The sequence below is a fragment of the Methylophaga thalassica MP genome, assembly GCF_000214595.1.
Taxonomy (GTDB): domain Bacteria; phylum Pseudomonadota; class Gammaproteobacteria; order Nitrosococcales; family Methylophagaceae; genus Methylophaga; species Methylophaga thalassica.
This window is the reverse complement of the sequence record NZ_AFIG01000001.1, coordinates 1-115343: the sequence shown is the minus strand read 5'-3', so window position 1 is coordinate 115343 and position 115343 is coordinate 1. Positions and strand designations below refer to the sequence as shown.

At 44.7% G+C, this 115343-nt stretch carries 103 protein-coding genes, 1 tRNA gene and 1 riboswitch (1 of these 105 running past the window's edge); of the genes, 61 read left to right on the top strand and 43 right to left on the bottom strand.

All coding sequences use genetic code 11. The features are described from left to right. From accC to dsbD, 4 genes are all read right to left on the bottom strand, one after another. Nucleotides 1–284, bottom strand: the beginning of a protein-coding gene (gene accC, locus MAMP_RS00510; protein WP_007143998.1) for an acetyl-CoA carboxylase biotin carboxylase subunit. It extends 1057 nt beyond the left edge of the window; only the first 284 of its 1341 coding nucleotides appear in the window; the start codon lies at nucleotides 282–284; its stop codon lies off the left edge, out of view. 63 nt (nucleotides 285–347) lie between these two features. Beyond that, a complete protein-coding gene (gene accB / locus MAMP_RS00505) occupies nucleotides 348–797 on the bottom strand; it encodes an acetyl-CoA carboxylase biotin carboxyl carrier protein (RefSeq protein WP_007143997.1) in 450 nt (149 codons plus the stop codon). Between the two features lie 22 nt (nucleotides 798–819). Continuing rightward, entirely contained in the window at nucleotides 820–1257 is a 438-nt protein-coding gene (gene aroQ / locus MAMP_RS00500; protein WP_007143996.1) for a type II 3-dehydroquinate dehydratase, read from the bottom strand. Nucleotides 1258–1393: 136 nt separating this feature from the next. Then, nucleotides 1394–3211 (bottom strand): protein-disulfide reductase DsbD, encoded by a 1818-nt coding sequence (gene dsbD, locus MAMP_RS00495; RefSeq protein ID WP_007143995.1) that lies wholly within the window; start codon nucleotides 3209–3211, stop codon nucleotides 1394–1396. A gap of 140 nt (nucleotides 3212–3351) precedes the next feature. Between dsbD and MAMP_RS00490 the strand changes: the two genes are divergently transcribed. The 9 genes from MAMP_RS00490 to ppx all read left to right on the top strand — a co-directional run bounded on the left by MAMP_RS00490 (nucleotide 3352) and on the right by ppx (nucleotide 15607). After that, nucleotides 3352–4998: an inorganic phosphate transporter gene (locus MAMP_RS00490; protein ID WP_007143994.1), complete on the top strand. Its 1647-nt coding sequence runs from the start codon at nucleotides 3352–3354 to the stop codon at nucleotides 4996–4998. A gap of 189 nt (nucleotides 4999–5187) precedes the next feature. Continuing rightward, complete coding sequence (gene phoB, locus MAMP_RS00485) at nucleotides 5188–5880, top strand: phosphate regulon transcriptional regulator PhoB (protein ID WP_007143993.1); 693 nt, start codon at nucleotides 5188–5190, stop codon at nucleotides 5878–5880. 12 nt (nucleotides 5881–5892) lie between these two features. Continuing rightward, nucleotides 5893–7182, top strand: coding sequence for a phosphate regulon sensor histidine kinase PhoR (phoR, locus tag MAMP_RS00480; protein WP_007143992.1), 1290 nt, complete (start codon nucleotides 5893–5895; stop codon nucleotides 7180–7182). Between the two features lie 143 nt (nucleotides 7183–7325). Continuing rightward, complete coding sequence (locus tag MAMP_RS00475) at nucleotides 7326–8282, top strand: PstS family phosphate ABC transporter substrate-binding protein (RefSeq protein WP_007143991.1); 957 nt, start codon at nucleotides 7326–7328, stop codon at nucleotides 8280–8282. A gap of 135 nt (nucleotides 8283–8417) precedes the next feature. After that, the gene (locus MAMP_RS00470; protein ID WP_007143990.1) at nucleotides 8418–10688 is read left to right on the top strand and encodes an ABC transporter permease subunit; all 2271 of its coding nucleotides are present in this window, start codon (nucleotides 8418–8420) and stop codon (nucleotides 10686–10688) included. A gap of 12 nt (nucleotides 10689–10700) precedes the next feature. Then, entirely contained in the window at nucleotides 10701–12374 is a 1674-nt protein-coding gene (gene pstA / locus MAMP_RS00465; RefSeq protein WP_007143989.1) for a phosphate ABC transporter permease PstA, read from the top strand. A gap of 3 nt (nucleotides 12375–12377) precedes the next feature. After that, the gene (gene pstB, locus MAMP_RS00460; RefSeq protein WP_007143988.1) at nucleotides 12378–13220 is read left to right on the top strand and encodes a phosphate ABC transporter ATP-binding protein PstB; all 843 of its coding nucleotides are present in this window, start codon (nucleotides 12378–12380) and stop codon (nucleotides 13218–13220) included. A gap of 22 nt (nucleotides 13221–13242) precedes the next feature. After that, nucleotides 13243–13965, top strand: coding sequence for a phosphate signaling complex protein PhoU (gene phoU, locus MAMP_RS00455; protein ID WP_007143987.1), 723 nt, complete (start codon nucleotides 13243–13245; stop codon nucleotides 13963–13965). After that, nucleotides 13958–15607: an exopolyphosphatase gene (gene ppx / locus MAMP_RS00450; RefSeq protein ID WP_237701182.1), complete on the top strand. Its 1650-nt coding sequence runs from the start codon at nucleotides 13958–13960 to the stop codon at nucleotides 15605–15607. Before phoU ends, ppx begins: the two co-directional genes overlap by 8 nt. Nucleotides 15608–15661: 54 nt before the next feature. Here the strand turns inward: ppx and MAMP_RS00445 are convergent, their stop codons facing one another. Next, the gene (locus MAMP_RS00445) at nucleotides 15662–17881 is read right to left on the bottom strand and encodes a TonB-dependent receptor (protein WP_007143985.1); all 2220 of its coding nucleotides are present in this window, start codon (nucleotides 17879–17881) and stop codon (nucleotides 15662–15664) included. Between the two features lie 159 nt (nucleotides 17882–18040). Here MAMP_RS00445 and MAMP_RS00440 point away from each other — a divergent pair, with 159 nt between their 5' ends. The 5 genes from MAMP_RS00440 to MAMP_RS00420 all read left to right on the top strand — a co-directional run bounded on the left by MAMP_RS00440 (nucleotide 18041) and on the right by MAMP_RS00420 (nucleotide 21840). Continuing rightward, entirely contained in the window at nucleotides 18041–18766 is a 726-nt protein-coding gene (locus MAMP_RS00440; protein ID WP_007143984.1) for a sulfite exporter TauE/SafE family protein, read from the top strand. A gap of 5 nt (nucleotides 18767–18771) precedes the next feature. Continuing rightward, entirely contained in the window at nucleotides 18772–19698 is a 927-nt protein-coding gene (locus MAMP_RS00435) for a sigma 54-interacting transcriptional regulator (protein ID WP_007143983.1), read from the top strand. Between the two features lie 71 nt (nucleotides 19699–19769). Next, entirely contained in the window at nucleotides 19770–20621 is an 852-nt protein-coding gene (locus MAMP_RS00430) for a thymidylate synthase (protein WP_007143982.1), read from the top strand. Nucleotides 20622–20650: 29 nt separating this feature from the next. After that, entirely contained in the window at nucleotides 20651–21094 is a 444-nt protein-coding gene (locus tag MAMP_RS00425; RefSeq protein ID WP_007143981.1) for a bacteriohemerythrin, read from the top strand. Then, entirely contained in the window at nucleotides 21091–21840 is a 750-nt protein-coding gene (locus MAMP_RS00420; RefSeq protein ID WP_007143980.1) for a cytochrome b/b6 domain-containing protein, read from the top strand. Before MAMP_RS00425 ends, MAMP_RS00420 begins: the two co-directional genes overlap by 4 nt. Here the strand turns inward: MAMP_RS00420 and MAMP_RS00415 are convergent. The 3 genes from MAMP_RS00415 to radC form a co-directional block, all read right to left on the bottom strand. Beyond that, nucleotides 21837–22970 (bottom strand): PepSY-associated TM helix domain-containing protein, encoded by a 1134-nt coding sequence (locus MAMP_RS00415; RefSeq protein ID WP_007143979.1) that lies wholly within the window; start codon nucleotides 22968–22970, stop codon nucleotides 21837–21839. The genes MAMP_RS00420 and MAMP_RS00415 overlap by 4 nt on opposite strands. Before the next feature lie 6 nt (nucleotides 22971–22976). Further along, the gene (locus tag MAMP_RS00410) at nucleotides 22977–25004 is read right to left on the bottom strand and encodes a TonB-dependent receptor (RefSeq protein WP_007143978.1); all 2028 of its coding nucleotides are present in this window, start codon (nucleotides 25002–25004) and stop codon (nucleotides 22977–22979) included. Between the two features lie 100 nt (nucleotides 25005–25104). Further along, a complete protein-coding gene (gene radC, locus MAMP_RS00405; RefSeq protein ID WP_007143977.1) occupies nucleotides 25105–25779 on the bottom strand; it encodes a RadC family protein in 675 nt (224 codons plus the stop codon). 125 nt (nucleotides 25780–25904) lie between these two features. On the opposite strand from radC, the gene miaB reads away from it, so the two are divergent. From miaB to MAMP_RS00365, 9 genes are all read left to right on the top strand, one after another. Beyond that, nucleotides 25905–27245 carry a tRNA (N6-isopentenyl adenosine(37)-C2)-methylthiotransferase MiaB gene (gene miaB / locus MAMP_RS00400; RefSeq protein ID WP_007143976.1) on the top strand — a complete coding sequence of 447 codons (1341 nt, stop codon included), beginning with the start codon at nucleotides 25905–25907 and terminating at the stop codon, nucleotides 27243–27245. Nucleotides 27246–27263: 18 nt separating this feature from the next. Beyond that, the gene (locus MAMP_RS00395) at nucleotides 27264–28241 is read left to right on the top strand and encodes a PhoH family protein (RefSeq protein WP_007143975.1); all 978 of its coding nucleotides are present in this window, start codon (nucleotides 27264–27266) and stop codon (nucleotides 28239–28241) included. After that, nucleotides 28238–28702 carry an rRNA maturation RNase YbeY gene (gene ybeY / locus MAMP_RS00390; protein WP_007143974.1) on the top strand — a complete coding sequence of 155 codons (465 nt, stop codon included), beginning with the start codon at nucleotides 28238–28240 and terminating at the stop codon, nucleotides 28700–28702. The genes MAMP_RS00395 and ybeY overlap by 4 nt, the downstream gene beginning before the upstream one ends. Beyond that, nucleotides 28699–29562, top strand: a complete 864-nt coding sequence (locus MAMP_RS00385) for an HlyC/CorC family transporter (RefSeq protein WP_007143973.1) — start codon at nucleotides 28699–28701, stop codon at nucleotides 29560–29562. Before ybeY ends, MAMP_RS00385 begins: the two co-directional genes overlap by 4 nt. Continuing rightward, nucleotides 29562–31067, top strand: a complete 1506-nt coding sequence (gene lnt / locus MAMP_RS00380; RefSeq protein ID WP_007143972.1) for an apolipoprotein N-acyltransferase — start codon at nucleotides 29562–29564, stop codon at nucleotides 31065–31067. Before MAMP_RS00385 ends, lnt begins: the two co-directional genes overlap by 1 nt. Nucleotides 31068–31072: 5 nt before the next feature. Further along, nucleotides 31073–32524, top strand: a complete 1452-nt coding sequence (locus MAMP_RS00375) for a TrkH family potassium uptake protein (RefSeq protein WP_007143971.1) — start codon at nucleotides 31073–31075, stop codon at nucleotides 32522–32524. Then, a complete protein-coding gene (locus MAMP_RS00370) occupies nucleotides 32524–33099 on the top strand; it encodes a class I SAM-dependent methyltransferase (RefSeq protein WP_007143970.1) in 576 nt (191 codons plus the stop codon). The genes MAMP_RS00375 and MAMP_RS00370 overlap by 1 nt, the downstream gene beginning before the upstream one ends. Nucleotides 33100–33222: 123 nt before the next feature. Further along, on the top strand, nucleotides 33223–33423 hold the full coding sequence (gene rpmE / locus MAMP_RS15810; RefSeq protein WP_007143969.1) for a 50S ribosomal protein L31: 201 nt from the start codon (nucleotides 33223–33225) through the stop codon (nucleotides 33421–33423). A 25-nt stretch (nucleotides 33424–33448) separates the two neighbouring features. After that, on the top strand, nucleotides 33449–34939 hold the full coding sequence (locus tag MAMP_RS00365; RefSeq protein WP_050797507.1) for a M48 family metalloprotease: 1491 nt from the start codon (nucleotides 33449–33451) through the stop codon (nucleotides 34937–34939). 1 nt (nucleotide 34940) lies between these two features. Here the strand turns inward: MAMP_RS00365 and MAMP_RS00360 are convergent, their stop codons facing one another. Continuing rightward, nucleotides 34941–37316 carry a penicillin-binding protein 1A gene (locus MAMP_RS00360; protein ID WP_007143967.1) on the bottom strand — a complete coding sequence of 792 codons (2376 nt, stop codon included), beginning with the start codon at nucleotides 37314–37316 and terminating at the stop codon, nucleotides 34941–34943. Between the two features lie 191 nt (nucleotides 37317–37507). Here MAMP_RS00360 and MAMP_RS00355 point away from each other — a divergent pair, with 191 nt between their 5' ends. From MAMP_RS00355 to MAMP_RS00320, 8 genes are all read left to right on the top strand, one after another. Continuing rightward, complete coding sequence (locus MAMP_RS00355; protein ID WP_007143966.1) at nucleotides 37508–38566, top strand: pilus assembly protein PilM; 1059 nt, start codon at nucleotides 37508–37510, stop codon at nucleotides 38564–38566. Beyond that, complete coding sequence (locus MAMP_RS00350) at nucleotides 38566–39126, top strand: PilN domain-containing protein (RefSeq protein WP_007143965.1); 561 nt, start codon at nucleotides 38566–38568, stop codon at nucleotides 39124–39126. The genes MAMP_RS00355 and MAMP_RS00350 overlap by 1 nt, the downstream gene beginning before the upstream one ends. Beyond that, a complete protein-coding gene (gene pilO / locus MAMP_RS00345) occupies nucleotides 39126–39713 on the top strand; it encodes a type IV pilus inner membrane component PilO (protein ID WP_007143964.1) in 588 nt (195 codons plus the stop codon). Before MAMP_RS00350 ends, pilO begins: the two co-directional genes overlap by 1 nt. Nucleotides 39714–39725: 12 nt before the next feature. Beyond that, a complete protein-coding gene (locus tag MAMP_RS00340; protein ID WP_007143963.1) occupies nucleotides 39726–40277 on the top strand; it encodes a pilus assembly protein PilP in 552 nt (183 codons plus the stop codon). 3 nt (nucleotides 40278–40280) lie between these two features. Beyond that, entirely contained in the window at nucleotides 40281–42389 is a 2109-nt protein-coding gene (pilQ, locus tag MAMP_RS00335) for a type IV pilus secretin PilQ (protein WP_007143962.1), read from the top strand. Nucleotides 42390–42471: 82 nt separating this feature from the next. Then, entirely contained in the window at nucleotides 42472–43023 is a 552-nt protein-coding gene (gene aroK / locus MAMP_RS00330) for a shikimate kinase AroK (RefSeq protein WP_139031814.1), read from the top strand. Then, nucleotides 43004–44089 (top strand): 3-dehydroquinate synthase, encoded by a 1086-nt coding sequence (gene aroB, locus MAMP_RS00325; protein ID WP_007143960.1) that lies wholly within the window; start codon nucleotides 43004–43006, stop codon nucleotides 44087–44089. Before aroK ends, aroB begins: the two co-directional genes overlap by 20 nt. 7 nt (nucleotides 44090–44096) lie before the next feature. Then, on the top strand, nucleotides 44097–45653 hold the full coding sequence (locus MAMP_RS00320; RefSeq protein ID WP_007143959.1) for an SPOR domain-containing protein: 1557 nt from the start codon (nucleotides 44097–44099) through the stop codon (nucleotides 45651–45653). On the opposite strand, the gene MAMP_RS00315 is transcribed toward MAMP_RS00320, so the two are convergent. The 5 genes from MAMP_RS00315 to MAMP_RS00295 are packed head-to-tail and all read right to left on the bottom strand — an operon-like array spanning nucleotide 45628 to nucleotide 50772. Beyond that, entirely contained in the window at nucleotides 45628–46785 is a 1158-nt protein-coding gene (locus MAMP_RS00315; protein ID WP_007143958.1) for a pyridoxal phosphate-dependent decarboxylase family protein, read from the bottom strand. The two genes, MAMP_RS00320 and MAMP_RS00315, sit on opposite strands and share 26 nt — an antisense overlap. Nucleotides 46786–46791: 6 nt before the next feature. After that, a complete protein-coding gene (locus MAMP_RS00310) occupies nucleotides 46792–47376 on the bottom strand; it encodes an amino acid kinase family protein (protein WP_007143957.1) in 585 nt (194 codons plus the stop codon). Nucleotide 47377: 1 nt separating this feature from the next. Then, a complete protein-coding gene (gene pabB, locus MAMP_RS00305; RefSeq protein WP_007143956.1) occupies nucleotides 47378–48763 on the bottom strand; it encodes an aminodeoxychorismate synthase component I in 1386 nt (461 codons plus the stop codon). Nucleotides 48764–48772: 9 nt separating this feature from the next. Next, the gene (locus MAMP_RS00300; protein ID WP_007143955.1) at nucleotides 48773–49819 is read right to left on the bottom strand and encodes a hydantoinase/oxoprolinase family protein; all 1047 of its coding nucleotides are present in this window, start codon (nucleotides 49817–49819) and stop codon (nucleotides 48773–48775) included. Then, the gene (locus tag MAMP_RS00295; RefSeq protein WP_040576090.1) at nucleotides 49816–50772 is read right to left on the bottom strand and encodes an ATP-grasp domain-containing protein; all 957 of its coding nucleotides are present in this window, start codon (nucleotides 50770–50772) and stop codon (nucleotides 49816–49818) included. Before MAMP_RS00295 ends, MAMP_RS00300 begins: the two co-directional genes overlap by 4 nt. Before the next feature lie 21 nt (nucleotides 50773–50793). On the opposite strand from MAMP_RS00295, the gene MAMP_RS00290 reads away from it, so the two are divergent. Next, nucleotides 50794–51510, top strand: a complete 717-nt coding sequence (locus tag MAMP_RS00290; RefSeq protein ID WP_007143953.1) for a HisA/HisF-related TIM barrel protein — start codon at nucleotides 50794–50796, stop codon at nucleotides 51508–51510. A gap of 27 nt (nucleotides 51511–51537) precedes the next feature. Here the strand turns inward: MAMP_RS00290 and fae are convergent, their stop codons facing one another. The 12 genes from fae to MAMP_RS00230 all read right to left on the bottom strand — a co-directional run bounded on the left by fae (nucleotide 51538) and on the right by MAMP_RS00230 (nucleotide 67278). Next, on the bottom strand, nucleotides 51538–52056 hold the full coding sequence (fae, locus tag MAMP_RS00285) for a formaldehyde-activating enzyme (RefSeq protein ID WP_007143952.1): 519 nt from the start codon (nucleotides 52054–52056) through the stop codon (nucleotides 51538–51540). A 103-nt stretch (nucleotides 52057–52159) separates the two neighbouring features. Then, entirely contained in the window at nucleotides 52160–53050 is an 891-nt protein-coding gene (locus tag MAMP_RS00280; RefSeq protein ID WP_007143951.1) for a triphosphoribosyl-dephospho-CoA synthase, read from the bottom strand. Beyond that, on the bottom strand, nucleotides 53040–53954 hold the full coding sequence (locus tag MAMP_RS00275) for an ATP-grasp domain-containing protein (RefSeq protein WP_007143950.1): 915 nt from the start codon (nucleotides 53952–53954) through the stop codon (nucleotides 53040–53042). The genes MAMP_RS00280 and MAMP_RS00275 overlap by 11 nt, the downstream gene beginning before the upstream one ends. A 6-nt stretch (nucleotides 53955–53960) precedes the next feature. Next, nucleotides 53961–54944 (bottom strand): methenyltetrahydromethanopterin cyclohydrolase, encoded by a 984-nt coding sequence (gene mch, locus MAMP_RS00270; protein WP_007143949.1) that lies wholly within the window; start codon nucleotides 54942–54944, stop codon nucleotides 53961–53963. Nucleotides 54945–55019: 75 nt separating this feature from the next. Further along, on the bottom strand, nucleotides 55020–56243 hold the full coding sequence (locus MAMP_RS00265; RefSeq protein WP_040576089.1) for a multifunctional CCA addition/repair protein: 1224 nt from the start codon (nucleotides 56241–56243) through the stop codon (nucleotides 55020–55022). 16 nt (nucleotides 56244–56259) lie between these two features. Beyond that, nucleotides 56260–58182: a transglycosylase SLT domain-containing protein gene (locus MAMP_RS00260; RefSeq protein ID WP_007143947.1), complete on the bottom strand. Its 1923-nt coding sequence runs from the start codon at nucleotides 58180–58182 to the stop codon at nucleotides 56260–56262. Between the two features lie 110 nt (nucleotides 58183–58292). Next, the gene (locus tag MAMP_RS00255) at nucleotides 58293–58754 is read right to left on the bottom strand and encodes a chemotaxis protein CheW (RefSeq protein WP_139031813.1); all 462 of its coding nucleotides are present in this window, start codon (nucleotides 58752–58754) and stop codon (nucleotides 58293–58295) included. A 9-nt stretch (nucleotides 58755–58763) separates the two neighbouring features. Beyond that, nucleotides 58764–64673 carry a hybrid sensor histidine kinase/response regulator gene (locus tag MAMP_RS00250; RefSeq protein ID WP_007143945.1) on the bottom strand — a complete coding sequence of 1970 codons (5910 nt, stop codon included), beginning with the start codon at nucleotides 64671–64673 and terminating at the stop codon, nucleotides 58764–58766. Nucleotides 64674–64696: 23 nt separating this feature from the next. Continuing rightward, nucleotides 64697–65962: a methyl-accepting chemotaxis protein gene (locus MAMP_RS00245; RefSeq protein WP_007143944.1), complete on the bottom strand. Its 1266-nt coding sequence runs from the start codon at nucleotides 65960–65962 to the stop codon at nucleotides 64697–64699. A 24-nt stretch (nucleotides 65963–65986) separates the two neighbouring features. Continuing rightward, on the bottom strand, nucleotides 65987–66535 hold the full coding sequence (locus MAMP_RS00240; protein WP_007143943.1) for a chemotaxis protein CheW: 549 nt from the start codon (nucleotides 66533–66535) through the stop codon (nucleotides 65987–65989). A gap of 2 nt (nucleotides 66536–66537) precedes the next feature. Then, nucleotides 66538–66903 (bottom strand): twitching motility response regulator PilH, encoded by a 366-nt coding sequence (gene pilH / locus MAMP_RS00235; RefSeq protein WP_007143942.1) that lies wholly within the window; start codon nucleotides 66901–66903, stop codon nucleotides 66538–66540. Between the two features lie 3 nt (nucleotides 66904–66906). Continuing rightward, nucleotides 66907–67278 (bottom strand): response regulator, encoded by a 372-nt coding sequence (locus MAMP_RS00230; RefSeq protein ID WP_040576291.1) that lies wholly within the window; start codon nucleotides 67276–67278, stop codon nucleotides 66907–66909. Nucleotides 67279–67534: 256 nt separating this feature from the next. On the opposite strand from MAMP_RS00230, the gene gshA reads away from it, so the two are divergent. Further along, nucleotides 67535–68809 (top strand): glutamate--cysteine ligase, encoded by a 1275-nt coding sequence (gshA, locus tag MAMP_RS00225; protein ID WP_007143939.1) that lies wholly within the window; start codon nucleotides 67535–67537, stop codon nucleotides 68807–68809. 5 nt (nucleotides 68810–68814) lie between these two features. Here gshA and MAMP_RS00220 read toward each other — a convergent pair whose 3' ends face one another. From MAMP_RS00220 to MAMP_RS00210, 3 genes are all read right to left on the bottom strand, one after another. After that, nucleotides 68815–69957, bottom strand: coding sequence for an FIST signal transduction protein (locus MAMP_RS00220; protein WP_007143938.1), 1143 nt, complete (start codon nucleotides 69955–69957; stop codon nucleotides 68815–68817). A gap of 209 nt (nucleotides 69958–70166) precedes the next feature. After that, the gene (gene gatB, locus MAMP_RS00215) at nucleotides 70167–71609 is read right to left on the bottom strand and encodes an Asp-tRNA(Asn)/Glu-tRNA(Gln) amidotransferase subunit GatB (protein WP_007143937.1); all 1443 of its coding nucleotides are present in this window, start codon (nucleotides 71607–71609) and stop codon (nucleotides 70167–70169) included. A gap of 49 nt (nucleotides 71610–71658) precedes the next feature. Then, nucleotides 71659–72312: a histidinol-phosphatase gene (locus MAMP_RS00210; protein WP_007143936.1), complete on the bottom strand. Its 654-nt coding sequence runs from the start codon at nucleotides 72310–72312 to the stop codon at nucleotides 71659–71661. Nucleotides 72313–72460: 148 nt separating this feature from the next. Here MAMP_RS00210 and MAMP_RS00205 point away from each other — a divergent pair, with 148 nt between their 5' ends. Further along, nucleotides 72461–72970 carry an RNA pyrophosphohydrolase gene (locus MAMP_RS00205; protein WP_083821400.1) on the top strand — a complete coding sequence of 170 codons (510 nt, stop codon included), beginning with the start codon at nucleotides 72461–72463 and terminating at the stop codon, nucleotides 72968–72970. On the opposite strand, the gene argA is transcribed toward MAMP_RS00205, so the two are convergent. Beyond that, the gene (gene argA, locus MAMP_RS00200; RefSeq protein ID WP_007143934.1) at nucleotides 72967–74268 is read right to left on the bottom strand and encodes an amino-acid N-acetyltransferase; all 1302 of its coding nucleotides are present in this window, start codon (nucleotides 74266–74268) and stop codon (nucleotides 72967–72969) included. The genes MAMP_RS00205 and argA overlap by 4 nt on opposite strands. A gap of 118 nt (nucleotides 74269–74386) precedes the next feature. On the opposite strand from argA, the gene ilvD reads away from it, so the two are divergent. Beyond that, nucleotides 74387–76240, top strand: coding sequence for a dihydroxy-acid dehydratase (gene ilvD / locus MAMP_RS00195; protein ID WP_007143933.1), 1854 nt, complete (start codon nucleotides 74387–74389; stop codon nucleotides 76238–76240). A gap of 34 nt (nucleotides 76241–76274) precedes the next feature. Here the strand turns inward: ilvD and MAMP_RS00190 are convergent, their stop codons facing one another. The 3 genes from MAMP_RS00190 to MAMP_RS00180 form a co-directional block, all read right to left on the bottom strand. Continuing rightward, complete coding sequence (locus MAMP_RS00190) at nucleotides 76275–78059, bottom strand: ABC transporter ATP-binding protein (RefSeq protein WP_007143932.1); 1785 nt, start codon at nucleotides 78057–78059, stop codon at nucleotides 76275–76277. 9 nt (nucleotides 78060–78068) lie between these two features. Next, on the bottom strand, nucleotides 78069–78692 hold the full coding sequence (locus tag MAMP_RS00185) for an ATP-binding cassette domain-containing protein (protein WP_083821396.1): 624 nt from the start codon (nucleotides 78690–78692) through the stop codon (nucleotides 78069–78071). Between the two features lie 142 nt (nucleotides 78693–78834). Next, nucleotides 78835–81777 carry a Tn3 family transposase gene (locus tag MAMP_RS00180; protein ID WP_040576289.1) on the bottom strand — a complete coding sequence of 981 codons (2943 nt, stop codon included), beginning with the start codon at nucleotides 81775–81777 and terminating at the stop codon, nucleotides 78835–78837. Between the two features lie 81 nt (nucleotides 81778–81858). Between MAMP_RS00180 and MAMP_RS00175 the strand changes: the two genes are divergently transcribed. After that, entirely contained in the window at nucleotides 81859–83628 is a 1770-nt protein-coding gene (locus MAMP_RS00175) for a SulP family inorganic anion transporter (RefSeq protein ID WP_007143929.1), read from the top strand. Here the strand turns inward: MAMP_RS00175 and MAMP_RS16345 are convergent. Continuing rightward, nucleotides 83625–83822: a CopG family transcriptional regulator gene (locus tag MAMP_RS16345; protein WP_040576087.1), complete on the bottom strand. Its 198-nt coding sequence runs from the start codon at nucleotides 83820–83822 to the stop codon at nucleotides 83625–83627. The genes MAMP_RS00175 and MAMP_RS16345 overlap by 4 nt on opposite strands. Before the next feature lie 316 nt (nucleotides 83823–84138). On the opposite strand from MAMP_RS16345, the gene MAMP_RS00165 reads away from it, so the two are divergent. Together MAMP_RS00165 and MAMP_RS00160 are read left to right on the top strand one after the other, a co-directional pair. Then, nucleotides 84139–84714, top strand: coding sequence for a recombinase family protein (locus MAMP_RS00165; RefSeq protein ID WP_007143928.1), 576 nt, complete (start codon nucleotides 84139–84141; stop codon nucleotides 84712–84714). Nucleotides 84715–84788: 74 nt separating this feature from the next. Next, on the top strand, nucleotides 84789–85088 hold the full coding sequence (locus MAMP_RS00160; RefSeq protein ID WP_237701181.1) for a hypothetical protein: 300 nt from the start codon (nucleotides 84789–84791) through the stop codon (nucleotides 85086–85088). A 70-nt stretch (nucleotides 85089–85158) separates the two neighbouring features. Here the strand turns inward: MAMP_RS00160 and MAMP_RS00155 are convergent, their stop codons facing one another. Then, on the bottom strand, nucleotides 85159–85833 hold the full coding sequence (locus MAMP_RS00155; protein WP_050797534.1) for a TIGR04211 family SH3 domain-containing protein: 675 nt from the start codon (nucleotides 85831–85833) through the stop codon (nucleotides 85159–85161). 164 nt (nucleotides 85834–85997) lie between these two features. On the opposite strand from MAMP_RS00155, the gene MAMP_RS00150 reads away from it, so the two are divergent. Continuing rightward, entirely contained in the window at nucleotides 85998–86432 is a 435-nt protein-coding gene (locus tag MAMP_RS00150; protein WP_083821519.1) for an arsenate reductase ArsC, read from the top strand. Nucleotides 86433–86439: 7 nt separating this feature from the next. On the opposite strand, the gene MAMP_RS16340 is transcribed toward MAMP_RS00150, so the two are convergent. The 3 genes from MAMP_RS16340 to MAMP_RS00140 all read right to left on the bottom strand — a co-directional run bounded on the left by MAMP_RS16340 (nucleotide 86440) and on the right by MAMP_RS00140 (nucleotide 89704). Beyond that, complete coding sequence (locus MAMP_RS16340) at nucleotides 86440–86928, bottom strand: diguanylate cyclase (RefSeq protein ID WP_237701209.1); 489 nt, start codon at nucleotides 86926–86928, stop codon at nucleotides 86440–86442. A 59-nt stretch (nucleotides 86929–86987) separates the two neighbouring features. Beyond that, a complete protein-coding gene (locus tag MAMP_RS00145; RefSeq protein ID WP_007143923.1) occupies nucleotides 86988–88253 on the bottom strand; it encodes an EAL domain-containing protein in 1266 nt (421 codons plus the stop codon). An 89-nt stretch (nucleotides 88254–88342) separates the two neighbouring features. Continuing rightward, nucleotides 88343–89704 carry an OprO/OprP family phosphate-selective porin gene (locus tag MAMP_RS00140; protein ID WP_007143922.1) on the bottom strand — a complete coding sequence of 454 codons (1362 nt, stop codon included), beginning with the start codon at nucleotides 89702–89704 and terminating at the stop codon, nucleotides 88343–88345. Between the two features lie 218 nt (nucleotides 89705–89922). Here MAMP_RS00140 and MAMP_RS00135 point away from each other — a divergent pair, with 218 nt between their 5' ends. The 3 genes from MAMP_RS00135 (at nucleotide 89923) to groL (ending at nucleotide 92487) form a co-directional block, all read left to right on the top strand. Further along, nucleotides 89923–90396 carry an FxsA family protein gene (locus MAMP_RS00135; protein WP_007143921.1) on the top strand — a complete coding sequence of 158 codons (474 nt, stop codon included), beginning with the start codon at nucleotides 89923–89925 and terminating at the stop codon, nucleotides 90394–90396. 115 nt (nucleotides 90397–90511) lie between these two features. Beyond that, a complete protein-coding gene (gene groES, locus MAMP_RS00130) occupies nucleotides 90512–90802 on the top strand; it encodes a co-chaperone GroES (protein ID WP_007143920.1) in 291 nt (96 codons plus the stop codon). Nucleotides 90803–90849: 47 nt separating this feature from the next. After that, complete coding sequence (gene groL, locus MAMP_RS00125; protein WP_007143919.1) at nucleotides 90850–92487, top strand: chaperonin GroEL; 1638 nt, start codon at nucleotides 90850–90852, stop codon at nucleotides 92485–92487. A 59-nt stretch (nucleotides 92488–92546) separates the two neighbouring features. On the opposite strand, the gene mscL is transcribed toward groL, so the two are convergent. After that, nucleotides 92547–93002 carry a large conductance mechanosensitive channel protein MscL gene (gene mscL, locus MAMP_RS00120; protein ID WP_007143918.1) on the bottom strand — a complete coding sequence of 152 codons (456 nt, stop codon included), beginning with the start codon at nucleotides 93000–93002 and terminating at the stop codon, nucleotides 92547–92549. Between the two features lie 182 nt (nucleotides 93003–93184). After that, a riboswitch (cobalamin riboswitch) is annotated at nucleotides 93185–93374 on the top strand. A 129-nt stretch (nucleotides 93375–93503) separates the two neighbouring features. Here mscL and MAMP_RS00115 point away from each other — a divergent pair. From MAMP_RS00115 to MAMP_RS00105, 3 genes are read left to right on the top strand one after another with little or no spacing between them, the layout of a single operon-like run. Then, on the top strand, nucleotides 93504–97823 hold the full coding sequence (locus MAMP_RS00115) for a cobaltochelatase subunit CobN (RefSeq protein ID WP_202796098.1): 4320 nt from the start codon (nucleotides 93504–93506) through the stop codon (nucleotides 97821–97823). Nucleotides 97824–97826: 3 nt separating this feature from the next. After that, nucleotides 97827–98273: a MotA/TolQ/ExbB proton channel family protein gene (locus tag MAMP_RS00110; protein ID WP_007143915.1), complete on the top strand. Its 447-nt coding sequence runs from the start codon at nucleotides 97827–97829 to the stop codon at nucleotides 98271–98273. Next, nucleotides 98266–98580, top strand: a complete 315-nt coding sequence (locus tag MAMP_RS00105; protein ID WP_007143914.1) for a DUF2149 domain-containing protein — start codon at nucleotides 98266–98268, stop codon at nucleotides 98578–98580. The genes MAMP_RS00110 and MAMP_RS00105 overlap by 8 nt, the downstream gene beginning before the upstream one ends. Nucleotides 98581–98582: 2 nt before the next feature. Here the strand turns inward: MAMP_RS00105 and MAMP_RS00100 are convergent, their stop codons facing one another. The 3 genes from MAMP_RS00100 to MAMP_RS00090 are packed head-to-tail and all read right to left on the bottom strand — an operon-like array spanning nucleotide 98583 to nucleotide 100414. Beyond that, nucleotides 98583–99005 (bottom strand): lysozyme inhibitor LprI family protein, encoded by a 423-nt coding sequence (locus tag MAMP_RS00100; protein ID WP_007143913.1) that lies wholly within the window; start codon nucleotides 99003–99005, stop codon nucleotides 98583–98585. 10 nt (nucleotides 99006–99015) lie between these two features. After that, on the bottom strand, nucleotides 99016–100032 hold the full coding sequence (locus MAMP_RS00095; protein WP_007143912.1) for a PA2778 family cysteine peptidase: 1017 nt from the start codon (nucleotides 100030–100032) through the stop codon (nucleotides 99016–99018). Beyond that, nucleotides 100016–100414 carry a PA2779 family protein gene (locus MAMP_RS00090; RefSeq protein WP_007143911.1) on the bottom strand — a complete coding sequence of 133 codons (399 nt, stop codon included), beginning with the start codon at nucleotides 100412–100414 and terminating at the stop codon, nucleotides 100016–100018. Before MAMP_RS00090 ends, MAMP_RS00095 begins: the two co-directional genes overlap by 17 nt. Before the next feature lie 198 nt (nucleotides 100415–100612). Here MAMP_RS00090 and glnE point away from each other — a divergent pair, with 198 nt between their 5' ends. The 15 genes from glnE to queC all read left to right on the top strand — a co-directional run bounded on the left by glnE (nucleotide 100613) and on the right by queC (nucleotide 114064). After that, a complete protein-coding gene (gene glnE / locus MAMP_RS00085; RefSeq protein ID WP_007143910.1) occupies nucleotides 100613–103429 on the top strand; it encodes a bifunctional [glutamate--ammonia ligase]-adenylyl-L-tyrosine phosphorylase/[glutamate--ammonia-ligase] adenylyltransferase in 2817 nt (938 codons plus the stop codon). 40 nt (nucleotides 103430–103469) lie between these two features. After that, entirely contained in the window at nucleotides 103470–104402 is a 933-nt protein-coding gene (locus tag MAMP_RS00080; protein WP_007143909.1) for a branched-chain amino acid transaminase, read from the top strand. 61 nt (nucleotides 104403–104463) lie between these two features. Continuing rightward, nucleotides 104464–105213: a YebC/PmpR family DNA-binding transcriptional regulator gene (locus MAMP_RS00075; RefSeq protein ID WP_007143908.1), complete on the top strand. Its 750-nt coding sequence runs from the start codon at nucleotides 104464–104466 to the stop codon at nucleotides 105211–105213. Between the two features lie 11 nt (nucleotides 105214–105224). Next, nucleotides 105225–105761, top strand: coding sequence for a crossover junction endodeoxyribonuclease RuvC (gene ruvC, locus MAMP_RS00070; RefSeq protein ID WP_007143907.1), 537 nt, complete (start codon nucleotides 105225–105227; stop codon nucleotides 105759–105761). Then, nucleotides 105758–106354: a Holliday junction branch migration protein RuvA gene (gene ruvA, locus MAMP_RS00065; protein WP_007143906.1), complete on the top strand. Its 597-nt coding sequence runs from the start codon at nucleotides 105758–105760 to the stop codon at nucleotides 106352–106354. The genes ruvC and ruvA overlap by 4 nt, the downstream gene beginning before the upstream one ends. A gap of 1 nt (nucleotide 106355) precedes the next feature. Beyond that, nucleotides 106356–107369 (top strand): Holliday junction branch migration DNA helicase RuvB, encoded by a 1014-nt coding sequence (ruvB, locus tag MAMP_RS00060; protein WP_007143905.1) that lies wholly within the window; start codon nucleotides 106356–106358, stop codon nucleotides 107367–107369. 4 nt (nucleotides 107370–107373) lie between these two features. Further along, nucleotides 107374–107778 carry a tol-pal system-associated acyl-CoA thioesterase gene (ybgC, locus tag MAMP_RS00055; protein WP_007143904.1) on the top strand — a complete coding sequence of 135 codons (405 nt, stop codon included), beginning with the start codon at nucleotides 107374–107376 and terminating at the stop codon, nucleotides 107776–107778. After that, nucleotides 107768–108436, top strand: coding sequence for a protein TolQ (gene tolQ / locus MAMP_RS00050; RefSeq protein ID WP_007143903.1), 669 nt, complete (start codon nucleotides 107768–107770; stop codon nucleotides 108434–108436). Before ybgC ends, tolQ begins: the two co-directional genes overlap by 11 nt. 15 nt (nucleotides 108437–108451) lie before the next feature. Next, nucleotides 108452–108904, top strand: coding sequence for a protein TolR (gene tolR / locus MAMP_RS00045; protein WP_007143902.1), 453 nt, complete (start codon nucleotides 108452–108454; stop codon nucleotides 108902–108904). Nucleotides 108905–108908: 4 nt separating this feature from the next. Then, the gene (gene tolA / locus MAMP_RS00040) at nucleotides 108909–110024 is read left to right on the top strand and encodes a cell envelope integrity protein TolA (RefSeq protein ID WP_007143901.1); all 1116 of its coding nucleotides are present in this window, start codon (nucleotides 108909–108911) and stop codon (nucleotides 110022–110024) included. A 12-nt stretch (nucleotides 110025–110036) separates the two neighbouring features. Next, nucleotides 110037–111335, top strand: coding sequence for a Tol-Pal system beta propeller repeat protein TolB (gene tolB, locus MAMP_RS00035; protein WP_007143900.1), 1299 nt, complete (start codon nucleotides 110037–110039; stop codon nucleotides 111333–111335). Between the two features lie 18 nt (nucleotides 111336–111353). Then, nucleotides 111354–111926 carry a peptidoglycan-associated lipoprotein Pal gene (gene pal, locus MAMP_RS00030; protein ID WP_007143899.1) on the top strand — a complete coding sequence of 191 codons (573 nt, stop codon included), beginning with the start codon at nucleotides 111354–111356 and terminating at the stop codon, nucleotides 111924–111926. Between the two features lie 4 nt (nucleotides 111927–111930). Next, nucleotides 111931–112734 (top strand): tol-pal system protein YbgF, encoded by an 804-nt coding sequence (gene ybgF, locus MAMP_RS00025; RefSeq protein WP_007143898.1) that lies wholly within the window; start codon nucleotides 111931–111933, stop codon nucleotides 112732–112734. Between the two features lie 20 nt (nucleotides 112735–112754). Continuing rightward, nucleotides 112755–113396 (top strand): 7-carboxy-7-deazaguanine synthase QueE, encoded by a 642-nt coding sequence (gene queE / locus MAMP_RS00020; RefSeq protein ID WP_040576085.1) that lies wholly within the window; start codon nucleotides 112755–112757, stop codon nucleotides 113394–113396. After that, nucleotides 113393–114064 (top strand): 7-cyano-7-deazaguanine synthase QueC, encoded by a 672-nt coding sequence (queC, locus tag MAMP_RS00015; protein WP_007143896.1) that lies wholly within the window; start codon nucleotides 113393–113395, stop codon nucleotides 114062–114064. The genes queE and queC overlap by 4 nt, the downstream gene beginning before the upstream one ends. On the opposite strand, the gene MAMP_RS00010 is transcribed toward queC, so the two are convergent. Beyond that, nucleotides 114055–114342 (bottom strand): hypothetical protein, encoded by a 288-nt coding sequence (locus MAMP_RS00010; RefSeq protein WP_007143895.1) that lies wholly within the window; start codon nucleotides 114340–114342, stop codon nucleotides 114055–114057. The genes queC and MAMP_RS00010 overlap by 10 nt on opposite strands. Before the next feature lie 83 nt (nucleotides 114343–114425). Between MAMP_RS00010 and MAMP_RS00005 the strand changes: the two genes are divergently transcribed. Continuing rightward, nucleotides 114426–114501 (top strand) — tRNA-Lys (locus MAMP_RS00005). Nucleotides 114502–115343: the final 842 nt, after the last annotated feature.

Here is a 115343-nt window from a genome sequence, read left to right as displayed (position 1 = left end):
ACACGTTCTGCAAAGTCAGCATTTTCAGATAAAAAGCCATAACCGGGGTGAATTGCTGTGGCATCTGTAATTTCAGCAGCACTGATAAGTGCAGGGATGTTGAGATAACTTTCACTAGAGGGGGCAGGGCCGATACAAACAGTCTCATCAGCTAGCAAAACGTGTTTTAAGTCACGGTCTACTGTTGAGTGAACAGCAACCGTTTTGATGCCCAGTTCCCAACAAGCCCGCAAGATACGCAAGGCAATCTCGCCTCGGTTAGCAATAACAATTTTATCGATCATAATTTGGTTTTAATCCACAATTCAGGGTGAGCAATGGCTATGCTGAGATAGCCAGCGTGACTGTTATTCGATAATGACTAGCGGCTCGTCAAATTCAACAGGATCACCGTTTTCAACCAGAATAGCTTTGACAGTACCACTACGGTCTGCTTCGATTTGGTTGAACATTTTCATGGCTTCGATGATGCAAATGACATCACCAGCAGATACGGATTGGCCAACTTCAACAAATGGCGCGGCTTCAGGCGATGATGAACGATAGAAAGTCCCCACCATTGGTGAGCGGACAGCATTAGCTTCATTAACCGTTTTGGCTGTTTCTACTGCGGGTGCTGGTGCAGGGGCTGCCGCTGGAGCAGCATAATGAGCAGGTGCAGGAGCGCTGTAAGAAACAGCCGCAGAATGCTGATTACGACTGATACGTACTGACTCTTCACCTTCTGAAATTTCAATTTCAGATACGTCAGATTCTTGGATCAAATCAATCAGTTTTTTTATTTTACGAATGTCCATGCTAAAACCTTATATTTAGTCGTTATGGGTTGAGTTGTCTGATGGCAGATGCCAAAGCTAATTCATAGCCTTGTGTGCCAAGTCCACAAATCACACCTACTGCGATATCAGATAGGTAGGAGTGATGGCGGAATGTTTCGCGTGCGTGAATATTAGAAATATGTACTTCGATAAAAGGAATTTTGACCGCGGATAAGGCATCTCGTAATGCCACGCTGGTATGTGTGAATGCCGCCGGATTAATAATAATGAAATCAGCCTTACCTCTGACAGCATGAATTTTTTCAATTAATTCATGTTCTGCATTGGTCTGAAAAAAATCGAGGTGGTGTGAGGCCTCTTTTGCGATCACATCCAGACGTTGTTGAACATCGGTCAGCGTGTCCGCACCATAATGTTCAGGCTCGCGTGTCCCAAGCAGATTGAGATTGGGGCCGTTAAGCACAACAATATTCGCCATTGCGATCCTTCAATTACGGGTCAAAGATAATAGGCGGAATTGTGCACCAGCAGACTGATGATGTCCAGTTTATCGAAATAAAAAGCGGCTTTTTGTTGCTATTTTCGCCGAAAAGTCATGTTTCTGGAGTTTTCTGTTATTGGCTTTGAATCTGCTTAATGTGATCTAAGAAGGTATCGGTTTTTACAAAGCCAACCAGCCGGTGTTGCTTTAGTTCTTTGCCTGTTTTATCGAAAAACAACATGGTCGGGGGGCCAAATACCCGTAGTGATTTCAGCATATCCTGATGGACTTGTGTGTTTTCCGTCATATCCAGTTGCAGCAAGGTGTAATTTTTCATTGCGGCAATTACTTCAGGATCCTGAAACGTCGTGTTTTCCATAATTTTACATTCGGTACACCAGTCGGCATAAAAATCGAGCATAACGGGTTGCGTTGTGGAGGCCAGTCGACGATTCAGTTCGTTGAGATCACTTATACGGGAAAAAGTAAGGTGTTGTGACACCGATGACTTAGCTGAGCTTATTGCCATCGCCTTAAGCGGTTGCCATACATTTTGGCTGCCACTCGCACCACCAATCATCAACATTGCGCCATATATAAAGAGTATTAAACCGGCGCCTTTGCTAAGTTTATTGAGATCCGTCGCATCAATATCGAGATGATTAAATGCGCCAAGGTAGACGGCGGTAACAATTAATAAGCCGCCCCAAAGAATCAAAGTCAGCCAACCGGGGATGATGCGTTCTAGCATCCAGATGGCAAGACCTAATAGCAGCACGCCAAACACCGATTTAATAAACATCATCCAGTTTCCTGCTTTAGGTAGCAGTTTGCCAGCCGATGTACCAATGATAAGCAGAGGTATGCCCATCCCCATACTCAGCGCAAATAACGCGAGTCCGCCTAATACGGGATCTGCATGTTGTCCGATAAAAATTAAGGTACCCGCCAGCGGTGGCGCCAGACAAGGGCCAACAATCAAGCCTGACAGTAACCCCATAATCGCTACCCCCATCAATTTGCCACCTTGTTGTTTGTGACTGAGTTGATGTAGGCGATGTTGAACGGCGTGGGGGAGTTGCAGTTCGTATAAGCCGAACATGGATAAAGCGAGAAGAACGAATAAGGCACTGAATGCACTGATTATCCATGGGTTTTGAAACATGGCCTGTAAATTTTCACCGAGTAATCCTGTAATCACACCGGCAATGGTATATGTCACTGACATCGCCAAAACATAGACAAGCGACAGGATGAAAGCCCGGCGGGTGGTGATGTGTTCTCCTTCGCCGACAATGATGCTGGATAAAATAGGAATCATCGGGAAGATACAGGGGGTAAATGCCAGTAACAGGCCCAGTCCAATAAAACCGAGAATGATTTGGCCTAGGTTTTCCTGTTCCAGTTTCTGTGCGATACGGTCTTGTTCTGTGAGTTGATTAGCAATGGGTTTTGCATCATCCGCTTTTTGTTGTGGTGCCTGGCTTAGGGCTGGTAAAGCCAGATCAACTTGTTGCTCAGAGGGCGGATAACAAATACCAAATTTTTCTGAACATCCCTGAAAGCGTGCTTTGAGAGTAAATGTGCTTGGACCTTCAGGACGCTCAATGGGAATGATCAGTGATAAATCATGATGATAAACCTGCACTAAACCAAAGGTTTCATCTTGCTTATTTTCACCTGCCGGTAGCGATATCTGGCCTAATTTAACGTTGTCATTACCGGCCACTTCAAACTGAATTTTATTCTGGTACAGGTAGTTACCATCGAGTACTTTCCAATGTGCCAGAATGCTGTTGGCATCATTGACTTCTGCGCTGAATTGAAAAGCTTCTTCGACAAGTGGTGGGACCTCATCATCACTACCCAGACCTAAACCATCAAACAGGCTGCTGCGCGCATGTGCATTAAAAACGGTTAGCAGTAATATAAAAAATAAAAATTTTTTCATCAGTCTCAAATGCTTGTCAGAAGGTTGTATAACTAGACAATCATAGCAGGCAATAGTTACATCGGTCTTGTCTGGGGTATGCCTCATGTCACATTGCTGTAATAATTGCGCCGTTTTGGGTAGTTATTAACGGAATCAACGTGGAAATAAAAGACATCCATAAAATTGAGAAACAAGCCTATAAGAAGAGTCATGCTGAACTAACCAGAATCGGCATGGCCCTTTTTTTTATGGTGGCCGTGCTTGGCTACAGCTTTGTTAGCAGTGGCGGCGTTCCCAATAATCTTTTCCTGGCGATAGCCACTGTTTTTGGCGCTTATATGGCAATGAATATTGGTGCCAATGACGTTGCCAATAATGTCGGGCCAGCGGTTGGCTCTAAAGCCATGACAATGACTGGCGCCATTATCATCGCGATGATTTTTGAAGCCAGTGGCGCCATCATTGCCGGTGGCGATGTGGTTTCCACGATTAAAAACGGCATCATCGATATCAATGCCTTCGGCCAGGAGAGTGATACATTCATCTGGGCGATGATGGCCGCATTATTAGCTGCAGCACTCTGGCTAAATATGGCGACCTTTGCCAGAGCACCAGTATCAACCACACATTCTATAGTCGGTGGTGTGATGGGGGCGGGCATTGCTGCAGCAGGATTTAAGATTGTGAACTGGGGAACGATGGGTGCCATAGTGGGCTCATGGGTAATTTCTCCAGTGATTGGTGGTGTGGTGGCCGCCGCTTTCTTGTTTGCTATCAAAAAAACCATCATCTTTCAGGAAAACAAAATAGCCGCTTCACTGAAATGGGTGCCAGTCTATGTTTCGATTATGGCGTGGGCATTTGTAACTTATCTGGTCTTAAAAGGCCTGAAACATATCTGGCCGAAATTCTTAACCTTGGTCAATGACTGGTTGTTCACCGTCGACATCGTCGATAAACCAAGTATGTTGCAAGCATCGACTATTGGCTTGGTCGTTGCGATTATTTCATTCTTTTTAGTCAAAGCCTCATTGCGCCGTCGTTTACCCAAGCTGAAAAACGATCGTGAAAGCATCAATATTCTGTTTACCATTCCATTAATTTTTGCTGCGGCTTTATTGAGTTTTGCTCATGGAGCGAATGATGTGGCTAATGCAATCGGGCCACTGGCAGCGATTCATGATGCTGTGATGACTGGTGGCATTAATGCTAAAGCGGGCATACCTTTCTGGGTAATGGCTGTCGGTGCCTTTGGTATTGCGCTTGGGCTGGGCCTCTATGGTCCCCGTTTGATCCGAACCGTGGGTGGTGAAATTACTGAACTGGATCAAATGCGTGCATTTTCTATTGCGATGGCAGCCGCTATCACGGTCATTATCGCCAGTCAGTTAGGTTTGCCAGTCAGCTCGACGCATATTGCCATTGGCGGTGTTTTTGGTGTTGGTTTCTTACGTGAATGGATGGATAAGTCGAGTAGCCTCAAGCAGGAAATTGAGCGAGATAAACAAGAAATTCAGGAAGAAAAACGTTTATTGAGCGCCTTACGCAGTGAACTGAATATGTTGCTCGATAAAAAACAAAAGTCGGCAGCAGATTACCAGCGTATCACTCAGTTATATAGCTCGATTGACCGTGAAAAAGACACACTTAAGAAAGCCAAAAAAGTATTAAAGAAAGAAAAGAAAAGTCTTTACGTCAAACGCGATATTGTTAAAAAAATTGTTACAGCCTGGTTAATCACTGTCCCTGCCGCCGCGGTATTAGCCGCGTCATTGTTTTATATGATTAAGGGAATTATGAGTTAAAACAATGATATATGTTTTGACATAAAACTGTCATAAAGCCACATTTTCCAGCGGAATTTGTGGCTTTTTATTTTTCAGATAGTCTATAAAGTAGCCTGTAATAGCAATAAAAACACGGTTGTTACGAAACTGTCATAATTCAGAGGTAAGATACTTGGATTATGATTAAAGAAATACTGGGATGAATTTATGGCTACAAGCGTATTAGTGGTTGAAGATGATGTCGCCATCAGGGATATGTTGACGTTCACCCTGAAACAGGCCGGTCTGACCTGCGAGTCGGTTGGTGATGCAGAATCTGGTTTGGACGCATTAAAAAATAACCAACCCGATATGATTTTACTGGACTGGATGTTACCTGGCATTGATGGCATTGAGTTTATTCGTCGTCTGCGTGCTAACGAGTTTCTGGCCAATATTCCCGTCATCATGCTTACTGCCAAAGGTGAAAGCGAAGACATGGTCAAAGGTCTTGCTGTTGGGGCTGATGATTACGTCAATAAACCTTTTTCACCACCTGAGCTTATCGCTCGTATTAAAGCGGTATTACGTCGCTGCCAGCCGCCCGAAAATGAAGATGCTCAGAAACTCCAGTTTGGCAATTTAGTGTTGGATACAAAAAGTCATCGTGTCACTGTTGATGATGTGCGTGTTGAATTAGGGCCAACTGAGTTTCGCTTATTACACTTTTTCATGAAAAATCCTGAACGCGCATATGGTCGCTCACAATTACTGGATTATGTCTGGGGCGATACCGTGTACATTGAAGAACGTACCGTGGATGTCCATATACGTCGTCTGCGCAAAGCACTTGAGCCAACGGGCCATGATCAATTTATCCAGACCGTTCGAGGTGTTGGATACCGTTTTTCAGTCGATTAAGCGAACTGAAATATGCAATGGGATAATTGGCGGCTACTGACACTAGTCAGTCTGGCAGGTTTTGTCGGGCTGTTATTTGGTCAAATGATGGCATTTATGTTTGTTGCCACCTTGGCCTATGCTTTGTGGCTTCAGCATAACTGGTACAAACTCTGGTATTGGTTACAAAAACCCAAAAAACGTCGCTCTCCCAGTGCGGAAGGGGTCATTGACGATGTCTGTCGTCAGATTGAGCAGATGCGTCAACAAAATAGTAATCGGAAAAGAAAACTAACCGGATACCTAAAACGCTTTCAATCAGCAACAGCTGCCTTACCAGATGGCATCGTTGTCTTGGGTGAGTTTGGTGAAGTGGATTGGGCAAATCAGGCCGCTCGAGAGTTATTAGGCGTACGCTGGCCCCGGGATAACAATGTCAGGATCAATAATCTCATTCGTGAACCTGCTTTTCAGCACTTACTGGAAAATCATATCCACCTCGGCGGCACGACGACGGTCAAATCACCGCTGAATGAAGATGTGCAGCTGGAAGTCAAGCTGGTGAACTACATGGGCTCGGGCCGCTTATTGATTGCCCGTGATATTACCCAGACCATCAAACTTCAGCGTATGCGTCGTGACTTTGTTGCTAATGTTTCGCATGAACTAAAAACACCTCTAACCGTTTTACGAGGTTATCTGGAAGCGTTTACCGAAGATACCGATCCGGAACAGTGGAAAATGGCTCTGCCAGCAATGCGTCAGCAAAGTGAACGTATGCATTTGATGATTAAGGATTTATTGGTCTTATCTCAGTTGGAGACTGGAGAAAAATCATTACGTCGTATTCCTACTGATGTGGACAAGTTGCTGCATTCGATCATTGAGGATGCCAAGGCATTGGAGCATTACCATGAGCATCAGTTCAGTCTCCATCTGGAAACAGATAAATGGTTGATTTGTGATTTGGGTGAAGTACGAAGTGCAATATCTAATCTGGTATTTAATGCGGTGAAATATACTCCTGCGGGTTGCAAGGTCACACTCAGCTGGCGCGAAACAGATGATGGCGTCTGCATTGAAGTAACGGATGAAGGGGAAGGTATAGCGGCTCATCACTTAGATCGGCTGACGGAACGTTTCTACCGTGTTGATAAAGGTCGTAGTAGTGATGCTGGCGGCACAGGGCTGGGCTTAGCGATCGTTAAACACGTGCTGCAAAGACATGGCGCAAAACTGATTATCACTAGCGAGTTAGGCAAAGGTAGCAGTTTTAAATGTTGCTTTCCTGAGACAGCAGCAGTGGAGAAAATCCCGGTATAAATGCCCGTTAAACAAAGAAAAAATGCCTCTGTCATCTCTTTGTCATATATTTTTCATATGCTTGTCACACGCTAAACTCATACTACCTAGCGCTTACGTTAATAACGTTGCTTTTTTCTTTTAATTTTTGGGAGTTGAACACTATGTTCAAGAAAAACCTTGCTCTGCTAGGTGCTGCAATGACGATGGCTTTCTCGCCGCTGACATTCGCTGGTGATATTGATCCTGCTTTACCTGACTACGAAAAAGTGAGCGGTATTTCAGGCAGCTTATCGAGTGTTGGTTCAGACACATTAGCTAACTTGATGACAATGTGGGCTGAAGAGTTCAAACGTGAATACCCAAATGTGAGTATTCAAATTCAGGCCGCTGGTTCTTCAACTGCGCCACCTGCTTTGACTGAAGGTACTTCTAACTTTGGTCCAATGAGCCGCAAAATGAAAGATAAAGAAGACGCGGCATTTGAAGCGAAATATGGTTACAAAGCCACACCCATTCGTGTCGCTATCGATGCCTTGGCTGTCTATGTACACAAAGACAATCCAATTGATGGTCTGACTATTCCTCAAGTGGATGCGATTTTCTCTGCAACCCGCACCTGTGGTTACCCAGAAGACATTACTAACTGGAAACAGCTAGGTCAGGATTTAGGTAACATCCAACTTTACGGTCGTAACTCTGTTTCCGGTACTTACGGTTACTTCAAAGATCACGCTTTATGTAAAGGTGACTACAAAAACAGTGTAAATGAGCAACCTGGTTCAGCATCAGTGGTTCAAGGTGTGACAAAATCGCTTAACGGTATTGGTTACTCAGGTATCGGTTATAAAACGTCTGGCGTTAAAGCACTTGCTTTAGCTAAAGAAGAGGGCGGTAAAATGATTCCTGCAACATTAGATAATGCAGCGAATGGTTCTTACCCGCTTTCACGTTACTTGTACGTTTACATCAACAAAGCGCCTAACAAACCATTAGCGCCAATTGACCGTGAATTCATTAAAATGATCCTGTCAAAAGTGGGTCAGAAAGTGGTAGTAAAAGATGGTTATATTCCACTACCAGACTCAGTTGTTGAAAAAGAATTGCAAAAGCTGCAATAAAACAGCATTTGCCTTGCTCAGGAAGACGCCCCGTTTTTACGGGGCGTTTTTTCTAAACTTATCGCTAAATGCACTGTAAGCCAGTATGTTTAGCAATAAATTAAAGCTGAAAAATAAATTAAGTGGTATTGCTAGATGCAAGAACAAACAGTTGAAAATAGTGTATTACCAGCGCCCGGTTCCAAAGTGGCAAATCGCAGGCGTGCATGGCGTGAGGTGAAAGATCGTATTGCCAAATATGGTGTGGCAGTCGGTGGTATTTCAGTCATCCTAGCTATTGTGCTGATTTTCTTTTATCTGCTCTATGTGGTGATGCCCTTATTTCAAGGGGCAAGTCTGAAGACAGAAGCGACATATCACAGCGATTTTAAACAACCTGCCTTTTTATCCCTGAATGAATACAACACGGTGGCCATGGCTGTCGAAGCTAGCGGCATGGTACGTTTTTTTGATGCCAAAACCGGCAAAACGATGACCGAAACCTCACTGCCGTTGGCGGGGAAAACCATCAGCACTGTCAGTGCTGGTGCCGCAACGACAGGTGTATTTAGTTATGGTTTTAATGATGGCAGCGCATTAGTCATTAAAGAAAAATACAAAGTGACTTATCCAACCGGAACACAACGCGTTATCGTGCCAGAAGTCACTTATCCATTAGGTGAAAAGCATGTTGTGATTGATGATCAAGGCAAGTCAATCAATCTGCTTTCTGTTCAGAGTTATGAAGATAAAACAACATTCATTGCTTACACCGAGGATAAGCGTCTAATACTGAAACGCTTTGAAAAAGAAGTGGATTTCCTTGATGACACCCAATTTACCATTAACGAAGAAAAGCATGAGATCCCCTTAACGGATGTCAGTGATCTGACTCAGGTCAAACTGGATGTTGATCAACGTGAGCTTTATCTGGCCGATGATAAGGGCTTTATTTATTACTACGATGTTCAGCAGCTAGATAAACCGCGTTTAATTCAGAAAATCAAAGCGGTACCCACAGGCGTGGATATTACGAGCTTTGAATTTCTGACAGGCGGTATTTCTATTCTGGTGGGACGCAGCGACGGTCAGATTGATCAATGGTTTCCGGTCAGAGACAAGGACAATAACTACACCTTACATAATGTGCGTAGTTTTGATGCTCAGAGCAGTCCGATCATTGCCATTGCACCAGAGCAAGCCCGTAAAGGCTTTTTAACGCTGGATAAAACCGGACATTTGGGGATTTATCACACCACCGCTCACCGGACATTATTGGTTGAACCGTATGTGGACAGTGAAGCGGTTATTGGCCTCTCACCAAGGGCAAATGGTCTTATCAGCATGACTGATAATGGTGACGTGAAGTTACTGGATATCCATAACGAACACCCTGACATCTCTTGGCATTCCTTATGGGAAAAGGTCTGGTATGAGAGCCGTGATCAGCCTGAATATATTTGGCAGTCATCATCAGCCAGTAATGATTTTGAACCTAAATTTAGTTTAACGCCATTGACATTCGGCACCATCAAAGCGGCCTTCTACGCGATGTTGGTAGCTGTTCCTCTGGCGATTATGGGCGCAATTTTTACCGCCTATTTTATGTCGCCAAGAATGCGTAGCTTTGTGAAACCGACCATCGAAATTATGGAGGCTTTGCCAACAGTTATTTTAGGTTTCCTCGCGGGTTTATGGTTAGCACCATTAGTCGAAGACCATTTGCCTGGTGTGTTCACATTGCTGTTTATGTTGCCGGTGATGATTATTTTGACTGCCTGGGGCTGGACCAAACTGCCAAAAGCCTGGCGTGAACGCATTCCTGATGGCTGGGAGCCGGCGGTGTTGATTCCAATTGTGTTGTTAGTCGGTTATGTCTCGATGGCGACCAGTGGTGCGATTGAGTTGTGGTTATTTGATGGCAATATGCCGCAATTTTTAAATGATATCGGTATTAATTATGACCAGCGCAATTCGCTGGTAGTCGGATTGGTTATGGGCTTTGCGGTGATTCCGACGATTTTCTCCATTACCGAAGATGCGATTTTTGGTGTGCCGAAACATCTGACGATAGGTTCATTAGCTTTAGGTGCAACCCCATGGCAAACCATGACGCGAGTGGTGCTGCTGACGGCGAGCCCAGGTATCTTCTCGGCGGTGATGATTGGTTTAGGCCGTGCTGTCGGTGAGACGATGATTGTATTGATGGCGACAGGTAATACGCCGATTATGGACTTCAATATCTTTGAAGGCTTCAGAGCGTTATCCGCCAATATCGCTGTAGAGATGCCAGAGGCTGAAGTGGCCAGTTCGCATTATCGCGTATTGTTCCTGGCGGCATTGGTATTGTTCTTAGCGACATTTGTGTTGAATACCGTCGCTGAAATTGTGCGCCAGCGCTTACGTAATAAATACAGCTCGCTGTAGTTAGGAAATAGAATGAAACAACGTTCTTCAATGAAAATCTGGTTTGATAGCGGTAAACCCTGGGTTTGGTTAAATGCTGGCGCGGTCAGTATCAGTCTGGTAATGGTCGTCGGCTTGATTGGTCTTATCGCTGTGCGAGGATTAAGCCATTTCTGGCCGGCTGATATCGTTGAGCTGACCTATGCCGAACCCGGCGAAGAAAAAGTGATGCTGGTGGGTGAACGCGTGGATCATGAAACCGTGCCTGCCGCTCGTTTGGCTTTATCAGGTGTGCATTTACCCGAAGGCCAGGAAACAGCCAATCGAACCTTATTAAAGATAGGTAATCGTGACTTTTTTGGTCTCGACTTTCGTTGGATTAACGATCCCTGGATCGAAGACACACAAAAACCTGACGGCCTGATGTCGATAGAGCGACGTGAATGGGGCAACTTTTATGGTTATCTAGTCAATGTTAAACAACAGGGTGAAGTTGTCGCTGAGGGTGAACAGGCCTGGGATGCATTTCAGCAACGATTGGCACGAAGTAATGCTTTATATAACAAGATAAAAGATATCGAAAAGTCAGATATTGGCAAGATCAATCATGGACTTGAAGAGCTGCGAATTGAACAGCGTCGATTAGAGCTCGATAAGGTTGAAAAAGGCACGGCGCCGTATCTGGAAATTGAAGAGGAACGTAAACAACTCAATACACGTTATGCAAAAATTCGTGAAGAGTTAGATGAATTATATTCAGAGCTGAATCGTGATCAAATCACCGTCAAGATTTCTGATGGCCGTGAAGCCGAAATACCGATGGCAAAAATCGTTCAGGCTTATAAACCGAATGCGATGACTACGCTACAGAAGCTGGGCCAGTATTTCCATAATGCTTGGGATTTTGTGTCAGGCGAGCCGCGTGAAGCAAACACGGAAGGTGGTATTTTCCCTGCGATTTTCGGTACAGTCATGATGGTGATGATCATGTCTGTACTGGTCACGCCGTTTGGGGTAATTGCAGCTGTTTATCTAAAGGAATATGCCAAACAAGGTGCTGTGGTTCGATTGATTCGTATCGCGGTCAATAATCTGGCTGGTGTGCCATCCATCGTCTATGGTGTATTTGGTCTTGGTTTTTTTGTTTATTTCATCGGTGGTAGCGTGGATGAGATTTTCTTCCAGGCCAAACTACCAGCCCCTACCTTTGGTTCACCAGGTTTATTATGGGCCTCGTTAACCTTAGCGATTTTGACTGTGCCGGTGGTCATTGTCGCAACGGAAGAGGGCTTGTCGCGTATTCCGAGAGCGATTCGTGAAGGTAGTCTGGCGCTTGGGGCGACAAAAGCAGAAACCTTGTGGCGAACAGTATTGCCAATGGCTGCACCAGCAATGATGACGGGATTGATTCTGGCTGTCGCCAGGGCGGCAGGTGAGGTGGCGCCGCTGATGATGGTTGGGGTGGTGAAACTGGCACCGTCACTAGCGATTGATAATATTGCGCCATACCTGCATTTGGATCGTCAATTTATGCACCTGGGTTTCCATATCTATGATGTGGGTTTCCAAAGCCCAAACGTTGAAGCCGCCAGACCGCTGGTCTATGCCACGGCATTTTTATTGGTATTGATTATTGTTGTGCTGAACCTGGCAGCGATTGGTATTCGTAATCGTCTGCGAGAAACTTATAAAGCAAGTGAGAGTTAAACGATGGAAGCAGTCAAAGAACAGAAAAATGTATCGCGAGGCATTGATATTGAGTCGATGCAAAGAGGGCCTCGTGTGAACCTGGATAATGAAACGCTGTGCCTGCAAGTCAAAGACTTTAACCTGTTTTATGGTGATAAACAGGCTCTGCACAATATCAATATGCAGATTCCAAAAAATCGAGTGACCGCGTTTATCGGCCCCAGTGGTTGTGGTAAATCAACGTTATTACGCTGTTTTAACCGAATGAACGATCTGATTGACTCTGTCAGGATGGAAGGTCAATTATTGCTTGATAAGATGGAAATTAATTCACCCTCAGTGAATGTGGCGGACTTACGTCGTCAGGTGGGTATGGTATTTCAAAAACCCAATCCATTTCCTAAGTCTATCTATGAAAACGTGGCGTATGGTCTGCGTCTGCAAGGTGTCAATGATCGTTCTACTTTAGATAAAGTGGTCGAAAAATCATTAAAAGGCGCCGCCTTATGGGATGAAGTCAAAGATCGTCTTCACGAGTCAGCGATGGGTATGTCAGGTGGTCAGCAGCAACGTCTAGTGATAGCCCGTGCTATTGCTATCGAACCCGAAGTCTTGTTGCTTGATGAACCGGCCTCGGCTCTGGATCCACTCTCTACATTAAAAATTGAAGAGTTGATTTACGAACTGAAAGAAAAGTATACGATTGTTATCGTGACTCATAATATGCAGCAAGCGGCGCGGGTATCTGATTACACTGCATTTATGTATATGGGCGAATTAATAGAGTTTGGTGCCACTGATGAACTCTTTACCAACCCAAGTAAAAAACAAACAGAAGATTATATTACCGGCCGTTACGGTTAATCCGGGCTGAGGAGAGACGCATATGGTTACAACTACTTCCCAACATATTTCGCAACAATTTGAGAATGAATTACAGGATATCCGTTCTCGTGTTTTAGCGATGGGTGGTCTGGTCGAGCAGCAAGTTCATAACGCGATGGAAGCCCTGATTAAAGGTGATGCCGATATTGCCCGCGAAGTGATTGCTTACGACGATGAGGTAAATTCATTAGAAGTCAGTATCGATGAGGAATGTATTCAGATTATTGCACTTCGCCAGCCAACGGCAGGGGATTTACGCCTTGTCTCCGGTATATTAAAAACCATTACCGATTTGGAACGCATTGGTGATGAGTCTGTGCGTATTGCCAGAATGGCACTGAATCTGTCTGAAAAAGATCGTCCCAAGCATAATTACCGTGAGCTGCAGGCCATGGGTAATCATGTGCGTGGCATGTTACGCGATGCATTGGATGCTTTTGCGCGATTTGATGTGGATATGGCTTTACGCGTGGCAAAAGAAGACCGTGAAGTCGATGCCGAATATGAGGCGATTTTACGTCAGCTAATGACGTATATGATGGAAGATACCCGAGCCGTTACTCGCGTGATTGATATGATGTGGTCTGCGCGTTCATTGGAACGTATTGGTGATCATGCTAATAATATCTGTGAACACATTATTTATCTGGTGGAAGGTAAAGATGTGCGCCATTTGAGTATCGAAAAAGCCGAACAAGTGATTAAAGGTCAACTTATTGAATAAAAAAAGAGGATTTTCGTCACGACTAAAAAGGGCCTGGTTGCGTTTGAGACCAGGCTTTTTTTATGGAAAAGATGATTTAACATTGTTCACCAGCAACCAGCTAGTGCAGAATAAACCGAAAAACGAACTGACAGGTGCTATGGAAGAAACAAATCATGATGTGCTGGCGGCGGTGGACCTCGGCTCTAACAGCTTTCACATGATCATCGCCCGAATGCGTGATGGCCATTTTCAAGTGGTCGACAGACTTCGGGAAATGGTGCAGCTCAGGGCTGGACTGGATAAACATCACTACCTTTCATTGGAAGCTCAGGAACGGGCGATAGCCTGTCTGGAACGGTTTGGCGAACGTATAAAGGATTTGCCATACGGCAGCGTCAGGGTGGTAGGCACCAATACCTTACGTATCGCACATAATTCACGACGTTTTCTGCGCCAGGCTCGCCTTGCCTTGGGTCATCCGATTGAAATTATCACCGGTGAAGAAGAAGCCCGACTGATTTATCTGGGCGTGGCTCATTCATTGGCATTTGATGACAGCCGTCGATTAGTGATGGACATCGGCGGTGGCAGTACCGAATTTATCATTGGAGATGGATTTAAAGGCCTGATGCGTGAGAGCCTGGAAATGGGCTGTGTCAGTTTTTCACAAAAGTTTTTTGCTGATGGCAAAACCACGGCGACACAGATGCAACATGCGATGTTGGCTGCGGCAAGACGTATTCGTTATATCCAGCGACCTTATCGTCAGGCTGGCTGGCAGGAGGCTGTTGGCGCATCGGGCACGATTCGAACGGTCGCCAATATTTGCAAAGAACACGGCTGGGCTGATGATGGCGTGATTACCGGCAAGGCGCTGGAGAAGATGGTAAACCATCTTATCGAAGCCGGCAGCGTCGAAGAGGCAAAGTTTGAAGGGCTGTCTGAAGAGCGAAATAATGTATTAGCTGGTGGCTTGTGTGTATTGGCTGCTGCGTTCGAGCGACTCGGCATTGAAAAAATGATTGTATCCGATGGCGCTTTAAGAGAAGGGTTATTGTATGACCTGCTTGGCCGTATTCAGCACGATGATGAGCGTGATCGCACCGTCCTAGCCTTGATGCGTCGCTATCACGTTGATGAGGCGCATGCCGAACGTGTTGCGGTGATGGCAACCCAACTTTATGAGCAAGTGGCGCATGAGTGGGAGCTGGATCACGATGAGTTACTGCATCGTCTGCAATGGGCCTGCAAACTTCATGAAGTAGGATTGTCTATCTCTCATAACCAGTTTCATAAACACTCGGCCTATCTGGTGGAACATTCGGATTTACCCGGCTTCTCCCGTGAGGAACAGCATGCCTTATCGGTGATGGTCAGAGGGCAACGGCGTTCATTCCCTAAAAAACATATCAATAAATTATCGGATGAAATGCAGTTAAGCACACAACGCTTAACGGTGCTGCTGCGACTTTCCATGGTGTTTAATCGCGGCCGGTCTGAGCATGCCGATACCTATATCAAGTTAAAATTAGACGGTAAAAAGATGATGCTGGTTTTGCCTGATGGTTGGTTAAAAGAGCATCCATTAACTGAAGCCGACCTGGCCCATGAAGTGGAACAACTGAAAAAAGTGGATTTGAAATTGAGCGTGGTAGCCTAGCTAAGCAATAAAAAGGCATCTCTGGATAATCTCGGCAGAGATGCCTTGTTTTAACTAAAAAGAGTAACTGACAGCCGTATAAAATGACCGTCCCATGCCGGGAACGGTAACGCCCCAAGGCACACCGGAACCTGACATTGTCATTCCCTGACCCGTATAAGCACCTGACAATGGTTCGCTGTAAGCTTTATCCAGAACATTGTCGATACCAAAATCAACACGTGCTTGTTTCCACTCATAGCTGGTACGTAAGTTTAATAAGCCATAGCCCGCTGTTTCCTGTTCATTCCGTTCATCGTTTACCTGATCTTTAGCAGCGACTACTTGCCATTCAGCGGTGTTATGCCAGGCACCTTTGGCATGCTGCAAAGTGAATGTCGCATTTAATGGCATGATGTTGTACAGATTGTCGCCAGTATCACGGTTTTTACCACTGACATAACTGAACACCGCTTGGCCACTGATATGACCAATCTGTTCATCATGATAAAGGTGTTTAGCCAATGACAAATCCGCGCCATATAACTTCGCTGAGACATTGTCATATTGCAGGTAGACAAAGTTATCTCTCGTGCTCAGATTAGTGGCTGTACATACCGCCATCATCCCAGTTTCACCGCTACAGCGTTTGGCATCGATAAAATCATCTACATAACTGATGTAGGGGGTGAAAGTCACATTCCAGTCCTGCTTGTCAGCATCATGCCAGTCGGCTGTGAAGCTGATGGTGTGTGCAATTTCTGGATCCAAATCCACATTCCCAACATAACCATTGCCATCACCGACCAGATTCACCATACGCATAGCCATACCGTTGCTTGACCAGGCATAACGCTCATATAAATTAGGGGAACGTGTTTTCTGAGCGTAACCGAATTCATAACTGGCATTATCAGATGGGGTGAAACGTCCCATTAAGGTCAGATCAAGATTGTTATCGGTTTTGCTTTTATCTGCATTATTGAAGTCAGTAGGGTTGTAATTTGTTGTGTTATACCCCTGAACATTGTCGGCATCCATTTTCACCGTTTCATGACGAATACCCACCAATGTTGTCCATTTTGAGGTCCAGTCGGCTTCCCATTCCGTATAAATAGCATAACGGTCGCGTTGACCATTATTGATATTTTCAAAGGTATTTGGTGCCATCATCCCGGAACCAGTGGGCTCCCAGAAATCATCCAGACGGTATTTTTGTAACTCCGTACCGACACTTAATAAGTCACGATCATTAAGTATGATTTCTGTTTTTAACGAGACGCCAGTATTGCGGCCTTCAGTCTCCATTGGCATGCCTTCGGCAGTGCCATATAAAAATTGCTTGTCATCACCAAACTGCATCTTGTGATGCGTTTTTTCACGATAAACCGAGGCTTCCAGGGAGCCCCAGTCAAACAGACCGTTGTAGATTAAATTGACTTGATTACTCCGGTTTTCGGTCATATCCATACGTTGGTTTGGAAAACCTTGATAAGGGATATTCTGATGGGCCAGTTTTAATTGCAATAAGTGATTATCAAGTTTAAAGCCAAGGTTTAAAGCATGGTTACGAGTTTCATAGGCGGTGGAGCCGACTTCATCACCATCTAACCAGCCACGATCAGAGGCAGCAGCTCCAGCAGATTTGAAGTTATCTGCCGCATCATAATTATTGGCTTTACTGGTGGAACCGGTGTAATTAAGGCTAAAGCTCTCCGTTGCCAGTGTGGTGGATAAATTGGCGCCACGAGCGTTGCCATTACTGCGGTAGAAGGCACCGATTTCACCTTTTGATAATACGCTGTCAGCATCTTTGGCAAACTCAGGTTGTTTACTTTTGGCGATGATAGTGCCACCAATACTGTCGCCACCAGCACTAACTGGTGTAATGCCTGAATACACTTTTAATTCAGCAATATTATTCGGCGCAATGTATGACAGTGGTGGATTCATATGATTAGCACAGGCTGAAATCAGATCCATACCGTCGACTTTAATACGAAGTCTGTCATCCGCTAGACCATGAATCACTGGCAGACTGGATACGCCACCAGCCCCATATAAGGAGACACCTGGAATACCTTTTAATAAAGAGGACGTATCACTTGATTGGGCACGCTTTGATTTGAGTGCTTCCAGATCAAGTCCGGCACTGTCTTGAGGTAACGGTTGAATGGCTTCGCCAGACACGGTGACTTTGTCTAGTTGTGCGACATCGTGCTTGTGTTCGGCATAGGCAAGTGATGGTAGGAATAAACTCAGCATGATGCTGAGTGACAGACTGGTGCGTTTCATTTATCTTCTCTCTCAGATAACCCAACCAAAAATAATAGGAAGTTATCGTTATTAAGAAGTGTGTTTTTTCAATAAGTAGTAGGTGAAATGACACAAATTCATGCTGAAAAGGCGTGCTAACCTGATAATTAATCAAAAAAATAAGAGAAGACTGTAAGCATGGCTGCTATTACCAGTTCCTATATCACGGCTTTTTTACTCGGTTTATTCAGTACAGTGCATTGTATTGCGATGTGTGGCTCGGTGATTGGCGCATTGACGCTGAGCTTGCCGAAAGAAGTAAGAGAGAGTCAGCGGCGGATGTTACCGTTTGTATTTAACTACAATGTCGGCCGTATTCTGAGTTATAGCTTTGCTGGCATTATCGTCGGTCTGTTAAGTACGCCACTGACACAATTGAACGCACATTGGGTACTCAGGGTATTGTCAGTCATCATTATGATTTCAATGGGTTTATATTTGGCTGGCTGGTTCCCTAAATTTGCTCGTGCCGAGCGTATGGGGGCACCTTTATGGCGGTTATTGCAGCCTATTGGGCAAAAACTGTTACCGGTAAGAAAAGTCAGTCAGGCATTTTTTCTGGGTATGGTTTGGGGCTGGTTGCCCTGTGGTCTGGTGTATGCCGCACTGGCTGTAGCAGCCACTGCCGGTGACCCGGTTAAAGGCGGGCTAGTGATGCTGTCATTTGGCGCGGGCACCTTACCGGCGGTGATGGGCGCAGGTTTGTTTACCGGTATGTTAGCGGCGCTGGGACGTTCGCCAAACTTACGTAAAGCCGCAGGGATACTGATTATTCTGATGGCATTAGCAACCTTGTTCTGGCCGATGGAAAGTCTGCATGAGCATCATGCCATGCCTGATCATCAACATCAGATGCAGGGGTAAGTGTTATGACTACGATTTTAGGACAATCGCCTGATTTAACCCATATCCTGCGTACATTACCCATGATTGCCTTGAGTGATGCCAGTGTGCTTATCAGTGGCGAAACGGGTACCGGTAAAGAGTTAATTGCCTTAAGTTTGCATGAGCAAAGTCGTCGACGTGACAATGCCCTGATTACTATTAACTGTGCTGCATTACCCACAGAAGATGTGGAACTGGATTTGTTTGGCCGAAGTAATGAGCAAGGCGAAGTCACATTTCGGGGACGGCTGCTGGCGGCAGAAGGTGACACGGTGTTTCTGGATGAAGTCGATGCTTTACCTTTATCTGTTCAGGCAAAAGTCTTACGTTTTTTGGAAGCAGGTGAGTGTCAGTTACAGGGAAGTCATCGTTTACATGTCGCCGATGTTCGTATTCTGGCCGCGACCAGTGCTGACTTGCCTGCGGAAGTGAAAGCCGGGCGATTCCGGGCTGATTTGTTTTATCGCTTACAGGTGGTGCCAATTGAGTTACCGGCCTTACGTAATCGTGCCGAAGACATTCCGCTACTGATGAAACATTACCTGAAAGAGTTTGCTGGTAATAATGCAGTGGTCAGGCTCTCAAGAGAAGCGGAACAGAGCCTTGTCCATTACCGCTGGCCTGGCAATATCCGTGAGTTACAGAATCTGTGTCAACGTCTGGCGCTTTTGCATGTCGGTGAGTTATTGCAACCGGCTGATTTACCGAGAGAGATGCGCCCCGAAGTGGCCATAGAGCAACATCAGTTTGTGCTGCCGGCCAGTGGTATCGATCTCGCAAAAGTGGAGCTGGACTTAATTGAGCAGGCACTGGATATGGCGGCGGGTAATCGCTCTAAAGCCGCCCGCTTATTAGGTATTAGCCGCGATACCCTGTTATATCGAATGCAGAAATATAATCTGTCCCCTTAATGAGGTTGTCTGTCTGACCTAGCAATGCCAAAATCATCAGCAATTTTGCAGCGAGAATTGGAGTCTTCTGAGTGAGACAGTATTTGGATTTATGCCAACGTATTATCGACGAAGGTGAGTGGGTTGAAAATGAACGGACGGGTAAACGTTGCCTGACCGTGATTAATGCTGATTTGGAATATGATGTGGCCAACAATCAGTTTCCCTTAATCACCACTCGTAAGAGTTACTGGAAAGCGGCCATTGCCGAAATGTTGGGATATCTGCGTGGCTATGACAATGCAGCAGATTTTCGGGCGATTGGTTGTCGCACCTGGGATGCCAATGCCAATGATAATAAAGACTGGCTGAATAATCCTCACCGCAAAGGTGATGATGATATGGGACGGGTTTATGGTGTTCAGGGCCGTCGCTGGCAAAAACCGGATGGCTCAGCATTAGATCAGTTACAAAAAATCGCCGATGACTTGAAGCGTGGCATTGATGATCGTGGCGAGATCCTGACATTTTACAATCCGGGTGAGTTTGATATGGGCTGTCTCAGACCCTGCATGCATACCCACACTTTCTCTGTATTGGGCGGTACGCTCTATTTAACCTCTTACCAGCGTTCTTGTGATGTGCCTCTGGGCCTTAACTTCAATCAGGTGCAGGTGTTTTTCTTACTCAAAATCATGGCGCAAATTTCTGGTCTGAAACCCGGTAAGGCTTACCATAAGATTGTGAATGCGCATATTTACGAAGACCAATTGCAATTAATGCGCGATGTACAGTTGAAACGTGAACCCTATCCTTCACCGAGCTTACACATTAACCCGGAAATTAAATCATTAAAGGATCTGGAAACCTGGGTCACGCTGGATGATTTTGAGGTTGAAGGTTACCAATATCACGAAGCCATCAAATATCCATTCTCAGTCTGATGCGATAGCTTGTTGCGGGAGTGAACGACATGGATAGACCGTTATTACTGGTATGGCAAGATGAGTTTAGTCAGCAAGTCCCCATTATTGATGAACAGCACAGAGCCATCCTCGCCACCATAAATTCACTGCATTATTTCCTCCAGCAAGGGCTGGAATTTGAGTCCTTATTACCCACGGTTAAGCTTCTGATAAGTTACATCGTGTTTCATTACAAAACAGAAGAAGGCATATTGAATTCAACGGAGTATCCAGAACTGAAAAACTATCAACAGCTAATGGATAATCTAATCACGGAATTCAAAGTTGTTTGTGAGCATGCCAAGCATCAAAAGCGGCCTGAGCAAGTGCTTATTTTTTTGAAAGATTGGTGGCAGGCCCATCTATCAGAGCATAAAACCATCACACCTTATCTACATGACTGGAGTGGCGAATATTGCCGTGTAGATAAACTAGGAGAGAGAGAAAAATGAAAAAACAAATGGCGAGAACATTAACAGAGTATCCAGTATGGGATCGTATGGTTCGCTGGTTTCACTGGATAAACGTATTGTCGGTTATTGGGTTGATTGTTATTGGTGTGGCAATTATGAACAGTAAAGCCTTGGGCGTAACGACAGAAGGCAAAATCCTGTTAAAAACATGGCATGTATATGTGGGGTATGTGTTTGTGATTAATCTTGCCGTGCGGTTGTTTTGGAGTTTTATTGGTAACCGATTTAGTCGCTGGGCAGCTATTTTGCCGCTTGGACAAAAGTATAAACAGCAACGACAACTTTACCTGGATAGCATCAATGAAGGTAAGCCGGTTGGTTTTGCCGGACATAATCCTCTGGCACGTTTAATGGTGACTTTGTTGTTTATCTTGTTAACGATTCAGGCGGTAACAGGGTTAGTGCTTGGTGGTACCGATGTGTATATGCCACCATTTGGCGATAGTTTTAAAGCCTGGGTGGCAGAGAGTCCACAAACAGAAGCCTTAGTTCAGCCATACTCAAAAGACGGCGTGAATGAAGCGGCTTATCAGCAAATGCGTGACTTTCGTTCACCCTTCAAAGAAATACATGAGATCGTATTCTGGGTGCTGAGTCTGGCCATCATCTTACATATTCTGGGAGTCGTTTATAGCGAGCTTCGGGAGCGTAATGGTCTGGTATCGGCCATGTTTACCGGTAAAAAAGTATTCAAAGATACCCCGGTAGACTGGGACGAAGATTAACTATGGCGATAAGCGGTGCGCTTTCTGGCGTGCCGCTTTTGTTGCCAGCGCAATAAGCCGGTAATGAATAAAATTAATGGCAGAAAACCACAGATAAACACAATAATCCTGCCGGTTAGACCAAAAGCTTCGCCATTATGTAAGGGGTGTAGCCAGTTTAAGACTTTATCTCCGGCACTATCGGCTAAGCCATCGCGGCTAGCGACAATATCACCAGTAAACGCATTCACCCAGACTTGTGTTCGTGGAAAACGGCGGCTTGGTTCGCCTTGTTGATAGAAAACGACTCGCCAGCTATTTTTTTTGATCCCCGGTGACTCTACCCAGCGTAACTCAGCATCGGGGAATAATTTAAAAGCTGACGCTACCGCCGTATCTGCTGAGATAACAGGTTTTTTTCCTTGCTGCTGCAGTGAGCGAGCAAGTATAGGGCTGGAAGCCAATGGAGAAAAAATACGGATAATCTGCTGAGTCTGTGTAGGTAAAGCCAGTGCTGCACCCGTTAAACTGAGCATAAACAACACAATGAAACCATAACTGCCAGACAGAATATGTAGATCAAACACTTTTTTGGCATAACTGGTACGTAATCGCCAAGCCATCACTTGTCGCAATTTATGCCAGCCGGGCCACCATAAAACGACACCGGTGAGCAGGGAGATAAGACTGATGAGACCTATAATACCTACGAGGGTTTTGCCGGTTTTATCTACTAATAAGCTGTAATGCAGATTGTAGATCCAGGTCATCGCAAATTCGCCCCAGAAGCGTTTACTGGTGATCTCTAATGTGGCGGGATCGATTGTTACCATCAATGGCGCAAATTGCAGATCACGTGTTTCAACAGGCGTGTAATAACGCGCCATAATTGGCCAGCCTGAATGAAGTGGCTGTTCAATACGCCAGGAATCAGTTCGTGTTGGAAATTGCTGCTGTAATTGATCAAAGACAGTTTGTTGCTGACTGACGGGGGCTGTCGAGACAGCTTCGATATCTGGATTCAACCAGATATCGAATTGTAAATAGAACACTAAAATGCTGCCCGTCAGACCTAATAAGACCAGCATGATGCCAATGCTGAGTCCCAGGTAGGTATGAATTTTCAGCCAAAGCTGTCGCGCTTTTGTCATTAATGCTTAAAAGTCATATTGAATTGAGCCATAAATCGAGCGACCATCGCCAGGCGAATGCATTGCTTCACCATTTAAAGGTTTCCAAGCATATTCATAGTAACGATCAAAAAGATTCTTTAGTTCAAGATCTAATCTTACTTTTTGAGTCAGCGCATAACTGGCTGAGGCATTCACTAACACGTATTGACCATATTTATTGGTATCGTTTTCCTGATTTAAATATGCATCATCCTGGGCGCTGACCCAAGATGATAATTTAAGTTTTGGTGTAGCCTGATAATCCACCCCGGCATCAATCAAATAGTGCGGTACATGATCAATCTCGTTACCTTTATTAAGAGGTTTATCTGCACCAGCTTTAAGGATTTCTGAATCCTGAAAGGATGCGGCGAACCAGAGGCCAAGTTTGTCAGAAGCTTGTGCATTGAATTGGAAATCTATGCCTCGACGCTGGGTTTTGCCAATATTCTCACTGTCATTATTAGCATCTTCCAACCTTGTTTTAAATTCACCTGAGGCGACTTGCTGCCAGACAGCAATTCGCCCATTTAACCAATCTGTGGGTGTAAATTTAAGTCCGACTTCCCAGCCTTCATTAATTGAAGCATCGAGATCGCTTGATAATGCGTTTTTCTTATAGCTGGCAGTACCTGAAGCGACCTGAAAGGTTTTGCCCCAATTGGTGTATACAGCGTATTGCTCATTAAAAGAATAGACCGCACTGAGTTTTGGCTGGTTGATATTGCCATAATCGTTAATTTCACGATGCGTGCCATTATCATTTAAGCTGCCACGCACAGTATCAACCCGAAACGCGGGAACAATTTTCAGTTTCTCAGTCGGTTTGTATATGGCCTGAATAAATCCACCATAAATATCAAAATCGAAGTTCTGGTTGCGAGTCTGCGATGTTCTATTTCGGTCCAGATCCACCAGATAACGACGACTTTCATTATTTTGCCATTCAGCACTCAATCCACCCATCAGGCTGAACTCATGCGCCCAGCTTACATCCGGTCGCCAGGTTAAGGTGCTTAACGCGCCTTTATGTTCTTCTTCGGTTAATCGTTCGTTATGGTTGCCGCCCGCTGCAAAGGTGACATAACGATCTTCGTCTAGCTCATTTAAATAAGCTTTGCTGCTCCAGAACAGATTATCCGTGATATCAATATCCAAGTGAGCACTGAACTGATTCATCATACGATCACCACCATCTGCGGCGTTATGCGGACGTGATTGTTCTGGATCATCATGTGCCTCAGCCCGGGTCAGATAACCGGCTTCATCAGCTTCAGCTTTGCCATGTCTGGCAATAAAGCCGATTTGGGCACGGCCATCATTCGGTGTATAAAACCACTTACCAGAGAAGGTACTTTTTTCGATATCACTGTGGTGGCGATAGCGATTTGAATTTAAATAGCTAATTGCATAGTTCTGGGAAAAACCATTACTTTCCATGCCGCTGATAAACTGCACATTGCGTGTCGCATAACTACCATAAGTGACACGAGCTTTACTATAGTTACCTCCTTGGCGAGTAAAAATACCAGCATTACCGGCAATATTATGTAAACCATAACGTGGATCATTGGTGCCACGAACGACTTCGATACTCTCGATTTCTAAAGGTGTCAGTAATTCCAGATAAGGCATATTGCCAGAATTCTGGTTACTGGGAATGCCATCAATCAGCAGTTTCACAGCATTGACTTCACCTTCGCCATTAAAGCCGCGAAAAGAAATTTTGCCAGACTCATTACCCATACCGAACTGGGTCAGCATCACGCCCGGCATCTGGTCAAAAAGCTGCCATGTGTAACTCACATTCTGATCTTCAATGCGGTCTTCGTTCAACACATCAACTGATGTCGACAGATTACGTGAGGTTAGTGGTCCTGTGCTGTCTGATGACACCACCAGGCTGCCCAAGCTCAGGCTGGCATCATCGATTAGCCCATTATCGGCAGCGTACAGACTTATACTCTGCGTTAATAAAAAGCCCAGACTGAATAATTCCAGTGACTTTCTCATGATTCTCTCACCCATTTAAATTCAAAAGCCGGACAATAGTAGAGATATCAAACACCTGATAAATAGGTCATTTCACTTATCGTTATGGCAATTGCCGCAATTAAATACAACCGCGTTGTGCCAAAGAAGTGACATCTGCATCCCCGACGATAATGTGGTCCAGTACTCTTATATCGACGAGATCGAGGGCAGACTTAATTCGTTTTGTAATATGAATATCGGCCTGACTGGGTTCAGCGACACCAGACGGATGATTATGGGCCAGGATAATGGCTGCAGCGTTATGTTTCAGTGCGGCTTTAACGACTTCACGTGGATAAACGCTGGCACCATCAATGGTGCCGCGAAATAATTCATCGAAGTACAAAAAACGATGTTGGTTATCCAGATACAGGCAGGCAAATACTTCATGGGGATAGGCGCGTAAACGTTGTTTGATATAGCGCATGGTGTTGTCAGCATCGGTAAAGGCATCGCCATGCTTTAAACTCGATTCCAGGTGACGGCGGCCCATTTCCAGAACAGCCTGAAGCTGAACGTATTTCGCCTGACCTAATCCATGACCTTCACAAAACTGCTGCTGGTCCGCTTCTAATAATTGTCGTAAAGAGCCAAACTCATGAATGAGTTTGCGTGCTAAGTCGACGGCTGAAAATCCTTTCACACCCGTGCGCAGAAAAATCGCCAGAAGCTCTGCATCAGAAAGTGCCTTAGCACCTGATAATAAAAGCTTTTCCCGAGGGCGATCATCGGCAGGCCAATCCTTGATTGCCATGATTCACTTCCTTGTTGTTGTTCCTTCCCACACTATATTTGCAGTTATTAGTAAAAACAATCACTTGTATGTACTAATCAAGCAAAAAATAGTATCCTGTGCGCCCTTTGACTTTAGCAGAAACTATGGCTGGCAAACTTTATATCAGAACATTCGGCTGTCAGATGAATGAGTATGATTCATCAAAAATGGCAGAAGTCCTGGCGGCATCTCATCAATTAGAACCCACAGATATTCCAGAAGAAGCGGATGTCTTACTTCTTAATACCTGCTCGATTCGCGAAAAAGCGCAGGAAAAAGTGTTTCATCAACTCGGTCGATGGAAACGCTGGAAAGATACACGTCCTGACTTGGTTATTGGTGTGGGTGGCTGTGTGGCAAGCCAGGAAGGTGAAGCGATTCGTCAGCGTGCGCCCTATGTTGATCTGATTTTTGGACCGCAAACATTGCATCGTCTTCCAGCCATGTTGGAAGAGGTCAAAATCAGCCGTAAACCCAGTATTGATATTTCATTTCCTGAGATTGAGAAGTTTGACAATTTACCAGCACCGAAAGCGGATGGCCCAACTGCCTTTGTTTCGGTGATGGAAGGTTGCAGTAAATACTGCACATTCTGTGTGGTGCCTTATACCCGCGGTGAAGAAGTCAGCCGCCCGGTTGGTCCGATCCTGCGTGAAATTCGTCAGTTAGCTGCGCAGGGTGTGCGTGAAGTGAACCTATTAGGCCAAAATGTGAATGCTTATCAGGGGGTGATTGAAGGTGATGAAACCGCTGACTTGGCTCTGTTGATTCATTACGTCGCTGCAATTGATGGCATTGAACGTATTCGTTTTACTACCTCTCATCCAGTTGAGTTTTCTGACAGCCTGATTGAGGCATTTGCCGAAGTGCCAGAGCTGGTGAATCATCTGCATTTACCAGTTCAGTCGGGTTCTGATCGTATTCTGACGATGATGAAGCGTGGTCATACCGCTTTGGAATATAAAAGTAAGATTCGCCGATTACTGGAAGTCAGACCGAATTTAAGCATGTCGAGTGACTTTATTGTCGGTTTCCCTAATGAAACGGAAGAAGACTTTCAGGCGACCATGGATTTAATCAACGAGATTAAATTCGATCATTCATTCAGCTTTGTTTATAGCGCTCGCCCTGGGACACCGGCGGCAGCATTCGTGGATTCCGTTTCCGAAGAAGAAAAGAAACGTCGTCTGCAAATCATGCAGGATCGTTTACGTGAGTTGGAAGACGAGCATGCCAAAGCCATGGTTGGCACCACTCAACGTATTTTAGTTGAGCGCGAAGCTCATCGCGGTGGTGGTGATATGGCCGGTCGCACAGAAAATAACCGGGTAGTGAATTTCCCTGGTGACCGCAGTCTTATCGGTCAATTTGTGGATGTGCGTATTGAAGAAGCCTTCTCGAACTCCTTGCGCGGCGAATTACTCGCTGATAGCGTAGCACTTTAAGCTCATCGGAATTCTATAGTGACTCAAACTTCTCAAGCGCTCGATAGCATCAGCTTCGAGCTTAGTCCGGCAGATAACCCTCGTCTTGCCAATCTGTGTGGTCATCTGGATGAACATATTCGTATGATGGAACGCGGCTTTGGTGTGGAAATCAATAATCGGGGCGTGAACTTTCAGATTATTGGCCCGGCGGATACATTAACACTCATCCAGGAAGTCATTCATGACTTGTATGCTGAAACGGCGCAGACCGTATTAGCGCCCGAGCAGATTCATATGGCGATTCGCAAAAGTGGTGGTGACGATGTCGCCACGGCCAGTGAGCCTGATAAAGAAGTGGTGATTAAAACCAAGCGTGGTTTGATTAAAGCCCGTGGTGAAAATCAGCAAGCCTACTTACGTCGGGTGATGACCCATGATATTAACTTTGGTGTAGGGCCTGCTGGTACCGGTAAAACCTATCTTGCCGTGGCCTGTGCGGTGGAAGCCCTCGAACGTGATTTTTGTCGCCGTATTGTATTGGTCAGACCTGCAGTAGAAGCCGGTGAACGTCTCGGTTTCTTGCCCGGGGATCTAGCTCAGAAAGTTGACCCTTATCTCAGACCGTTGTTTGATGCCTTGTATGAAATGTTAGGGTTTGAACGCGTGGCTAAGTTAATGGAACGCAATGTGATTGAAGTCGCGCCATTAGCCTATATGCGTGGTCGCACACTCAATGAGTCTTTCATTATTCTTGATGAAGCGCAAAATACCACGATCGAACAAATGAAGATGTTCCTGACCCGGATGGGTTACAACTCCACTGCGGTCATTACCGGTGATATCACTCAGGTGGATTTGCCTGGATCAACCCGTTCTGGCTTGCGTCATGCGATTGAAGTGTTGAAGGATGTGGACGGTATCGGCTTTACTTTCTTCCAGGCAAAAGATGTTGTTCGACATTCGCTGGTACAAAAAGTCATCTTGGCATACGATAAGGCTGACCGAAAAGCATGAGCGTGGTAGTGGATTTTCAGTGTGCTTATGATGGTGATATACCGGATGAGTCACTGTTTACTCAGTGGGCTGAAGCAGCATTAGACGAAGTCAATGAAGACTGTGAGCTGAGTATTCGTTTAGTCGATGAAACAGAAAGTGCTGAACTCAACGGTCAGTATCGTGGCAAAAATGGGCCAACCAATGTCTTGTCTTTTCCTTTTGATGCACCCATTAAATTAGAACCCCGTTTATTAGGCGACTTAGTGATATGTGTGCCTGTGGTGAGAAAAGAAGCGCAAGAGCAAGGTAAGGCCGAGTTACATCACTGGGCACATATGGTGATCCATGGATGTTTGCATTTATTAGGTTATGATCATATTGAATCGGATGAAGCGGAACAGATGGAAACATTAGAAATAGCTATTCTGCATCAGTTAAATATAGCTAATCCCTATGAATGGCAGGGAGTGGAATCATGAGTGAAGGACGACCGAGTCGCTTAGCAAATCAATCCTGGGTGCGAAAGCTCAGTAACTTGTTTCTGGAACCGCAAGATCAGGAACAACTGATTGAATTAATTCGTTCAGCTTCTGAACGGCATATTCTGGATTCAGAAGCGCTATCTATTGTTGAAGGTGCATTAAGCGTTTCGCAAATGCAGGCCCGCGATATTATGATTCCACGCTCACAAGTGGTCATGGTTTCACGTGATGCTGCCCCTGAAGAAACATTGAAACTGGTCACTGAAACGGCGCACTCTCGCTTTCCTGTGATGGATGATGACCGTGATGATGTGATTGGCATTCTGCTCGCCAAGGACTTATTAACGGCCGTGGTGAACAGCGGTGATTTCAATTTTGATCTGCGTGAGATATTACGTCCCGCTGTATTTATTCCCGAAAGCAAGCGCTTGAATGTGTTGTTACGTGAGTTTCGGGCACGCCGTAATCATATGGCCATCGTCGTAGACGAATATGGTGGTGTGGCTGGTATTGTCACGATTGAAAATGTATTAGAACAAATCGTCGGTGAAATTGAAGACGAACATGATATTGATGATGATGCACCTATTCTGCAAAGGAATGAAAACACCTACACTATCAAAGCCTTAACGATGGTGGAAGACTTCAACGAGTTTTTTGAAACTGATTGGAGTGATGAAGATTTTGATACGGTGGGTGGTTATGTTGTTAATCAGTTTGGGCATTTGCCTGAACGTGGTGAAGAAATCACGATTGACCGTTTCCAGTTCACGATTTTACGCGCAGATAACCGTCGTTTATATCTGATGAAGATGGTGGTGTTACCGGAAGAAGAGCCAGAAGCAGATACCGAATAATGCAAAAGAATAATGGGCTGACTATGCAGGGTTGGAAAGGACATATCGTTGCATTATTTGGCGGTGCTATTTTACCGCTGGCATTTTCTCCCTTTAACGCTTATCCGATTGCTGTTTTAAGTCTGATTCTGCTTTTCGCCAGCTGGGATAACACCACGGCAAAACAAGCTGCATGGCGAGGCTGGCTGTTTGGACTTGGCATGTTTGGTGTGGGTGTGTCATGGGTGTATGTGGCTATCCATGTCTTCGGTCATACCAGCTGGTTTTTAGCGGGAATGCTGACATTTTTGTTTGTCGCGATTCTGGCTTCCTATCTGGCATTATTTGGCTGGCTGGTAAAGAAACTCTCTTCTTACACATTTTCCTTATTTGATATTGCTTTACTGTTACCCATTGCCTGGTTCGGTTTTGAATTATTTAAAGCGTGGTTCTTGAGTGGTTTTCCCTGGTTAGAGTTGGGTGTGAGTCAAATTGAGGGGCCGTTAGCTGGCTGGGTGCCTGTCATGGGCGTCAATGCTGTCTCTTTCCTGGTTGCGCTGACGGCAAGCTGTTTGTTTATTTTGTTTAAATACAAAAAACCGTTGTTCATATTGCCTGTTGTGGTTATTTGGTGCGGGGGACAAGGGTTGCAATCTGTCGATTGGACTTGGACGGCTGGCGAACCTATCAAAACCACGATTGTGCAGGGCAATGTGCCGCAAGATGTGAAGTGGAGTCCTGAACAGCTTGTCAGCACACTTACCCTGTATCAGCAATTAACGGAACAACATTGGGACAGCCAGCTGGTGGTGTGGCCCGAAAATGCCGTTCCCGCTTTTTATCATCAACTAAAAGACTTTTATATCGAACCGCTTATTAAAGAAGCGCAACAACACAATACCGATATTTTACTTGGCCTGCCGGTTGAAGATAAAAATGGCCAGGACTACTACAACAGTATGATGGTCGCCGGGCAGGATGAGGGCTTCTATCATAAACGCCATCTGGTGCCTTTCGGCGATTACGTGCCTTTTGCCTGGCTTCGCGGCTTGATTGCTTTTTTTGATTTGCCAATGTCAGGCTTTGTGCCGGGACCAGAAAAGCAAAGCCTGTTAAAAGCCTCTGGGCAGCAAGTGGGTATTTCTATTTGTTATGAAGATGTTTTTTCCCTTGAAGTGTTAGATGCATTACCTCAAGCTTCTATCCTTGTTAATGCCACCAATAATGCCTGGTATGGCGATTCATTCGCGCCGCATCAACATTTACAAATTTCACGTAGCCGCGCTTTAGAAGCAGAAAGGCCGCTGGTACGGGCGACCACTAATGGCATCTCAGCTTTTGTCGATTATAAAGGACGTATTCAGTCACAAACCCCTCAATTTGAGCAGGCGACATTGACTACCGATATTCAGCCCAGACAGGGGGCAACACCCTATGTCATCGCCAAACGCTGGCCAGTGTTTATATTGATGCTTTTGATGCTGCTAAGCTGGTTTTATTATCACCGTAAAACGGATTCAACCTAACCATCATGCAATTACTGACGATTCAACGCATTCTAGGTATTTTGTTATCGCTGTTCAGTATCACGATGCTGCCTCCTGTGTTGGTGTCCTGGTACTTCCAAGATGGTGCCAGTAGTGCGTTTTTAACGGCCTTTGTTTTGTTGTTGATTATCGGTTTATTGTTTTGGTTACCCGTTAGACATCACCGTAAAGAACTAAAAATACGCGATGGCTTTATCGTAGTGGTGATGTTCTGGATCGCTCTTGGTTTGTCTGGGTCATTACCTTTCTTTTTGACTGAAGTCCCTAAAATGTCATTCACTGATGCTGTGTTTGAATCCATGTCGGGGCTGACAACTACTGGAGCAACTGTACTTACAGGCTTAGACACACTGCCTAAAGCGGTTCTATTTTATCGCCAGTTTCTACAGTGGTTAGGTGGTATGGGGATTGTGGTGTTAGCGGTGGCCATTCTGCCCCTGTTGGGTGTCGGGGGCATGCAGCTCTACCGTGCTGAGACACCCGGTCCAATGAAAGATGCCAAACTGACACCGCGCATCACGGAAACGGCTAAGGCGCTTTGGTATATCTATCTATCATTAACCATTGCCTGTGCTATTGCGTTTCGAGTTGCTGGTATGACCTGGTTTGATGCGATTTGTCATAGTTTCTCAACGGTAGCCATCGGTGGTTTCTCTACCCATGATGCCAGTATCGGTTTTTTTGATAGTGCCACTATTGAAATGATCACGGTGGTCTTTATGCTGATTTCCGGGATGAATTTTTCTCTACATTTCCTGGCCTGGCGACATCGTAGCGTCAAACATTATTGGAAAGACTCTGAGTTACGGACTTATCTGGCAATACTTGGCGTGATATCAGTAGTGACGTCGAGTTATCTGTATTTCAGTGGTACCTTCGATAACCTTTGGACCGCAGTGCATCAAGGCGTTTTCCAGACAGTGTCTATCGGTACAACGGCTGGTTACACCACAACCGATTATTACCTGTGGCCTGGTTTCTTACCTATCCTATTATTGATGGCAAGTTATATCGGTGGCTGTGCTTTTTCCACGGGGGGCGGTATTAAAGTTATCCGTATCATGCTGCTGTTTAAACAGGGGTATCGTGAAGTATTACGTCTGATTCACCCTAATGCGGTATTTGCCATCAAGGTGAATGGCAAAGCCCTGCCTGCGAAAGTGGTTGGCGCGGTCTGGGGCTTTTTTGCCATGTATGTGTTCTGTTTCAGTATCATGCATTTATTTTTAATGTCGACCGGCCTTGATGTAGTGACCTCATTCTCTGCAGTAACAGCCTGCCTGAATAATCTCGGTCCAGGGCTTGGCGAAGTGGGTGCTAACTTTGGTGAAATTAATGCACCCTCCAAATGGGTATTAGCCATGGCTATGCTATTGGGACGATTAGAAATATTTACTTTGCTTGTGGTGTTGACCCCGGCCTTTTGGCGTCGCTAATGATGGATGCTCAACAAAAATGGGATGCGATTTATAGCAAACGCTATGATGAGAAACCGGGTGTTTCAATGGTGTTAGAGCAAAACCAGCATTTATTACCTAAAACTGGCCTGGCATTAGATCTGGCTTGTGGGGTGGGTGGCAATAGTCTTTTTTTAGCAGAGAAAGACTTAAAAGTTGAGAGTTGGGATATTTCATCGGTCGCGATTGAACAATTAAAGATAAATGCCGGAAAAGTCTCTTTGGATATTCATGCACAACAACGCGATGTCATTGCGGAGCCACCTGCACCAGCAGTCTATGATGTGATTGTCGTATCGCATTTTTTAGTACGGGATATGGCACCAGTGATTGCTGATGCTCTCAAGTCGGGTGGTCTGTTGTTTTATCAGACGTTTTGTCGGAATAAAGTTAATGAGATTGGTCCGAATAACCCTGACTTTCTGTTAGATGATAATGAGCTACTGCATATGTTTAGCAGTCTTAACGTTCGGGTTTATCGTGAAGAATCTGTGTTGGGGCAGCTTGAGTCAGGTTGGCGAGATCAAGCCATGCTGGTCGCTGAGAAAGCTTAAGCAGATTTTATTGTAAATAAACTTGCCTGAAGCAAGGTTGATCTATAAAATAACGCGGTTCTAAAGCTCGTAACCTTATGGTTACAGCAAGATTTTTTGCAAACACACATAACGAGTACAGATATGAAAGCGGATATCCATCCAGATTACACCGAGATCAATGTTACCTGTAGCTGCGGTAACACCTTTAAAACTCGCTCTACACGCACTTCAGACTTGACTCTGGATGTGTGTTCAGAATGCCACCCGTTCTACACTGGCAAACAAAAAATGTTAGACACAGCGGGTCGTGTTGATAAATTCCGTCAAAAATACGGTAAATAATCTGTCGAACAAAATGGTTTGAACTATGATTGACGTGTTCGTACAAGGTAGTACAAGTCACGACAGAATACGAAGCCTCTGCTTAATCGCAGGGGCTTTGTTGTTTCTGGGGCTTGGTGGATGTGCAACGAATCCGGTAACCGGTGATCAAAACTTCGTCATGTTTGGTGAAGATACCGAGCTGGAGATGGGAAGAACCAATCATCCCAAAATCATTGCCGAATATGGTCGTTATGATGATGAACAACTGCAACGTTATGTGCAGTCTGTGGGCGAAAAACTGGCATCGGTTAGTCATCGTAAAGACTTAGTCTATCGATTTACTGTACTGGATTCTCCGGTCATCAATGCCTTTGCCTTGCCAGGTGGTTATGTTTATATCACCCGTGGCCTAATGGCTTATCTGAATTCTGAAGCTGAACTTGCTGCGGTGCTTGGCCATGAAATTGGTCATGTCACTGCCCGGCATGGTGTCAGACAACAAAGTGCGGCACAAGCGGCCAATATTGGATATACCCTGGGCTCGATATTAATCCCGGAGCTACGTAATGCAGGGTCCCAGAATATCTTCAATATGTTAGGTGGTGCTTTATTAAGCGGTTATGGTCGTGAACATGAGCTTGAGTCGGATCGCTTAGGTGCCGAGTATCTGGCCAGAGCAGGCTATGATCCACATGCCATGATTGATGTCATCACTGTACTGAAAAATCAGGAGATTTTTGCTGCTGTTGAGGCAAAGAAACAAGGCCGTGAGTACCAAGGCTACCATGGTTTATTTGCTAGTCACCCTGATAATGATACACGGTTGCAAGGCGTTGTTGCCGCTGCGGATAAATATAAAGTGACTGACGGTAAAATCGACAGAACGGCTTATTTAGACCATATCGCCGGCATGACCTTTGGTGATAGTGAGGAGCAGGGCATTCGCTCCGAAAATCATTTTTATCATCTTGCTATGGGGTTTGCTGTTGATTTTCCTGAAAAATGGCACATTAACAATAACCCGGATAGCCTGCAGGCTGTAGCCCCTGATGGCAAGGCTGTCGTTGAAATGGGCGCAGCGGATCTGAATCGTAAGTTAACGCCGGAGCAGTTTATTAAGCAACGTTTGAAAATTACCACAATTCGTTCTGGCCAAAGCTTTAATAGTCATGGGCTCGACGGATATACCGGGATTGCGCTTGCTCAGGATAAAACCGTCAGGGTCGCTGTCGTTTACTTAAAAGATAAAGCCTATATTTTCTTTGGTGGTGCAGAAAGTAACACTTTGTTTAGCAGCTATGATCAGGCTTTTATTAACACGATTAAAAGTCTGCATAGTTTGCGAGAAGATGAAATTAAACTGGCTCAGGAGCTAAAAATCCAAATTCTCAGGGTGGGTAAAAACGATAATTATGCTTCATGGGCAAAACAAAGCAGAATCAGCAACAGCCCAATTGAGCAATTACGATTACTGAATGGCGACTACCCGAACGGTGAATTACAGTCCGGGCAGTTGGCCAAACAGGTTCGATAAATCAGAATAAGTCGATGGCCGGTGATGTACCGCTGTCACCTTGCCCAGATAGCGGTGCCATCTGTTTTGGTACATATTCTTCTCTGAAGGTCTCGTATATCGCATCTGTGGCTTCAGGTCTAGCCAGTAGGCCTGTCGCAGGATCGATTCTGACGGTTACCATACCAACAGGTGGTTGCAATGGTGCTTCAGGCATGCCTTCCAGAGCAACTTTCATGAAATCTATCCACATTGGTAAAGCGGCGCGACCCCCTGTTTCATAGCGGCCTAATGAGTGTGGATTATCGAATCCTACCCAGGCTACAGCCACTAATTCTGGATGAAAACCATTAAACCAGGCATCCACCTGATCATTGGTTGTACCGGTTTTTCCTGCTAAATCATCACGACCTAGACTCATCGCTTTCCGACCTGTGCCATGTTTAACCACATCCCGTAACAGGCTATTCATGATGTAGTTATTTTGTGGCGTCATGATACGTTTGGCGACATGGAAATCACTCTCATCAAGAGTAGATTCATCCATCAGGCAGGTTTCACAAACGGTATCAGGTGTTGCCTGCATCACAATTTTTCCAGAGGCATCTTCTACACGCTGGATGATGTAGGGCTCAACTTTATAACCACCATTAGCCAGTGAGGAATAGGCACGTGCCATATCCCATGGGGCGGCACTGCCACTGCCCAGCGCTAATGACAGATTTTTATGCATCATGCCGGGTTTGAAGCCAAAACGTTCTGCATATTCAACGGCATAGTCAGCTCCAATATCGCGCAGCAATCGGATTGATACCAGATTACGCGAATGAATAAGGGCTTCGCGTAAACGTGTGGGCCCAAAGAATTTACCGCTATAGTTTTGTGGCCGCCAGACGTTCTCTAGACCAGGATCATCAAACACCACTGGTGCATCATTAATAATCGTCGCTGCGGTGTACCCTTTTTCCAAGGCAGCAGAGTAGATAAAGGGTTTGAAGCCAGAGCCGGGTTGGCGACGAGATTGGGTCACACGGTTAAACTTGTTATTAAAGAAGTCAAAACCACCATTCAATGCTGTGACTGCACCATCATATGGGGCAACAGCAATTAATGCGCCTTGGGCCTCAGGTAATTCAGCCAATTCCCAGTTAGGGCTGGTCAATTGTTCGACACGGATGATGTCACCTACTTTGATGGCATCTGTGATCTTTTTAGGGACAGGGCCACGACTGTTGGTACTGAGTTTTTTCTGAGCCCACTTAACGGCATTAAGTGGTAATTGAGCATACCCCCAGTTTCGAATATAGAGCTCTGCTTTTTCATCTGTGGTCTCAATCACAACAGCCGTTTTTAACGGACCTATGTTGTCATAGTCCTTAACAACTTTATCAAGAGCTACGCGGTCAGAAACATCTTCTGGTAAAGCCACATTTGCAACTGGACCGCGATAGCCATGTCTGCGATCGTAATCTAACAAAGCCGATTGTAATGCCTTATTGGCTGCTTGCTGATGCTTTGCACGAATCGTTGTATAGACGTTAAAGCCATTGGTGTACGCCTCTTCACCAAACTTATTAATCAATTCTGTACGAACCATTTCAGACACATACGGCGCGTAAACTTTGATTTCCGGGCCATGGTAGCTGGCAGTAACGGGTGCTTTTATGGCTTCCTCGTAATCGGCTTTCTGGATAAAGCCGACTTCCCACATACGTCGTAAAACATAGTTTCGTCTTACTGTCGCGCGTTCTGGATTGGCTATCGGATTATAAGCGGAAGGGGCTTTGGGTAAGCCTGCAATCATCGCCATCTCAGCGAGAGATAACTGATCCAGTGGCTTGCCGTAATAGACATTAGCAGCGGCACCAACACCGTAGGCACGACTGCCTAGATATATTTTATTTAAGTAAAGCGCTAAAATTTCTTCTTTCGATAAAACCTTTTCAATCTCCAGTGCGAGAATAATTTCATTTAATTTTCTTAGATAAGTTTTTTCATTAGATAAGAAAAAATTGCGCGCAACTTGCATGGTGATTGTACTACCACCCTGTGATTTTTCACCTGTGAGCAGCAGGGAGTAAGCAGCACGAATAATGCCCTGATAATCAACCCCAGGATGCTGGTAGAAGCGATCATCCTCTGCAGCTAAAAAGGCCTCAACCAGCGGTTTGGGGATATCATTATATTCCACTGGAATACGTCTTTTCTCGCCAAATTCAGCCATTAATAGACCTTCAGAGCTGAAAATTCGCAAAGGGATTTGCAACTGAGTTTCTTTAAGGGTGTTAGTGTCAGGCAGTTTGGGAGCCAAAAAGAAATAAATCACGCCGGCGGCGATAAGGGTCAACAACGCTAAAATTAAAATAAGCTTTGTGGTCAAACGAATAAATCGATACATGTAGACTTGGCTGCTATGTAAGAAATGATGTGAAAGTATATATTGAGTCACAAATAATAACAGTGAGAGGGTTCAAATCACTAGTTTTATTGATATATTTAGGTTGACAAGCTCAAGATTCTTAATAAACTACTTTAAGTAATAGTGCTAAGTGGGCTTATTCAATGAATCAACGGGAATTGAGGCGATAAATGTTCGGACGAAAAAAATCCCCTTTGCTAGGCATAGATATCAGTTCTTCGGTAGTAAAGGTATTAGAACTGAGTAAAAAAGGTGAGAAATATACTGTCGAGTCATATTCCGTTGAGCCTTTACCTGTCAATGCTGTGGTTGAAAGCCGCATTGAAAATAGAGATGAAGTGGCTGGCGCAATAAGACGCGCAGTCAAACGTTCAGGCACAAAAGCCAAAGAAGCCGCTGTTGCCGTTTCTGCTAATTCAGCCATCAGTAAAATCGTATCTTTTCCTGCTTCATTATCAGAGCGTGAGCTTGAAGAAAATGTACTTATGGAAGCAGAAAACTATATTCCTTACCCACTTGATGAAGTACGACTGGATTTTGAAATATTAGGGTCTTCAGCAGCTGATGTTGAAGCTGTTGATGTTCTGCTTGCTGCTTCACGCCGTGAAAATGTGGATGTCCGTACTGAGGTGGTCGAGAAAGCTGGATTAAAACCCCGACTGGTCGATGTCGAAGCCTATACTATGGAAAATGCGTTTGAATTAATCGCTCGACAATTGCCACACCATGGCCAGGGCTTGACTGTCGCTGTTGCTGATGTCGGTGCAACACTGACAACCTTACACGTACTGGTTGACGGCAAAATTGTTTTTACCCGAGAGCAAACATTTGGCGGAAGAATGTTAACTGAAGATATTGAACGCCATTACGGGATGTCTTATCAGGAGGCGGGGCGAGCGAAGAAAGATGGCAGTTTGCCAGATGATTATGGTCCGAAAGTGCTTGAACCTTTCAAGCGCTCAATGGCAATGACCGTAACACGAGCATTGCAATTCTTCTTTTCAGCATCGACACAATATCAGTCCATCGATCATATTATTCTGGCTGGAGGGTGTGCTTCTATCGAAGGTATCGATACGATGATAGAAGAAGAAACCGGTACATCAACATCTATTGCTAATCCTTTTGCAGAGATGATTCTGGGATCTCGGGTGAAAATACAGGCATTAAGTAATGATGCTCCTTCGATGATGATTGCTTGCGGCTTGGCAATGAGGAGTTTTGACTGATGGCACATATCAATCTACTGCCATGGCGTGAAGAGCGAAGAGAAGAGCGGCAGAAACAGTTTTATTTAGCGATGGGCGCAACTTTTTTGTTTGCAGCCCTTATTTTTTATCTTGTGATGGGTTACGCCAACAGCCTGATTAGTGATCAAAACCAGCGCAATACGCTATTACAGACAGAAATCACTAAGTTAGATGTCAAAATTAAAGAAATTCAAGACCTTGAAGCACAAAAGAAACGGCTTTTGGCCAGAATGCAAGTTATTCAGGATTTACAGGAAAGTCGCCCTAAAGTGGTAAAAGTATTCGACTCTATCGCGCGGGTGGTTCCTGAGGGTATTCATTTAGAAAAAGTGGTACGTACAGGTAATACCATTACCTTCAGCGGAACGGCAGAATCGAATGCCAGGGTATCTGTCTTTATGCGTCAACTTGATGAAAATCCTGAATACGGCGAGTCTCGCCTGGAAGTTATCAAACGGACATCTACAAGCAATAATGCGATCAGACAGTTTACTGTAGAGGTCAATGAATCAGCAGCTGCGACAAAGGTGGATAAATAATGGACCTTTCCTCTATTACGGAACTCGATTTTAATGAAAGTGGTGAGTGGCCCACGCCTATAAAAATCGTTGCTGCTGTTTTGATTTGTCTGTTGGTCTGGGCTGGTGGTTATTATTTTATTCTGAAAGATAAGCAAACCGAGCTGACCAAACTTGAGCAAAAAGAAGTCGAACTCAAGCAAATTTTTGAGATTAAACAAGCCAAAGCGGTAAATCTCGAGGCTTACAAAGAACAGTTAGCCGAAATGCGTGTGATGTTTTCCTCTATGCTTGAGCAACTACCTAAAAAAAGTGAAGTACCCGATTTACTTGTCGATATTACCCGAACAGGTTTGATAAATGGTCTGGAGTTTGAGCTTTTCAAACCTGAAGGTGAGAGGCCTGTGGATTTTTATGCTGAATTGCCGATACAGATGACGGTGACTGGAACATATCACCAGTTCGGAGAATTTGTGAGTGGGGTAGCTGCTTTACCACGGATTGTGACTTTGCATGACATCAGCATGGGGCCAATGAATCAGGCGACAGGCAAAATGACCATGAACATTACAGCAAAAACCTATCGTTATTTTGATGATGATAAATAGAGTAACAATGACATGAACACAATTTACCCATCATCAAACCTTATATTTAAATGGGCCTTATCGCTGCTTCTTGTATGCTCACTAGCAGCTTGTAATCAGGATAAAGCCGATTTGAATGCCTATATAGCTCAGGTGAAAAGTCAACAGAAATCGGATATAGAGCCGATACCTGTTATGAAACCCTATGAGAAGTTTGCGTATGCGGCTTCAAACTTGAGAGACCCGTTTGTTCCAACTGTGATTGATGTCCCGCAGCCCGCACCAGAGCCTGTTGTTGATAATGGTATTCGTCCCGACGAAAACAGACGAAAAGAAGTATTAGAATTTTTCGATTTATCACAGTTGCAGTATGTAGGTACATTGGAGCAAGAGCAGGTTTGGGCTTTGGTGAGAGCACCGGATGGTGTCATACACCGTGTGCAGACAGGTAACTATATGGGCCAGAATAACGGCAAAATCATGGAAATCAGTGATTCCAAATTGGTTCTCAAGGAAATTGTTCCTCAGGGCGGTGGTGGTTATATCGAACGTGAGACTTCCGTTCCGGCGGTAGAGGTAAATTAGTCAATGAAAATGATTAGAGATGGAAAAGTCATGGATACACAGCAATCATTACAAACCAAGCCGAGTTGGAGCGTTAGATTGAAACAGCATTTATTCTGGTTAACCGCTTTTCTAATGGCATCAAATAGCGTCAATGCCGCAGAAATGACGGCTGTAGATTTCACTGCACTGCCTGGTGATAAAGCAAAAATACAGGTGCAGTTCTCTGGTGATTTTCCTGAACCACATAGTTTTTCGACAGATGATCCCGCCAGGATTGTGATTGATTTTGCTGGTGTCAAAAATGCACTGCCACAGAGAGTCAAACAGGTAAATGTTGGTGTGACTAAAAGTATCGCTGCTGTGGAAGCAGGGGATCGCACTAGAATGGTTATTAATCTACTGCAAAAAGTGCCTTATACAATAAGCCGTGACAATAATCAGATGACCGTTACCATCGATAGTGTCAATGTGGCCAAAAATAAAACAAGTACAACATCGGCAACAAATAGTGTGACAGATATTGATTTTCGTCGAGGTGATGACGGCCAGGCCCGTTTGATATTAAAACTCGCTAATGATAATGCCTCTATGGATGTTAAACAGGAGCGGGGAAATATTGTTGTTGATTTGAGCAATGTTTCTTTGCCGGAAAAACTTCATCGCCGTCTGGATGTGATGGATTTTGCTACACCAGTACAGTTTGTGGATACTGAAAGTAAAAATGGTGGGACGCAGCTAACGCTCACAACAAAAGGTAAATATGAGCACCTTGCCTATCAATCTGAAAATACACTGGTGGTGGAAGTTAAACCTGTAGCAGAAGATGAGTTGAAAAAAGGTGGCCGAAATGAGTTTGGCTACACCGGCGAAAAACTCTCATTGAATTTCCAGAATATTGAAGTGAGAGCGGTACTACAACTCTTGGCTGATTTCACAGGAATGAATCTGGTCACCAGTGATACAGTAACGGGCAATCTTACTCTACGTTTGAAAAATGTCCCTTGGGATCAGGCCTTAGATATCATTTTAAAAACAAAAGGCCTGGCCATGAGACAAAATGGCAATGTGATGTTAGTGGCACCGGCAGCAGAAATTGCGGCAAGAGAAAAACAAGAGCTGGAAGCACAAAAACAGCTAGTTGAGTTAGAGCCTTTGTATACGGAGATCAAAGAAATCAAGTTTGCCAAAGCTGATGAACTGGCGACTTTGTTGCAAGGCGATGGTAAAGAGTCAGGTTTCTTATCAGCCCGAGGTAATATTACGATTGATGCCAGAACAAACTCTCTGTTAATTCGTGACACAGCGAAGAGCCTGACTGAAATTGGTCAAGTGATTGAACAGTTGGATAAACCTGTCAGACAAGTACTGATTGAATCACGAATCGTTATTGCCAATAATGATTTCGAAAATGAATTAGGTGTGCGGTTTGGAGCCTCTGCAAAAAGTAATACCTTGGGTGCTGCTACTTCGTCATCACTCAGTGATTTGTCAGTCACCGACACAGGTAGTGTGACTCCTGCAACAGGAGCCAGAGCACTTGGACAGGATTTAAATGTTAATCTACCTGTTAGTGATGCCGCAGGCACTATTGGTCTTGCATTAACAAAATTACCGCTAGGCATGATTCTTGAGCTTGAATTATCAGCCATGGAAACAGAAGGTAAAGGTGAGGTTATCTCATCTCCACGAGTGATCACCTCTAACCAAAAGCAAGCTACGATTGAGCAGGGCACAGAAATCCCATATCAGGAAGCAACTTCAAGTGGTGCGACGAATGTATCTTTCAAAGAAGCTGTTCTTAAGCTGGATGTGACACCTCAAATTACCCCTGATGATCGTATTGTCATGGATTTGGAAGTCAGTAAAGATGCAGTAGGTAGCCTTTTTAATGGTATTCCGAGTATAGATACTCGAAAAGTTCAGACTCAAGTGTTGGTCGACAATGGTGAAACCGTCGTGCTTGGTGGTATTTATGAACAAACAAAATCTGATACGGTAGAACGTGTGCCATTTTTTGGTGATTTACCCTATGTCGGCTTTATGTTCAGAAATACGAATAAAACAGATACAAAGCGCGAACTACTTGTTTTCATTACACCAAAAATTGTAAAAGAAGGTTTTCAATACTGAAATCAGTCATTTTCAGTTAAAATCAAAAAGCCGGGTCTTGTATGAGCCGGCTTTTTTGTCATCAGCATTTGGATAAACCACATTGAGTTTAGGTAATATATTTCTTGTTGGGCCGATGGGATCAGGGAAGTCTACGATTGGTAGACAACTGGCTAAAGTTCTGCATAGAAAATTTTATGATAGCGATAAAGTCATCGAAAAGCGTACAGGCGTCTCGATTTCCTGGATTTTTGAGATGGAAGGCGAGTCGGGTTTTAGAGAACGTGAATCCAAAGCGATTGACGAGCTGACAGAGCTAAAAAATGTGGTCGTGGCTACAGGTGGTGGTGCCGTTTTATCCGAGCAGAATCGACAATGCCTGAAGTCTCGTGGCCAGGTGATTTATTTATCAGCCTCAGCCGAACAGTTATATCGGCGCACGGCCAGAGATAAAAAACGGCCATTGTTACAAAATACGGATAGACGTAAACAAATCGAAAATTTGCTCACTATTCGTGAACCACTCTATCGTGACGTGGCTGACATCATAATAAAAACCGGTGAACAATCCGTCCAGCACACTGTAAATGAAGTTATCCGTAGGCTGAAAGAATTAGACAAGAAAAGAAGAACTCATGAAAACGTTACAGGTTGAATTAGCAGAGCGAAGCTACCCGATATACATCGGTACTGACTTATTGTCACAGAAAGAACTCCTTACAAAGCATATTAAACGTCAGGAAGTATTGATTGTGACCAATGAAACAATCGCACCTTTATATCTCGATAAAGTAAGTGCTCTGTTGACAGAATTTAAATGTGACTCGGTGGTGCTTCCTGATGGCGAATCATACAAAACTCTGGAGGTCATGAATCATATCTTTGACAAGTTACTGTCTGAGCAGTTTTCCAGACAAGTGACTTTGATTGCATTAGGTGGTGGTGTGATTGGCGATATGACAGGGTTTGCAGCCGCTTGCTATCAGCGTGGTGTACCCTTTATTCAAATACCCACCACATTATTGTCACAAGTGGATTCTTCTGTGGGTGGGAAAACAGCGGTTAATCATGCTTTGGGTAAGAACATGATCGGCGCTTTTTATCAGCCTCAGTGCGTGGTCGCTGATACCAATACACTCAATACGTTGGATGACCGACAATTAGCATCGGGTCTTGCCGAAGTCATTAAATATGGTTTGATCAATGACCTGGACTTTTTTGAGTGGTTAGAAAAAAATATCTCAGCATTAAAACAACGTGACTCCCAAGCCTTGGCTTACGCCATTGAACGCTCATGTCAGGATAAAGCGGATATTGTTGCCAAAGATGAGACAGAGCAGGATGTTCGTGCCTTATTGAATTTAGGTCATACCTTTGGCCATGCCATTGAAACTGGCATGGGCTATGGTAATTGGCTACATGGCGAAGCGATTGCAACTGGTATGTTGATGGCGGCAGATCTCTCTGCACGGCAAGGTTGGATGTCTGCCGATGAAGTGAGCCGAATTGCCGATTTGTTTCTCGCTGCTGGACTTCCTGTTCAAAGCCCACAGGAAATGTCTGCTCAGAAATTTTTATCCCTGATGTCTGTGGATAAAAAAGTGCAGGATGGCGTTATCCGTCTTGTACTCTTAAAAGGTATTGGTAAGGCCATCATCAGTGATGATTATGATGTAGAAAAGCTGCAAGAAACGCTGGTGGCATTTCAGGAAAAACAGTAGGTGATAGATGAGTGATATTGCGGCAACATCGCCTGAGCCAGCATATATCACTAAGCTGGCCTTACAGCGTTTACCTTTTTCTGAAGTCAAATCTGCGGAAGATTTTTTTGATGGCCGATATATTAAGCAACGTCGTTTGCTTATTCTGCATTTATTAAGATCCACTTCCACACCGATATTGTTGCAAGCTGACACTGGCTTAGGAAAAACGACGTTACTGCAACAATTACAGCGTCAAACGACGTCGGATATGCGCTTTTATCGCTGGCGTAATAATATTTCCACACTTGAACAATATCAGGGCATGCTAAAGGCATTAGCTACTGAACTTGCGTCGACAAATGATGAAAAATCATTGGCGAATCTATTAAAAGAGCGGTTGAGTCATCTAAAAAAACTCAATATCACACCGGTATTGCTAGTAGATGACGTACAACTTTTATCTGAGCCTGAGCAGCAACTATTACACAGTTGCCTGAGCTGGCAGGATGATGAACAGCAACCCATTCTGCAAGCTGTTCTTTCGATGACGGCAGAGACGAAATTTAATCTTGTTTCTACACAGTGGTTGGATTTACCACCGCTGGAATTTATTGAGACCGAAGCGTATTTACTACATCGTTTGAAAAGCGCCGGATATCAGGGCGACAGCCCTTTTTCGCCAAAAGAAATTCAGTATTTAAGTAAGGCCTCTGCTGGTAATCTTGCGCGGTTAAATGCTCTGGCTCATCAACAATTGCTGGGTATCAAGGCAAAAACCTGGAGACGTACGCCTAAAATTTCCTTGGGTCAGATTAACTGGCTTCGATGGAGCGGTGGTATTTCACTTGCTGCTGTTATTGTGCTTATTCTGGTTTTCCAGAATCGAATCAATGACTGGATATCTGCATCTACAGTATCACAGAACACACTGGAATTACCTGAAGATATTTCCGCAGAGGATAATAAGCTGGCTACAGTAGTGGTGGGCGATGAGCAAGAGAAAGAAGCCAAAATGCTATCTGAGCGAGAAAAACTAGAGGCCTTGCTTGCAGAAATCCCAACGCCAGCGTCAGAAACATCAAGTGCTCAAGATCAGGAAAAATTGATGCCGTCGGCTGAAGCTGAGCAGGTAGTTGTCGAAGCAGAACCTGAGGAAAAAATAGAAAAAGAAATCCCTACCGTTCCTGGGCCTGAAGAGCAAATAGTTAACAATGAAAATAAAACAATTGCTCCAAAACAAGTGAAAAAACTTGAACCAAGTATCCTTGATAAGGTTCACGACACTAAGTGGATTCTTTCTCGCCCAGCCAAACATTACACATTCCAGTTAATGGGGTCATGGGATGACAAAGAAGTCGATGCCTTTATTGAAGAACATGGGCTGACCGGTGATATGGCGCGCTTTACCAGCTTGCGTGATAACAAACCTTGGCATGTTTTAATTTTTGGTGTTTATCCATCTAAGCAGGCAGCTTTAAAAGCGAGTAATCAGTGGTCAGGTGCAATGAATAATTTGCCTACCTGGTTACGCCGTTTTGATAGCGTACAGAAACAAATTAAAGAAAAGGGTGTAAAGCCTTGAGCAGTTTTTCTGCACTAGTATCGAGCCCGGCAAAAATCACACGGTGATAGCACGTTTGATTCAAGTTAATGGTAGAAACGGTACCCTTTTCGACTAAAGGGGCTAACAGAGCGTCATGATCCGCTTTGAAACAGACAATCCCAGTGCCATGATTAATAATCGGCCATTTTGTTTGTTTCTGAAGTTGGCTTGCAAAATATTCTGCTTGCTCAAGTCGGTAGTTGATCTTATCGATAAACCAATCTTTTCCTAATATTTTCCAATTTAGCCATAAAGGTATAAATAATTCTGCCCCGTAAGAGCCGCTAATGGCCTTCTCAGGTGATTCGGAGAGGTAGTTGATGTCATGGGTATGTTCAGGTTTTGAATGGCTGAATAAAACACTGCAAGGGCGTGGCTGAAACAGTGACTTATGGGGATCAAAGCTGAGACTATCCACTTTGGGCATAAATTGCTTAAACAGATTGTTTTCATCGATGAGTAAATTACTGCCGCCCCATGCCGCATCGATATGTAACCAACAGTTATGTTTTGTTGAAATAGCGGTGATTTCTTCTATGGGATCAATTGCCCCTGTCGCGGAGGTGCCCATATTAGCAATAATCGCGATGGGGGCATCTTGTGCACATTTTTTCTCTAATGCAACGAGGTCGATTTGCTGAGCCGTATTGCAGGGAATCGCTTCAAAGGTGATACCGAGAATGTCACAGGCTTTTCTTATCGAGTAATGTGAAGCTTCACTGCCGTATACCACCTTTTTATTAACAGACTGACTTCTTGCCCGCCATAATGCGTCTAAATTTGAGTAGGATCCGCCATGCGTGAAGCGTGCATGAGAAAAGCCAAACTCGTGAGCTAACGTTGTCTTTATCTCGCTTTCAGCGTGTTTAAGTTTAGGGTAAAGCTCCGGAGATAAGAGATTGCCATGGTGGTGTAGTGCTAACTGCATGCCTAATTGACTATAAGGTGCTAATGACGGTGTCATATGAGCAGCCCAGTCGGCGCGTTGATGATAGCTGGCTTCGTTAACTAAGTCTTGGTAAGAGATGTCTGACGACATTAACCGTTGCGTATCAATGATATATTGTTTGTCTTCTGAACGATGAACGACAGGGGATTCAGGATTTTTCATCAGCTGTCATTGCAGGACAAGACCTTTGTCAGGGAACAAGGCTTGTTGTTGAAAATGAAATAAACGGGTCATCACTGGTTGTTGATGGAATAAAGGCAGAAAACCACTATCTAGTACATTATGACTGATCAATGATTTTATTTGACTGGAGATGACTGTGCTGCGTTTGATAATGCTTAACTCGTCAGCCTTTAGGGATTGACTTAGCCACAGAGCCATACTGTCTGATGTAATATTCCAGCTGTGTCTCAACTCCGGGACAGATAATACTTTTTTATCAGGTAACCAGATATAAAGACCGTTTTTCAGTGGCGTGGTTGGTTGCTCAGTTGGATAATAAAAAGGCCGACAATTTGGCGCGAGATCTTGTATCAGTAAGCCGAACTGTGACATCGCTAATATCGCCATGTGATGCGCTGTTGAGTCACTAAATCGATGTAGACGTTGGGCATGTCGGACTTCATCGGCGAAAGGGCCACCGCCCGGTACAATAATGACCGTTTCGTATTCACTGGCTCTGCTTAACAATGTCAGCCATTGTTTCAGCTCTGGGGTATGAAAAAGGCTGCCGCCCAGCTTGATAATCCGCATATTATTGTAAAAACTTGATTAAATTGATCATGGCTGCTGCTTTATCATGCACTTCCTGGTATTCCTCATCTGCATCTGAGTCTGCCACAATGCCACCACCCGCCCAGAATCTTAAGCGATTATCGCTGAAGACCATAGTGCGAATAGTAATATTGGTATCCATATTACCATCAAAGCCAATATAACCAATGCTTCCGCAATAAATACCACGACGGTGTGGTTCGAGTTCTTCAATAATTTCCATTGCCCGAAGCTTGGGGGCGCCAGTAATAGAACCACCAGGAAAGCAGGCCCTGAGCAAGGTTACGGCAGATTCTGTCTTGGCAAGTGTACCTGTAATCGTGCTGACTAAATGATGTACTGTAGCGAAGCTTTCCAGTGCAAAAGGCTGTGGAACCCGAATACTTCCAGGTTCACACACTTTGCCGATATCATTTCGGAGTAAATCAACGATCATTAAATTTTCGGCACGGTCTTTCAGGCTGGCCTGTAATGATTGAGCAAGCTGGCGGTCTTTTTCCGGATTGTTTAGATCCCGCGGCCTTGTACCTTTAATCGGTTTTGTTTCAACTTTGGCCCCATCAACGCGTAATAAGCGCTCTGGTGAAGAGCTCAAAATGGTTACACTGCCCGTGTCAAAATAGACTGAAAACGGCGCTGAATTTTGTTTACGTAATGCCTGATAAGCTATCCAGGGATCGCCTTCAGCTGTGACCTCAAAGCGTTTTGCCAGATTTACCTGGTAACAGTCACCTTCAGTAATATATGCTTTGATTTTTGCGAATGCGGCTTTATAGCTAGATTCATCAAAATTACTGGTGAGTGGGCTGGTAATAGTAAATGTATCCGATGTTTCTTTAGCTGTAGACAAATTTAATTTCTGAAGCAGTTCTGGCCATATTTTATGGGTTTGTGGATCCAGACCATGACTGGTTAACCAGCAGCGTTTCAACTTATGGTCAACGATGACAGCCCAATCATAGATACCAATCGCCATATCTGGAATATGTTCAGCATCTTCAGCAAGTTCAGGTAATACTTCCAAATACCGACCTAAATCATAGGCAAAATAACCTATTGCACCACCGGCAAAAGGCAAATCGGTTGTCCGCTGTTTATAGTCTTTTAATATGTCATTAAGCAGCAGAAAAGGATCCAACGTCACAGTTCGCTTATTGTGATGATGGCTTATCTGTGTGCTGCCGGCCGCTGTTTCTAAGGTAATAAATGGTGCTGCCGCGAGAATGTCATAGCGGCCTACTTCTGGTGAGGTATTGGCACTATCCAGCATGACCGGCCAAGGATAATCACGTATTTGACTAAAAAGAGCGGCACTATCTTCGACATAGGGCAGCTCAGTTGTTAAAGAAGGGTAATCAGCATTCATTAAGGTATTCTACGACAACTGATGTGCGGCAAGAAGAGCTAAAGCCGCTGCAGGTGCGAAACAAGAGGCTTCGGGATGATGTTGGCAAAACTGAGCATAATCGATATAGGGACGGTTCAGCCGGGTTGCACATTTTTCGACGATAAATTTCCCCACACCTGCACCCACAATGGGACTGGATAGTTTCCAGTCTGGAAATCGGCTTAATACTTGATGACAGCCTTTAATGACTTGTTGTAACTGCTTTTCAGCAAACCAGGCTGCGACATTTTGCCATTGTGCTATGGAAGCATCGTGTGCATCACAGCCTAGCATTCTGGCTAATCGCTGTTGGCTATAAACCGCATTCCATGGCTTGCCATCAGCACTTTCATCCTGAATATCGGGGGAGGTAAGTTGATCTAATAACAGCCAGATATCACCACTACTGGCAAACCATTCTGCAGCGAGTGAAATACGGTCGCCATGCAATGGCGCTTCATCAGTAATGGCCATAAGTGGTGTTCTTATGGCACCGGTATACACCAGTTCTCCTGAACGCTGCCTGCCATAATCGGTGGTAGCGGCTGGTTGAATTTGATAGTTATCAATGGCGATGATGTCACAAGTCGTACTACCAATATCAATGAATAAGCCCTGTTCGATATGCTTTGCAGCCAGCATTGCGCTAGCTTGCCAGTTCATTGAGGCAACATCTTGCCATTGCAGGATGGCTTGTTTTTTATTGAGCCAACCAGATTGGCCTGCAAAAAAATGCAAGTCATCAGCTTTTAGATGAGTATCAACACAGTTAACAATGGCTTTGACACCTTCTTCTCGATTATTAAAAGCATCAACCAGTTCCCCTGTCATTGTGATGTAATGTGATGTGGGCGTGTCAGGCAATTGTTTGAGTGCTGTTTGTAGCGTATCTGTTAATGCATCAATACCTTTCCATAACGCGCAGGGGAGCTGAAAAACGTTGAGCAGTTTTCCTGCATTATCAGCGACAGCGACTTTAAGGTGAGCGCCACCAATATCCCAGCCACAATAAGCTATATTTGTTTTTGTTGTCATTTTGCAAGTAAGGCTTGTATTTGTTTATTAAGTGTTTCAGCAGGATTTGTTTTTTCTCGCATAGCAGGCTCAGCATAGGTACTGGTTAGTCGTGGATTTACCTCTATGACATATATGGCATTGGTCGTTTTTACAATGTCGATACCAACAAACCCACTTAACCCATCGATACAATGACTAATCTGATTGGCTAAACTCAATGCCTGCTCACGAGATAACATATCAAAACGCTGTGCTTCACAGTAACCTAAGTGTAACTGTTGCTGATCTTGTTTTATATGCTGAATATTGACTGAAAGCAGTTGAGTTTCCCCTTCATTGATAAATAAACTTAGGCTGAGGTTCTCACCAGAAATATAAGTCTGAACAATAAATTTATCTTTAGGCAATGTCGACAGTCGTTGTCTTGTGTCAACACTATCGCTGCAATAGGTGTTTTCACAGCCTGCACCATCAATTGGTTTTATGATCCATTGAGCCTCGGTGGCGTGATCTTCACTTAACCAGTCATTTGCTGTGAAGGTCTTTGGTGTTGTTATATGATGTTTTTTTAAATGTTGATAGCAGAGATATTTATCACTACAAAGTCGAATAGCACTGGAGCTACAGTTAAATATCCGCTTTTGTTGCTGCTCCAGTGACAACACAAAATTAAACAGTATTGAATCTGTTTCGGGGGCTATGACCAGAAAGAAATCATAGTGCTGTTGGCATTGTTGCCAGGTTTCAGTGAATTGAAGCTGATTTTGGATAGGATATGTCGTTAAACGATCTGTAGAGATAGTTAGTGCTGGCAGTCTTGAGTCTCGCATGAGCGCGACTTTATAACCATATGCCAGTAGATCACGACAGATGCTTTCAAGCATTAACTCGCCTTCGCGCATCAAGCCAGCGGAAAATACCTCTTCTGACAAGGCTCCACTGGTAAGATGTTCATATATAAAAATCGTCATTTAAGCGGACTATTGAGAACTATGGATATTATACCTGTCATTGATATACGTGATGGTATTGTTGTACATGCAAAAGGGGGAGACAGGGCTAACTACCAGCCATTGACTTCGTTATTAACATCATCAGTGATACCTGAGGATGTCATTGGCGATTTATTAGCTTGGTACCCTTTTCAGCAGTTATATATTGCCGATCTGGATGCGATAGAGAAGGGAGTTCATCATCCACAGCGTTATAAAAATATCTTGACGGCATTTCCACGGCTGAATATTTGGCTTGATGCGGGTATTGCTGAAATGCAGGATTATTTATGTTATTCAGACACATCCCGACTATTTCTGGTGCTTGGTAGTGAAACTCTGAAAGATATCAGTTTGCTTGAAAAGTCTGGTTCTGATGTTGAAAAACAACCAATTTTGTCATTGGATAAAAAGTCTGGGCAGCTTCTGGGACATGAGGCCATCCGTGAATCAGCATACTGGACAGATAGATGCATCGCGATGAGTTTAGATAATATCGGTGCGAATCAAGGTCCTGATTTTGAGTGGCTGAAGTTATTAATGGAAGCTAAACAGAGTGTGAGCTGGTATGCCGCGGGTGGTGTACGTAGTGAAGATGATTTAGAACGATTATTAGAAATGGGAGTCGCAGGTGCACTAATTGCCAGTGCACTACACACTGGTAAACTAAGCAAATCAGCAATCGAAAATTTAAGCAGGGACATCACTCTTCCGTAGAAGAGTGATGTATGAATTGCTTAAATCTTACTTAGCACCAAATGGGTGTTCGCTAGATTTGTATTGTGCAACAACGTCAGCCGCTTTAGGCTCACGAGCAACTGCACGTTTGATAGCTTCTTTAGTAGCGCGATAGTTCCAATCTTGGATTTTTTCATCGCTATCAGCAGTTGGAGAGATGAATACACCAACGCAAATGAAGCAGTCATCAGCTTCACCAGCTGGGATTGTGCCATCTTCAACACATTCAGCAACAGCAAGTGAAACACCACGCTGTGCTGGGCCGAACATTTGAACGGCTTGTTTCATGTTTTTGATGGTGACTTTGTTGAACATTACAGTCGCTGGCTTAACCATTAAGTTAGGCGCAACAACAGCCAACAAGCCATTAACCCCTTGTTTCTGGTCGGTGAGTGTACGGCAGAAAGCATCTTCTGCTGCTGAGCCACGTGGACCCATGATTAAGTCAATGTGAGCTACGTTGTCTAAGTCACCATCTTCGATGACCAATGATTCACCTACAAGTACGCGATCGATAACTGGCATGTTATATTTTCCTGTTCCAAAAAAATTGTCAAAAAGGCTCATTTTTTTCCCTCCTTATTGTGAAAGGAAGGGTTTATACGTAATAAAGGAACGTATCACCTGCTCAGTGCCGTCCGCTAAATGCTTCGTGGTACTGAAATTCATTAAAAGAAAGCAGTCGACCAAACCTGTGCAGTAATAATGTCGCTGCGATGAGGTCTGCCGATGTTCCCGGGTTAATTGCTTTCTCTTTTAATTCTTTATCCCAGAGAGAGAGTGCATCAAAATGGGTGTCTAAATTACCCGTTTCTTCTATTTGGATCACAAACTGTTTTGCTCTCTCACTGACTTTGGTTGCCAGCGCAGTGGATTGCTTACGGGATATCAAGCTATCCAACGCCTTCGATAACAACTTAAGATACGCGAAAGCGGTTGCCCATTCAACACTTTCCCCAGAATTTATCGCTTTTGTCAATGCTGGCAAACTCAGATCCCATAGCGTCTTGAAATTATTGACATATTGTTGGGCAATTTGATCACGGTTTTTTGCTAAGTCCATGGCTTCAAGCAAGGTAATGGTTGGTACTGCGCTGATATCATGCTCGTCTTCCTTGCCTAGCCCTCCCGCTTCAGCCAAACGTATTGCTTCGTAGCAATGAATTGCATCATTAACAGTCAGGTTACTGAGTACGACTTGGAGCCGCTGTGGAAGTTCATCAAATGATTGACAATACTGGATCGCCTGGCAAAGTGGTGCAAATAGTAAAACGATGCCTAAATTGGTATTGCAGTTAACAACCTGTCGTGTTGCCTGAACCGATTGCAAAATACGTTCGCCTACGGTCAAGCCAGTTTTTGCCATAATGGGTGCAATTGCACGAGCGCTTTTAATAAAATCTTCCACCACCATATTATGGCCGTCACTGATGACATTTACGTTACCAGGTTTAGGCGCTAATACTTCCTGCTGACAGGCCCAGAACACAGCATCTTTAATGTCTGATTCAGAGAGCATGTGTGGCTTGTTTCTGCTCTATTCGTCTGATTAGTGCTTGTGCTAAGTGCATAGCAACATCAACGCCAGTCGCTTGATAAAGGCCTTTCCACGCTGGGACGCTATTGACTTCCAATACCGTAAAATGACCATCTTTATCACGAATCAGATCAACGCCAGCGTAATCTGCATTCACTGCTGCAGTGGCTTTTATCGCTAATTGTTTCATGTCTTCGGTGACTGTTGTCGCAAAGCAACTGGCACCCTGAGCAAAATTGGTGATCCATTTGTTTGAGCGTCGGCTCATTGCTGCACAGACTTCATTATCGATGACTAATAACCGCCAATCTTGCCAGATCCCTTCTTTCTCAGGTGCAATATATTCCTGAAGGTAATAAGCGTCGCCGACGGGAGCGAGCTGTTCAAATTGGCCTAACTCTTCTATTAAGGTAATGCCTTTACCCTGACAGCCAAACAGGGGTTTCATCACAATTTTATTACCCATATTCAATTCCCGGGTAATGATGTGTTTTGCCATGCTGCTGTCTTCGCAAGCCCAGGTTCTGGGGGTGCTCAATCCTGCCTGATGCAAGCGTAATGATGTTCTGGCTTTATCTACCGTGTATTCAATCGCAGTTGCCGGGTTAAAAACGGGAACACCCAGTTCAGCCAAGGTATGTAAAACATCCATACGGAGGGTGATTTGTTCCAGAAATCCTGGCGCAATTCCACGGACCATAGCGGCGGCGGGTAGCTCATTATCAAAACCTGGAATATACAAGCCCGTGGGGGAATCAAGATCAATACGGCAGGCGGCTAAGTCAGTTAATACCGCATCGACACCCAGCTGGCTCAGTGAATGCGTTAATTGTTCGCTGTGCCAGCCATGTGTGTCATTAAAAATAACAAGGCGATTTGTCGCCATAGATAATTAAAGTCCGAAAGAAAGGTTGAGTAATTCCTGATTCAGCTCACCAGCAGTAAAACTTTTACCTGTTTTAGTACTCGTCACAATCACTTTACCTGGGCTGAACAGCATGCCGTCAATTTTGAAGAAGTCGTATTCATATGACTTAAAGATATCCGCAAAAGGTCGGCCATAATCTGATGAGGTATTGCTTGGCATTTTTTCAGCCAGATCTTTCGCTTCTTCATCGGTGGCATCGACAAATAAATGAACCTGACCACCAAACAGAATAGCGTCGTTAGTGCGACCCATGGCTGTCATAAAGTCCCCACCTGGTGGTGCGACAGGAGTTGAGCCATAACCATCAACAATTTTCTCTAACGGGAAATGCAGTTCGTGGGCTTTATGCATTGCCACTTCCAATACGCGAATAGCAATTTGCATAACACCAGCCAGACTAGATGTCGGGGTAAGAATAAAAGTTAGATTTTCTGGTTTGATACCACAGTTATCAGCTACTTTTTCAGCCACTTCTACTGGTGGGAAACTATCCACTTCCAGAACAATAACGGTAGATTCTGCTTCATCTTTGTAACCAAACTCTTTGAAGATTTCTTCTCTTGCTGCCAGTGCACGACCTGGACCTGATCCTAAAGCAAAAAACTTACTGTCTTCACTTTTATGAGATAAGCTCCATCCTGCATATTGACTACCAAGGCAGCTCAATACCGGTGTTTTGGCATGAACATTAACTGACCATGGCCAGTTAGCAAAACCACTGTTTGTCCCAAGTGTGGCGGTACCCAGACCACCCATGCAAATTTCGCCAATAAGACGTCCAGCTTCAAGACCGCCAGTACAATTGATACCTGCATCAACGACGCGGGTGCCATTACTTAATGTACTGATTTCAAGTTGCAATGCTTCAGCATTATCAATTAATGCATCTACGAGAGGTTGGCAGGCAGCGTTTACACTGGTCCATTTGGCTGAAATGTCTGTGCTCATTGTAACGTCCTATAGCTAGAGTCGAAAAAAGTTGCTTAGATTATACGTGATGAATGGTTCGCTTATGCAAGGTCATTAGCCTCTACGATGGGTCGATAACACGCGTTCAATGGCATCGCATCGCTGCTGGCGTATGGCTTGTTTGATTTGTTCACCAGCCAAACCTTGTTCAAGTAGTGGCTTGATATCGATCTGTGACGCTTGTTGGAAGCATTCTGCAAAGGCCCTTTTTTCAGGATAATCGACGGTTTCATAACCAGGACGACCACGAAAGTCGGCTTCACCAGCGAGTAAAAACTGCTCAAAGCGTTCGGGGCGTCGAAAACTATCCAGCCCTTCGATAACCTCCAAAACTCTTGCCGCATCCAATTCAAATAATAAGTGAACATCGGTGTGGTATTCCGCTACTTTTGCGGCAAGCGTGGCAATATCTTTGGGGACTCGTAAACGTTGGCATAACTTGTTAGTGAGTTCTATGCTTGTCGCTTCATGACCGGCATGACTGGGGAGGATGTCTTTTGGCGTTAGACCTTTGCCTAAGTCATGACATAAAGCGGCAAATCTGACAGCAAGGTCATCGCTTAGTTTTGCTGACTGGTCAATAACCATCATCACATGAATTCCAGTATCGACTTCAGGGTGCCATTTTGGTATTTGTGGCACACCAAACAGCCGATCCACTTCAGGAAATAAGCATGAAAGGGCGTTCACCTGTCGAAGGCTGGTGAAAAAGACCGATGGCTGGTCAGTTTGTAACGCTTTTGATAATTCTTGCCAGACGCGTTCAGCAACAAGATGTTCTAACTCTCCACTGGCTACCATCTGTTTGATCAGCTGTTGTGTTTCTTCAGCAATGGCAAAATTAAAGCGTGCAGCAAAGCGCGCGATTCGCAGAACCCTGACAGGATCCTCAACAAAAGCAGGAGAGACGTGACGGAGAATGCCTTTCTTTAGATCATTGATGCCATTGAAGGGATCGATAAGATCGCCATCCACTGATTCTGCAATGGCATTAATCGTGAGATCACGCCGAGCAAGATCTTCTTCTAATGTAACCTCTGGTGAAGCATAAACAGTAAAGCCCTGATAACCATGGCCGGATTTTCGTTCCGTTCTGGCGAGGGCATATTCTTCCTGAGTTTTAGGATGAAGAAAAACCGGAAAGTCTTTACCTACGGGTTTATATCCGTTTTTTAACATATAGTCTGTAGTGGCACCAACCACCACCCAGTCACGATCTTTGACGGGTTTTCCAAGCAGTTTGTCCCGAACGCAACCACCTACAAGATAAGTTTGTATGGTGTCGATAACAACCTTACTCCGATTTTACTTTGGGCATTCTTTCAGACAACGGTTTAATGGATTGGTTACGCTGACTATCAAAAATAGCCGCGTAGCTCATCACTGTCTGAACATAATGCCGTGTTTCATTAAAAGGAATATTTTCAGCCCATATATCAGCATCAAGTGAGCTGTCTGGCAACCACTTGTTCACGCGATGTGGTCCGGCATTGTATGCCGCTGTAGCCAGAACCGGGTTTTTCTGGTTTTCATCATACATACGGCGTAAATAGGCACTGCCGAGTTCGATATTACGTTCTGGACGGTACAACTCACTAAGTTGTTTGAGTGGACGATTAATGATTTTGGAGATTAATCGTCCGGTGTCCGGCATTAACTGCATAAGTCCCATCGCACCGGCATGAGACCTAGCTTCAGGGTTAAAGGCACTTTCCTGACGGGCAATGGCTAACAGCCAGGATGGATCCAGCCCCTGAGCTTTTCCAGCTTGCAACATGGCATCGTCATAGACAACTGGGAAACGCAGGTCCAGGGCATCCCAGTATTGTGCTTTACCTAATAAAGCGATGGTTTGATTATGCCAACCCCATTCATGAGTGATCATGGCGATCATCTGAAGCTCGCGATCTGGCCGTGTCTGTTTCAAGTGATAGGCTTCCCGGCGCGCTTCCAAATGCATATTTTGCAGAAAAAACTCATGTAAACGTTGAATAGCAGGCTGTTTTCTCAGTGCTGCCATTTCTTCTTTAGTAACCGGTATGGGCCGGTGATTCATTTTATAAGGCTGGGTTAAGTGGTCGGAAGCAAGAAACGAATAATAGTCACGTTTGCCGAGAATGGCTGAAAAGGTCTGATTAGCCGCTGCTTTTTGTCCCTGCGCTTCCTGACTTCTGCCCAGCCAATACTGCCAGCGTGTCGAGCCCAGCTCATCAATGTTCATTAGCTTGATAGCTTTCTCTACGGCTTTCCAGTCTTTTTGCCACAAAGCTGCGCGAGCCTGCCATTCGCCGCCAGGGATATCACCGAAATAGGTCAGTGCTTTTTTATCGCGGTTAAGTGCCGCCCATTTACCGATGGCTTTTCTGACTTCAATGACATCTTGTTGCGTAAATTGATAGCGAGGTTTGATGTTTAACCAACTGTTGAAGGCTTGTTCTGGCGAGCGTCTGGCCAGTCGTTGTAGACCATGAATAATGATTTCGCGGTTTAGCGCATTATCCTTGCTTAATGTTTTATCTTTAGCCAGTCCATTCAAAACAGGGAGAGGGTTATCATGAATGGATTGCCACTGTTTGACTAATAGCTGGTTTTGTTCAGGATTGGCTGTTGATTTGGCTAAGTAATTGGCCATAGAAAACTGATTATCACGAAGCGCTAACATCATGCGTTGATGACGTAGATCTTTATTTAATAAGCCAGCGGCTTCCCAGGCTGAAAATACCGGGTCACACGCTTTTTCCTGAGAGTGGGGAACAAGCCATAATTCTGGTGCCTGCTCGAATGCTTTTTGTTTTTGGCCGGTAGCCAGTAAAGCTTGCAGGTAATAACACTGCCTTGTTGCTGTTTGTGGTGCCTGATAAAAGCTCAGATAATCAGTCCACCTTTTTTGCTGAGCTAATTTATTTAACCAAAAGTTGCGTAAGCGTTCTGCATAAAAGCTGCCATCTTCTTTTGTCAGAAATTGATGCATTGATGCATTACTTGCCTGATTGAGTCGGCCATTGAGGTAAAGATACTGTAAATATCCTTGTAGTGGATAACCATCCAGTTGTTTATAGAGCGCTTGATAGCGGGGGATCTGGTTGTCCTGTAATGCTTTTTTGGCCTGTTGAAATAATTGACGCTGTTTTGCGAGTTGCGCGGCATCATCGCTATAAGCCAGAGGACTTAACAGCAGACATAGAATAAAAAACGGCAGTGTTTTGAGTAGTTTCATAGCTACTATGTTAAACCATATATACAAACAAAATCAGCCCATCAATAAATAAAAATTGAGAGTGATTGACTGTGTTAATCGAAGGTCGGATTTTAATCGTTTCAGACTAATTAACTGGCATTCTTGATAGCCAGTTCAAGATTATCAAGATGAGGGATGAACGCGACTTTATTGCCGATTTTAATCTGACAATATAAGTACTCAGAAGCATTCTGATCATGCGTCATTTTTAACGCAGATGCATTTAAGGTGATGAGTTGGGGGGAGCCTGTGCAGGGAATAGCATAAAAACCGATATCTGCTTCAGTATTGATGCCTTCAATGATACAGAGTTTATTGGCCGGATAAACTGTTTCCACATCCTGTGCTAACAAGGTTTCAAGATCGACAACTGCCAGCGATTTTTGCTGCCAATCAACCCATTCCAACCATGGTGTTGTTCTTGTTGAGGAGGAGTTGATGGTGGCTTTCGGAATAACTTCAGTAATCGTACTGTTCGGCAGCAGCAGGTAATGCTTTTGCAATGGAATCAGCATGCAATGAATAAATTGGGCTTGAGCTGGTTTTTCCATATCTGACATCTACTGTGTGGGTTCTTGAAACGTGTCTTTACCGAGCAGCTTTTGCATCTGCCAGATAAGCTCTTCTTCCTGATAAGGTTTACCTAAATAAGCATTGACACCTATTTCGAGAGCTCTTTCACGGTGTTTATTACCTGTTCTTGAGGTAATCATGATGATAGGAAGATGCCTGAATTCTTTATCGTTGCGAACAATGGATGCGAACTCAAATCCATCCATGCGGGGCATCTCAACGTCTAACAGAATGATGTCCGGTTTTTGTTCATGTAGTTGCGACAGAGCATCCACGCCGTCACGAGCTGTCATGACTTCAAAACCGATTCGACGTAGTAAATTGCCTGTAGCCTTGCGCATGGTGATCGAGTCATCAACGACCATGGCTGTTGGTAATCTGTCCTGTAATTGCTCTAACTCTCGTTCAAGATTAATTGCATCGTCAGTATCTAGCGTGATGTGTTGACTGCTATCCATTAATGTCGGGATATCCAGAATAAATACCACATGACCATCACCCAGAATGGTAGCACCATTGATTGCGGAGATATGTCCAAGCTGAGTACCGACTGACTTTATGACAATTTCACGATTACTGACAATATCATCGACTAATAGGGCAATACGCAAATCACCTGAGCGGAATAGCAGTAGCGGCATTTGATGTTTTAAGTTATCAGACAGTGACAATGGCTTATCGAGTAATGAACTGAGCGGCATAAACCGATATTTCTCTCCATGGAAATCATAGTGCGGTTTATGCGTGCCTAACATCAGTTTGATATCGCGAACGCTAATGCGCTGACCAGCGTTTATGGTGTTAAGCGGTAAGGCATATTGCTCATCTTGAACTCGAATGAGCAGGGCCTGAATGACCGACAAGGTCAGCGGCAGACGAATAATAAAGGTGCTGCCTTTGCCACGTTCAGACTTGATGCTGAGGCGACCTTTCATGCCACGAATCTCATTACTGACGACGTCCATGCCAACACCGCGGCCAGCAAGTTGAGAAACATTGTCTGCGGTGCTAAAGCCTGAACTCAGAATTAATTGTGTCAATTCATCATCTGATGGCATGTTATCGTGACTGATGAGGTTCATCGATAATGCTTTTTCACGAACCTTGTCTATATTGATACCTTGGCCGTCATCACTGATATTGATGACAATCTCAGAACCTTCACGAGTGATAATCAATGACAGCAGTCCATTGTCTGGTTTGCCATTATTGATACGTTCGTCACTATCTTCAATACCATGCGCAATCGCGTTGCGAAGAATATGTTCCAGCGGTGCGACAAGTCGATCCAGAATGGTTCTGTCTATATCCAGCTCTGAGCCTCGGATCTTTAACTCTACTTTTTTGCCCAGCTCGGATGCTGTTTGTCTGACAATTCGCTCCAGTCTGCCAACGATGCCACTAAAGGGCAAAAGTCGCGTAGTCATCAAGCCTTGTTGTAAGTCAGTGTTCAGTCGAGACTGTTGAAGTAATATTGCATCAGTCTCTCTCACCAGCGTGTTCATTGAATGGCTGATGTCATGTAAGTCGATAACACTCTCTGTCAGACTGCGTGAGAGTTGTTGAATCATCGAGAAACGATCTAATTCTAGAGGGTCAAAATCTGATTCGTTTTTGATCCGTTCATCTTCGTAACGGAAAAGAATCTGGGTTTCCGTTTCAATCTCTAAATTACGTAACTGATCATGCAGGCGGGCAACGGTTTCTTCCATTTCATGCAGCTGCTGACGAAGCGCAACATGTTGTTGTGTTACACGATCACGAGAAATACTCACTTCACCAGCAAAATTAGTCAGATAATCCAGAAGATCAGCTCTTACCCTGACTTGCTCAACATGTTGTGGGGTAACGGCGACATCTGTTTGCGATGGTGCAACAGGCAAAATATCAGCAGATCCATCCGCATCGTGCTCGGCTTGTTTAACTTTTTCTGGGGCAGGTAATGGCCTGTCTTCAATATGTAAATCTTGACCTTGTGTGCGTGCAGTGATTTCAGCAATCAGTGATAAAGCGGTTTTGACGGCTTGTTGATTAGCTAACTGCTCCTGCATTTCAGCCAACTTATCCTGACAGCGCTGCAATAAATCAAAGAAGTCTTCGTCCGCTTTTTGTAGACCATCACTGACCGCCAGCACTAAGGTTTCGATCTGATGCGTCAGATCTGCCATAGGCATAATGCCTGTCAGTCTGGCACCACCTTTTAGTGTATGTAGATCACGTTGAAGTTGTAATGTGTCTTGTTCAGTGTGGGTATTACTTACCCAAGCCTTGATGATTTGACGACTGGAGTCGAGTAGCTCTTGTGCTTCAGCCGCAAAGGCTGACAATAAATCATCATCCACATCTGTAGGGATGGCATAGTCGGTTTCGTCTAAGTCAATGCCATCTTGATGCAGCGCTTTCTGCGTTAAATAATTATCAACACGCGTTGGAAAATCAGAGGAGGTTGATAAAGGCTTATTTTGCAACAAGCTTTCAATAAACTGGTTGAGCTGTTCGTATCCCTGCTCCAGTAAAGCATTTAAACCGATATCCTGGGGATGGCAGTGATTGATAAGTTTACTCAGGCTGGCATAGGTGTTTGCAATCAACCTTTGTTGTGCGTCCGATGCCGTTTGTTCCAGTTTACTCAGGGTAGCCGTTATCGCTTCAATATTTTCTTGATCAGATGGGACCTGTTGCCATTGCTTTAATTGTGTTGTGTAGTCCTCAAGCAGTTCGTCTGTTTCTTCCAGCAATGTCATTAAAAATTCAGGATCAATGACTGGCGCTTGCAGATTTTCACCTGATGGCATGAGCTCTGAGATGTATGATGATAATTCAATAAGATCAGGCTGTTCACCCTCTCCGGTAATATGCTGCAGTACCAGCTCAAAGCCTTCTACCACATTATTCATCAGTTTCATCTGATGATTGTCTAACACAACATCATTCATATGAAGCTGTTTGACTGCTTGATCCATTTCCGTCGCAATCATCGCCATGGCTTTAACGCCTGCAATATTGGCACAGCCTTTTAGTGAGTGAACTGAACGTAAGACAGGAGAGGTAATTTGTCTTGAGAAAGCAATATCGTTAAGGCTTTGTTTGAGGTTGGCAATATGCTGTTTAGCCTCAGCAACAAAGATAGATAATAATTCGTTATCTTCTTCATCAGCAATTTCATCCGCTTCTGCTTCTGATAAGGCTTTTGCTTTTATATATTCAGAAACACCGGTATTTTTTTGCCCAAGCTCAATAATGTAATGGTCAACAGAGCTTAGTGATGTCTGTTGTATCGGTGTTGATAGCGCTGAGCGGAATGCATCGATTTCTGTCAGTCGATTTTGTTGTGCAATATAGCGTTCAACACCAGTTTGTTGAGGTTCTTCAGCTGATTGTTTTTGTTTTGACGCCAGTCTCTGGAGGTATTTTTCAACGCTGGTGGCTGCCTTAGCAGGCTGTGGTTCAACACCCCATTTATCTCGGATATAACGCTCAACGCTGGTAGGAATAATGGCATCTATTTCAAACAGTGGTTTTGCCGGGAATTTCTGAGCATCGTGCTGTGCCTGATACGTTGTTAAATCAATATCCAGTCTTGCCTCATCGCGGGCTTTACGAATTTGGATATAGCGTTCAACAGAAGTCGGTCGATACTGTTCAGGTTGTTCTTTTGCTTCTTTCAGTAGCGGATTGAGGCAGGTTTCTTTGAGTTCATACAAGGCATTGATTTTATCAGGTGTGCTGATATCAGCTTGAGTGAAGCGTGATAATAAATCGGGCAATACCTGATAGGACTCTTGCACCAGTTTTTTCACCAGATGATTATCATTGCGATTGCCTTCTATCACGTGATTTAATACATCTTCAACAGCCCAGCAGAGCTCGGCAATGACCGTCGCACTGGCCATTCGACCACTGCCTTTTAGAGTATGGAAATGACGACGGGTTTCTGCCCGGGCGGTCTCATCCTGTTGATCGATCCAGGCGGGAATCTGATGAGCTAATTCCTGTAACACCTCTGTGGCTTCTTCGATAAATATTTCAGCGACTTCTCTATCGATACCTTCAGCAAATTGCCAAAGCTCGGTAGCGGGTAAATCGCTATTTTTTACATCATCTAAAACCGAAAGGCTCTGATCTTCTTCAGATAAGCTGATTGGCGTTTCGTCATCATTAGCAAAAGACAATGATGGCTCAGCATCTGGCATGATAGGCTCAATAGCCGCTTCAGCGTGCTCTGTAGCAATATCTTCTAGGGCTATCTCTGGTTCGGCTGTGAATTCAGGCCCAGCAGATATTTCGCTGTCACTATCAAATTGATGCAGTTTTGTTTTTGCTGTTGCTAAATAATCATCATCCGCATGACCATGATGACGAATTCCTTCCATATAGAGTTCACAGCAGGCGATGATGTCCGCTAGCTTTTGTAATTTAGTGGCAGAAAAATCATTGTTACCCTGCTTATATTCAGACAATGTGTCTGCGGTCAGTTTGATTATTTCCGCTGCGGCAGATTGATCCAGCATATCCAAACTACCGGCTATCAAAATGAGCTGTTGTTCTGTGTCGCCCAGTCCATCGGCGTAACGCTCGGATTTTTCCATCAAAGTGAGGGTTTCTTTGATGTTGGATAATTCAAGCAAACATTCAGACATCACTGTTTGGCGTAATTGATCGTTAACATTCGCCTGTGTTGATGATTGCAGTAGTGATTCAGCCTGCAACAGGCTATCAGCAAGCTGGGTTAGATCATCATCTCCCGGAACATCACCTCTGCTGCTAATGGCATTAAGTTGCTCGACCTGATGGTGTAATAAATTACTGGCTTCGTACTCGGCAAGTAGGGCCAGAGTATCGGACATGCTTTGTAGTTGCTTTGTCGTTGATTCAATGGTTTCAACAGTGATGTTGTTGTCATGGGCATGCTGATCGAGCTGATCTTTAATGTCCTGAAGCTGCTCAAGTAAAGCCAGGTGGGCATCGCCTAATGCGTTATCACTCATGCCATAGATACGTGAGCGTTGATCAAAGAAATAGAGCTGCAAAGTGGCTTTTAATAGTGTGACATTAGGCCCACGGCTGCTGGCTCTGGCGATAGCAAGCAGCAGTTGCTTTTCCAGATCGTCTGGGAAGTTTAATTGCACTGCCGCCTCACCCGATTCGCTATGTTGCTTGATCGGTTGAACCAGTTTGCCTAGTAAGGGTTTTATCTGGCCTGCAGAGGTCAGGCCTTGTTGTTGAATGGCTTCGATAAGGGTTTCAGCTGTCCACCAGAATAAACAGACTTTTTCCTGATGGCTGGATAATCGTAAAAAATGCACAATCGCATGCATTTGTCTCAAACTATCCTCATCCTGCTTACGCAACCACTGTAATAACAATACTTGAAAAACGTGACCCAGCTTACGTTGCTCGATATTTAATGCCGGGATTTTCCGTGCCGGGTTAGGGGCAATGCTATCCGGTAATACTACGGAGAAGCTCGGGTTGAACATCTCCATTTCAGTTTTTGCGTCCGCTTTGTAAGCTTTCCTTAGTTCATTGATCAATTCCAGTACGGCAAGTGGATGGTCCTGGAAGTCGTTATTCAGCAGTTTTAAATAATTAGGTAATAGTAATAGTGATTTCACAATGGCATCTTGTGCCATGGATGTATTGGCTACTTGATTATTCTGTAAGGCTCTGACGGTTTTTAGTGTTTCATCTGTCAGCATGGCAGCACCAGACATATTAATCATGTCCAATGTGCCTTTCACTTGATAAAGAGACTCGATGGTGTCGGTGAGTAGTTTATCGTCAGCCTGACCATCAAGAAAATTATTCATGGCCGCTAAGGCATGAGCAAGCGACTGTTGCAATTCATCTTGCAGCCAGACTAATGCATCGTAATTGCCTTTGATGAGTTGTGCCATTAGATGACTTTCTCCAGATAAGCTTAGCGTGGCAACTTGAAGCCAGAGACAGATTTACGCAGTTCATTGGTTAACTCAAGTAATCGACCAATGGAGGCTGCACTCTCATTTGTACCGGTTGATGTCTGCATAGTGATTTCCTGAATAACATTCATGTTTTCAGAGGTTGTCACAGCGGCTGTTGCCTGTTGTTTGGCATTATCAGAGATGTTGTTGATAAGTTCGGCCAATTGATGAGAAACGCTTTCAATCTGTTCAAGAGAAGTACCGGCATCCTGAGATAACTTGGCGCCAGCAACCACTTCGGTCGTACTTTGTTCCATTGAGCTGATCGCTTCATTGGTGTCACTTTGAATGGTCTTAACCAGCGCATCAATCTGCCGGGTTGCGTTACTGGATCGTTCAGCCAGACGCTGAACCTCATCAGCAACGACCGCAAAACCACGACCGGCTTCACCCGCCATGGCCGCCTGGATAGCAGCGTTTAATGACAGGATATTGGTTTGTTCAGCAATGTCGTTAATGAGTTCAACGATGTCACCGATTTGTTGCGAGCTCTCACCCAGACGTTTAATACGTTTTGATGTTTCCTGGATTTGTTCACGAATGGTATCCATGCCGTGAATGGCTTTTTTCACCGCACTGTTACCCTGGATTGCCAGGGATACAGATTGTTTTGCCACGTCAGATGACTGGCTGGCACTGCGGGATACCTGTTCGATAGACCCTGCCATTTGAGTGATCGATGAACTTACTTCAGTAATTTGCTGGGCCTGATGTTCACTGGCATCAGTCAGGTGTAATGCTGTTGCCTGAGTTTCTTGTGCGGCGGAAGCCACTTGCATGGTGGTCGAGTTAATTTGCTCAACCAGACTTCTTAATGCGTCAATCGTATAGTTGACTGAGTCGGCGATTGCACCCGTAATGTCTTCAGTCACGGTCGCGCTCACTGTAAGGTCACCATCAGCCAGATCGCCCATTTCATCGAGTAAGCGCAGAATGGCATCCTGATTATGGCGGTTTTGCAATTCCATTTTATCCAGTGAAACTTTTAACTGCTGGATAGTTGGGAAGCACAGATTGATGGCGGCAAGTGTACTGAGAATAAACAACACACCTACCCCGATGGCTATAAATAGCAGGTTGGGGTAAATAAGTGTGTAAAACCCGGTAGCAATAATGGCTAAACCTGCCAATGACAGAGCAAACAGCACGATAAAGGCGAGTAATCCTGGCCAGTTCTTACTGTTTTTCAGCGACGAAAATAAAAGCTTGCTGGTTGAGTTCATATATCTTGTCCTGATATCAAATTATTATGCGGCAGCATTAATAAACCTTTCATCTTCAATAAGTTTTGAAAAACTGAAAACGTCCCACTGTGTGTCTTGTTGATAAACCGTGCCGGTCAGATAAGGCGAAATATCTTTATGAGACGGTGTATTTATTTCATCCGGTTCACGTTGAAAATGTTTAAGCCCATAGACTTCATCAACTAATAAACCGCTATTGATATCCGCGTCGTTAATCACAATGATGCGGCTACGTTTAGATACTCTGCTTGGTTTGTCGATAAGGTAATGTTTCAGATCCAGCACTGGCAATAACTCACCTCGCAGATTCACAATGCCAAATACCCATGACTTAGCTTTGGGAACAGCGGTGATATGATCTGGTACCGGAAACACTTCTCTTGAATCGTTTAACGGAATAACAAAGTGATGATTACCAACACGAAACCCAATAGCCGACCAACTTTGTCCGAGTATTTCCTGCTGCGTTAAACCGGCGGCTTTTTGTCTACTGCGCTGTTCGATATCTTGCAGTATGGCAATGATGTCTTCAGGTGATTGTGGTTGCATCATAGTCATTTATCCAGCAACGATTGAATCTGCTCAATGATCTCATCCTCTGAGACCGGTTTACCAAGATAGCCTTTTGCTCCCTGGCGCAGTCCCCACATCTTATCGGTTTCCTGATTCTTTGAGGAGACAATAATGATGGGAATGTGACTTGTTTCATTGTCACGACTTAGAATTCGCGTTGCCTGGAATCCATTTAGATTTGGCATCACAACGTCCATCAGAACCAGGTCTGGTTGTTCTGTTTGAGTTATCGCTACGGCTTGTTCGCCGTCTTCTGCGATCAAAATCTGATGACCATGTCTTTCTAATAGTTTTTGTAGAACATAAACTTCTGTAGGGGAATCGTCAGCGATTAAAATTCGAGCCATAAGTTAATTTGCGTCCTGAGTTTTTTCCAGCAAATGTGTTCGGATGGCACCGAGTAAGTCTTCACGAGTAAAAGGCTTGGTTAAATATTGTTCAGCCCCTACAACGCGCCCTTTTGCCCTATCAAATAAACCATCCTTGCTGGAGAGCATTACTACGGGTATGTCCCTAAATTTAGGGTTATTTTTAACTAATGCACAGGTCTGATATCCATCCAGCCGAGGCATCATAATATCAATAAACAAAATATCTGGGTGATGAGCGCTGATGACGGGTAAAGCTTCAAATCCATTATCAGCTGTCAGTACATCACAACCAGCTTTTTTTAACAGTGTTTCAGCTGTGCGGCGAATGGTGTTACTGTCATCAATCACCATCACTTTTAGGCCGTTAAATTCGTTATCACTCTGGCTCACGACAATGTTATACCTGAATTATATTGTATTTCAGACGAAGATAACCCATTTTTGTTTTACAGGCTAGTGATGACTTGAGTTGAATAACGATATCAGCGAGCCCCAATTTCACAATGGAATAAGTATGAATGACTTGAAATATCAAATTTGTGTCCCATGTCTCTTCTTATCGACATTTATACTGATCTCTACACTTTAAATCACAAGCGAGCCAATCATGACTTCTGGTGTCCCACATTTAACTACAGCACTTAATGGACCTCTACTTAAATTAGAGGCAATATTGTTAGAAAAGCAGACGCAAGTCGAAACCTGGTTAAGACAGCAATGGCTCAAGACTCCTGCGCCTTTTTATGCTTCTGTCGACTTACGCAATGCAGGTTTCAAACTGGCTCCGGTAGATACCAACCTTTTCCCTGCGGGATTTAATAATCTCAATCCGTCATTTATCCCTTTGTGTATTCATGCCGCTCAGGCAGCAGTTGAACGTGTCTGTCCTACTGCAAAGCGTGTATTAATTGTGGCTGAAAATCACACTCGGAATCTATTTTATCTGGAAAGCCTGGAGACCTTGCGGGATATTTTTCAGAAAGCAGGGATGGAAGCACGTATTGGTAGCTTGTTAGAAGACATTAAGGAACCTGTGAGTATTGATTTACCATCAGGTAAAAAAATTACTCTGGAACCGTTGGTTAGAAACGGGAATCGTGTTGCTGTCGGTGATTTCTCGCCTTGTCTTGTCTTATTGAATAATGATTTATCAGCAGGACGCCCTGATATTCTGGAGAACCTTGAGCAAGAAGTTGTCCCACCATTGCGTGCAGGTTGGTCTACCAGAAAAAAATCTGATCATTTCACGCAATATAATGATGTGGCAAAGGAATTTGCCGAACAGATTGGTATTGATCCCTGGCTGGTTTCACCTCTGACATTGCAATGTGGTGAGGTGAATTTTAAAGAAAAGTCTGGCATAGAGTGCCTGGCCAGAAATGTCAATAATTTACTGACCTCTATTCGTGCCAAATATGCAGAATATGATATCGATAGAGAGCCGTTTGTGGTGGTCAAGGCGGATTCCGGTACTTATGGCATGGGAATTATGACGGTGAAAAGTGCTGAGGAAATTGAGAACCTTAATCGCAAACAGCGAAATAAAATGTCTTCTGCTAAAGAAGGGCTGGTTGTTGATAATGTGTTAGTTCAGGAAGGTGTGTATACCTTCGAGACCTTGGGAGATGAAAAGGCTGTGGCTGAACCGGTTATCTATATGATGGATCGTTATGTCATAGGTGGATTTTATCGGGTACACACGGGACGTGGTGTGAACGAGAATTTAAATGCGCCGGGTATGCATTTTGAGCCATTGGCCTTTGCCCAGTCGTGTAGTACACCCGAACAGAATGATCTGCCAGATGCTGAACCGAATCGTTTTTATGCGTATGGCGTTATTGCCAGACTGGCATTGTTAGCGGCAGCAAGAGAAATCGCCTGATTTAATCAGGCGTTGCGCTCACTTAAATAGGCGATAGTCATTGTTTGATTATGTAGCAGGCTATGACTGTCATCTTCACCTGAGCAGATTTCACCGTTTGAATAGAAACCCGTAATACCTGTCTGCATACCTAATAGCCTTTGAACAGCAAAGACTTCATCTGAGACTTGTGATTCCATCACCAGTTTGCGACCGACACAACTGACACATATGGCCAGCGCTTTATCGTTGATATTGACGTCTTTTTGCAAAATTTGTCTGGCTGCTTCACTGGCACCAAGCACCAAACGGTCATGATCTGACTTTAGAAAACGCACGGTTGAACCTTCTTTGATATTACCCGCAAAGGTTAGGCTATTTTCTTTTTCGTTAATGGCGAGCAATGTTCTGATTACATTAACATTCTTCTCATCCATGATCGCAAATGGAAAATTCAGCCCTGAAGCGGGTAATTGATTAGCGTAATAACCGATATACATCTTATAAAGTGGTAAAGCCGGTTTATTATCCAGCTCATATACAACATTTTTGTTTGAACGCGTAATTTGTCTGGGAGGACCATACGGTTGCCAGCCACCTAAGGCACCACTGGTGACGATGGCATCCTCACCGTAAATACCAACGGCAATCACCACACGATCCTGAATCTTGTCATTATTGATTAACAGAGTCTGTTTAAATGCAGCAGAGTCACCTGCTAACCCCCCTGTGATAGGAACGTTTGGTAAAATTTCCTGAAGGCCTTCTACCAACTCTGAACCATTGACATTCAAACCATCACTGAGCACAAAGACGCCTTTCAGATCGTCCATTTTTAATTCAGCAGCGATTTGTGCACCCAAAGCATGAGACTGTTCCATACTATTCACTGGTTTGCTAATAAACCGGAGAGTGCTTCGTTCCCATTGCATGGCGGTGATATGGATGCTGTCGTCATAAACGCCATCACCAGTAATCTCGCCCGAAGTAGTGCAGCCAATGATTTCTGCATTTGGATAGCGTTTTTTTATGGTTTTAGCAAAACCTTTATCATTGAAGCGGCTCACAGAACCGAAAACGAGAACCCAGTTGGCTTCAGGTAAGGGAGAGGCCGACGGTAATTTATTTAAACCCGTCTTGGCGGGGAGGTGCTCCTGTACAAACTTCATTGGTTGGTGAACCTTTGCTCCATCATTGGCTTTTAGCGCCATAGTCAAAAAAGCGTAACAAATCCATCGAGTGATACTACATCGTTTAGCTGTGAAGGGGAATCAGGTGAATAGGAATTTGTGAGCTGCCTCACAATGAGAACGTAAAATTGAAAATAAAAAGCCGCATAAATGCGGCTTTTTCGGTTTCTCTTGGTTTTGGATATTGATTATCCGTTGAGTTTTTTCTTTAATAATTCATTGACCTGAGCTGGGTTAGCCTTGCCTTTTGAGGCTTTCATGATTTGACCTACAAAGAAGCCTATCAGCTGTTCCTTACCATCCCGATATTGTTGAACCTGGTCTGGATTATTTGCCAGAACCTCATCCACCATCGCTTCAATAGCGGCGGTGTCAGTGACTTGTTTCAGGCCTTTGTTTTCAATGATTTCATCCGCATCTTTGCCTTCGCCAGCCCATAATGCTTCAAATACCGTTTTGGCAATCTTGCCAGAAATTGTATTGTCACTGATTCTGTTTAATACGCTGGCCAGTTGTTCTGCGCTAACTGGTGATTCTGAGATATCCAGATTAGCCTTATTTAACGCAGCGGATACATCACCAATAACCCAGTTAGCACACTGCTTGGCATCTTTGCCTCCGGTGGCTTGCAACAATGATTCGAAGTAGCTTGCCAGCTCACGGCTGCTGGTTAAGACTGATGCATCATAGAGAGACAGACCTAGTTCATTAACGAAACGGTCACGTTTTTCATTCGGTAATTCGGGCAATGTCGCTTTAATTTCGTTGATAGTGGCATCATCAACGATAAGAGGCAGCAAATCAGGATCCGGGAAGTAGCGGTAGTCATTCGCTTCTTCTTTGCTGCGCATAGCGCGTGTTTCATTTTTGTCTGCATCATACAGACGGGTTTCCTGAACCACTTCGCCACCAGATTCCAGTACATCAATCTGACGTTCGATTTCGTAATTAATCGCACGTTCAACATTACGGAAAGAGTTGATGTTTTTCAGTTCAGCACGTGTACCAAATTTTTCCTGGCCTTTGGGTCGAACAGAAACGTTAGCATCACAGCGGAAAGAACCTTCCTGCATATTGCCATCACATATTTCGAGATAGCGAACCAGAGAATGAATTTTTTTCATGTAGGCAACGGCTTCTTTTGCACTACGCATATCAGGTTCAGAAACAATCTCTAATAAAGGCGTGCCAGCACGGTTTAAATCAATACCAGTTTGGCCATCAAAGTCTTCATGCAGTGATTTACCGGCATCTTCTTCAAGGTGAGCACGGGTGATACCTATCACTTTTTCTGTGCCATCTTCCAGCTCAATATTGATATGGCCTTTACCCACTACGGGTAGCTCATATTGGCTGATTTGATAGCCTTTTGGTAAGTCAGGATAGAAGTAATTTTTGCGAGCAAAGACTGAACGTTCAGAAATTTCGGCATCAACGGCGAGGCCAAATTTAATGGCCATTCTGACTGCTTCAGCGTTGAGTACAGGTAACACGCCCGGTAAACCTAGGTCCACAGCACATGCTTGTGTATTAGGTTCGGCACCGTATGCGGTGGCAGCACCAGAGAAAATTTTAGACTTGGTGGCGAGTTGGGTATGAATTTCTAACCCAATAACAACTTCCCATTCCATATTGACGGCCTGATTATGAATGATAAAAAACGATGAATTGTAACAATTATTAACGCAAACTGAGAATTTTCCAGCCTTTTTCCTTCGCGACAGCTTCAAGCTTGTCATCCGGATCAACAGCCACGGCAGTATCAACTAATTCTAATAATGGAATATCATTATGGGAGTCACTGTAGAAAATACTGTTTTCCATATCTTCATCCCGCTGCTTTAACCACATTTTCAAACGTTCGATTTTGCCATGCTGGAATGATGGAGGGCCGGATACTTTGCCAGTAAACTCACCGTCGATCATTTCAGGTTCGGTGCCAATAAGATGTTCGATACCCAAAAGTTCGGCAATAGGTTGAGTCAGAAAGCTATTGGTTGCGGTAATGATCAGTAAGGTATCGCCCTTGGCTCGATGTTTTTCGATGAGCTCAATACCCGCTGGCAAGATAATCGGTTTAATTTTTTCATCCAGATATGCCGCACGCCAGCTTTTAAGTTCCTGCATGGAATGATTGGCGTAGGGCGTAAATACAAATTCCAGAAATTCGTAAATATCCAATGTGCCATTAACATATTGCTGGTAGAAATGATCGTTGGCAGTTCTGTATGCAACCTCATCTACAATGTTATTTTCACACAGGTATCGGCCCCATAAATAGTCGCTATCACCAGCCAATAAAGTATTGTCTAAATCAAAAATTGCCAACGCCATGATGCAGAAAAAGTCTCCGTTTGGATCAAAAATACGACTATTGTATGTCAAAATGCATTGCATACTGACAGTGCTTTTAATAATCTAATCGCTAATTGAGAATAAACCGCTGGGGGTGATTGCGCTCAGCCAGCCAGAGACTTAAGTCGTGATTGATAAAGATGGCTTCAGGCCTAATGTAGGGATAATACTCTGCAACGAAGAGAATCAGGTGTTGTGGGCGCAGCGTGCGCAACATGATTCGTGGCAGTTTCCTCAGGGGGGGATTAAGTCCCATGAGACTCCTGAGCAAGCAGCTTATCGTGAGCTTACGGAAGAGGTGGGTTTACTGCCAGAACATGTTGAGTTAATTGCTTCCACTCGCGGGTGGTTGCGTTACAGGTTGCCGAAACGTTACCTGCGATACGGTAATAAGCCGCTTTGCATTGGCCAGAAGCAGCGCTGGTTTTTAATGCGCTTCACCGGCAAGGAAGAAGACGTCAAACTTAACCTGCATGAAAAACCGGAGTTTGATGACTGGCGTTGGGTCGATTACTGGACCCCTGTTGATGAGATCGTGTTTTTTAAACGTCGCGTTTATGAAAAAGCATTACACGAATTCGCGCCATTGTTATTCCCCGAGTACCGTCGCAAGCTGAGTAACAAAAAGAATCGCTAAGCCAGCTGCTTTCTAAATACGCGTGAATTACGGTGGTAGTTATACAGGGCTTGCTTGGCTACGGGGAGGTCTGCAATCTCTGCAGGCTTGAAACCTTGTTCCAAAAACCAATGGGCTGTTTGTGTGGTCAGCACACAGAGATGATTGATACCTTGCGCCTGAGCGGATTGCTCCAATACTGCTAATAACTGTTTACCTCTACCATGGCTTTGATAGTGATTGGAAACTGCAAGGCAAGCGAGCTCAGCCATATCATTTTCAGGATAAGGGTAGAGCGCAGCACAAGCGACCACACTGCCATCACGTTCCATCACGGTGAAATGATCAATTTCACGCTCGAGCAATTCTCTGGACCGTTTTACGACAATGCCTTTTTCTTCCAATGGCTGGAGTAATTCTAATATTCCGCCGACGTCATCGATCACAGCTTGTCTTGTGGTTTCGAAAGAGGTTGCGGTGACCAGGGTGCCGGCACCATCACGACTAAATAGTTCTTGTAACAATACGCCGTTGATGGCTCTGTCCAGAATATGAACCCGAGTCACACCGGCTTTACATGCCTTGACCGCGGCCGGTAATGAGGGATGAGAAGACAACGTTTTTTGTGCTTCATCAACTGTCAGTTCACGTGGCATGGTCTTATTACTGTGACCAATAAAAATGAGTTTGTCAGCGCGTAGTGCTGTCGCAACTTCGGTAGCGATAGATTCTGCTGACACATTAAAGCTTTCACCGGTTAACGAGTAACCTAGCGGGGGGAGTAATACGATATTCCCCGCAGCTAACTGCTGATTAATACCTTCGCTATCAATGCGACGAACTTCGCCAGTATGACCAAGATCCACACCATCAATAATGCCAGCCGGTCTGGCGATAACTAAATTGCCACTGATGCAGCGAATGCGGGCATCGGCCATCGGAGTATGGGGTAGACCAAAGGATAATTTCGATTCAATGTCGAGGCGAAGTTTACCAATTGCGGCTTTGGCGATAACGAGACTGACATCATCAGTTACCCGCAAACCACTGTGATAACGGACAGGAACATTCTGTTGAATGCAACTTGCTTCAATTTGCGGTCTGGCACCGTATACCAGTACGAGTTTGATTCCTAAACTATTAAGAATAGAGATATCATGCAGTAACGGTTCAAATTCTTGGCTATCGATAGTTTCGCCATCAAAAGCAATGACAAATGTAGCGCCACGATGACTATGAATATAAGGCGCGGCGGTACGAAACCAGCTTGTTGTTGTGGCTAAGTTTTGTGGTGTAACAGGCTTTACAGTGTCGTTCATTAATGTTCTTTTTATCTCAGACTCAGCACGCTTGCCGAGTGTCGTGTAAAATTTATCAGATTATTACCGTGTGATCTAAGGGTTACATGGAGCAAAACAGATTTTGGAGAGATTTCGCATGCCTCAATATCGTTCAAGAACATCTACTGCCGGCAGAAATATGGCTGGTGCACGCGCCTTGTGGCGGGCTACAGGAATGAAAGATGATGATTTCAACAAACCTATCATCGCCGTGGCTAACTCGTTTACGCAGTTTGTTCCCGGACATGTTCACTTAAAAGATCTGGGTCAACTGGTTGCGCGCGAAATCGAAAAAGCGGGCGGTGTTGCGAAAGAATTTAATACCATTGCCGTTGATGACGGTATCGCCATGGGGCATGGTGGCATGCTTTACAGTTTGCCATCGCGCGACATTATCGCTGACTCTGTTGAGTACATGGTTAACGCGCACTGTGCGGATGCGATTGTCTGTATTTCAAATTGCGACAAAATCACGCCTGGAATGTTAATGGCCGCCATGCGCCTGAATATTCCGGTTATTTTTGTTTCTGGTGGCCCGATGGAAGCCGGTAAAACAAAATTGGCCGGCAAAGACGTCAAACTGGATCTGGTTGATGCCATGGTTCAAGCGGCGGATGAGCATGTTAGCGATGCCGATGTTGAGCAGGTTGAGCGTAGCGCTTGTCCGACATGTGGTTCATGTTCTGGTATGTTTACGGCAAACTCGATGAACTGTCTGACAGAAGCATTAGGGTTGTCTTTACCGGGTAATGGTTCTTTGTTAGCGACCCATGCGGATCGGGAAGAACTGTTTCTGGAAGCGGGCCGTCGTATTGTCGATTTAGCAAAACGTTATTACGAAAATGATGAAGTTGACGTACTGCCACGTTCGATTGCGACTAAAGCTGCGTTTGAAAATGCCATTGCTTTGGATATCGCGATGGGCGGTTCGACTAATACCGTACTCCATTTATTAGCTGCTGCGAATGAAGCGAAAGTTGATTTCACTATGGCAGATATTGACCGTATGTCTCGTAAAATTCCGAACTTATGTAAAGTCGCGCCGGCTACCAATAAATACCATATGGAAGATGTACACCGTGCTGGTGGCGTTATCGCTATCCTGGGGGAGTTGGCCGCGGCGGGTCTTTTACATACGGACGCACCTACTGTTCATAGTAAAACGATGGGTGAAGGCTTAAAACAATGGGATGTTAAGCGTAGCCAATATGAGCCTGCATTAACACGCTATCTTGCAGGTCCTGCGGGTATTCCAACCCAACAAGCCTTTAGTCAGAATTGTCGCTGGCCAGAGCTGGATCTGGACCGTGAAAATGGTTGTATTCGTGATGTCGAGCATGCTTACAGCAAAGATGGCGGTTTGGCTGTGCTTTATGGCAACTTGGCTGAAGATGGCTGTATTGTGAAAACGGCAGGTGTGGATGAATCTATTCTGACCTTTTCCGGCCCAGCCCGTATTTTTGAATCTCAAGACGAGTCTGTAGCGGCTATCTTAAGGGGAGATATCAAAGAAGGTGATGTTGTCCTTATCCGTTATGAAGGTCCGAAAGGTGGGCCAGGCATGCAGGAAATGCTGTATCCCACCAGTTACCTGAAGTCAAAAGGCTTGGGTAAAGCGTGTGCTTTGTTAACCGATGGCCGCTTCTCTGGTGGTACATCGGGTTTGTCTATTGGTCACGCCTCACCTGAAGCAGCTGAAGGCGGTAATATTGGCTTAGTTGAAGAAGGCGATATCATTCATATTGATATCCCTAATCGTAAGATCAATGTTGAATTAAGTGACGAAGAACTGGCTCATCGTCGTGCAGCCATGGAAGCAAGGGGTGATGATGCCTGGAAACCCATTGGCCGTGAACGTGAAGTGAGTTTAGCACTGCAAGCCTATGCAGCATTAACGACTTCGGCGGCGAAAGGTGCTGTTCGGGATGTAGAACAGCTCAAGCGTCGCTAGAAAATAAAAAAAAGCCCGGTTCGACCGGGCTTTTTTATATCTGTTGTGCGTAAAGCTTTTGGTACAAACCATCCTGATTAATTAATGAATCATGGCTGCCTTCAGCAATAATTTCGCCACCATCAAACACAATAATCCGATCGGCTTGTTTTACGGCACTCAGGCGGTGAGCAATAATGATGGTAGTACGATTTTGCAGATAGTTTTCTAAGGCATTATGTAGCTGATATTCCGTTTCACTATCTAAAGCCGATGTGGCTTCATCGAGAACTACAACGCTGGGATTGACTAATGCCATGCGGGCAATCGCCAGACGCTGACGTTGACCACCAGATAACTTCACGCCATCACGACCTATGATGGTATCTAGTTGCTGAGGGAGATCCTGAATCACCGTTTCTATCTGAGCAATTCGAATGGCCTCCCAGATAGCCTCATCTTTATAAACACGGCCCATCGTTATATTTTGACGAACGGTATCATTAAATAAAGCGGGGCTTTGCAATACAGTCGAGACGTGCTCCCGAACGGTATCTAAACCGATCTTACTGACAGGCACATCATTAAAAAATACCATGCCTTCATCAGCGGGATATAAACCCAGTAAGACATTCACCAGCGTTGATTTCCCTGCACCGCTGGCGCCGACTAAAGCGACCTTTTCACCTGCGTTGATATTCAGCGAAACGCCGCTAAGCACTTTATTATTATCACCATATTTAAAGTGTAGGTTTTCTATACGAATGCTGCTCGGCTGCCCATCTACAAAAGGATTGACCTCATTTGGATAAGTCACTTCCTCATGCATGCTGAATAAGCTATTGAGTCGTGAAACGGCGGCGCTGGCAGAATAAAACGAATATTGGATATTCAGTATTTCTTGCACCGGGCTCATCATAAACCAGAGATAACCAAATACGGCGAACATCTCACCAATACTTAAGTTTGAGAAAATCACCATAAACATGCTGACAGCTCTAAACACATCAAAGCCAAACAGAAATATCACAAAGGAAAAGCGGTTTGCCGCATCACTTTTCCAGGCAAATTCCGAGGCATGGTTTCTCACTTGACGTGCATTATCGATAACACGAAGTAGATAATGTTTTTCACGGTTAGCGGTACGTATTTGCTGAATACCATCCAGTGTTTCAGTCAGGCTCTGTTGGAAAATCTCAAAGGCGGCGTTTTCTTTCTTTTTAAGCTCTTTGACATGTTTACCAACCACCATAGTGAAATAGATCACCAGCGGATTCATAAACAAAATTAATAACGCCAGTTGCCAGTGTAAAAACAGCAATATCACTGCTGTACCGATAATACTTAGTGTCGCTACGATAAATCGACTGATGGTATTGCCGATAAAATTATCAATCACCTCAATATCGGTAACAAAATGTGAGGCAATGCCCGCGCTACCACGGGTCTCATATTCACTGATGGCAATTCTACCCAGCCGTTTAATCAGTTTTTGCCGAATGCGGAAGGTGATGCGTTTAGCAATAAGGGTGAAATAACGTGACTGAGCCACATTCAAAATGACCGATGCCACACGTAACACCAATGTAAATAACAACACAGCCAAAATATATAAAACCGGACCATGCCAGCTATCTGGACTGAATTGCTGAATGAAGGCGACGGTTGGGCCTGGCTCTTCGAGTAACACTTCGTCAACCATCAGAGGCAATAATAGAGGAACAGGCACGGCACAGAGTGTCGCCAGTAGCGCAATGATATTGGCTTTGACGAGATGCTTTTTGTACAGAAGGGCTTGCTTGAGGATGCCGCTCAGCTCATAGCTGCTTTTGTCAGTCATATAAAGTCATTAAATTAGAACGTTGTTTCCTGCTTGGGTGATCAGTTTCTCAGGAATATAACCCCAGACCGCACTGACGGTATCAGGTGTTAATATCGCCTGTGGTGAACCTTGAGCAAACATTTTACCCTGATTTAGCAACCAAATCTTATCGGCATAACGCGTTGCTTGGTTAAGATCATGCAAAATGGCCACGATCGAGAATTGTGATTCATGACTAAGCTGACGAACGAGTTGTAATAAATGATGCTGTTGACCTAAGTCTTGTGCTGATGTGGGTTCATCCAACAAAACAACAGGTGGTTTTTCGGCTTGTGATACCTGGAGTAATATTCGCGCTAGCTGCACGCGTTGCCGCTCTCCACCAGAGAGGCTGGTGAACAACCGATCGGCAAATTGCCAGGTATCGGTTTTTTCCATCCAAAATCGTGTTTGCTGAGCTAACTCATCAGCAGATAGAGACAGCGGCGTCGCACCTATCGCCACGACTTCACTTGCACTAAAGGGAAAGGTTAATTGTGATGATTGGGGCAAAATACCTAAGTGTTTCGCACGCTCTCGACGAGACCATTCATTCACATTTTTACCATGTAAAAAAACATGGCCTGAGCTAGGTTTCCACTCGCTAGTGATGGACTAGCGGGGGCATTTGAACAGAAACTTACGGTTTCCCCTTTGTCGGTTCATCCCAAACCGTAAATTTCTGAGCAGAATTACCCTGTCTGTAAAATAACCAGTGAAGTCCAGCGGTAAGAAAACATACGCTTAGGAATTATTACTCATCATCGGATTTAGCCTCTCCTTCGACAAAGTATGTTCCATTCGGCAACACGTGTTTGTACGGCAATAGGGAGATATGGGCTAGAAGGTCATCGTCTACTGTCTCACCTTGTTTTCGGAGTTCATCGACGATTTTGCTGATCCTGGATGTGTTCCAGTACAAGATAGCATTGGATACCAGGCTCAACGCGCTCGCCTTGTTCATGATCTCCAGGTAGTCACCGGTGGTGAACTCACCCTGGTTGGCAAAGAAGATCCAGCGTGGAAGATTGTGCCGGTACTCACCTTTGTTGAGCTGGAGTTGAACCGTTCGGCGCAAATCCTTGTCGGTAATGTAACGCAGGATGTACTCGGTTTTAATGATCCTGCCCAGATTGGTGAAGGCCTTCGCCAACCTGTCAGAGGGAAAGCTGTTGGTCAGCCGCTCCACAATTACGTGCGCCGGTGCCGTACGTTCTTTTAACGACGTGGCTACATGAATCATTTCATCCCACTGTTCTTCAACAATATCCAAATCCGCCGTCTTGTTCAGTAAAGGGGTGAATACACCGTAATTGACATTGCGCTCCACCCGGTAGAGCTGCTGATCCTTGAGGTCGCGGATCCGGGGCATGAAGTAGTACCCCAGCAAGTAGCACAGCGCAAAGATGATTTCGGTGTAGCCATGGGTGTCGGTAGTATGTTCGCGGATCTGCAAGATCGTATTGTTTTCCAGCAGGCCATCGAGAACGTACAGGGCTTCCCTTGGATTACAGGAAATGGCCTTGGTGCTGTATACCGAGTATTGATCGGACACATGGGTATAGATGCCGATCGCTTTCTCATAGTAGCCGTAGTATCGAGGATAGTAAGCCGCCAACAGGCTGTCGGCCCGGATACGGAAGCGTTGTGCATCCGATGACGACACTTGGCCAGCGCCGTGTACCACACTAAACGGCAACTGGTGATGCTGGTTCACAATCTCGGCACTGGCCGCTGTGATGGTTTCTTCGCGCACGTAGAACTGCAAGACGTGGCGCAGCATATCCACTGTCACACCATCGACGCTCGCGCTCATCGCTACCACGCCCAGGTTAGTGGCTTGGGAGATCAGTGCTGAGATCAGCGTTTTGTAAAATTTCTTCGGCCTGGAATGGTGCTGCTGTACCGGGATAAAGTGGCGGCTGAAATTGGTTTCCCTGTCCACTTCCATCAGTAATTGCTCAATGCGAATGGTAGGCATACTGGCATCAATGACCTTCTGGAGTTTCTTTACCGCCTCCGGTATTTCTGCCTTGTCGTCGCGTTTCAGCTTGAGATTGCCACCCTTGATGACAGCGAAGGTATCCAGGTCGAAACGCTTGTCTGCTTCGCCCACGCTCTGGTGGAATTGCAGAATCAATTGTGCTTTTACCTGGTCTTTGAACGGTTGCTGAAGGTCCTTGTAGGCGGCTTCGCGGGTGTCCTCCCAACGATACGGGTTCAGCATCAAATCCCAGAAAGAGACGTGCTGTTTGCTCTTGGGCAGAAACAAGTCCCCGGAGCGAAGAGCCTCCTTCATAGCCATCGCCACGCCCAGTTCCCAGGCGTTGCGCTGGATTTTGCCGTTTTTGCCTTTCAGGCAGCGTCGCAGCTCCTTGGGAATGAAGTAAGTCGGCACATCTTCGGGCAGGATTTTCAGTTCACCGGCGTCGAGCTGGCGTATCAGGTGTATGGACTTCAGGAGTGGTTCGCTACCGGGCTTGGCCTGGAACGGCAGGTGCAGGAATTCCGGGAAATACTTGCGCAAACTGGGATAACGGGCCAGTAGCAGATTACCATAGCCGCGCTCTTCCAGGCGCTTGAAGATATGTAAATCATCTACGGATTCCAGCAGCTTCTTTTCATCAATACGTTGCCACAAATCCACCTTGTTCAACGGACTGTCATCTGGCCATTCCAGGAGCAAGTGGGTGACATTGAGCACCATATCGATGGCTTTCTTTTGGCGTTTGCGAAATTCACGGTGCTTTTTCTCGTGAACCTGCTTTCCCTTACGCAGCATATCCAGTATGTACTGGTCGTGCATTTTCACCAGGTGATCCAGCACTACCTTGCGTGTTTCCAGCAGGAAACACAGCATCAGAGAATAGCGTTTGTTTTCCTTGAACCGTTTGATGTCCTTGGCATTGTAACGGCGCGCCAGTTTGTAGAGGTAATCCATAAAGGCCGGATCCACGATTCGGGATTCAATGGCATCGATGCCGGTACCATCAAGAGACCAGTACCGCTCCAAGTAGCTTTGAATCGAAGTGATGGTGGCCGAAGGTGGATATTCTTTCAGATGGTAGAACAGTGAACGCTGATCTCCAGGTACGGCGGTCAACAGCTCATCGATGGCTCGCCGGATTTCCGCTGATAATTGCTGGTAAAGAGATTCAAACAGTCGCTCATGCACATCAGAGCAAACACTGATAATCAAGCGTTCCATAACACTTGGTCCTGGCAGGATCACCTTGGCATTCAGTAAATACTGCTCTGCCCGCAAAAACAGTTCGTCCGGTAAGCAACCTTGCCCGGCCTGTTTCGACAACCACTTTTCCAAGCAGGCCCCGGCGTTGTCATCGTATTTGGAAAAGCCCAGGTAGGTCAGGATGTTTTTGCGTTGCTCGGAAAAAGTGGCATCCCGATCCGGGGTGTTGATGGTCAGCGATGGTGGTAATTCGAGCTGGCTGTTTAGGTAGCTTACAATGCGTCGCGACAGATCGTTGACCTCCACTAGGAAACGGCCATACAGGCGCACGGCACAAAGTTGAATAGCAATGAACAAGCGGGAGTTGGTGCGGTAGCGATTGACTTCTTTCTTGTCTGCCTCCGATAGCGTCCAGTCTCTGACCATTTCCTCATCGGAGAAATCATGAGGTAGCGCAATGGATTGATAGCGTTTTTTCGTTTTAAGGAATCCTGGAGCCGCAGTCATAGCATCAAGTATACCAATTGCTGATACATGATAATTATATGATAATATTATTATCATGTTATTCCAGTGTAGGGCACAACCATGTTAGCGATTTTGGAGGCAAAAAAAGCGGGGCTTCTTAACCGAAATCATTGGCTTAGCAATATTGTTGCAGGCGTGATTGTTGGTGTTGTGGCTTTACCTCTTGCTATGGCATTTGCGATTGCATCGGGTGCGAAACCCGAACAAGGCCTATATACCGCAATTGTTGCCGGTTTGTTTGTATCTATATTTGGGGGAACCCGACTTCAAATTGCCGGCCCCACCGGCGCTTTTATTGTCGTTTTATCTGGGATCACCGCAAAATACGGTATTGAAGGTTTGCAGATCGCAAGCCTGATGGCAGGTGTGATCTTGTTGTTGCTTGGCTTGGCGAAAATGGGCGGTATCATAAAGTTTATCCCGGATCCTGTCATCGTTGGATTTACAGCCGGAATTGGCGTCATTATCTGGGTCGGACAATGGAAATATTTTTTTGGGCTGCCCGAGGTAGTCGGGGAGCACTTTCACACCAAACTGTATAACTTACTGCAGGTATTTCCCCAGTTTGACCTCGCAACCACTTTATTAGCTGTGCTCGCAATTTCGTTGGTCATTTACAGTCCCAAACTGCCTGGTCTGAAGCGTGTCCCAGGCCCTTTGGTAGCTTTAGTCGTGACAACCTTAATTCAAATAACCTTTCAGTTTGAAGGTATAAAGACGATTGGCACGGCTTTCGGCGGCATTCCACACGGATTACCAGAGTTTGCCGCTCCTTCTATCACGTGGGGAGAAGTCATTGAATTGATTGGTCCGGCTTTTACGATAGCCATGTTAGGCGCCATAGAGTCTCTATTGTCTGCCGTCGTGGCTGACGGAATGGCCGGCACTCGGCATGACTCCAATCAGGAACTGGTTGGCCAGGGGTTGGCAAATATTATCGCGCCTTTTTTTGGCGGTTTTGCAGCGACTGGGGCAATTGCAAGAACAGCGACCAATATTCGCAATGGTGGCACAAGCCCTATTGCTGGTATTGTTCACTCGATTACGTTGATTGTTATTTTGCTGCTACTAGCTCCCTTGGCCGTGCATATTCCACTCGCAACATTAGCGGCCATACTTTTTGTAGTGGCTTGGAACATGAGTGAAGCCAAGCATTTTGTTAAAATGGTGCGCCGTGCACCTCGCGCAGACGTTGCCATCTTGTTAGTGACCTTTACTCTGACCGTATTTGCGGATCTGGTTGTCGCGGTCAATATTGGTGTTATATTGGCAACTCTCCATTTTCTTCGGAGAATGGCTACCAGCGTCGAAGTGCGACAGTCTACCGAGCAGGAACTGACACAGGAATTTTCTCATAAAGGCTTTATTAACCTTCCACCAGGTGTGTTGGTTTTTGCTGTAGAAGGCCCTTTCTTCTTTGGTGCGGTTGAAAATTTCGAACGAGCCTTGGCTGGAACCCATACGGACCCGCAGCATCTGATCATTCGTTTAAAATGGGTGCCGTTTATTGACATAACGGGGTTACAAACGCTGGAAGAAGTCATAAGAGACCTTCAAAAACGCGGAGTCAATGTCATGCTCTCCGGCGCTAACAGTCGCGTCAGGGATAAATTAATAAAGGTTGGGATCATCAATTTAATTGGCGAAACGAACCATTTCTCTAGTTTTGATGAGGCATTGGATTTTCTGAAAACGCGTCGAAATGAAAGCGCAGAGGAGCAACATAGCCAGAAAGTAGCCGAAAGCGATCCTGTTCAACAATTTCTTAATACTAGCCGTAAATATTTTTTGTCATCGTCTGAGCAACGCAGCAAAAAAGATTGTGACTAAAGTTTCACCTGCGGATTGTTGACTGCATTTGACTCATCCTCCAAGTAACTCACATCGTGCTTCTCCAGGTATTCGCGGATCAGCTGCCTGACAACCTGAGACGGGGTTAAATCCTGGGAAGCACACAGTCTTTCGAAGGCTTGTTTTTTTCGTGGGTCCATCAATACGGTAAAACGCGCTGTCTTGTTCTCCACCTTTAAGTTCCTCACATCATAACTATGATAATTCAATTATAATGTAATTCTAATAACTATAGAACGCTCTGATTTTGGAGCGGTAAAGAAAACCCTCGTTTTATTAACCAATCCGTACGACCCTTAAAAGGCAACGGAATTGCAGCAGAGGTGAAGTTAATATACTGGGTCAATATTTCAATGTTAATATTCATTTTTGCCCAACGAGTATATTAACTTTTGAGTGATGACCGGGTAGCTGCGATAACCGCCAACTTTTTAGGCTCGGCGGAAGAAGCCCGAAATTTGTAAAGTTTGCCTGGAGAGTGAGAAGCATATGCTGGTTGGTTATGCACGAGTCTCGACCGATGATCAAAACCTCAACTTGCAAAGAGATGCTCTCAGCCAAGCTGGGTGTGAAAATATCTTCGAGGATCAACTTAGCGGTGCCAAAGCTGAACGACCAGGACTGCACCAGGCTTTGCAGTATGCGAGAGCCGGTGACACCATAGTGGTCTGGCGACTAGATCGGCTCAGCCGGTCACTAAAAGACTTGATCGAGATGGTGACGTTGCTTGAATTCAAGGGGATTGGCTTGAAGAGCCTCCAGGAAGCCATCGACACCTCATCCAGCTCCGGCAAGCTAATCTTTCATATCTTCGGTGCGTTAGCCGAGTTCGAACGTAACCTGATCCGCGAACGTACCCAGGCAGGCCTCCAGGCGGCGCGAGCACGTGGACGAAAAGGCGGCAGGCCCAAAGCACTCAACAAAGACAAACAGGCCCTGGCCGTGAAGTTATACGACGAGAAGAAACACACGGTGGATCAAATCTGCAAAATGATGGGGATTTCAAAGCCCACGCTCTACAAGTACATTGATGCCGCCAAAGGCAGCCAGTGGAAGAACCCTTGAAAATGGCGAGCAATCATCATGAGGATTATTCAGAGATAAAGCGACCAGGGTGATTTTGTACAGGGTTTTACGGTTTGAGCTGGCTCCGCGAGGGCGATACCGTAAGTTTCTGTTCAAATGCTCCCGCTAGTCCGACCACAGAACTATTGCCAGTCGATTCTGCAGACTGGGATGTGGGTATTCAGTGTTTAACCGATCGTCATGGCGATCGCATACAAAACTTAAGTCAATTGAGCGATTTTAAGTTATTTAAGCTAAACCCTATCGGTGGCCGTTATGTGAAAGGCTTTGGTAAGGCGTATCAGATTGATGGTGGCTCTTTAGCTGGAGAAGGCTTGTCTCATCTGAGAGATGGACACAAAAAGCGTGCTTAATAGACTGGTTGTAGGAAGAAAAAAGGACGCTCGATGCGTCCTTTTTTATTGACGAGATAATAATCTGTTATCAGAGGCTGCCCCAGCTATCCTTTTTACGAACCTTTAATCGAGGTAGAATAATGCCTAACAGAATTCCGGCAAATAACACTGCGGCGCCAACCAGAAACCAACTACGAGTGCTGTTATCTTTCAATGCATTGTTTTCGATAACCAGAGACTGATTTTCGTGATCGATTTCCTGCAGCTTTTCTTTCAGTTGGCGATTTTCGTTATCTAAAGCCACGGCATTTGACGCGGTACGACGGAGGTCGTCCAGTTCTTTACTCAAACGTTGTGACTTTTCTTTTAACGACATATTTTGTGTATCAACGTCAGAGTTCTGATCACTTAAAGACGATATCTCTTCTTTATATTTCGCAATTTCCAGTTCCAGATTGGCAACACGTTTTTGGCTGGCTTCAAGTTGATCGCGCGCGCTGGGGGTATTGGTTAGATATCGGGTTAACACCCAACCTTCAACACCATCGGTGGTTCTGACTTTTGAATAACCTGCCGGGTCGGTTTCCAATACTTCGAGTCGTGTACCGGACTCCAGCATTTTACGAATGTTGAATTTCACTCCTTGCCCATTTCGCATGGTAATTTCGAGTTTATCCGACACATAACGCGTAGTCTGTGCTTGGGCGAAGATAGGTGTCAGCAGCGCTGCTGAAATGAGGATATGACCAATAAGTTTTTTCACAATTGAGATCTTCATTCTTTGATAAACAGGCATTTTAACAGAAGCGATGCTGTTCGCTTCAAGTCTGAATTAGGAATTAACAATAAATCAAAATGTTATGTCACCGTAACTGCTTTGTCATATTGGTTTGTTATGGTCGGCCTGCTATAAAAAAAGGGTTAGAAATGGAAAAGATAAGAGTCATGTTCTTGTGCACAGGCAATTCATGCCGTTCACAAATGGCCGAAGGCTGGGCAAGAGCATTAGCCGGCGAAGAAGTCGAGATTAAATCTGCTGGCATAGAAGCGCATGGGCAAAATCAGCGCGCGATTAAAATCATGTCTGAAGTTGGGATTGATATTTCTCAGCAGGAATCCATCCGTGTGAACGGCGAAATGCTGGAATGGGCGGATTTGTTAGTGACATTGTGTGACAACGCTGAAGAGCAGTGTCCATTGCTTAGTCCCCATACGGTAAAGGTTCACCTGCCTCTACCTGACCCTGCAAAAATGCGAGGCACAGAAGAAGAGGTGATAGCCCTATTTCGTGAGACACGTGAAAAAGTACGTCAACGTGTCGAGTTTGTGCTGGAACAGGTTGCATACGAAACAGCTGTCTAGCAGGCTGCTATTGTTCGGTGACTAAACGTATACGGGGCTTTTGGATAACCTCGTTCTCATTCGCTGGCTTGAGCTGATACAGACTGTTACCCGTAAGCCGTTTAGCCATTGATTTTGCTTTACTGGCGTATTCGGTCAGATCAATTTCTGCTTTTATATTCGCAAAGTCTAAAATTCTTACCGCGCCGATAGATAAGCTAAGCAGTGGATAGAATGTTTCATTGCCATGCCGATCAACTGCGTTGATTCCTGCTTGTTGAAGATGCCTTAAGTTATACAGTTGTGGGTAAAGCGTCTCGAACGCATGCAAAATTTGCTGACAGCGTTCCTGCCAGTCCTTGCTTTCAAACAAGATAATAAAATCATCACCGCCAACATGACCGACAAAATCGATGTCCTGATCGACGTGTTCCGTTAATGTTTTGGCGGTCAGGCTGATGACTTTATCGCCTTTGCCATAACCATAAATATCATTGTAGGGTTTGAAATTATCCAGATCGAAATAACAGACAGTGGCGTCACGGCTTTGCTCAATAATCTCACGGGTATGCTCACTTAATGGGACATTTCCCGCAGACCACTTAGTGGGTTAGCATGGCGAGCCATGGTGATTTGCATATCGGTAATCTGACGTAGCAAGTCCATTAAACTTCCTACACCGCGATAGCGGCCTTGCTCAGTAATGACGAACGCGCTGTGCTGATGATGTGCTTCCTGACTGGTGATTTGATAACTGAGCTTTTTCAGTGGCAACTCAGTTTCAACAACGATGGGATTTTTATCCATAAAATCTTTAATCGGTTTTCTACCATAGAGTTCGCGACCAAAACGGCTCGCATACATAGTCATAAAATCATCACGCCAAACGATACCGACCACGCGATTATTATCATCGATTACCGGAAGGGCGTTAAGTTTGAGCGCCTTTTGGAAGCGTTCAGAGATTCGATCTATCGTATCGTTATGTCTGACAGGGTCTAATTCTGTAAGCAGACTGCTAACTAATGTGTTGGCTCTGGGGCGACCAGTCCGTTGCATGGCCGTTTCTTTACGCTGTGCAAACAGGCTGGCATCGAGTTCTTTTTGTGGATTGCGATTGGGTCTGCCAAAGTAATAGCCTTGCACAAAACGCATATCCAGACTTTGGGCCGTGATATATTCCTGCCGTACTTCAATGCCTTCACCAATGACCTGACAGCCAATACTCTGGGCAATATCTATCATTGATTGTACGAATTGACGTTTCTGCCTGTCTTCATGGATATTTTGCATAAAGTGACGATCCAGTTTAACGAAGTCAGGTTTCAGTTCAGACCAGGTACGTAAACCGGAATAGCCGGCACCTAAATCATCTATGGCAATAGAAAAACCCATATCACGATAGTGTTCAGTGGCCGCTCGCATTAATTCATAATCATCAATTGGATATTGTTCTGTTAATTCAATAATGACTTGCTGTGCTGATAGCCCCGCTTCTTCAACATATTGCAGTGTTAAGCCGTGTGGGTAATCACTATTTAAAATGGCGACCGGGGTCGTATTGATGAAAAGTTTTTCTTTGAGACCGAGTTGGCCATAGCGTTTGATGGCAGTTTCTCGACAAAGTAAATCCAATTCAGCCAAACAATCATGTTTAAGGGCTGTATCAAATAAGGTTAGAGGTGAATGAAGAGGGCCATCCGAAGGGCCTCTTATCAAAGCCTCATAACCAAAAATCTGTTGGTTGTGTAGAGATATAATGGGTTGAAACAGAGCTGTCAGACGTCCATGACTGAGAATTTCCTGTAATGAGTGATAGTGGTGTAATTCTTCTTGTGTCATCGTCTTATCTTCTCTTGCTAATATCTCCTAATCAGAAAAAAGCCCCACCCTGGGGTGAGGCTTTTATCAGTGCTTTCCAGAGGTAAGGCCTACCAGTAAGCTTGTGCACGGAATTTAAGTGCAGATGGTTCGTAATTTACGCTTGAGCCATCAACTTTCAGGTCAGTAACTTTGTCATAGTTCAACATTAAACGAGTGTTTTTTGTCGGATAGTAGTTAAGACCAACAGTCCATTTGTCAGCTTCGTCGCTATTAGCTGAGTCATCAATCTCCAGTGTTTCGAAACGTGCTGCAATTTGCCATGCACCTGCAGAAGAATTAGGTGAAATACCTGAGGTAAAACCTTTTTTCCATTTCAATGATTCGCCTGTTAAGAAGTAACCAGCTTCAACAGCGTAGCCAGTAATATCCACATCAGAACCAGCTGTGCGTTCTGCAGTAAAGTCGTTGTATTCAGCCATTGCATGGAATGAACCAAATACGCCCATGGCGTCTACTGTGTAAGCATCTGCACCATCAATTTCAAAAGTTGATGTGTCTAAATGACGTGTAGCATCTTTATGACTGACAAGACGTTGTCTGAAACGGAAGTCATCACCGCCGCCCTTGGTTAAATAACCCAGACCAACTTGAATCAGGTGATTTTTATCTTGCATGTAAGGAACGAAAGAAGCACGTGCTGAGAATGTGCTACCGTTACTGTCTGTTGAGCCACCTTCAATTTCACCGTTAGTTAGGCCAGCTGACACTAACCATCTGTAATCTTTTTCAGCTAATGAAAAAACAGCACCGCTTTCACGTGCAGGAGATACGGTGCTATCAGCAAACCATGGGCGATCCATGAATGTCATGTATTTAGAGCTGATTTTTGTGTTTAAGCCGTAAGCGATATGAGATTGACCTAATTTCACGTCATAGGCTAAATCGTTGAATTTGTTTCCGTAGCTGATGAATGCATCTTTGATCGATACTTCAGAGTCACTACCACTATTACCACCGGTAGCGAAGTCTGCTTCAAATTTGTAGCCCCAGTCATAGATGGAACCTTCAAAACCTAAACGTGCACGACGTAATTCAGTACCGTGGAAATCTTCCGCACCTGAATCATCTTCGTCAGTGTCAATCGCATCCCACATAACACGGCCGATAGGTTGGAATTCCCAGTTACCTTCACGGTCAGCAATAACTAATTTACCGTCAGTTTCGATAACAGGCATGTTCGCTGTTGCTTCTTCAACTTGCTTTTTCACTTCAGCTTGAGCCGCTTCAGTTTTTTCTTGATCAGCAGCTGCAGCATTTTTCAACATGTTGTAGTCTTCAGCACTGATGGTGCCTTTGTCACGAAGGACTTTTAACAGGTCAGCCATCGCTTCGTTGTTTGCCTGTGCAGGCAACATTGCTGCACCAAACAAGGTACCGGCAATTAATAAAGATGTAGTTTTCAATTTCAAGGGACTATCCTCTAGGTTGGTTTATCAATTCGGTAAGAGCCGAAGTCCCGCACACCTTATGCCTGTATTGTTTCAGCATGATGAAGGAAACGTTACAGTTTTGTGACAGTGATACAAATCCTGATTTTTGTTGTATTTAGGCGACATTTACGATCAGGGCTTGAAATCAGCAAAGTCGCACCAATATCCATAGTTATAACTATTACGATGGACGTCTTATGTTTCGATTTTTATTTCTCCTGTTTTTAATTATTCCCATCGTTGAAATCTATGTTTTGATTCAGGTTGGCGATGTTATTGGTGCATTGCCGACCATTTTTCTGGTGGTGGCGACAGCCGTATTAGGTGCATTTCTTTTACGTTTGCAAGGTTTTCAGACCTTACAAAGAGCACAGCAGTCGCTGGCAAGCGGGCAAATTCCTGCTACGGAGATGTTAGAAGGTGTCTGCCTGGTCATCGCCGGGGCGATGTTGTTAACCCCCGGATTCGTCACGGATACTTTGGGTTTTCTATTGTTGATACCTAATATAAGAAGGCTTGTGATTAAGCATATGGCAAAGAACCGTCGTATTTTGTACACACAAAATCGAAGTGGTGCTTTTTCACAACAACGTTACCGATCTGATTATCGTGAAGGTGATGTAATTGATGGGGAAGTGGTCGATGACGATGACAAACATCATCTTCGATAAAAAAATTTAAATTTTTTTGCTTAGTCCCCTTGAAAGCAGGTTTTGTAACCCCATTGTATGAGTTCCCTACAATTTAAGTTAGTCATTAAATAGACATTTTTCGGAGGAAATACAGATGAATCTTCGTCCCCTTCATGATCGTGTGATTGTTCGTCGCATGGAAGAAGAAACAATGAGCGCTGGCGGTATCGTTATCCCTGATAACGCCGCAGAAAAACCATCTCGTGGTGAAATTCTCGCTGCTGGTGATGGCAAGGTTACAGATTCAGGCGAAGTTCGCCCTTTGGCGGTAAAAGTGGGTGACAAAGTACTGTTTGGCAAATATGCCGGTACTGAAGTTAAGGTTGACGGTGAAGAACTGTTAGTCATGCGTGAAGATGACATCGTTGCTGTTATCGAAGGCTAATCCCTGGACTCATTTGCTTTTTTTAAAGAACAAGAGGAATAACTACAATGGCTGCTAAAGAAGTCAAATTTGGTGCAGACGCACGTCAGTTAATGGTTAAAGGTGTCAATACATTGGCCAACGCGGTTAAGGTGACACTGGGACCAAAAGGTCGTAACGTTGTTTTAGATAAAAGCTTCGGCGCACCAACCGTCACGAAAGACGGTGTTTCAGTGGCGAAAGAAATCGAACTGGAAAACAAATACGAAAACATGGGTGCACAAATGGTAAAAGAAGTGGCTTCGCACACTTCTGATGCTGCTGGTGATGGTACAACTACAGCGACTGTGTTGGCACAAGCGATTCTGCGTGAAGGTATGAAAGCCGTTACTGCAGGTATGAACCCAATGGATCTGAAACGTGGTATCGACAAAGCGGTTCAAGCGGCGGTTGAGCAATTACGCACTATGTCATCTCCTTGCGATGATGATAAAGCCATTGCTCAAGTAGGTACTATCTCAGCAAACTCTGATGCATCAGTCGGTAAAATCATTGCTGAAGCGATGCAAAAAGTCGGTAAAGAAGGCGTTATCACTGTTGAAGATGGTAGCGGCTTTGAAAACGAATTAGATGTCGTTGAAGGTATGCAGTTTGACCGTGGTTACCAGTCTCCATACTTTGTTAACGACCAACAAACTATGACAGCAGAACTGGAAGATCCGTATGTGCTGTTATTCGACAAAAAAATCTCAAACATCCGTGACTTACTGCCAGCTCTGGAGCAAGTGGCTAAATCAAGCCGTCCGCTGCTGATTGTCTCTGAAGACGTGGAAGGTGAAGCATTAGCTACACTGGTTGTGAACAATATGCGCGGTATCGTGAAAGTCTGTGCGGTTAAAGCCCCTGGCTTTGGTGATCGTCGTAAAGCGATGTTAGAAGATATCGCTGTTCTGACTGGTGGTACTGTGATTTCTGAAGAAGTCGGTCTGAGCCTTGAAAAAGTGACTTTAGATCACTTAGGTCAAGCGAAGAAAATCACTGTCAGCAAAGAAAACACCACTATCGTTGATGGTGCTGGCCGTGCAGATGAAATCCAAGCACGTGTTGAACAAATTCGTACACAAATCGCTGAGTCTTCTTCTGACTACGACAAAGAAAAACTGCAAGAACGTGTGGCTAAATTAGCTGGCGGTGTTGCGGTTATCCGTGTTGGTGCGGCTACCGAAATGGAAATGAAAGAGAAGAAAGCACGTGTTGAAGATGCGTTGCATGCAACTCGCGCCGCAGTTGAAGAAGGCGTTGTTGCCGGTGGTGGTGTTGCTCTGGTTCGTGCAGAAGGTTCTCTGGGTGAACTGCGTGGTGACAACCATGATCAAGACATGGGTATCAAAATTGCCCGTCGTGCAATGGAAGAACCTTTACGTCAAATCGCTACAAATGCGGGTGCTGAAGCCTCTGTTATCCTGAACGAAGTCGCTGCAGGCAAAGGTAACTTCGGTTACAACGCGGCTACAGGCGAATACGGCGATATGATCGATATGGGTATTCTTGACCCAACCAAAGTGACTCGTACTGCACTGCAAAATGCAGGTTCTGTTGCTGGTCTGATGCTGACAACAGAAGCGATGATTGCTGAACTGCCGAAAGATGATGCGCCTTCAATGCCTGATATGGGTGGAATGGGTGGCATGGGCGGCATGATGTAATCATCCCTCAGCCTCTAAAGCTAAAAAAAGCCCCGGCCATTTGGTCGGGGCTTTTTTGTTTAGGCAATTTCAGATGTGCAATGCGGGCAACGGGTTGCTTTGACTAGAATGGTTGAAAAACATTTTGGACATTCTTTATTAGTAGCTTCTGTCGGTGCTGGCTCAGCTTCTTTTTCACGTTGAAGTTTATTGACTGAGCGGATTAATAAGAACACAGCAAAAGCCACGATCAGAAAGCTAATCACCGCATTAATAAAGACACCATAACTGATCACCACGGCGCCGGCTTCTTGAGCATTAGCGAGGGTGGCATATGGTCCCGCTACAGTTCCTTCTTTCAAGGTAACGAATAAGTCTGAAAAGTCGACACCTCCGAGTAACAGGCCGATAGGTGGCATGATAACGTCAGCAACCAGACTTTTGACAATCGTGCCAAACGCACCACCGATAATAATACCCACAGCCATGTCTAACACATTGCCACGCATTGCAAATTCTTTGAATTCTTTCAACATCCTTTTATTCCTCTTGTTATTTTTTCGCTGAAAATTAGGGAGCAGAGCCACTCGATTAAACATGGCGTCTCTGTGGGATATTAGCCATCGCTATTTTGACTGTCTAGCTTTAGTTGGCGCATGAATATTGTGTGCGATTTTGTATGCGTCACCAAACCGTGGTTGTTATTAAGCGATGTACGTATAATTCAGGTCTTTATGGTCTCTTACCAGAGTTAAAAGGGAATTCTTAACCGAAGCTGTCCCCGCAACTGTATACGTGAAGTTTCCGACAACGATGATGTAAAACCACTGAAATTAGTCGATTTCGGGAAGGTGAGTCGGGAGTGATGAAGCGTGAGCCAGGATATCTGCCATAAAAACGTTGTTATCCGATGGCCGGGGTGTGCAGTTGGAGCGGGAAACCGTTTAATGGCGAATCATCTTTGAGTTGTTAAGCGGTGTGTGGTTTTCCGACATGGTTTGATAGCTCAGTGTTTTTATATATTGATGGAAAGCGCTGTGTATAACCGAATTGTTCTCTGTTTAGTCCTGTTTCTTTTCTCTGCATCAGCATTCGCTGAGCAACTCTTACTGATTGTGACGCCAAGGAATGTACCGGAAGTGGTATCAGGTGCACATGAATTTTTAAAAGACACATCGCAACAGCCCGTCTCTGTACAAATACGTACAACAGAGCAGTGGCAAGATTTATCCACACAAAAGCAATCACAGTTATTGCAGCAGTCAGATTTAGTGTTTGCTGGCGGTGTGTTTGGCGAAACCGCCAATCAACTGGTGGAATATAGCAAAAAAGGTTTGTTAAACAATCTTATTGCTTTGCATAGTGATCAACGTCTGGTGATGGCCTCAAGTCTTGATGGCAAAGCATTATTAGCCGGGCCGCCTGATAAGTTGATGCAACATCCTGATCCCAGCTTATCAACTGAACAATGGATGGCATCGCTATTACAGCAACATCCTGAACAGCAAGCCTGGCTGATCACGCGCTTCTTCTGGTTAGGAAGAAACAGTGAAAATATGCAGGGTTTAATTAATCATCTGCATCATATCGTTCGACATGAAGATACGATTCAGCGTCCGCAATTAGCTGCACAGCTCAGACTTTATCATCAAGGTAAAATCACCTTACCAGAGCAGTTTGAGTTTTCAGCAAAATCTTCGTGGGTAGTATTGCTCGATTATGAAACCGGGGAACGACCCGGAGAAAAGGCTTTGCTGGATGCGGTTTGCGAAAACGTAGCTGATGAAAAGACCGGGTGTGTGTCAGTGCTTACTGCCTGGGGGGATGCCAGTTTATCTGCGATTAAGCTACTGACAGAACATAAATCACAGATCAGCTCGATAGTATCATTACAAGACTTTGTAATAGGTGGCTCTGAACATCGGCAAGCGGTCACCGATGAGTTAAAAGAACTGGATGTGCCAGTTATCAAAGCGATGCGTTTAAGTGACAGCACCCGTGCTGAGTGGGAACTGTCTGAAGCCGGGATTAGCTGGGATTCGGTGCATTACCGGGTCGCTATGCCTGAGTTGCAGGGGCTTTCTCAACCAATGGTCGTCGCGACGATGACACCTGCTGAGGTCGATAAGCTCACCGGTGCCAGACTCGCTTTTTCTGAGCCAGTTGCTTCACAAGTGAGCTTATTGTCACAGCGTCTAAAACGCTGGCAACAATTGCAGAATAAAGCGAATCAGGATAAAAAAGTCGCCATCATTTATTACAACCATCCGCCGGGCCGTCACAATATCGGGGCGGATAATTTAAATGTGGTGGAGTCTTTATTCGATATTTTGCATTCACTCAACAATAGTGGCTACAACACGGGTGAACTGCCAAAAACATCAGCGGAGTTATTAGACTTATTACAGCAGCGTGGTGTGAACCTGCCAGAAGATCATGAAGCACTGGCCGCCATGTCATCCGTCGTAAATACTGTTGATAGCCAAACTTATCTGTCCTGGTTTCATACCTTACCGGAGTCATTACAGCAGGAAATGGTCAATGGACCGCTGGGTTTATTGCACGCCAATTTAAAACAAGCGAAAGCGTTAAAAGATCCCAGTATTGCAAAACACTTATTAGCCAGAGTGATGGAAGATATCCGCCATGTGGTGGATGGGGCAGAGCATGCTGGTCGGGATCGTGTTTTGCAATTACTCACTCAGCTCCAGATCCTTTATCAGCAACGTTCAGACGAGATGGATTGGCAGCAGGCTGAGCAATTAATTACGGCGATTAGTCAGCAGTGGATTGAAGGTGTACGAGGCTGGGGAGAAGCACCGGGTAATGTAATGGTATATGACCATAAAATCCTGATTCCCGGTATTCAATTTGGCAATATTTTTGTTGGACCGCAACCGCCAAGAGGCTGGGAGCTGAATGAGGAGTTATTGCATGCGAACTTATCCTTCCCACCGCCACATCAGTATATGGCCTTTTACCAATGGCTGAGAAATGAGTTTCATGCCGATGCCTTAGTGCATTTAGGCCGACATTCCACTTACGAGTTTCTACCGCGACATCGTGTGGGGATGGCGGAAAATGATTATCCGCAGGCGATTTTGGCTGATTTACCCAGTATTTATCCATACATTGTAGACGGGGTTGGCGAGGGCATTCAGGCGAAACGCCGTGGTTTGGCTGTAATGATTGATCACCTTACTCCGCCACTGGCTAGCACGGAACTGTATGACCAATTATTGGCGCTTCGTCAGGTAGTTGAAAGTTATGAGTCGGCACCGGTGAATGCCAGCGCAATGCGCGACCGTGCAATTGATGAAATGAAACGTTTGGTTACCGAGTTGAATTTGGAAGATGAGCTGACAGCCAATATGTCAGCTGAATTGGAAGTGCGTGGCTTAAGTTCATTTGAACAGGTAGATGATGATTTATTAGTGCATGAAATCGGGCATTACCTGACCACACTGCAAGAAGATTTCATGCCGTTAGGTTTGCATGTGTTTGGTCGTGATTGGTCTGAAAAAGCGATTCAAACCATGCTGACGTCGATGAATAATGGCAAACAAACCACGGAGAATTGGGAGCCACTGTTACGCAAATCTCCGGCGGCAGAAATGTCGGCTTTACTGGCTGCTCTGAATGGCCATTTTGTCGAGCCCGGTAAAGGCAATGATCCGATTCGCACACCATCGGCTTTACCTACGGGGCGTAATTTCTATGCCTTAGATGATAGCTTGATTCCATCCAGATTAGGCTACAAAGTTGGCATTGCTTTAGCAGAAAAAGCCCGTGCTGAGTCGCCAGCCAATGCTAAACAGGACAGTGATGCTTTAGTGTTATGGGCCTCGGATGTGGTGCGTGATGAAGGTGCGATGATTGCCTTTGCTTACGATATGTTAGGTGTGAAACCGACCTGGAATAGCCGTGGGATTTTTAGCGGATTGGAGCGGTTAGAGCTGACCTCAGCAGACTTTAGTTCAAATCCGCCGCGTATCCGCCGGGATATGTTACTGACCACATCGGGTTTATTTCGTGATTTGTATGGTTCGCAGTTAGTGTGGTTGGAGCAAGCAGTCTTAATGGCTTTAGATGCCTCTTCGGGGCTGATTCGCCGTGATTATCCAGCGCTGACATTATCTTTAGATGCCGCCTTGGAACGTTTGCAGATAAAAGAAAAGCCGGGGTTTGAATCTTTAGAGCAGAACCAAGTGGCGGCTCGTTGGGTAGCTGATGCCAGTGCGGCATTACGAGCCGGTATATCTCAACAAGAAGCCGGGCTGACAGCAAGTTACCGTATTTTTGGCGCACCTCCCGGCGCATATGGCGCGGGAGTGAATCGTTTGGTGGAGCGTTCAGGTGCTTGGGAAAATCGTGAACAAGTCGCGGAAACGTATATTCATCGCATGGGCCATGCTTATGGCGCAGAGCTGGACGGCGAGGCACAGCAGGCCCTGTTTCAACAGCGGTTAAAACATGTCGGCCAAACCTATTTGGGGCGAGGCAGTAATCTGTATGGCGTCATGGATAACAATGATGCCTTTGATTATTTGGGTGGACTGAGTTTAGCCATTGAGACCAGCCGTGGTCAGGCACCGAATAATTATATTCTGGCACATAGTGATAGTAGTGATTTACGGGTCGATCCCTTACAAAGTGTGTTGTTGAGCGAATTACGAGGCCGCTACTTGAATCCTCAGTGGCTGAAACCTCTGATGAATGAAGGTTATGCTGGCGCGCGCACCATGGGCAGTGAGTTTTTAGAGTATCTATGGGGCTGGCAGGTAACCAATCCCGGTATTGTGAAAAGCTGGGTATGGGATGAAGTCAAACGCGTGTATGTCGATGATGGTCTGGATCTCGGCTTAGATGAGTTCCTTGAACAAGATCACAATGTGCATGTGAAAAGCAATATGCTCGCGATTATGCTGGTTGCAGCATATAAAGGCTTTTGGCAGGCAGATGAGTCGACCTTACAAGATCTGGCACAGCAGTTTACCGATTTAGTTGCAGCAAATGGTCTGCCGGGAAGTGGTCATACCACGCCGTCACATCCGATGTATGTCTGGTTAAACGATTATTTAGATGCAAATCACCAGCAGCAATTAGCTGAGGTGTTAAACGCAGCAAAAATGCCAGAAGCGGATTTGCCTAATGCACCAAGCCATATTGCCGAGGTCACTGAACAAACAGCGACTCAGGCTGAGCAACAACAAACAAATTCATCTGAGGAACAACAGCTAGAACAAAACCAGCAACAACGTTTCTGGCTGTATGTGATATTAGGTCTGGTGATGTTATTGGTACTGGTCGGTATTGCAAAAGGGGGGCGTGCACCTGCTTCAAAGGCTAAGGAGTAAGTTATGTTGAGTTCACAGTCGATAGGTGTGATGCATCACTTAGTGGGATTTTTACTGGAACCAGTTATATGGGCACTAATGCTGTTTGCTGCCTTGAGCATTATAGATATAGGTATTGCACTAGCCGAGCGTTTTTCTGGTTTAAAGAAGTGGCAACAGTCGGGCCAAACTGACGCGTTTGAAACCTTAGCGTTTAAACGAATCGAACGAAGTGACTTTTTAGCCAGAATCGCGCCTATGCTCGGTTTGATGGGAACGCTGATTCCTCTTGGCCCCGGCTTATCAGCCTTGGGTAATGGCGAATTAAGCATTTTAACCACCGCGATGAGTGTGGCATTTGATACTACGGTGTTGGGTTTGTTTGTCGGCATTATCGGTTTTGTTTTAGGGCGGTTAAGACGACGCTGGTATGAGGAGGTATTGTCCTCAATGGAACAAGCTCATGGCTAGACGTTGGCGCAATAGTCGTTTTGATGGCAATGATGATGAACCATTAGGCCCTATGGCCAATCTATTAGACTTAATGTTGGTGTTTGCCTGCGGCTTGATCGCGGCATTGATCTCAATGAGCAGTCAGTTACAAGACCATTTCCAGTCAGAGAAAAATCAGGCGGATCATGCCTTGACGGAATTACAATCGATGAAAGAGTTACCGCAGATACCGGAGGGAATGCAGGGTGGCGCTGATGGATACGAGTCTGTTGGCCAAGTCTATCGCGACCCGAAAACGGGCAAGCTCATCATGATTGGGCAATGATATTAATCAAGTGGTAATTCTGGCTCTGGCAGTAATGCCGGCGTGCTGTCCGGGAAGATCAGGTAGCTGGACCAAAGTTCATGGGTTCTTACCTGAGTGAGCTTTATTTTACAGCCAAGCGACATGGCACCACGAATAGTGCCGCCCATCCAAATGATGTAAATGCTGTCACAATGGGCGTTTTTATAAGCCTCCCAGGCGGATTGCCCTGTTTCAATGGCTTCTATGACTTGAGTTTCATCGTGATAACGTTGCTTTGCCGCCGCCAGATAATGTTTCATGAGGTCTTGTTTTTGCTGAAGTTCTTCATTAAGACATGCATTAATTTCCAATGTGGTAAAGGCTGATGCGCAGTCAGTTTCTGTATGAGCAAAAACAGAGAAACTAATGAATAAAGTTAGCACCACGAACAGACGACTTAACATGATTGATCCTTTAAAACTCAGGGCACGTTGGAATTTCACACTGACCGCCAGGCATTGATCGTTGTCCGATAATTTCTTGCAGACTGTCTTTTAAATTATCATCGTCAGGAGCTATTCTGGTGGCGCAGACGATGGCACGAGTCGCCGCAAACCTGCAATTATTTTTCATTAATGCATAGCTCAAATTATTCCATGCCTGAGCGTTTTCCGGGGCAACTCTTATCGCATTCTCAAAAGCTAATCCAGCTTCCTTGTAGTGTCCAGCTTTGAACTCGGCATTACCCAGAGCCATATGTGATAAGGTCTGATCTGGCCATTGCTGTGTGGCGGTTTTATGTGCCAATAAGGCATTCTTATCTTGCCCTACTTGCATTAGAGCATCAGCTGCACGGGTATAACTAAGAAGATTGGCGGTGACAGGGACTTCATTGGGTTGTACGAAAACATAGGCCCAGTAGCGGCCTCTTTGCCAGGTATGTTCGAAGGTTTGAAAACTTACCTGATGTCTTTTTTCGGTGCCTGAACGCAAGATAAGTAATTGATTGTCTAATTCATAACCAATAACGACGGCGTAATGCCATACGGGATACCAGGTTAGGCCCAGATTTTGGAAAACCAATACAGGTCTGCCCGAGTTAACTTCTTCAATGATGGCTTTGATATCAGGACTAAGTTTATACGGCATGAGCTGATAGCTACGTGCCGTTGCGATCATTTCTACCTGTAAACTGCCTTTTTTCTCAGGCAGATAGACTTTGGCTGTTAAATCCTGAGGGACTACATCAATACCTTCAGACGTTAATATGGTCGCCAGTGCTGCAGGTCCACATTGGTATTCTTCCTGAGGAAAAAAGGCTGTTTCTGTGAGTTCGTGTTGTAGCGGAATGTTAGCAGGCGGTGAGTTCAGTAAATCTTTGGTTTGTGGTGCACTGGCACAAGCAGATAAGAAAAGCAGAATAAAAAAAACGCCAGAAAGTCTGGCGTTTTTGAATTCACTAAAAAATGATTGTTTAGTGATTAATATCATGTACAAATCCAAATACGTCGGTTGCACCCAGCATATCAGTAATCACTAAAACGATAAATACAACGAGAATGGCTCCAATAATGCCACTACCTGCAGGCATTTCATCAAAGTTTTGTGCTAACTGTGCCAGCTCCTGATCACTCATTTGATTGATACGTGCTTTCGCATCATTCAGGTCAACGCCCATAGATAATAATTGTTGTTTGACTTCCTGGCGGTCAAGTTGCTGTAACACTTCTTGTTTTGTGATGTCACTTTGAGATTGAGTAATAAGTTGTTGGTTATCGATCATTGCTGCATGAACAGGTGCCATGTAGATACTCAAAAAAGCCATGATTGATAAAACCGGAATGACTTTGTTCAAACGTCTAAAAAAATCCATATGTCTTACTCCTCATTAATTATTGGTGTTGATGACTACCCGAGGCAATCAATAACCCGATTCAAAATAACACAAATAAGATTGTGTGCAAGGCAATAAGCCTATTCAAGTGTCTATCCCCATTTTTATCGAAGGACATTTGGCTTTACGTAACCATAGGTTAAAGTAGTGTTTTTCTCATCGTTATCCGGAGTGTTTATGTCCTCAGCATTTGTTTTGCCAGAACCTTGGCAGCATGCCTTAAAGACTTACCCAGAGTTGCTCAATGAAGCACCAAAAGTGTTAGCGGCAAGTGATTATGTTAATCATTGGGGGCAGAGACAGGAAAAGATGCTGATGCAGTTGCTTGAATCACAACAACTGCAAAAAAAGCTTTCTCAGGATGAGATTGGTCAGCAGCTGGCTACCATGCTGCAAGGCGTCACAACTGAGGAGCTGTTACATCAGAAATTACGCTATTTCCGGCAATGGATGATGGTACGCATTATCTGGCGGGACCTGGCCGGTTTGGCTGATTTAGCCGAGACCATGGCAGATCTTTCGACGATGGCAGATGTCTGTATCCAACAGACGTTGGACATCCTATATCAATGGCAAGTTGAGATTAATGGCGTGCCCCGACGGCCAGATGGTCATCAACAACAGATGATTGTGCTAGGGATGGGTAAGCTGGGGGCGGGAGAGCTGAATCTGTCATCCGATATTGATCTTATATTCACTTATCCAGAAGAAGGGGAAACCGAAGGGGGCAGAAAACCGCTGAGCAATAGTGAGTTTTTTGTTCGCTTAGGACGAAAATTAATTCAGGCGCTGGATAACCAGACCGTCGATGGTTTTGTCTTTCGTGTGGATATGCGGCTACGCCCCTTTGGCGAAAGCGGTGCCTTGGTCTCGAGTTTTGACGCGATGGAAGAGTATTACCAGACTCAAGGACGAGAGTGGGAACGCTATGCCATGATTAAAGCCCGGGCTATCACCGGCAATGAAGCCGATAAAAAAGCTCTATCAGATATGTTGCGTCCCTTTGTTTATCGGCGTTATTTAGACTACGGCATGTTTGACTCATTACGTGAAATGAAGTCAATGATTGCTGGACAAATGCATCACCGTGGCATGGACGACAATATCAAATTGGGCGCAGGTGGTATCCGTGAAGTTGAATTTATTGGCCAGGTTTTTCAGCTAATTTATGGTGGGCGTGATCGGCCCCTGCAACAACGACCTATTCTGACCATTCTCGATTTATTAGCGGATAGAAAATTATTGTCTACTTATGCGGTAAGCCAGTTAAAACGCGCTTATGAATTTCTGCGTAGAACAGAGCATCGTATTCAGGCCTGGGCCGATCAACAAACCCATATTTTGCCCAGTGATGACGCATCAAGATACCGACTTGCACAAAGTATGGGCTTTGACGATTGGAGAAGTTTTTATTCAGTACTCAAAGACTATCGGCAACAGATACAAGAGCATTTTGACCAGTTGCTGACGGCGCCACAAGCCGGTGATGATGGTGCTGGGATAAAAATTTCTTTGTTCAATGCCCAGCCTGAAGAAAAGTTATCGTTTATTGAACAATGTGGTTACGACGACCCTGCTGAAATATTGGCCGTTGTCGATAAATTACTTGATCTGCATATCTGCCGAAATTTGAGTCAAACCGGCAGGCAACGGCTTGAGAAATTATTACCGCTGTTATTACAAGCAACAGGCAATGTCGAGAATGCTGATGCGTGTTTGCCACGCTTAATGCCATTGATGGAATCTATTATGCGTCGCAGTGCCTATATGGCGCTATTAGTAGAAAACCCGATGGCATTATCGCAACTGGTCAAGCTCTGTGCTGCTAGTCCTCTAATCAGTACCCAGTTGGCAAAATACCCTGTGTTGCTGGATGAGTTGCTCGATCCTCGCTCACTTTATGAAGTCCCTGAAAAAGAAGAGTTAAAAATACAGTTACTGCAGTTTTTATCATCCGTTGATGCCGATGATTTAGAGCAATTAATGAATCGTCTGCGTGAGTTTCGTCAGATTGCGACTTTACACGTGGCTGCAGCGGATGTGACAGGCGTGTTGCCTCTGATGGGGGTCGGTGATCAATTAACAGAACTCGCAGAACTTCTTCTGGAGCAAGTATGGCGAATCGCTTGGGAACACTTGGTTGCCAAGCATGGTTATCCACCGGTTACCGATAATGATGATCCTCAGCAGTGCGGTTTTACCATTCTTGCCTATGGTAAGTTGGGGGGGCTGGAGCTTGGGTATGGTTCCGATCTCGATCTTGTCTTTATTTTTGATGATGAGCAGGAAGGTATGACCGATGGTGAGCGGCCAGTTGATTTAATAGTGTTTTATACCCGATTGGCTCAACGCATGATTCACCTGCTAAATACGGTGACTCCTGGCGGTATTCTTTATGAAGTGGATATGCGCTTGCGGCCGAGCGGTGCATCTGGCTTATTAGTCAGCCCATTATCAGGGTTTACAGAATATCAGCAAAAAGAAGCATGGACCTGGGAACATCAGGCGCTGGTGCGTGCGCGCAACGTGATTGGAGACCGCCAACTTGCGCAAAAAGTGACGGATGTTCGTCAAGATATATTGGCGAGACCCCGCGACGAAGCGATGCTGGCGGAGCAAGTTAGAGAGATGCGTGCGAAAATGCGTCAGCAACTGGATAAGAGTGATAGCCAACTATTTGATCTAAAACAGGGTAAAGGTGGTATCACTGATATCGAATTTATGGTGCAATATGCAGTATTGGCATGGTCAATGGACTTGCCTGAATTACTCGTTTACACCGATAATATTAGGATTTTGGGAGCGCTAGTGGCTTCCGGAAAGCTTAAACCCGCTGAAGGGGAAATGTTGGCAGACGCCTATCGTTATTATCGGAACGAAGCCAACCACTGTGTTTTACAGGATAGACCCACATTAATGTCGGTAACTCAGTTACAAGACTTTCCGCAGCAGGTTGTGCAGATTTGGCAGCGCTGGTTAGGTGATAACGCCTGAAATCAGACTCAGATTAATCAATGAACTTGGAATAAAGCATATGGCAGTAGCAACAATGGCAGATCGTGATGGCGTTATCTGGCTCGACGGTGAATTAGTACCGTGGCGTGAGGCCAAAGTCCACGTCCTGACTCATACTCTTCATTACGGCATGGGCGTATTCGAAGGGGTGCGTGCTTATAAAACAGAACAAGGCACGGCTATCTTCCGTATGCAGGAGCACACTGATCGTCTTTTTCGCAGTGCCAAAATTTTAGGCATGGGCATGCCATTTGATAAGGAAACGATCAACGAAGCTCAACGGACTGTGGTTCGTGAAAATAATCTGGATTCAGCTTATATCAGACCAATGTGTTTTTATGGTTCAGAAGGCATGGGGATCCGTGCTGATAATCTAAACACACACGTTATGGTCGCGGCATGGCACTGGGGTGCTTACCTCGGTGAAGAAAATATGACAAAAGGTATTCGCATCAGAACATCATCGTTCACACGTCACCATGTCAATATCACCATGTGTAAAGCGAAAGCCAACGGTAACTACATGAACTCAATGATGGCGCTGCAAGAGGCGGTTAGCTGTGGTTATGACGAAGCATTATTATTAGATGCACAAGGCTTTGTGTGTGAAGGTAGTGGTGAAAACTTCTTTATGGTACGTGATGGGGTTTTATATACACCTGAGCTGACATCGGCGTTGGAAGGCATCACCCGTGAAACAGTTATGACGCTGGCACGTGATATTGGCCTGAAAGTCGTTGAAAAACGTATCACCCGTGATGAAGTGTATATCGCTGACGAAGCCTTTTTCACTGGTACAGCGGCTGAAGTTACCCCTATCAGAGAATTGGATAACCGTCCGATTGGTGAGGGTACACGTGGTCCCATCACTGAAAAACTTCAGGCAATGTATTTTGACCAGGTTTATGGTCGCAGTGATGTTTACAAAAACTGGAACACATTAGTTCGATAATTTAGGACTATTCGCCTGAGCAGTGAGGTTCAGGCTGGCAATAAAAGAGGTAAATAAGTACATGGCAGGTCATAGTAAGTGGGCAAATATTCAGCATAGAAAAGGTGCGCAGGATGCCAAGCGCGGCAAACTCTTCACTAAGCTGATTCGTGAAATTACTGTTGCAGCCAAAATGGGCGGCAGTGATCCAGCTTCTAACCCACGGTTACGTGCTGCAATAGATAAAGCATTAGGCGCGAACATGACAAAAGATGTCATCGAGCGTGCAACGAAACGTGGTGCCGGTGAACTGGAAGGCGTTAACTATGAAGAAATACGCTATGAAGGTTATGGTCCAAATGGCACGGCGATTATGGTTGACTGCATGACTGATAACCGTAACCGCACTGTTGCCGCTGTGCGTAATGTTTTCACCAAACGTGGTGGCAATATGGGAACGGATGGTTGCGTCGCTTTTCTGTTTAACAAAAAAGGCATTATTTCACTGGCTAGTGGCACTGATGAAGATGCGGTGATGGAAGTGGCACTTGAAGCAGGTGCTGAAGATATTGTGACTAATGCTGATGGATCTATTGATGTGTTTACTTCGCCTGAAGACTATTCAACGGTCAAAGATGCATTAGATGCTGCTGGGCTGGAAGCTGAATCAGCCCAGGTAACCATGCATCCTGATACCACCGTCAGTCTGGATGTCGATGATGCCCAAAAAGCCATCAATATGATCGAAGCATTTGAAGATCTGGATGATGTGCAGGAAGTGTATTCTAACGCAGACTTTTCTGATGAGGTCATGGCTCAGCTGAATAGCTGATGTCATAAGGTATGCCGCGTATCCTGGGGATTGATCCTGGTTCAAGAAAAACCGGTTTTGGCATTATCGAAATTGATGGAAAAAAAATAAAACACGTCATCAACGGCCGTTTAATGGTCGGTGATGGCGAGTTTGCCGATAGATTAAGGCAAATTTTTGAAGGTTTAACGGATCTGATTGAACGTTATCAACCCGATATGATGGCGATTGAAAAAGTCTTTTTACATAAAAACGCCGATTCTGCTTTAAAACTGGGTCAGGCCCGTGGTGCGGCTATCTGTGCGGCGGTAAATCAGCAATTGACCGTGTCAGAATATACGGCGACCCAAATAAAAAAAGCCGTGGTCGGCAATGGCCATGCAAATAAAGCACAAATTCAATATATGATGTCGGTGATTTTGAGTTTACCTGAATCACCCGAAGAGGATGCGGCCGATGCTTTGGCCTGCGCTCTCACACATGCACATCACTCTGCTATTGGTGGTAGTCAGAGTAAATTACCAGCAGGTATGCGCACCACTCGGCGCGGGGGAAGATATAGTCGATGATTGGACGTTTGCGGGGCATTATTATTGAAAAGCAGCCACCAGAGCTTGTTCTGGATGTGCATGGTGTTGGTTATGAGTTATCAGCACCCATGTCGACGTTCTTTAATTTACCTGCTGTGAATGAAGAAGTGATGCTTTTCACCCATATGGTGGTGAGAGAGGATGCTCAGCTTTTATATGCTTTTGCGACTGAACGTGAGCGCTTACTTTTCAGAAGTCTATTGAAAGTCAACGGAGTAGGCGCCAAGCTTGCCTTAACGATTCTTTCTGGCAGTGATGTGGATACTTTTGCCCGTAGTGTGCAGGAAGGGGATACTGCCAGTCTCACCCGTTTACCTGGTGTAGGTAAAAAAACAGCCGAAAGATTGATTGTCGAAATGCGTGACCGACTTAAAGAAGTCAGCTCAGCTATGGGCATTGATACCATTGTTTCGGAAATGCCAATGACAACAGCGGGTGCCAAAAGTGAAGCGATTGAAGCGCTGGTGGCACTGGGTTATAAACCTAACGAAGCCGATAAAATGTTACGTAGCTTTGATAGTGAAGGTATGAGCACCGAACAAATCATCCGCCAAGCATTGCAGAGAAACTGACATGGAAGAACGGTTTATTTCTCCACAGAGCAATAACGATGAAGAACGTATTGATCGTGCAATTCGTCCGATTACACTTGAGGATTATATTGGTCAACCTGTTGTCCGTGAGCAGATGGACTTGTTTATTTCAGCGGCTAAACAGCGAAAAGAGGCACTTGATCACACCTTGATTTTTGGGCCGCCCGGGTTAGGTAAAACGACTCTGGCGAATATTATTGCCAATGAAATGGGGGTCAATCTACGCCAAACATCGGGGCCCGTTCTGGAGAGACCAGGTGATTTGGCTGCCTTACTGACTAACCTCGAACCTAATGATGTTTTGTTTGTTGATGAGATTCACCGACTGAGTCCTATCGTTGAGGAAGTGCTTTATCCGGCGATGGAAGACTACCAAATCGATATCATGATAGGTGAAGGCCCTGCTGCTCGTTCTATCAAGCTGGACCTGGAACCCTTTACGCTGGTGGGGGCTACCACTCGGGCGGGTTCGCTCACTTCACCTTTACGTGATCGCTTTGGGATTGTTCAACGGCTGGAGTTCTACAATACACAGGATTTAAGTACGATTGTTGAACGAAGTGCTCGAATATTGAATGTAAAGTTAGATGTCAGTGGTGCTCATGAAGTCGCACGACGCTCACGCGGTACACCGCGTATAGCCAATCGTCTGCTGCGCCGTGTTAGAGATTACGCTGAGGTCCGTTTTAACGGAGAGGTGACAGCGGAAATTGCCAGACAGGCACTGGATTTACTTGATGTCGATAATTACGGCTTTGATATGTTAGACCGGAAATTACTGCTGGCGATTATTGAGAAGTTTGAAGGCGGACCTGTGGGTTTAGATAACCTGGCGGCGGCCATTGGTGAAGAACGTGGCACGATAGAAGATGTACTGGAGCCATACTTGATTCAGGAAGGCTTTATCATGCGCACTCCACGCGGTCGTGTCGCGACCAAACGTGCCTGGCTGCACCTGGGATTAAGTCCTGATCTGACATTGGATGGTCAATAATTTTATGAAAGAATTTGTTTGGCCAATCCGGGTTTATTATGAAGATACCGATAGCGGCGGAGTCGTGTATCATTCGCAATACGTGAACTTTATGGAACGGGCAAGAACGGAGTGGTTAAGAGCGTTAGGCGTTGAGCAGAGTACACTCAGACAAGAACAAGGTTTGTTGTTTGCTGTGCATTCAATGCAGATTAATTATCGGCGTCCTGCTGTATTTAATGACCTCTTACAAGTCATCTCCCGTCTGCAGAAAAGATCCGGTGCCAGTATTGTTTTTGAGCAGAGTATCTATCGCGGTGAGGAACTGTTGTGTGATGCTTTGGTCAGAGTTGCGAGTCTTAATGCAGAGACATTTCGCCCCAAACCCATACCTAATTTTATTTTGACGGAGTTGCATAGTGACTGCTGATCTATCGATTATCACCTTAATAGCTGAAGCTAGTTTGATTGTTAAACTGGTGATGCTGGTGTTATTAATGATTTCATTTTATTCGTGGCTGATTATCTTCCGTAAGCGGGGCGAGTTGGCAAAAGCAAAACGTGACGCGGATAATTTTGAAGATAAATTCTGGTCTGGCAACGAGCTGAATCGACTCTATGAAGATATTTCCTCACGTCCACACACCAGCCGAGGCATGGAAGGTATCTTTGAAGTCGGTTTTAAAGAATTTGTCCGCTTAAAGAAAACCTCGACAGATAGTAACTATGTACTTGAAGGCGCCCAGCGTGTGATGCGAATTTCGCTGGCAAGAGAAATTGACCAATTAGAAACCTCACTGCCTTTCCTGGCAACAGCTGGTTCTACCAGTCCTTATATCGGTTTGTTTGGTACGGTTTGGGGGATTATGAATTCTTTCCGTGCATTAGGTAATGTACAGCAGGCAACGTTATCCATGGTTGCGCCAGGGATTTCAGAAGCGTTGATCGCTACCGCAATGGGTTTGTTTGCTGCTATTCCAGCCGTTATTGCATACAACCGTTACTCCAACGAAGTTGAGCGTTTAATCAATCGCTACGATACTTTCCTGGAAGAGTTTTCTTCTATTTTACAGCGTCAACATAGTTAGCCCCGAGGTTAGGTCATGGCTGTACATTCAAACAGACGACAACGACGCAAGGCGATGAGCGACATTAATGTTGTGCCCTATATCGACGTCATGCTGGTGTTATTAATCATCTTTATGATCACTGCCCCCATGTTGACTCAGGGGGTTCAGGTTGAGTTACCGCAGGCAGATGCAAACCCCGTTGACTCACCAGAAAATACAGAACCTTTTGTTGTTTCCGTTGATGCAGAAGGCAACTTTTATGCGGCAGTAGGTGACAAGCAAGATGAAGCTGTTGGGCCAGAAAGACTGATGGCAATAACTAGCGCAGTCTTGAGTCGTAACCCTAAAACACCTGTGATGGTCAAAGGCGATAGTGCAGCGAGTTATGGGCATGTAGTTTCTGCAATGGCGTTATTGCAAAAAGCAGGTGCGCCTAGTGTTGGCCTGATTACCCAGCAGCCAGAATCAACCGAGAACGCTCAGTAATATTATGAAACACAACATCGTCGACAATCTTTTTGCTGGCGCATCATCTCTGGTGTTACATATCGTCCTTTTCGCCATGTTCATCATTGGTATGGATTGGACTTCAACGCCAAAACCATTAGCACAAGAACCACAAAAAGAAATTGTTCAGGCAACCGTGTTAGATGAAAACCTTGTCGAGCAAGAAGTTGCCCGTCTGGAGAAGCTTGAGCAAGATAAGAAAAACGCTGAGCAGGAACGTCAGCAAAAAGTGCAGGAGCAGTTGGAAGAAACACAAAAAGAACTTGCCCGTAAGGAGCAGGAATATCAGGACATGGAAGAACGCTCTCGTATTGAAGCAGAACAAAGAGCGAAGGCTGCAGAAGAAGAAAAACAACGTATTGCTGATCTAGCTAAACAAAGAGAAGCGGAAGAACAAAAACGTTTAGAAGCAGAAAAACAAAGAAAGCTGGAAGAAGAACGTAAACAAAAAGCTGAAGCTGAGCGTAAACAGGCTGAACTTGAAAAACAAAAAGTAGAAGCCGAGAAAAAACGCCTAGAGGAAGAAAAGCGTAAAGCTGAAGCTGAGCAAAAGCGTATAGAAGAAGAAAAACAAAAAGCGGCGGCAGAGAAAAAACGTTTAGAGGAAGAGAAGCGTAAAGCGGAAGAAGCCAAACAAAAGGCCGAAGCTGAGAAGAAACGTTTAGAGGAAGAAAAACGTAAAGCCGAAGCTGAAGCCAAACGTAAAGCAGAAGAAGCGAAACGTAAGGCTGAAGAGGAAGCTCGCAGGAAAGCTGCCGAGTCAGATCTTCAACGCCAACTTGAGCAGGAACAGCAGGAGCGTGAAGCACGCCGGGTAAAAAGCGTTGTCGATCAATACAGCCTGATGATTCAACAACGTGTAAAACGTTATTGGTTAAGGCCGGCAAATGTTCAATCAGGACTTCAATGTACAGTACAAGTGTCACTGTTACCCGGTGGTGATGTTAAGAATGTGAAAATTGTTAAAAGTAGTGGCAATGCAGTCTTTGATCGATCTGCTGAGTCAGCTGTATATAAAGCAGCGCCGCTACCGCAGCCTTCAGATCCAAAAGCTGCAGCAGCATTACGAGATTTTCAATTTATCTTTAAACCCGAATAGAGGATGGATGCGATGTTCACACGTTGGTTAAAAACAGTCGCGCTATTAATGTTTTTTGTGCCATGGCCGGCACATGCGTTATTAACAATCGAAATTACAGGTGGTTCGGAAGCTGCGCTACCAATTGCTGTCGTCCCATTTGGCAATGAAGGCTTCGCGCCGCCGGAAGATATTTCCAGTATTATCAGTAATGATCTAAAAAGTAGCGGTCGGTTCGCACCATTAAAACAAAGCGAGTTAATTTCGCAGCCACATGAAGGCCAGCAGGTGAACTTTGCGGATTGGCGGTTATTGCGCTCTGAAGGCTTATTGATCGGTAAGGTTAGCAGCCAGGATGGGGAAAACTATCAAGTACAATTCCAATTGTATGATGTATACAAATCACAGCAACTTGTGGGTAAACGCTATAATGTGCCCGCGTCCGGTATGCGCAACCTTGCACATCAAATCGCCGATATCGTTTATGAAACCCTGACAGGTGAAAAAGGCGTCTTTTCGACGCGTCTGGCCTTTGTGACAGAAATTAAGAATGCAGATGGCAGTAAGCGTTATGCCTTACAAATCTCTGATGCAGATGGTGCAAACCCAAGAACAGTACTGCAATCAAGACAACCTATCATGTCGCCAAGTTGGGCACCTGATGGTGATCGTCTCGCCTATGTGACATTTGAAAATGCAAAATCTGAAATTTTTGTGCAAGAACTTAGCACCGGTAAAAGACAATCAGTCGCTTCTTTTCGTGGTTTGAACAGTGCGCCAGCATGGTCACCTGATGGCAAAAAATTAGCGGTTACCTTATCAAAAAACGGTAACCCGGAAATTTATGTCTTAGAATTAAGCACTGGAAAATTGTCGCGTGTGACACACAATTCACAAGCGATTGACACTGAAGCGGTATGGATGCCAAATGGTCGTGAGATTTTATTTACCTCTGATCGTGGTGGCAGACCACAAATTTATAAAGTGAATGCAGATGGTGGCCGTGCTGAACGCGTTACCTTTGAAGGCAACTACAATGCCTCTGCAGATATTTCTCCTGATGGACGCATGATGACAATGGTGCATGGCGTTAACGGTAAGTTTCATATTGCCGTGCAGGATTTAGAGACAGGCGCGGTTCAGGTGTTAACTGAAACGCGGGCTGATGAGTCCCCGAGCTTTGCGCCAAACGGCCGCATGATTTTATATGCAACCGAGCAAAAAGGCAGAGGTGTATTAGCGGCAGTGTCCGTTGATGGCCGAATTAAACAACGCCTGGGAGAATCAGGTAGTGCGGTACGTGAACCGGCATGGTCGCCTTTTAAAAAGTAAGTGATAGGAGTCAATTAAATGAAAAAATTAAAATTGTTTGCGGTCTTAGTTCCATTGTTATGGTTAGCTGCTTGTAGTTCAACACCGAATAAAGGTATGAATGAAGGCGATGTGGCTGTAGAGGATCTAAGCGCACAAACATCAGGTGTTAATGGCCAAGGTAATGCTGATGGTAGTGAGTACGGCTCAGAAACTCAGGTTGTCGTGGGTGAAGATGATTACCAGGGTAATGAGTTGAATGATCCTTCAAATCCGTTATCTAACCGTGTGGTTTACTTTGAATATGACAGTGCGAATGTTCGTCAGGAAGATCAAGCTACCTTACAGGCTCATGCTGCTTATTTAGCGAAACACCCTAATGTGACAGTCAGATTAGAAGGTCATACTGACGAACGTGGTTCGCGTGAATATAACCTTGCATTAGGTGAACGCCGTGCTTTATCTATTCGTCAAATTTTAATGTTACAAGGGGCTGATATGAGTCAATTTCAGGTAACAAGTTTTGGTGAAGAAAGACCAGCAGTTGATGGTTCTGATGAATCTGCCTGGGCGCAAAACCGTCGTGTAGAAATTGTTTATTTAGGTCGATAGAAAAATGCAGATTAACGGCAAAAGAAAATTCATTTGTGCCGTGATTCTGGCTGTTACTCTGCCCAATATTAGTTGGGCAGAGACAGAGCCACTTCAGCAGCGTGTAGAAAGGCTGGAGCGAATCATTCAAGGCCAGGGGCTGATGAACCTGATTACTCGTGTTGATCAGTTACAAAATGAAATTCAGCGTCTTAATGGTGATAATGAAACATTAAGGCATGAGCTAGAGCAAGCGCAAAAACGTCAGAAAGAAATGTATATTGACTTAGACGAGCGCCTGCAAAAATTAGAAAACAATGCCTCTACGAATGCCAGTAACTTAGTAAGCAGTGATGAGCCAGCAGATACTTCAATGGCGAATGCTGGTATTAATGAAACAACTGATGAGCCATCTCCTACTGATGCAGCACCAGTCGCTGTTGAAAATGGTGAGGCCGCCTATCAAGCTGCCCTGCAAACGTTGCGAAGCGGTCAATACCAACAGGCAATTGATGCCTTAGCAAAATTCCCTGAACAATATCCGGGCAGTGTGTATTTACCTAATGCCTATTATTGGCAAGGTGAAGCAAAATATGTGTTAAGACAGTTTGCTGACGCGGCTGCGCTTTTCCAAATCGTTATTGATGAATATCCTACAAGCTCAAAAGTAGCAGATGCGCTTTTGAAAAGAGGGTTTAGCGAACAGGAAATGGGGGATAGCCAACGAGCTGAAGCTACGTTGAATCAAGTAGTAGAAAAGTACCCAAATAGTTCTGCAGCCAGACTCGCAAAAGCCAGGTTAGAACGTATCAATCAGCAAGCTAATTAAGACAGTGAGCCGGTAATTTTATGGCGCAATGTCGTATAACGGAAATTTTTTATTCTCTACAGGGTGAGTCCCGTACAGTAGGACTGCCGACTGTGTTTGTCAGGCTGACAGGCTGTCCGCTTCGCTGTGGTTATTGTGATACTGAGTATGCATTTCATGGCGGAGAAAAGATGGACCTCGATGAGATTGTGGCCAAAGTCGCTGCGTTTAATCCTCGATATGTCTGTGTGACTGGTGGTGAACCCCTCGCTCAGCCCAACTGTATACCTCTATTAACGGCATTGTGTGATCGTGGTTATGAGGTGTCATTAGAAACCAGTGGGGCTATGGATATAAGTAAAGTGGATAAACGAGTCAGCCGCGTTATGGACCTGAAAACACCAGGCTCAGGCGAAGAAAGTAAAAATCGTTATGAGAATATCGAACTATTAAATACTCACGATCAACTTAAATTTGTGGTTTGTCACCGTGATGATTATGACTGGGCAAAACAGAAATTACAGCAGCATCAGCTAAATGAACGATGTGAAGTATTGTTTTCCCCTATTCACGGGCAGTTACAACCAGCTGAGCTTGCTGAGTGGGTTGTTGAAGACAATTTACCCGTAAGAATGCAAATACAGATGCACAAATATCTATGGGGTGAGGAGAAAGGACGTTGAAAAAAGCCGTCATTCTTTTATCCGGTGGACTTGACTCTGCGACTGTGCTGGCGATTGCCCAGCAACAGGGATATAAATGTTTCACGATGAGCTTTGATTATGGTCAACGCCATCGAGCAGAATTACACGCCTCAGCCAAACTTGCTGAAGCCATGGGTGTTACTGAACATAAAGTTATCAATATTGATCTCACTGCCATTGGTGGTTCAGCACTGACTGATTCGTCCATAGCTGTTCCACAACAGCACGAAGAAGGCATTCCTATTACCTATGTGCCAGCACGAAATACAGTATTTTTATCAATTGCATTAGGATGGGCTGAGGTTTTAGAAGCGGATGCCATTTTTGTTGGTGTCAATGCGGTAGATTATTCTGGCTATCCGGATTGTCGTCCTGAATACATTGCTGCTTTTGAGAAGATGGCCAATTTAGCAACAAAAACGGGTGTGGAAGGTCATAAGTTAACGATAGAGACTCCACTAATAGACTTAAGTAAGCAGGCCATTATTGAAAAAGGTATTTCCTTAGGCGTGGATTACAGTCTGACGGTGTCATGCTATCAAGCTGATAATGAAGGCCGTGCATGTGGTGAATGTGATTCTTGCCGATTCCGTAAGGAAGGTTTCAGGCAAGCAGGCATAACTGATCCAACACCTTATCAAGACTGATCTAAGGTTAATTCAGCTTCTATTTCAGTTGCTGATTCAATCTCAAATGTTTTGAAACGTTTAAACGCTGTTAATAAATCACTTCTGGCCTGTTCGTTCTCCAATAGAAAATAGTTCTCTACGGCGCTCACAATATTGCTCATGAGATGGTTTCTTTCATCCATATACAATAATGCCTGAGCAACATGTTGATGATCATGGCCTGTTTCGAGCATTAATTCGGCGTTATTTAAAGCGGTTTTTAGTGTCGCTTCATCAGGTTTAGCTATGCTGATCATAGACACCTCACAATTAATTTAAAAAAAATGTGCCAAAAGGGTTGTCATTTATTTAGAAAACGGTATTATATGCCGCTTGGTTTGGGCCGTTAGCTCAGTTGGTAGAGCACCGGACTTTTAATCCGATGGTCCTGCGTTCGAGTCGCAGACGGCCCACCACAAATTCAAAGGGTTATGCTAAAAGCATAACCCTTTTTTATTGCCTGTAGTTTATGCTTTGCTTGAGCCATATCACAAAACTGCACAATTCAATTATCTCCACTCAGTTGTAATCGTTGTTTCCAAAAAAATAAGTTTCTCCATACTAGGATTATGTATCTGCGGTCGTTATGACGAGTGAAAAGTAGATACGGACGTATCAATCACTCCGTTTCATATTTAATACCCTCAATAACAACTTCGATTTCCTACCATTGAATGATCAACTAAATTTTTATAATAAATTTAGCGATGCCTAGCAGCCTTGTTGGGAGGTCTCAAAACTCTGGCTTTATTAGCTAAAGAGTTTGTTCTTATATGCAGGTCTGTATCGTTGGCTAAAATTATCAAGTAGATTTTTAAACGTTTGAATGAGCTAAACGGCTACTTGGCAGCGCTTAGTTTTGCTTATGAAAAGTGGTTATACCGACATAAGCAGAATTAAATACGGTGCAAGTGGAATACGTTTTGATAATTACCTTCTTATTTATTAAGTGGTTATCGGTGAGTAAAGGGGTGTCTGCTTTTAAAGGGAAAGGAAAATGACAAAAATATTACGGTTTTGTGTTGCTTTCATGAATTTCCTCGCGTAATATGCGCCCCTCTTGCTGATGAGGGAGCCCGAAAAGGCTAGTTGAATTGGCATTTGGCTTAAGGTTTACAGTTTCAAAAAATGTAAAAAATTAAGTTGACAGTCTGGCAGAGAGCTGTATAATTCTCGCTTCTTTGTTGCAGGAAACATCAGCAACAAACGCTCTTTAACAAAATAGTATCAAGTAATTTGTGTGGGTACTTACGTTAGG

Coding starts and splice junctions, on each gene's coding strand:
- MAMP_RS00245 (WP_007143944.1), bottom strand. CDS start 65,962: ATGAACTCAACCAGCAAGCTTTTATTTTCGTCGCTGAAAAACAGTAAG.
- aroQ (WP_007143996.1), bottom strand. CDS start 1,257: ATGGCGAATATTGTTGTGCTTAACGGCCCCAATCTCAATCTGCTTGGG.
- dsbD (WP_007143995.1), bottom strand. CDS start 3,211: ATGAAAAAATTTTTATTTTTTATATTACTGCTAACCGTTTTTAATGCA.
- MAMP_RS00145 (WP_007143923.1), bottom strand. CDS start 88,253: ATGACACAAGAAGAATTACACCACTATCACTCATTACAGGAAATTCTC.
- aroB (WP_007143960.1), top strand. CDS start 43,004: ATGAAAACGTTACAGGTTGAATTAGCAGAGCGAAGCTACCCGATATAC.
- phoU (WP_007143987.1), top strand. CDS start 13,243: ATGGTTACAACTACTTCCCAACATATTTCGCAACAATTTGAGAATGAA.
- MAMP_RS00470 (WP_007143990.1), top strand. CDS start 8,418: ATGCAAGAACAAACAGTTGAAAATAGTGTATTACCAGCGCCCGGTTCC.
- radC (WP_007143977.1), bottom strand. CDS start 25,779: ATGGCAATCAAGGATTGGCCTGCCGATGATCGCCCTCGGGAAAAGCTT.
- MAMP_RS00230 (WP_040576291.1), bottom strand. CDS start 67,278: ATGGTGATTGATGACAGTAACACCATTCGCCGCACAGCTGAAACACTG.
- gshA (WP_007143939.1), top strand. CDS start 67,535: ATGACTTCTGGTGTCCCACATTTAACTACAGCACTTAATGGACCTCTA.
- MAMP_RS00280 (WP_007143951.1), bottom strand. CDS start 53,050: ATGCTCTCTGAATCAGACATTAAAGATGCTGTGTTCTGGGCCTGTCAG.
- pstA (WP_007143989.1), top strand. CDS start 10,701: ATGAAACAACGTTCTTCAATGAAAATCTGGTTTGATAGCGGTAAACCC.
- MAMP_RS00300 (WP_007143955.1), bottom strand. CDS start 49,819: ATGACAACAAAAACAAATATAGCTTATTGTGGCTGGGATATTGGTGGC.
- rpmE (WP_007143969.1), top strand. CDS start 33,223: ATGAAAGCGGATATCCATCCAGATTACACCGAGATCAATGTTACCTGT.
- groL (WP_007143919.1), top strand. CDS start 90,850: ATGGCTGCTAAAGAAGTCAAATTTGGTGCAGACGCACGTCAGTTAATG.
- MAMP_RS00365 (WP_050797507.1), top strand. CDS start 33,449: ATGATTGACGTGTTCGTACAAGGTAGTACAAGTCACGACAGAATACGA.
- MAMP_RS00240 (WP_007143943.1), bottom strand. CDS start 66,535: ATGATGCAACCACAATCACCTGAAGACATCATTGCCATACTGCAAGAT.
- MAMP_RS00320 (WP_007143959.1), top strand. CDS start 44,097: ATGAGTGATATTGCGGCAACATCGCCTGAGCCAGCATATATCACTAAG.
- MAMP_RS00220 (WP_007143938.1), bottom strand. CDS start 69,957: ATGAAGTTTGTACAGGAGCACCTCCCCGCCAAGACGGGTTTAAATAAA.
- MAMP_RS00095 (WP_007143912.1), bottom strand. CDS start 100,032: ATGATATTAATCACTAAACAATCATTTTTTAGTGAATTCAAAAACGCC.
- MAMP_RS00445 (WP_007143985.1), bottom strand. CDS start 17,881: ATGAAACGCACCAGTCTGTCACTCAGCATCATGCTGAGTTTATTCCTA.
- queE (WP_040576085.1), top strand. CDS start 112,755: ATGGCGCAATGTCGTATAACGGAAATTTTTTATTCTCTACAGGGTGAG.
- ybgF (WP_007143898.1), top strand. CDS start 111,931: ATGCAGATTAACGGCAAAAGAAAATTCATTTGTGCCGTGATTCTGGCT.
- MAMP_RS00165 (WP_007143928.1), top strand. CDS start 84,139: ATGCTGGTTGGTTATGCACGAGTCTCGACCGATGATCAAAACCTCAAC.
- MAMP_RS00420 (WP_007143980.1), top strand. CDS start 21,091: ATGAAAAAACAAATGGCGAGAACATTAACAGAGTATCCAGTATGGGAT.
- ruvC (WP_007143907.1), top strand. CDS start 105,225: ATGCCGCGTATCCTGGGGATTGATCCTGGTTCAAGAAAAACCGGTTTT.
- MAMP_RS00135 (WP_007143921.1), top strand. CDS start 89,923: ATGTTTCGATTTTTATTTCTCCTGTTTTTAATTATTCCCATCGTTGAA.
- MAMP_RS00340 (WP_007143963.1), top strand. CDS start 39,726: ATGAACACAATTTACCCATCATCAAACCTTATATTTAAATGGGCCTTA.
- fae (WP_007143952.1), bottom strand. CDS start 52,056: ATGCCAGTTATCGATCGCGTACTTGTAGGTGAATCATTGGTCATCGAA.
- MAMP_RS00315 (WP_007143958.1), bottom strand. CDS start 46,785: ATGAAAAATCCTGAATCCCCTGTCGTTCATCGTTCAGAAGACAAACAA.
- MAMP_RS00425 (WP_007143981.1), top strand. CDS start 20,651: ATGGATAGACCGTTATTACTGGTATGGCAAGATGAGTTTAGTCAGCAA.
- MAMP_RS00410 (WP_007143978.1), bottom strand. CDS start 25,004: ATGAGAAAGTCACTGGAATTATTCAGTCTGGGCTTTTTATTAACGCAG.
- MAMP_RS00210 (WP_007143936.1), bottom strand. CDS start 72,312: ATGGCGTTGGCAATTTTTGATTTAGACAATACTTTATTGGCTGGTGAT.
- glnE (WP_007143910.1), top strand. CDS start 100,613: ATGTCCTCAGCATTTGTTTTGCCAGAACCTTGGCAGCATGCCTTAAAG.
- MAMP_RS00435 (WP_007143983.1), top strand. CDS start 18,772: ATGACTACGATTTTAGGACAATCGCCTGATTTAACCCATATCCTGCGT.
- pabB (WP_007143956.1), bottom strand. CDS start 48,763: ATGAATGCTGATTACCCTTCTTTAACAACTGAGCTGCCCTATGTCGAA.
- MAMP_RS00355 (WP_007143966.1), top strand. CDS start 37,508: ATGTTCGGACGAAAAAAATCCCCTTTGCTAGGCATAGATATCAGTTCT.
- argA (WP_007143934.1), bottom strand. CDS start 74,268: ATGAACGACACTGTAAAGCCTGTTACACCACAAAACTTAGCCACAACA.
- tolA (WP_007143901.1), top strand. CDS start 108,909: ATGAAACACAACATCGTCGACAATCTTTTTGCTGGCGCATCATCTCTG.
- pstB (WP_007143988.1), top strand. CDS start 12,378: ATGGAAGCAGTCAAAGAACAGAAAAATGTATCGCGAGGCATTGATATT.
- MAMP_RS00105 (WP_007143914.1), top strand. CDS start 98,266: ATGGCTAGACGTTGGCGCAATAGTCGTTTTGATGGCAATGATGATGAA.
- MAMP_RS00440 (WP_007143984.1), top strand. CDS start 18,041: ATGGCTGCTATTACCAGTTCCTATATCACGGCTTTTTTACTCGGTTTA.
- tolB (WP_007143900.1), top strand. CDS start 110,037: ATGTTCACACGTTGGTTAAAAACAGTCGCGCTATTAATGTTTTTTGTG.
- pilH (WP_007143942.1), bottom strand. CDS start 66,903: ATGGCTCGAATTTTAATCGCTGACGATTCCCCTACAGAAGTTTATGTT.
- MAMP_RS00100 (WP_007143913.1), bottom strand. CDS start 99,005: ATGTTAAGTCGTCTGTTCGTGGTGCTAACTTTATTCATTAGTTTCTCT.
- MAMP_RS00260 (WP_007143947.1), bottom strand. CDS start 58,182: ATGAAACTACTCAAAACACTGCCGTTTTTTATTCTATGTCTGCTGTTA.
- MAMP_RS00080 (WP_007143909.1), top strand. CDS start 103,470: ATGGCAGTAGCAACAATGGCAGATCGTGATGGCGTTATCTGGCTCGAC.
- MAMP_RS00375 (WP_007143971.1), top strand. CDS start 31,073: ATGCAATTACTGACGATTCAACGCATTCTAGGTATTTTGTTATCGCTG.
- ybeY (WP_007143974.1), top strand. CDS start 28,238: ATGAGCGTGGTAGTGGATTTTCAGTGTGCTTATGATGGTGATATACCG.
- MAMP_RS00250 (WP_007143945.1), bottom strand. CDS start 64,673: ATGGCACAACTCATCAAAGGCAATTACGATGCATTAGTCTGGCTGCAA.
- MAMP_RS00190 (WP_007143932.1), bottom strand. CDS start 78,059: ATGACTGACAAAAGCAGCTATGAGCTGAGCGGCATCCTCAAGCAAGCC.
- MAMP_RS00310 (WP_007143957.1), bottom strand. CDS start 47,376: ATGCGGATTATCAAGCTGGGCGGCAGCCTTTTTCATACCCCAGAGCTG.
- MAMP_RS00290 (WP_007143953.1), top strand. CDS start 50,794: ATGGATATTATACCTGTCATTGATATACGTGATGGTATTGTTGTACAT.
- MAMP_RS00175 (WP_007143929.1), top strand. CDS start 81,859: ATGTTAGCGATTTTGGAGGCAAAAAAAGCGGGGCTTCTTAACCGAAAT.
- mch (WP_007143949.1), bottom strand. CDS start 54,944: ATGAGCACAGACATTTCAGCCAAATGGACCAGTGTAAACGCTGCCTGC.
- gatB (WP_007143937.1), bottom strand. CDS start 71,609: ATGGAATGGGAAGTTGTTATTGGGTTAGAAATTCATACCCAACTCGCC.
- MAMP_RS00385 (WP_007143973.1), top strand. CDS start 28,699: ATGAGTGAAGGACGACCGAGTCGCTTAGCAAATCAATCCTGGGTGCGA.
- MAMP_RS00110 (WP_007143915.1), top strand. CDS start 97,827: ATGTTGAGTTCACAGTCGATAGGTGTGATGCATCACTTAGTGGGATTT.
- MAMP_RS00075 (WP_007143908.1), top strand. CDS start 104,464: ATGGCAGGTCATAGTAAGTGGGCAAATATTCAGCATAGAAAAGGTGCG.
- MAMP_RS00010 (WP_007143895.1), bottom strand. CDS start 114,342: ATGATCAGCATAGCTAAACCTGATGAAGCGACACTAAAAACCGCTTTA.
- MAMP_RS00360 (WP_007143967.1), bottom strand. CDS start 37,316: ATGTATCGATTTATTCGTTTGACCACAAAGCTTATTTTAATTTTAGCG.
- MAMP_RS00090 (WP_007143911.1), bottom strand. CDS start 100,414: ATGGATTTTTTTAGACGTTTGAACAAAGTCATTCCGGTTTTATCAATC.
- ruvA (WP_007143906.1), top strand. CDS start 105,758: ATGATTGGACGTTTGCGGGGCATTATTATTGAAAAGCAGCCACCAGAG.
- accB (WP_007143997.1), bottom strand. CDS start 797: ATGGACATTCGTAAAATAAAAAAACTGATTGATTTGATCCAAGAATCT.
- miaB (WP_007143976.1), top strand. CDS start 25,905: ATGGCTGGCAAACTTTATATCAGAACATTCGGCTGTCAGATGAATGAG.
- groES (WP_007143920.1), top strand. CDS start 90,512: ATGAATCTTCGTCCCCTTCATGATCGTGTGATTGTTCGTCGCATGGAA.
- ruvB (WP_007143905.1), top strand. CDS start 106,356: ATGGAAGAACGGTTTATTTCTCCACAGAGCAATAACGATGAAGAACGT.
- mscL (WP_007143918.1), bottom strand. CDS start 93,002: ATGTTGAAAGAATTCAAAGAATTTGCAATGCGTGGCAATGTGTTAGAC.
- pal (WP_007143899.1), top strand. CDS start 111,354: ATGAAAAAATTAAAATTGTTTGCGGTCTTAGTTCCATTGTTATGGTTA.
- phoR (WP_007143992.1), top strand. CDS start 5,893: ATGCAATGGGATAATTGGCGGCTACTGACACTAGTCAGTCTGGCAGGT.
- lnt (WP_007143972.1), top strand. CDS start 29,562: ATGCAAAAGAATAATGGGCTGACTATGCAGGGTTGGAAAGGACATATC.
- pilQ (WP_007143962.1), top strand. CDS start 40,281: ATGAAAATGATTAGAGATGGAAAAGTCATGGATACACAGCAATCATTA.
- MAMP_RS00295 (WP_040576090.1), bottom strand. CDS start 50,772: ATGACGATTTTTATATATGAACATCTTACCAGTGGAGCCTTGTCAGAA.
- MAMP_RS00475 (WP_007143991.1), top strand. CDS start 7,326: ATGTTCAAGAAAAACCTTGCTCTGCTAGGTGCTGCAATGACGATGGCT.
- MAMP_RS00415 (WP_007143979.1), bottom strand. CDS start 22,970: ATGACAAAAGCGCGACAGCTTTGGCTGAAAATTCATACCTACCTGGGA.
- MAMP_RS00180 (WP_040576289.1), bottom strand. CDS start 81,777: ATGACTGCGGCTCCAGGATTCCTTAAAACGAAAAAACGCTATCAATCC.
- ilvD (WP_007143933.1), top strand. CDS start 74,387: ATGCCTCAATATCGTTCAAGAACATCTACTGCCGGCAGAAATATGGCT.
- MAMP_RS00255 (WP_139031813.1), bottom strand. CDS start 58,754: ATGGAAAAACCAGCTCAAGCCCAATTTATTCATTGCATGCTGATTCCA.
- MAMP_RS00370 (WP_007143970.1), top strand. CDS start 32,524: ATGATGGATGCTCAACAAAAATGGGATGCGATTTATAGCAAACGCTAT.
- MAMP_RS00350 (WP_007143965.1), top strand. CDS start 38,566: ATGGCACATATCAATCTACTGCCATGGCGTGAAGAGCGAAGAGAAGAG.
- MAMP_RS00150 (WP_083821519.1), top strand. CDS start 85,998: ATGGAAAAGATAAGAGTCATGTTCTTGTGCACAGGCAATTCATGCCGT.
- ybgC (WP_007143904.1), top strand. CDS start 107,374: ATGAAAGAATTTGTTTGGCCAATCCGGGTTTATTATGAAGATACCGAT.
- MAMP_RS00275 (WP_007143950.1), bottom strand. CDS start 53,954: ATGGCGACAAATCGCCTTGTTATTTTTAATGACACACATGGCTGGCAC.
- pilO (WP_007143964.1), top strand. CDS start 39,126: ATGGACCTTTCCTCTATTACGGAACTCGATTTTAATGAAAGTGGTGAG.
- tolR (WP_007143902.1), top strand. CDS start 108,452: ATGGCTGTACATTCAAACAGACGACAACGACGCAAGGCGATGAGCGAC.
- phoB (WP_007143993.1), top strand. CDS start 5,188: ATGGCTACAAGCGTATTAGTGGTTGAAGATGATGTCGCCATCAGGGAT.